General features: G+C 60.9%; 117 protein-coding genes (1 of these 117 running past the window's edge). 35 read left to right on the forward strand and 82 right to left on the reverse strand.

All coding sequences use genetic code 11. The annotated features are described in order from the left end of the window. The 3 genes from ACW5W7_RS08890 to rluA all read left to right on the forward strand — a co-directional run. On the forward strand, positions 1-231 hold a 231-nt coding region (locus ACW5W7_RS08890; protein WP_456501469.1), incomplete at its 5' end, for a hypothetical protein. Positions 232-500: 269 nt separating this feature from the next. After that, entirely contained in the window at positions 501-3368 is a 2868-nt protein-coding gene (rapA, locus tag ACW5W7_RS08895; protein WP_456501470.1) for an RNA polymerase-associated protein RapA, read from the forward strand. A gap of 96 nt (positions 3369-3464) precedes the next feature. Then, entirely contained in the window at positions 3465-4133 is a 669-nt protein-coding gene (rluA, locus tag ACW5W7_RS08900; RefSeq protein ID WP_456501471.1) for a bifunctional tRNA pseudouridine(32) synthase/23S rRNA pseudouridine(746) synthase RluA, read from the forward strand. A gap of 60 nt (positions 4134-4193) precedes the next feature. Here rluA and ACW5W7_RS08905 read toward each other — a convergent pair whose 3' ends face one another. From ACW5W7_RS08905 to ACW5W7_RS08925, 5 genes are all read right to left on the reverse strand, one after another. Continuing rightward, positions 4194-4382: a hypothetical protein gene (locus ACW5W7_RS08905; protein ID WP_456501472.1), complete on the reverse strand. Its 189-nt coding sequence runs from the start codon at positions 4380-4382 to the stop codon at positions 4194-4196. Between the two features lie 59 nt (positions 4383-4441). Beyond that, positions 4442-6373, reverse strand: a complete 1932-nt coding sequence (locus ACW5W7_RS08910; RefSeq protein WP_456501473.1) for a putative bifunctional diguanylate cyclase/phosphodiesterase — start codon at positions 6371-6373, stop codon at positions 4442-4444. 25 nt (positions 6374-6398) lie between these two features. Beyond that, positions 6399-6845: a molybdopterin-binding oxidoreductase gene (locus ACW5W7_RS08915; protein WP_434476202.1), complete on the reverse strand. Its 447-nt coding sequence runs from the start codon at positions 6843-6845 to the stop codon at positions 6399-6401. Between the two features lie 146 nt (positions 6846-6991). Continuing rightward, positions 6992-8626 carry a chaperonin GroEL gene (groL, locus tag ACW5W7_RS08920; RefSeq protein ID WP_349919616.1) on the reverse strand — a complete coding sequence of 545 codons (1635 nt, stop codon included), beginning with the start codon at positions 8624-8626 and terminating at the stop codon, positions 6992-6994. A gap of 40 nt (positions 8627-8666) precedes the next feature. Beyond that, on the reverse strand, positions 8667-8960 hold the full coding sequence (locus tag ACW5W7_RS08925; RefSeq protein WP_005309514.1) for a co-chaperone GroES: 294 nt from the start codon (positions 8958-8960) through the stop codon (positions 8667-8669). 241 nt (positions 8961-9201) lie between these two features. On the opposite strand from ACW5W7_RS08925, the gene ACW5W7_RS08930 reads away from it, so the two are divergent. Then, the gene (locus ACW5W7_RS08930) at positions 9202-10536 is read left to right on the forward strand and encodes an MATE family efflux transporter (protein ID WP_456501623.1); all 1335 of its coding nucleotides are present in this window, start codon (positions 9202-9204) and stop codon (positions 10534-10536) included. A 27-nt stretch (positions 10537-10563) separates the two neighbouring features. On the opposite strand, the gene ACW5W7_RS08935 is transcribed toward ACW5W7_RS08930, so the two are convergent. Beyond that, positions 10564-11037 carry an FxsA family protein gene (locus ACW5W7_RS08935; RefSeq protein WP_456501474.1) on the reverse strand — a complete coding sequence of 158 codons (474 nt, stop codon included), beginning with the start codon at positions 11035-11037 and terminating at the stop codon, positions 10564-10566. A 445-nt stretch (positions 11038-11482) separates the two neighbouring features. On the opposite strand from ACW5W7_RS08935, the gene aspA reads away from it, so the two are divergent. From aspA to ACW5W7_RS08950, 3 genes are all read left to right on the forward strand, one after another. Further along, entirely contained in the window at positions 11483-12925 is a 1443-nt protein-coding gene (gene aspA / locus ACW5W7_RS08940; protein WP_349919620.1) for an aspartate ammonia-lyase, read from the forward strand. Positions 12926-13056: 131 nt separating this feature from the next. Continuing rightward, positions 13057-14376, forward strand: a complete 1320-nt coding sequence (locus tag ACW5W7_RS08945; protein ID WP_349919621.1) for an anaerobic C4-dicarboxylate transporter — start codon at positions 13057-13059, stop codon at positions 14374-14376. Between the two features lie 128 nt (positions 14377-14504). Further along, a complete protein-coding gene (locus ACW5W7_RS08950; protein WP_456501475.1) occupies positions 14505-15230 on the forward strand; it encodes a lipopolysaccharide kinase InaA family protein in 726 nt (241 codons plus the stop codon). 47 nt (positions 15231-15277) lie between these two features. Here the strand turns inward: ACW5W7_RS08950 and gshA are convergent, their stop codons facing one another. The 4 genes from gshA to ACW5W7_RS08970 are packed head-to-tail and all read right to left on the reverse strand — an operon-like array spanning position 15278 to position 21191. Continuing rightward, positions 15278-16876: a glutamate--cysteine ligase gene (gshA, locus tag ACW5W7_RS08955; RefSeq protein ID WP_434664191.1), complete on the reverse strand. Its 1599-nt coding sequence runs from the start codon at positions 16874-16876 to the stop codon at positions 15278-15280. Between the two features lie 60 nt (positions 16877-16936). Next, positions 16937-19750 carry a M16 family metallopeptidase gene (locus tag ACW5W7_RS08960; RefSeq protein WP_456501476.1) on the reverse strand — a complete coding sequence of 938 codons (2814 nt, stop codon included), beginning with the start codon at positions 19748-19750 and terminating at the stop codon, positions 16937-16939. A gap of 27 nt (positions 19751-19777) precedes the next feature. Further along, on the reverse strand, positions 19778-20212 hold the full coding sequence (locus ACW5W7_RS08965) for a YqaA family protein (RefSeq protein WP_456501624.1): 435 nt from the start codon (positions 20210-20212) through the stop codon (positions 19778-19780). 13 nt (positions 20213-20225) lie between these two features. Next, positions 20226-21191 carry an NADP-dependent oxidoreductase gene (locus ACW5W7_RS08970; protein ID WP_456501477.1) on the reverse strand — a complete coding sequence of 322 codons (966 nt, stop codon included), beginning with the start codon at positions 21189-21191 and terminating at the stop codon, positions 20226-20228. A 65-nt stretch (positions 21192-21256) separates the two neighbouring features. Between ACW5W7_RS08970 and ACW5W7_RS08975 the strand changes: the two genes are divergently transcribed. After that, entirely contained in the window at positions 21257-21415 is a 159-nt protein-coding gene (locus ACW5W7_RS08975) for a hypothetical protein (protein WP_434664198.1), read from the forward strand. A 94-nt stretch (positions 21416-21509) separates the two neighbouring features. On the opposite strand, the gene ACW5W7_RS08980 is transcribed toward ACW5W7_RS08975, so the two are convergent. Beyond that, positions 21510-22502 (reverse strand): Preprotein translocase subunit SecY, encoded by a 993-nt coding sequence (locus ACW5W7_RS08980; RefSeq protein ID WP_456501478.1) that lies wholly within the window; start codon positions 22500-22502, stop codon positions 21510-21512. 560 nt (positions 22503-23062) lie between these two features. Here ACW5W7_RS08980 and ACW5W7_RS08985 point away from each other — a divergent pair. Further along, complete coding sequence (locus tag ACW5W7_RS08985; RefSeq protein WP_456501479.1) at positions 23063-23260, forward strand: hypothetical protein; 198 nt, start codon at positions 23063-23065, stop codon at positions 23258-23260. 19 nt (positions 23261-23279) lie between these two features. Here ACW5W7_RS08985 and ACW5W7_RS08990 read toward each other — a convergent pair whose 3' ends face one another. The 4 genes from ACW5W7_RS08990 to rpsF form a co-directional block, all read right to left on the reverse strand. Next, positions 23280-24023: a ferredoxin--NADP reductase gene (locus ACW5W7_RS08990; RefSeq protein WP_456501480.1), complete on the reverse strand. Its 744-nt coding sequence runs from the start codon at positions 24021-24023 to the stop codon at positions 23280-23282. A 112-nt stretch (positions 24024-24135) separates the two neighbouring features. Continuing rightward, positions 24136-24582 carry a 50S ribosomal protein L9 gene (rplI, locus tag ACW5W7_RS08995; RefSeq protein ID WP_349919632.1) on the reverse strand — a complete coding sequence of 149 codons (447 nt, stop codon included), beginning with the start codon at positions 24580-24582 and terminating at the stop codon, positions 24136-24138. Positions 24583-24631: 49 nt separating this feature from the next. Then, positions 24632-24862 (reverse strand): 30S ribosomal protein S18, encoded by a 231-nt coding sequence (rpsR, locus tag ACW5W7_RS09000; protein ID WP_005313392.1) that lies wholly within the window; start codon positions 24860-24862, stop codon positions 24632-24634. A gap of 32 nt (positions 24863-24894) precedes the next feature. Continuing rightward, the gene (rpsF, locus tag ACW5W7_RS09005) at positions 24895-25281 is read right to left on the reverse strand and encodes a 30S ribosomal protein S6 (protein WP_349919633.1); all 387 of its coding nucleotides are present in this window, start codon (positions 25279-25281) and stop codon (positions 24895-24897) included. Between the two features lie 235 nt (positions 25282-25516). Between rpsF and ACW5W7_RS09010 the strand changes: the two genes are divergently transcribed. Then, the gene (locus ACW5W7_RS09010) at positions 25517-26740 is read left to right on the forward strand and encodes an Nramp family divalent metal transporter (protein ID WP_456501481.1); all 1224 of its coding nucleotides are present in this window, start codon (positions 25517-25519) and stop codon (positions 26738-26740) included. A gap of 104 nt (positions 26741-26844) precedes the next feature. Further along, on the forward strand, positions 26845-27693 hold the full coding sequence (locus ACW5W7_RS09015) for a hypothetical protein (protein ID WP_456501482.1): 849 nt from the start codon (positions 26845-26847) through the stop codon (positions 27691-27693). A 27-nt stretch (positions 27694-27720) separates the two neighbouring features. Here ACW5W7_RS09015 and ACW5W7_RS09020 read toward each other — a convergent pair whose 3' ends face one another. The 5 genes from ACW5W7_RS09020 to rnr form a co-directional block, all read right to left on the reverse strand. Next, positions 27721-28557 (reverse strand): EamA family transporter, encoded by an 837-nt coding sequence (locus tag ACW5W7_RS09020; RefSeq protein ID WP_456501483.1) that lies wholly within the window; start codon positions 28555-28557, stop codon positions 27721-27723. A 100-nt stretch (positions 28558-28657) separates the two neighbouring features. Continuing rightward, the gene (locus ACW5W7_RS09025; RefSeq protein ID WP_349919638.1) at positions 28658-29110 is read right to left on the reverse strand and encodes a GNAT family N-acetyltransferase; all 453 of its coding nucleotides are present in this window, start codon (positions 29108-29110) and stop codon (positions 28658-28660) included. A gap of 57 nt (positions 29111-29167) precedes the next feature. Continuing rightward, on the reverse strand, positions 29168-29734 hold the full coding sequence (locus tag ACW5W7_RS09030) for a Crp/Fnr family transcriptional regulator (protein WP_456501484.1): 567 nt from the start codon (positions 29732-29734) through the stop codon (positions 29168-29170). A 10-nt stretch (positions 29735-29744) separates the two neighbouring features. After that, the gene (gene rlmB, locus ACW5W7_RS09035) at positions 29745-30494 is read right to left on the reverse strand and encodes a 23S rRNA (guanosine(2251)-2'-O)-methyltransferase RlmB (protein WP_349919641.1); all 750 of its coding nucleotides are present in this window, start codon (positions 30492-30494) and stop codon (positions 29745-29747) included. Beyond that, positions 30491-32884, reverse strand: coding sequence for a ribonuclease R (gene rnr / locus ACW5W7_RS09040; protein ID WP_349919642.1), 2394 nt, complete (start codon positions 32882-32884; stop codon positions 30491-30493). The genes rlmB and rnr overlap by 4 nt, the downstream gene beginning before the upstream one ends. A 133-nt stretch (positions 32885-33017) precedes the next feature. Here rnr and ACW5W7_RS09045 point away from each other — a divergent pair, with 133 nt between their 5' ends. Then, on the forward strand, positions 33018-34040 hold the full coding sequence (locus tag ACW5W7_RS09045) for a GGDEF domain-containing protein (RefSeq protein WP_349919643.1): 1023 nt from the start codon (positions 33018-33020) through the stop codon (positions 34038-34040). A 64-nt stretch (positions 34041-34104) separates the two neighbouring features. Here ACW5W7_RS09045 and luxS read toward each other — a convergent pair whose 3' ends face one another. The 4 genes from luxS to ACW5W7_RS09065 are packed head-to-tail and all read right to left on the reverse strand — an operon-like array spanning position 34105 to position 37253. Continuing rightward, positions 34105-34614 (reverse strand): S-ribosylhomocysteine lyase, encoded by a 510-nt coding sequence (gene luxS / locus ACW5W7_RS09050; protein WP_434664218.1) that lies wholly within the window; start codon positions 34612-34614, stop codon positions 34105-34107. A gap of 18 nt (positions 34615-34632) precedes the next feature. Continuing rightward, positions 34633-35256 carry a transglycosylase SLT domain-containing protein gene (locus ACW5W7_RS09055; protein ID WP_456501485.1) on the reverse strand — a complete coding sequence of 208 codons (624 nt, stop codon included), beginning with the start codon at positions 35254-35256 and terminating at the stop codon, positions 34633-34635. A gap of 26 nt (positions 35257-35282) precedes the next feature. Then, a complete protein-coding gene (gene glnB / locus ACW5W7_RS09060) occupies positions 35283-35621 on the reverse strand; it encodes a nitrogen regulatory protein P-II (RefSeq protein WP_100294159.1) in 339 nt (112 codons plus the stop codon). A 9-nt stretch (positions 35622-35630) separates the two neighbouring features. After that, positions 35631-37253, reverse strand: a complete 1623-nt coding sequence (locus ACW5W7_RS09065) for an NAD+ synthase (RefSeq protein ID WP_456501486.1) — start codon at positions 37251-37253, stop codon at positions 35631-35633. 138 nt (positions 37254-37391) lie between these two features. On the opposite strand from ACW5W7_RS09065, the gene ACW5W7_RS09070 reads away from it, so the two are divergent. Further along, on the forward strand, positions 37392-37895 hold the full coding sequence (locus ACW5W7_RS09070; protein WP_456501487.1) for a GspH/FimT family pseudopilin: 504 nt from the start codon (positions 37392-37394) through the stop codon (positions 37893-37895). A gap of 13 nt (positions 37896-37908) precedes the next feature. Here ACW5W7_RS09070 and ACW5W7_RS09075 read toward each other — a convergent pair whose 3' ends face one another. From ACW5W7_RS09075 to murJ, 12 genes are all read right to left on the reverse strand, one after another. Further along, positions 37909-38193, reverse strand: a complete 285-nt coding sequence (locus ACW5W7_RS09075) for a TapY2 family type IVa secretion system protein (protein ID WP_456501488.1) — start codon at positions 38191-38193, stop codon at positions 37909-37911. Beyond that, complete coding sequence (locus ACW5W7_RS09080) at positions 38190-41768, reverse strand: pilus assembly protein (protein WP_456501489.1); 3579 nt, start codon at positions 41766-41768, stop codon at positions 38190-38192. The genes ACW5W7_RS09075 and ACW5W7_RS09080 overlap by 4 nt, the downstream gene beginning before the upstream one ends. An 11-nt stretch (positions 41769-41779) precedes the next feature. Further along, complete coding sequence (tppD, locus tag ACW5W7_RS09085) at positions 41780-42211, reverse strand: type IVa pilus pseudopilin TppD (protein WP_434664227.1); 432 nt, start codon at positions 42209-42211, stop codon at positions 41780-41782. Continuing rightward, positions 42208-43209, reverse strand: coding sequence for a PilW family protein (locus ACW5W7_RS09090; RefSeq protein WP_456501490.1), 1002 nt, complete (start codon positions 43207-43209; stop codon positions 42208-42210). The genes tppD and ACW5W7_RS09090 overlap by 4 nt, the downstream gene beginning before the upstream one ends. Continuing rightward, on the reverse strand, positions 43206-43766 hold the full coding sequence (gene pilV, locus ACW5W7_RS09095; RefSeq protein ID WP_456501491.1) for a type IV pilus modification protein PilV: 561 nt from the start codon (positions 43764-43766) through the stop codon (positions 43206-43208). The genes ACW5W7_RS09090 and pilV overlap by 4 nt, the downstream gene beginning before the upstream one ends. Before the next feature lie 3 nt (positions 43767-43769). After that, the gene (tppA, locus tag ACW5W7_RS09100; RefSeq protein ID WP_456501492.1) at positions 43770-44177 is read right to left on the reverse strand and encodes a type IVa pilus pseudopilin TppA; all 408 of its coding nucleotides are present in this window, start codon (positions 44175-44177) and stop codon (positions 43770-43772) included. A 111-nt stretch (positions 44178-44288) separates the two neighbouring features. After that, on the reverse strand, positions 44289-45224 hold the full coding sequence (gene ispH, locus ACW5W7_RS09105; RefSeq protein ID WP_456501493.1) for a 4-hydroxy-3-methylbut-2-enyl diphosphate reductase: 936 nt from the start codon (positions 45222-45224) through the stop codon (positions 44289-44291). Positions 45225-45303: 79 nt separating this feature from the next. Next, complete coding sequence (gene fkpB, locus ACW5W7_RS09110) at positions 45304-45756, reverse strand: FKBP-type peptidyl-prolyl cis-trans isomerase (protein ID WP_456501494.1); 453 nt, start codon at positions 45754-45756, stop codon at positions 45304-45306. Further along, positions 45753-46262, reverse strand: coding sequence for a signal peptidase II (gene lspA, locus ACW5W7_RS09115; RefSeq protein WP_434664238.1), 510 nt, complete (start codon positions 46260-46262; stop codon positions 45753-45755). The genes fkpB and lspA overlap by 4 nt, the downstream gene beginning before the upstream one ends. Beyond that, positions 46262-49123 carry an isoleucine--tRNA ligase gene (gene ileS, locus ACW5W7_RS09120; protein ID WP_456501495.1) on the reverse strand — a complete coding sequence of 954 codons (2862 nt, stop codon included), beginning with the start codon at positions 49121-49123 and terminating at the stop codon, positions 46262-46264. The genes lspA and ileS overlap by 1 nt, the downstream gene beginning before the upstream one ends. Further along, positions 49123-50097, reverse strand: coding sequence for a bifunctional riboflavin kinase/FAD synthetase (ribF, locus tag ACW5W7_RS09125; protein WP_349922557.1), 975 nt, complete (start codon positions 50095-50097; stop codon positions 49123-49125). The genes ileS and ribF overlap by 1 nt, the downstream gene beginning before the upstream one ends. Positions 50098-50246: 149 nt before the next feature. Beyond that, positions 50247-51809 (reverse strand): murein biosynthesis integral membrane protein MurJ, encoded by a 1563-nt coding sequence (murJ, locus tag ACW5W7_RS09130; protein ID WP_434664242.1) that lies wholly within the window; start codon positions 51807-51809, stop codon positions 50247-50249. Between the two features lie 191 nt (positions 51810-52000). On the opposite strand from murJ, the gene rpsT reads away from it, so the two are divergent. Next, complete coding sequence (rpsT, locus tag ACW5W7_RS09135; protein WP_005308808.1) at positions 52001-52264, forward strand: 30S ribosomal protein S20; 264 nt, start codon at positions 52001-52003, stop codon at positions 52262-52264. A gap of 49 nt (positions 52265-52313) precedes the next feature. On the opposite strand, the gene ACW5W7_RS09140 is transcribed toward rpsT, so the two are convergent. The 8 genes from ACW5W7_RS09140 to rppH all read right to left on the reverse strand — a co-directional run bounded on the left by ACW5W7_RS09140 (position 52314) and on the right by rppH (position 60057). Beyond that, positions 52314-52616, reverse strand: a complete 303-nt coding sequence (locus ACW5W7_RS09140; protein ID WP_349919661.1) for an ArsR/SmtB family transcription factor — start codon at positions 52614-52616, stop codon at positions 52314-52316. A gap of 43 nt (positions 52617-52659) precedes the next feature. After that, complete coding sequence (nhaR, locus tag ACW5W7_RS09145) at positions 52660-53592, reverse strand: transcriptional activator NhaR (protein ID WP_438550660.1); 933 nt, start codon at positions 53590-53592, stop codon at positions 52660-52662. Beyond that, positions 53579-53983, reverse strand: coding sequence for a hypothetical protein (locus ACW5W7_RS09150; RefSeq protein ID WP_456501496.1), 405 nt, complete (start codon positions 53981-53983; stop codon positions 53579-53581). Before ACW5W7_RS09150 ends, nhaR begins: the two co-directional genes overlap by 14 nt. Beyond that, complete coding sequence (nhaA, locus tag ACW5W7_RS09155) at positions 53980-55170, reverse strand: Na+/H+ antiporter NhaA (protein WP_349919665.1); 1191 nt, start codon at positions 55168-55170, stop codon at positions 53980-53982. Before nhaA ends, ACW5W7_RS09150 begins: the two co-directional genes overlap by 4 nt. A 276-nt stretch (positions 55171-55446) precedes the next feature. After that, on the reverse strand, positions 55447-56241 hold the full coding sequence (thyA, locus tag ACW5W7_RS09160) for a thymidylate synthase (RefSeq protein WP_456501497.1): 795 nt from the start codon (positions 56239-56241) through the stop codon (positions 55447-55449). Positions 56242-56332: 91 nt separating this feature from the next. Then, entirely contained in the window at positions 56333-57169 is an 837-nt protein-coding gene (gene lgt / locus ACW5W7_RS09165; protein WP_456501498.1) for a prolipoprotein diacylglyceryl transferase, read from the reverse strand. A gap of 67 nt (positions 57170-57236) precedes the next feature. After that, positions 57237-59516 carry a phosphoenolpyruvate--protein phosphotransferase gene (gene ptsP / locus ACW5W7_RS09170; protein WP_456501499.1) on the reverse strand — a complete coding sequence of 760 codons (2280 nt, stop codon included), beginning with the start codon at positions 59514-59516 and terminating at the stop codon, positions 57237-57239. Between the two features lie 13 nt (positions 59517-59529). Then, complete coding sequence (rppH, locus tag ACW5W7_RS09175; protein ID WP_349919671.1) at positions 59530-60057, reverse strand: RNA pyrophosphohydrolase; 528 nt, start codon at positions 60055-60057, stop codon at positions 59530-59532. A 733-nt stretch (positions 60058-60790) separates the two neighbouring features. On the opposite strand from rppH, the gene mutH reads away from it, so the two are divergent. Next, entirely contained in the window at positions 60791-61465 is a 675-nt protein-coding gene (gene mutH / locus ACW5W7_RS09180) for a DNA mismatch repair endonuclease MutH (protein ID WP_349919672.1), read from the forward strand. A gap of 83 nt (positions 61466-61548) precedes the next feature. Beyond that, positions 61549-61878 (forward strand): isoamylase early set domain-containing protein, encoded by a 330-nt coding sequence (locus ACW5W7_RS09185; protein WP_349919673.1) that lies wholly within the window; start codon positions 61549-61551, stop codon positions 61876-61878. 105 nt (positions 61879-61983) lie between these two features. On the opposite strand, the gene rplS is transcribed toward ACW5W7_RS09185, so the two are convergent. The 5 genes from rplS to ffh form a co-directional block, all read right to left on the reverse strand. Further along, positions 61984-62331, reverse strand: coding sequence for a 50S ribosomal protein L19 (gene rplS / locus ACW5W7_RS09190; protein ID WP_005313505.1), 348 nt, complete (start codon positions 62329-62331; stop codon positions 61984-61986). Positions 62332-62366: 35 nt separating this feature from the next. Beyond that, positions 62367-63113 carry a tRNA (guanosine(37)-N1)-methyltransferase TrmD gene (gene trmD, locus ACW5W7_RS09195; RefSeq protein WP_434664267.1) on the reverse strand — a complete coding sequence of 249 codons (747 nt, stop codon included), beginning with the start codon at positions 63111-63113 and terminating at the stop codon, positions 62367-62369. Positions 63114-63147: 34 nt separating this feature from the next. Beyond that, complete coding sequence (gene rimM / locus ACW5W7_RS09200; protein ID WP_456501500.1) at positions 63148-63669, reverse strand: ribosome maturation factor RimM; 522 nt, start codon at positions 63667-63669, stop codon at positions 63148-63150. Positions 63670-63693: 24 nt separating this feature from the next. After that, a complete protein-coding gene (gene rpsP, locus ACW5W7_RS09205) occupies positions 63694-63942 on the reverse strand; it encodes a 30S ribosomal protein S16 (RefSeq protein WP_010673084.1) in 249 nt (82 codons plus the stop codon). A 184-nt stretch (positions 63943-64126) separates the two neighbouring features. Continuing rightward, complete coding sequence (gene ffh, locus ACW5W7_RS09210; protein ID WP_349919675.1) at positions 64127-65503, reverse strand: signal recognition particle protein; 1377 nt, start codon at positions 65501-65503, stop codon at positions 64127-64129. 326 nt (positions 65504-65829) lie between these two features. Between ffh and ACW5W7_RS09215 the strand changes: the two genes are divergently transcribed. Next, on the forward strand, positions 65830-66621 hold the full coding sequence (locus ACW5W7_RS09215; protein WP_456501501.1) for a cytochrome C assembly family protein: 792 nt from the start codon (positions 65830-65832) through the stop codon (positions 66619-66621). Between the two features lie 39 nt (positions 66622-66660). Then, positions 66661-67941 (forward strand): HlyC/CorC family transporter, encoded by a 1281-nt coding sequence (locus ACW5W7_RS09220; protein WP_349919679.1) that lies wholly within the window; start codon positions 66661-66663, stop codon positions 67939-67941. 31 nt (positions 67942-67972) lie between these two features. Here ACW5W7_RS09220 and ACW5W7_RS09225 read toward each other — a convergent pair whose 3' ends face one another. Next, positions 67973-68440 carry an Rrf2 family transcriptional regulator gene (locus ACW5W7_RS09225; protein WP_349919680.1) on the reverse strand — a complete coding sequence of 156 codons (468 nt, stop codon included), beginning with the start codon at positions 68438-68440 and terminating at the stop codon, positions 67973-67975. Between the two features lie 111 nt (positions 68441-68551). On the opposite strand from ACW5W7_RS09225, the gene hmpA reads away from it, so the two are divergent. After that, a complete protein-coding gene (gene hmpA, locus ACW5W7_RS09230) occupies positions 68552-69745 on the forward strand; it encodes an NO-inducible flavohemoprotein (protein WP_456501502.1) in 1194 nt (397 codons plus the stop codon). A gap of 75 nt (positions 69746-69820) precedes the next feature. On the opposite strand, the gene ACW5W7_RS09235 is transcribed toward hmpA, so the two are convergent. The 6 genes from ACW5W7_RS09235 to ACW5W7_RS09260 all read right to left on the reverse strand — a co-directional run bounded on the left by ACW5W7_RS09235 (position 69821) and on the right by ACW5W7_RS09260 (position 74831). Continuing rightward, complete coding sequence (locus ACW5W7_RS09235; RefSeq protein WP_456501625.1) at positions 69821-70411, reverse strand: tetratricopeptide repeat protein; 591 nt, start codon at positions 70409-70411, stop codon at positions 69821-69823. Between the two features lie 417 nt (positions 70412-70828). Continuing rightward, complete coding sequence (gene mdh, locus ACW5W7_RS09240; protein ID WP_349919683.1) at positions 70829-71764, reverse strand: malate dehydrogenase; 936 nt, start codon at positions 71762-71764, stop codon at positions 70829-70831. A gap of 242 nt (positions 71765-72006) precedes the next feature. Then, positions 72007-72669 carry an arginine ABC transporter permease ArtM gene (gene artM / locus ACW5W7_RS09245; protein WP_456501503.1) on the reverse strand — a complete coding sequence of 221 codons (663 nt, stop codon included), beginning with the start codon at positions 72667-72669 and terminating at the stop codon, positions 72007-72009. Positions 72670-72671: 2 nt separating this feature from the next. Beyond that, entirely contained in the window at positions 72672-73322 is a 651-nt protein-coding gene (gene artQ, locus ACW5W7_RS09250; RefSeq protein WP_349919685.1) for an arginine ABC transporter permease ArtQ, read from the reverse strand. Positions 73323-73325: 3 nt separating this feature from the next. After that, positions 73326-74066, reverse strand: coding sequence for a transporter substrate-binding domain-containing protein (locus tag ACW5W7_RS09255; RefSeq protein ID WP_349919687.1), 741 nt, complete (start codon positions 74064-74066; stop codon positions 73326-73328). 24 nt (positions 74067-74090) lie between these two features. Then, positions 74091-74831, reverse strand: a complete 741-nt coding sequence (locus ACW5W7_RS09260; RefSeq protein ID WP_349919688.1) for an ATP-binding cassette domain-containing protein — start codon at positions 74829-74831, stop codon at positions 74091-74093. 200 nt (positions 74832-75031) lie between these two features. Here ACW5W7_RS09260 and argR point away from each other — a divergent pair, with 200 nt between their 5' ends. Beyond that, entirely contained in the window at positions 75032-75502 is a 471-nt protein-coding gene (gene argR / locus ACW5W7_RS09265) for a transcriptional regulator ArgR (RefSeq protein WP_005308670.1), read from the forward strand. Between the two features lie 196 nt (positions 75503-75698). Here argR and ACW5W7_RS09270 read toward each other — a convergent pair whose 3' ends face one another. The 5 genes from ACW5W7_RS09270 to glnK all read right to left on the reverse strand — a co-directional run bounded on the left by ACW5W7_RS09270 (position 75699) and on the right by glnK (position 81022). Then, the gene (locus tag ACW5W7_RS09270; RefSeq protein ID WP_456501504.1) at positions 75699-76604 is read right to left on the reverse strand and encodes a Dyp-type peroxidase; all 906 of its coding nucleotides are present in this window, start codon (positions 76602-76604) and stop codon (positions 75699-75701) included. A gap of 37 nt (positions 76605-76641) precedes the next feature. Next, complete coding sequence (locus ACW5W7_RS09275) at positions 76642-77718, reverse strand: ABC transporter ATP-binding protein (protein ID WP_456501505.1); 1077 nt, start codon at positions 77716-77718, stop codon at positions 76642-76644. A 41-nt stretch (positions 77719-77759) separates the two neighbouring features. Next, entirely contained in the window at positions 77760-79385 is a 1626-nt protein-coding gene (locus ACW5W7_RS09280) for an ABC transporter permease (RefSeq protein ID WP_456501506.1), read from the reverse strand. Between the two features lie 39 nt (positions 79386-79424). After that, on the reverse strand, positions 79425-80432 hold the full coding sequence (locus ACW5W7_RS09285) for a Fe(3+) ABC transporter substrate-binding protein (protein WP_349919695.1): 1008 nt from the start codon (positions 80430-80432) through the stop codon (positions 79425-79427). 251 nt (positions 80433-80683) lie between these two features. Then, positions 80684-81022, reverse strand: coding sequence for a P-II family nitrogen regulator (gene glnK, locus ACW5W7_RS09290; RefSeq protein ID WP_169046793.1), 339 nt, complete (start codon positions 81020-81022; stop codon positions 80684-80686). Between the two features lie 201 nt (positions 81023-81223). Here glnK and arfB point away from each other — a divergent pair, with 201 nt between their 5' ends. After that, the gene (gene arfB / locus ACW5W7_RS09295; RefSeq protein ID WP_456501507.1) at positions 81224-81640 is read left to right on the forward strand and encodes an alternative ribosome rescue aminoacyl-tRNA hydrolase ArfB; all 417 of its coding nucleotides are present in this window, start codon (positions 81224-81226) and stop codon (positions 81638-81640) included. A gap of 41 nt (positions 81641-81681) precedes the next feature. Next, positions 81682-82173, forward strand: coding sequence for a methylated-DNA--[protein]-cysteine S-methyltransferase (locus ACW5W7_RS09300; RefSeq protein ID WP_456501626.1), 492 nt, complete (start codon positions 81682-81684; stop codon positions 82171-82173). A 469-nt stretch (positions 82174-82642) separates the two neighbouring features. On the opposite strand, the gene ACW5W7_RS09305 is transcribed toward ACW5W7_RS09300, so the two are convergent. From ACW5W7_RS09305 to ACW5W7_RS09335, 7 genes are all read right to left on the reverse strand, one after another. Beyond that, positions 82643-83839 carry a NupC/NupG family nucleoside CNT transporter gene (locus tag ACW5W7_RS09305; RefSeq protein WP_434664294.1) on the reverse strand — a complete coding sequence of 399 codons (1197 nt, stop codon included), beginning with the start codon at positions 83837-83839 and terminating at the stop codon, positions 82643-82645. Between the two features lie 182 nt (positions 83840-84021). Continuing rightward, entirely contained in the window at positions 84022-84957 is a 936-nt protein-coding gene (locus tag ACW5W7_RS09310; RefSeq protein ID WP_434668511.1) for a LysR substrate-binding domain-containing protein, read from the reverse strand. Positions 84958-85033: 76 nt separating this feature from the next. Beyond that, the gene (locus ACW5W7_RS09315) at positions 85034-85567 is read right to left on the reverse strand and encodes a glutathione peroxidase (RefSeq protein ID WP_456501508.1); all 534 of its coding nucleotides are present in this window, start codon (positions 85565-85567) and stop codon (positions 85034-85036) included. A 75-nt stretch (positions 85568-85642) separates the two neighbouring features. After that, positions 85643-86206, reverse strand: coding sequence for an NnrU family protein (locus tag ACW5W7_RS09320; RefSeq protein ID WP_456501509.1), 564 nt, complete (start codon positions 86204-86206; stop codon positions 85643-85645). Between the two features lie 210 nt (positions 86207-86416). Further along, positions 86417-87550 (reverse strand): glycerate kinase, encoded by a 1134-nt coding sequence (locus ACW5W7_RS09325; RefSeq protein WP_456501510.1) that lies wholly within the window; start codon positions 87548-87550, stop codon positions 86417-86419. Between the two features lie 9 nt (positions 87551-87559). Next, the gene (locus tag ACW5W7_RS09330; protein WP_349919704.1) at positions 87560-88822 is read right to left on the reverse strand and encodes a GntP family permease; all 1263 of its coding nucleotides are present in this window, start codon (positions 88820-88822) and stop codon (positions 87560-87562) included. Positions 88823-88941: 119 nt separating this feature from the next. After that, positions 88942-90057, reverse strand: a complete 1116-nt coding sequence (locus ACW5W7_RS09335) for a sugar diacid recognition domain-containing protein (protein ID WP_456501511.1) — start codon at positions 90055-90057, stop codon at positions 88942-88944. A 212-nt stretch (positions 90058-90269) separates the two neighbouring features. Between ACW5W7_RS09335 and ACW5W7_RS09340 the strand changes: the two genes are divergently transcribed. The 3 genes from ACW5W7_RS09340 to ACW5W7_RS09350 all read left to right on the forward strand — a co-directional run bounded on the left by ACW5W7_RS09340 (position 90270) and on the right by ACW5W7_RS09350 (position 92042). Beyond that, positions 90270-90644, forward strand: coding sequence for a YacL family protein (locus ACW5W7_RS09340; RefSeq protein WP_456501512.1), 375 nt, complete (start codon positions 90270-90272; stop codon positions 90642-90644). A 51-nt stretch (positions 90645-90695) separates the two neighbouring features. Beyond that, positions 90696-90986: a hypothetical protein gene (locus ACW5W7_RS09345; protein WP_349919708.1), complete on the forward strand. Its 291-nt coding sequence runs from the start codon at positions 90696-90698 to the stop codon at positions 90984-90986. A gap of 225 nt (positions 90987-91211) precedes the next feature. Next, positions 91212-92042 (forward strand): CPBP family intramembrane glutamic endopeptidase, encoded by an 831-nt coding sequence (locus tag ACW5W7_RS09350; RefSeq protein ID WP_456501513.1) that lies wholly within the window; start codon positions 91212-91214, stop codon positions 92040-92042. 76 nt (positions 92043-92118) lie between these two features. Here the strand turns inward: ACW5W7_RS09350 and ACW5W7_RS09355 are convergent, their stop codons facing one another. From ACW5W7_RS09355 to ACW5W7_RS09375, 5 genes are all read right to left on the reverse strand, one after another. Then, the gene (locus ACW5W7_RS09355) at positions 92119-92538 is read right to left on the reverse strand and encodes a DUF4426 domain-containing protein (RefSeq protein WP_456501514.1); all 420 of its coding nucleotides are present in this window, start codon (positions 92536-92538) and stop codon (positions 92119-92121) included. A 4-nt stretch (positions 92539-92542) separates the two neighbouring features. After that, positions 92543-92851, reverse strand: a complete 309-nt coding sequence (yggU, locus tag ACW5W7_RS09360) for a DUF167 family protein YggU (RefSeq protein WP_456501515.1) — start codon at positions 92849-92851, stop codon at positions 92543-92545. Next, positions 92851-93402, reverse strand: coding sequence for a YggT family protein (locus tag ACW5W7_RS09365; RefSeq protein WP_456501516.1), 552 nt, complete (start codon positions 93400-93402; stop codon positions 92851-92853). Before ACW5W7_RS09365 ends, yggU begins: the two co-directional genes overlap by 1 nt. A gap of 25 nt (positions 93403-93427) precedes the next feature. After that, a complete protein-coding gene (gene proC, locus ACW5W7_RS09370) occupies positions 93428-94252 on the reverse strand; it encodes a pyrroline-5-carboxylate reductase (protein ID WP_456501517.1) in 825 nt (274 codons plus the stop codon). Between the two features lie 202 nt (positions 94253-94454). Next, positions 94455-95174, reverse strand: coding sequence for a YggS family pyridoxal phosphate-dependent enzyme (locus ACW5W7_RS09375; RefSeq protein WP_456501518.1), 720 nt, complete (start codon positions 95172-95174; stop codon positions 94455-94457). Positions 95175-95213: 39 nt separating this feature from the next. Between ACW5W7_RS09375 and tapT the strand changes: the two genes are divergently transcribed. Genes tapT through yaaA form a run of 3 tightly spaced genes read left to right on the forward strand, consistent with a single transcriptional unit; the run spans position 95214 to position 98194 of the window. Further along, positions 95214-96248 (forward strand): type IVa pilus ATPase TapT, encoded by a 1035-nt coding sequence (tapT, locus tag ACW5W7_RS09380; protein WP_456501519.1) that lies wholly within the window; start codon positions 95214-95216, stop codon positions 96246-96248. Between the two features lie 26 nt (positions 96249-96274). Then, a complete protein-coding gene (locus tag ACW5W7_RS09385; RefSeq protein WP_456501520.1) occupies positions 96275-97384 on the forward strand; it encodes a PilT/PilU family type 4a pilus ATPase in 1110 nt (369 codons plus the stop codon). A gap of 36 nt (positions 97385-97420) precedes the next feature. Further along, positions 97421-98194, forward strand: coding sequence for a peroxide stress protein YaaA (gene yaaA / locus ACW5W7_RS09390; protein ID WP_456501521.1), 774 nt, complete (start codon positions 97421-97423; stop codon positions 98192-98194). A gap of 182 nt (positions 98195-98376) precedes the next feature. Here yaaA and srmB read toward each other — a convergent pair whose 3' ends face one another. Further along, entirely contained in the window at positions 98377-99600 is a 1224-nt protein-coding gene (srmB, locus tag ACW5W7_RS09395) for an ATP-dependent RNA helicase SrmB (protein ID WP_349919724.1), read from the reverse strand. A gap of 127 nt (positions 99601-99727) precedes the next feature. On the opposite strand from srmB, the gene ACW5W7_RS09400 reads away from it, so the two are divergent. Both ACW5W7_RS09400 and brnQ read left to right on the forward strand, forming a co-directional pair. Beyond that, the gene (locus ACW5W7_RS09400) at positions 99728-100438 is read left to right on the forward strand and encodes a tRNA1(Val) (adenine(37)-N6)-methyltransferase (RefSeq protein WP_456501522.1); all 711 of its coding nucleotides are present in this window, start codon (positions 99728-99730) and stop codon (positions 100436-100438) included. 236 nt (positions 100439-100674) lie between these two features. Beyond that, positions 100675-101937: a branched-chain amino acid transport system II carrier protein gene (gene brnQ / locus ACW5W7_RS09405; RefSeq protein WP_349922565.1), complete on the forward strand. Its 1263-nt coding sequence runs from the start codon at positions 100675-100677 to the stop codon at positions 101935-101937. 72 nt (positions 101938-102009) lie between these two features. Here brnQ and ACW5W7_RS09410 read toward each other — a convergent pair whose 3' ends face one another. From ACW5W7_RS09410 to zur, 3 genes are read right to left on the reverse strand one after another with little or no spacing between them, the layout of a single operon-like run. Beyond that, entirely contained in the window at positions 102010-102237 is a 228-nt protein-coding gene (locus ACW5W7_RS09410; protein WP_456501523.1) for a hypothetical protein, read from the reverse strand. 6 nt (positions 102238-102243) lie between these two features. Then, complete coding sequence (locus tag ACW5W7_RS09415) at positions 102244-102705, reverse strand: chemotaxis protein CheX (protein ID WP_349919728.1); 462 nt, start codon at positions 102703-102705, stop codon at positions 102244-102246. Continuing rightward, a complete protein-coding gene (gene zur, locus ACW5W7_RS09420; RefSeq protein WP_349922568.1) occupies positions 102705-103151 on the reverse strand; it encodes a zinc uptake transcriptional repressor Zur in 447 nt (148 codons plus the stop codon). Before zur ends, ACW5W7_RS09415 begins: the two co-directional genes overlap by 1 nt. A gap of 136 nt (positions 103152-103287) precedes the next feature. Here zur and dusA point away from each other — a divergent pair, with 136 nt between their 5' ends. Both dusA and ACW5W7_RS09430 read left to right on the forward strand, forming a co-directional pair. After that, a complete protein-coding gene (gene dusA, locus ACW5W7_RS09425) occupies positions 103288-104274 on the forward strand; it encodes a tRNA dihydrouridine(20/20a) synthase DusA (protein ID WP_456501524.1) in 987 nt (328 codons plus the stop codon). 2 nt (positions 104275-104276) lie between these two features. Then, positions 104277-104426, forward strand: coding sequence for a hypothetical protein (locus ACW5W7_RS09430; RefSeq protein WP_349919731.1), 150 nt, complete (start codon positions 104277-104279; stop codon positions 104424-104426). A 70-nt stretch (positions 104427-104496) separates the two neighbouring features. Here the strand turns inward: ACW5W7_RS09430 and ACW5W7_RS09435 are convergent, their stop codons facing one another. Together ACW5W7_RS09435 and hupA are read right to left on the reverse strand one after the other, a co-directional pair. Next, positions 104497-104922, reverse strand: coding sequence for a hypothetical protein (locus ACW5W7_RS09435; RefSeq protein ID WP_349919733.1), 426 nt, complete (start codon positions 104920-104922; stop codon positions 104497-104499). Between the two features lie 112 nt (positions 104923-105034). After that, positions 105035-105307, reverse strand: coding sequence for a nucleoid-associated protein HU-alpha (hupA, locus tag ACW5W7_RS09440; RefSeq protein WP_005305063.1), 273 nt, complete (start codon positions 105305-105307; stop codon positions 105035-105037). Positions 105308-105647: 340 nt separating this feature from the next. On the opposite strand from hupA, the gene rsd reads away from it, so the two are divergent. Continuing rightward, positions 105648-106130 (forward strand): sigma D regulator, encoded by a 483-nt coding sequence (rsd, locus tag ACW5W7_RS09445; protein ID WP_349919734.1) that lies wholly within the window; start codon positions 105648-105650, stop codon positions 106128-106130. 102 nt (positions 106131-106232) lie between these two features. Then, positions 106233-106622, forward strand: a complete 390-nt coding sequence (locus tag ACW5W7_RS09450; RefSeq protein ID WP_349919736.1) for a PilZ domain-containing protein — start codon at positions 106233-106235, stop codon at positions 106620-106622. Positions 106623-106691: 69 nt separating this feature from the next. Here ACW5W7_RS09450 and radA read toward each other — a convergent pair whose 3' ends face one another. Further along, positions 106692-108059 carry a DNA repair protein RadA gene (gene radA, locus ACW5W7_RS09455; protein WP_434664325.1) on the reverse strand — a complete coding sequence of 456 codons (1368 nt, stop codon included), beginning with the start codon at positions 108057-108059 and terminating at the stop codon, positions 106692-106694. Positions 108060-108159: 100 nt separating this feature from the next. On the opposite strand from radA, the gene ACW5W7_RS09460 reads away from it, so the two are divergent. Further along, positions 108160-110529: a PilZ domain-containing protein gene (locus tag ACW5W7_RS09460; protein WP_456501525.1), complete on the forward strand. Its 2370-nt coding sequence runs from the start codon at positions 108160-108162 to the stop codon at positions 110527-110529. A 102-nt stretch (positions 110530-110631) separates the two neighbouring features. Here the strand turns inward: ACW5W7_RS09460 and ACW5W7_RS09465 are convergent, their stop codons facing one another. Next, complete coding sequence (locus tag ACW5W7_RS09465) at positions 110632-111537, reverse strand: alpha/beta fold hydrolase (protein WP_434664329.1); 906 nt, start codon at positions 111535-111537, stop codon at positions 110632-110634. A gap of 27 nt (positions 111538-111564) precedes the next feature. Next, on the reverse strand, positions 111565-111653 hold the 3' portion of the coding sequence (serB, locus tag ACW5W7_RS09470; RefSeq protein WP_456501526.1) for a phosphoserine phosphatase SerB. It continues 916 nt past the right edge of the window; 89 of the gene's 1005 nt are visible here — the last part of the coding sequence; its start codon lies beyond the right edge, outside the window — the gene reads right to left on this strand; the stop codon is at positions 111565-111567.

Genomic DNA, 111653 nt, shown 5'->3' on the forward strand with positions numbered 1-111653 from the left:
CTTCATCAGACATTGAAAATCAAAAATTGTTTTTTGATGCTCGATGCTGTGAGTGCCCACACAGATTGCTTGATTCAAATTGTTAAAGAGCGACGCAGCTTTTTGCTGCTGCGGGAGTGGCATTCTACTCAACCGCCTTCTCGAGTCAAGCCTTATTTTAAAAGGCTTTTCGAGGCACCGACCGGGGTTGTTTGCGTTGCCGCTTGCCCTGTCGATGGAGGCGCATTATAGGGAGCCAAAACTTTCTGGCAAGAGGATTATTGCAAAAAGATGACGCTGGCGATTCGTTCGCTCACTAATCAGACAAGATGCTGTATTGGCAACCAGACAAGGCCTCAAACGTGTGTGTTTGGGGAAGATTGGCAAGCGATCGCTGTAGGCAGATCAAACTTGTATCGAATTGGCTTTTCCCGATGTCACAACCATGATGATCGGGGTTCTTCCTTCGGGTAACATAGCGCCCCTTTGCGATTTCACACTCTTGGGCTTTGGAGAGTTTAATGCCTTTTGCACTTGGCCAGCGTTGGATTAGTGATACAGAGACGGATCTGGGATTGGGAACTGTCGTTGCTGTAGAAGGACGCATGGTTACCCTGATGTTTCCGGCTACCGGTGAAAACCGCATGTATGCCAAAGAAGAGGCGCCTGTCACCCGGGTCAGCTTCAATGTGGGCGATCAGATCGTCAGTCACGAAGACTGGACCATGCAGGTCGAAGAGGTGCAGGAGAAGGATGGGTTGCTTATATATGTCGGCACTCGTACCGACAATGAAGAGCCCGTCGTCCTCAAGGAAGTGTTTCTCAGCAACTTCATCAAGTTCAACAAGCCGCAGGATCGCCTGTTCGCCGGGCAGATAGACCGCATGTCTCGCTTCACCCTGCGCTTTGATGCCCTGATCAACCAGCATCAGCGTCGCCGCAATCCGACTCGCGGTCTGGCGGGTGGCAAGGTCAGTCTGATCCCCCATCAGCTTTATATTGCCCATGAAGTGGGCCACCGTTATGCCCCCCGCGTGCTGCTGGCCGATGAAGTAGGTCTGGGCAAGACCATAGAAGCGGGCATGATCATCCATCAGCAACTGCTGTCTGGCCGTGCCCAGCGCGTGCTGATCCTGCTGCCGGAAACCCTGCAACACCAGTGGCTGGTCGAGATGATGCGCCGCTTCAACCTGCACTTCTCTCTGTTTGACGAGGAACGCTGCATCGAGGCATTCGCCGATGCCGAGAATCCGTTCGAAACGGAGCAGCTGGTCATCTGCAGCCTCGACTTCCTGCGCAAGAAGCGCCGCCGCTTCGAACAAGTACTGGAAGCCGAGTGGGATTTGCTGGTTGTCGACGAGGCTCATCATCTGGAGTGGAGCGAGGAGACCCCGAGCCGTGCCTACGAAATGGTCGAGGCCCTGGCTGAACAGGTCCCCGGCGTGCTTCTGCTGACCGCCACCCCGGATCAACTCGGCCACCAGAGCCACTTCGCTCGTCTGCGCCTGCTCGACCCCGAGCGCTTCTACGACTACGACGCCTTCCTCACCGAGGAGCAGGCCTATGGCCAGGTCGCCAGCGCCGCCCAGGAGCTGCTTGAAGGCGGGGACCTGAGCGAGGAAGTGCGACGGATCCTCGCCAGCCAACTTGATGGGCTGGATCTGGCCGATACCGCCGCCCGTCAGCAGGCGGTCGGCAAGCTGCTGGATCAGCACGGCACCGGCCGGGTGCTGTTCCGCAACAGTCGCGCCAATATTCAGGGCTTCCCCGAACGTCACCTCAACGTCTATCCCATGCCGCTGCCGGAGCAGTACAAGACCGCCATCAAGGTAATGGGCATGATGGGGGGCAACGGCGGCGATCTGCAGACCCGCGCCTTGCGCTATCTCTATCCGGAGAAGATCTTCCAGCAGTTCGAGGGAGACAACGCCAGCTGGACCCAGTTCGATCCCCGTATCGACTGGCTGCTGGAACTGCTGCTCGGTGCACGCCAACAGAAGGTGCTGGTGATCTGTTCCGAAGCGGCTACTGCCATCGCACTGGAAGAGGCGCTGCGGACCCGTGAAGGGATCCGTGGGGCCGTGTTCCATGAAGGCATGTCCATCCTCGAACGTGACAAGGCCTCCGCCTATTTTGCGCAAGCGGAGGGCGGCGCCCAGGTGCTGCTCTGCTCCGAGATTGGTTCCGAGGGCCGCAACTTCCAGTTCGCCAGCCACCTGGTACTGTTCGATCTCCCCCTCAACCCGGATCTGCTGGAGCAGCGCATCGGTCGTCTGGACCGCATCGGCCAGCAGAACACCGTCGAGATCCACGTTCCTTATCTGATAGGTACCGCTCAGCGGGCACTGCTCTGCTGGTATCACGACGGTCTGGATGCCTTCGAGCAGACCTGCCCCACCGCGCGCCCCATCTTCGAGGCGGTACGCGATGAGCTGTTCGAGCTGCTGGCTGCCAACGAAGATAACCAGGATGGCCTGGATGCCTTGCTGGCCAAGACCCGCGAGCTGCACGAACCGCTCAAGGCGAGGCTGGAACAGGGCCGTGACCGCCTGCTGGAGATCCACTCCAGCGGCGGGGCCGCTGCCCAGCAGCTGGTTGACAAGCTGGCGGCCGAAGACGACGACACCGGCATGATCTCCTTCGCCCTCAAGATGTTCGACGAGATCGGCGTCAATCAGGACGACAGAGGGGAGAATGCACTGGTGCTGACCCCGGGGGATCACATGCTGGTGCCAAGCTTCCCTGGCCTGCCCCAGGATGGCATGACCATCACCTTCGATCGCCCCACCGCCCTGGCGCGAGATGACATGGCGCTGCTCTCCTGGGAGCATCCCATCATGCGCGGCGGCATCGATCTCATCCTGGGCTCAGAGATTGGCGCGACCTCGGTTGCCCTGCTCAAGAACAAGGCTCTGCCGGTGGGCTCCATTCTGCTGGAGCTGATCTTCGTGGCCGAATCTGCCGCCCATCCCCAGCTCTATCGTTTCATGCCGCCGACCCCGATCCGGTTGCTGATGGACAAGAATGGCCAGAACCTCGGCGAGAAAGTGGCATTCGATGCCTTCAACCGCCAGCTGACCCCGGTCAATCGTCACCTTGGCAGCAAGCTGGTGACGGCGTCCCAACCGGTGATCCACGGTCTCATCGGCAAGGGGCAGGTCATCGCCGAAGAGCTGAAAGCCGGCATCGTCGACAAGGCTCGGGCACAGATGGCGCAGACCCTGCAGCAGGATCTGGACAGGCTGGAAGCACTCAAGGCGGTCAATCCGAACGTGCGCGACAGCGAGCTGGATTATCTGCGCACTCTGCAGGCAGAATTGCACCACCTGATCGATCAGACCCAACTCAAGCTGGACGCCATCCGCTTTATCGTGGTCACCCATAACTGACAAGGTAGTGAAGGTGCATAGCCAGCTGCCGTGCACCTTATTTATCGTGGTCACCCATAACTCAGTCACTGATAGGGCCTGCCCCTTGGATGAAAGATGCAAGACGCTACTTTTGAATATTCACCACCGTTGGAACCCTGGCTCGACATCCTGTTCAAGGACAGAGACATCATGGTGGTCAACAAGCCTACCGGCCTGCTCAGCGTGCCGGGGCGTGGACCGGAAAATGAAGACAGCGTCCTGCACAGGGTCAAGCAGCAACACCCCAAGGCGGCGGCGGCCCACCGGCTCGACATGTCCACGACCGGAGTGCTCGTCATCCCTCTCACCCCGAATTCCCATCGGGAACTGAGTCGCCAGTTCCGTGAGCGGGAGACAGAGAAACACTACCTCGCCTGGGTGTGGGGTGAGCCGGAGGCTAGCTCCGGGCAGGTGGATCTGCCGCTGTGCGTGGACTGGCCCAATCGTCCCAGGCAGAAGGTCGACTTTGAGGAGGGGCGCCATGCCCTGACGCTGTGGGAAAAACTCAAAGTGGAGAATGGCAACAGTCTGATCCAGCTGACCCCCATCACGGGTCGATCTCATCAGCTGCGAGTACACATGCTGGAGCTGGGTCACCCCATCTTGGGAGACAACCTCTATGCCCACCCAGAAGCATTGGCGGCAGCGCCGCATCTCTACCTGCATGCGGCCATGCTGACCATCACCCACCCCCGCAGTGGCGAACGCATGAGCTTCGAGGCCCCCGCCCCTTTCTCATGCTAAGCCTTGCTGGCGTTGAATAAGAAAAGCCCCCATCCATGGATGGGGGCTTTTTTATCAGGATCAGACGTGGATATTGATGTTGCTTCCCAGTGACCCCGTCGCCGACTGAGTCGGTGCCTGGGCTGGCTGGGCGGCCGTCTGCAGCAGTTTCAGGGCGGTTTCCCCCTCCTGAAGCTGCTGTTTTTTCGCCAGGCTGGCCACCATCAAGGCAGAACCATATGACGAGGATGCAGTGCTAGAAATGTCCATTGTGTACCTCCTGCCTAAGCACTATCGGCTCGCCTTCCCAAAGCATGAGTCATTCACCATCAAATAAAGCATGCCTTGTCCGGCATGCGCCTGGCCAGCCAGCGCTCTTCCATTTCCAGCAGAGTCTGATAAGCCTTCACCGCCTGTTCGGGACGGCTGAACAGATAGCCTTGCCCATCGAGATGGATGTCCGTCAGTGCGCGCAGCACATCGAGCTGGCCCTGTGTCTCTATCCCCTCACACACCAGTTTCTTGCCCAGCATGGAGCCCATCCGGCAGATATTGGCAACCAGCTCGGCCGCCTCGACCGAGGTGTCTATGCCCTGTATGAAGGATCTGTCTATCTTCACCTTGCTCACCGGCAGCTTCTGCAGATAGCTGAGGGAAGAGTAACCGGTACCGAAGTCATCAAGGGCAAGTTGAACCCCCTGCTGATTGAGATCCTGCATCAGCTGCAGCGAATTTTTCACCTCCCGCATGGTGGTGTCCTCGGTCACCTCGAGCACCAGGCTGGCCGCGGGAATGTGATGATCCATCAGGGCCCTGGCCACCAGTTTCAACAGGTTGCGCTGATACATGCCTGGTGAGATGTTGACGCACATCTGCAGATCGACCAGTCCCAGATGCTGCCATTTGTGCAACTGCTCGCAAGCGGTATTGAGGATCCAGCTGCCGAGCTTCTCCGCCAGCTGGAACTCTTCCGCCACCTGGATCACCTCGTTGGGCGGAATGAAACCGAGTTCGGGATGGCGCCAGCGCAGCAGTGCCTCCACCGCTTCGCAGCGCCCACTCTCCAGATTGACGATGGGTTGGTAGTAGAGCTCGAGCGCATTGTGTTCAAGCGCCATCACCATGTCTGAGGCCAGATGCTTGCGTCTGGCGGTTTCATTGAGCAGAGAGTTGTCGTAAATGACATAGGGCACGTGGGTCTTGCGGCTGTGGAACAGCGCCTGTTCAGCCCGGCTGAGCAACTCCTGGGTCTGGTTGCTATCCATGGGGAAGAAAGCGATACCGATGCCGACTTCCAGCCGGAAGGGATAGTTGTCGATGAGGATGTCCTGCTTGAGGGCATAGAGTATCCTCGCCACCAACTCCCTGACCTGGCGCAGATCGCTTCCCTCCCGCTGCAACATGGCCAGCTGATCTCCCCCGAGGCGGGCGATCCACTCGCCGTTCTCGCACAGAGCATTCAAGCGCCTTGCCAGCTCCTGCAGCAGGATGTCCCCCGTGCTGTAACCGAACTTGCTGTTGATATCCCGAAAGTCGTTGATATCCACCAGGACCAATCCGAAAGGCGTATCCCGGCTGACGTAGGACTCCATCTTCTCAAGCAGCGCCAGCCGGTTGGCGAGGCCGGTCAGTGGATCGACCCGGGCAGCCCTGAAATGCCGCCTGGCCTCGCGCACCAGCAGGCCACTGAGCAGAATGACCGAGATCACCAGCCCCAGCACCATGAACAGCAGCGCATTGCGCAGCTGGGCGAAGCGCTTGTCATTGCCCGTGTAGACGTTGATGTTGTTCTGCATCACGGAGGCGAGAGAATAGGAGAGAGGCTCTTGCAGGGGGGCGATCCGCATCAGGATCTGCTGATAATCTGGCGTTCCTTGCTTCAAATCCACCAGTTTTGGTTCAATTTCCCGAATATTGCTCTCGGTCAACTGGACCAGCCGCAGCGTTTTTTGATTATCCCCCAGACTTTTGCGCAACTGGCCGCTCAAGAGGATCGGAGTCCGGCTCCAGAGGATGTCGTAACGCAGCAGCAGGGCCTCATGGTCGATGCCACCGTAATGGTAGATCTCGACTGCATTGAGGAAGCGTCCCAACTCCAGCTGTAGTTGCATCAAGGCCCAGGAGACATCATAGGTGTACTTTTCCATCACCCGGGTCGCATTCTGTATCTGCACAAGGCAATACAAGGTGCTTCCCGTGAACAACAAGATGGATAGATAGAGAACGCCGAGTAAGGGCCAGGCCCTGGTCTTCGCTTTCACCCTGAACTCCCGCAAACCATCGTCATTACTGCTGAATATCGATCGAACTCAACTGCCAGATCATCATGTCGGTGAAGGCTGACCGTTTGAGCTCGGGGTATTGATCCAAGGGCAGGATAAACCACAGGGGCCCCTTGTCACGTACCCGCATGGTCATCCCGTCATCCTGCCACGCCAGAATGGGATCATATTGCTTGACCTTATCCCAGTTGATCCGGATCTGAAAACTATTCAGGGCGGTGAGAGTGATGCTCTTGCCCTTGGCACCCACCGCCGTCATCACATCCGCCAGCTTGGGTCCCACGTATTTATGCGGCTTGTCCACCCAGGGGCTGCTGGTCAGGATTTCATGCTGCGGCAGAGCCTTGATCATGGCCAGATCGAATACCACCTCCTCACTGCTCGGGTCGACGGGTTTCACATCCCCCGTCACCTTGAGGATCACAGGACCTGCCGGGGCCGCCATCACCATGGTCGGCAGGCACAGGGAAAACAGTAATGGGATCAAACTTAAATTGCGCATCCTCACCTCAGCTGATTGCACTATCAATAAACCCAGTTTAGTAGTCCTAAAAAAAACGGCTCGCAAATGCGAGCCGTTTGATAACAATGGGTTGATTACATCATACCCATGCCGCCCATGCCACCCATATCAGGCATGGCCGGTGCATCTTTCTTCGGCAGTTCGGTGACCATGCATTCGGTGGTGATCATCAGACCGGCGATGGAAGAGGCGAACTGCAGGGCAGAACGGGTCACCTTGGTCGGATCCAGGATGCCCATGGCCAGCATGTCGCCGTACTGTTCGGTGTAGGCGTTGTAACCGAAGTTACCTTCACCGTTCTTCACCGCGTTGGCGATGACGGAGGCTTCTTCACCGGCGTTGATGACGATCTGACGCAGCGGGGCTTCCATGGCGCGCAGAGCAACCTTGATACCCACGTTCTGGTCTTCGTTGTCACCACGCAGGTCGGCCAGCTTGGCGGCTGCGCGAACCAGCGCCACACCACCACCGGCAACCACGCCTTCTTCCACGGCGGCGCGAGTCGCGTGCAGGGCATCGTCGACGCGGGCCTTCTTCTCTTTCATTTCCACTTCGGTGGCAGCACCAACCTTGATGACGGCAACACCGCCGGCCAGCTTGGCCACGCGCTCTTGCAGCTTCTCACGGTCGTAATCGGAAGAGGTCTCTTCGATCTGCTGACGGATCTGGGCCACACGGCTCTCGATCAGGGCTGCATCACCCACGCCATCGATGATGGTGGTGTTCTCTTTGGTGATGACGATGCGCTTGGCACGGCCCAGATCTTCCAGGGTCGCCTTCTCCAGCTCCATGCCCACCTCTTCGGAGATCACGGTACCGCCGGTCAGGATGGCGATATCTTGCAGCATGGCCTTGCGACGGTCACCGAAGCCCGGCGCCTTGACGGCGGCGACCTTCACGATGCCACGCATGGTGTTGACCACCAGGGTCGCCAGCGCTTCGCCTTCCACGTCTTCGGCAATGATGATCAGCGGCTTGCCCGCCTTGGCCACACCTTCCAGCACCGGCAGCATTTCACGGATGTTGGAGACCTTCTTGTCCACCAGCAGGATGAAGGGGTCATCCAGCTCGACGGAGCCGGTTTCCGGCTTGTTGACGAAGTAAGGAGACAGGTAGCCACGGTCGAACTGCATACCTTCTACCACGGCCAGTTCATCTTCCAGACCCTGACCGTCTTCGACGGTGATGACGCCGTCACGGCCCACTTTGTCCATGGCTTCGGCAATCAGCTTGCCCACTTTCTCATCGGAGTTGGCAGAGATGGTACCGACCTGAGCGATGGCATTGCTGTCGGCGCAAGGGGTGGACAGAGCCTGCAGCTCGGCGACGGCAGCCACGACGGCCTTGTCGATACCGCGCTTCAGGTCCATCGGGTTCATGCCGGCGGCAACGGCCTTCAGGCCTTCGTTGACGATGGCTTGTGCCAGTACGGTCGCGGTAGTGGTACCGTCACCGGCAGCGTCGTTGGCCTTGGAAGCAACTTCCTTGACCATCTGAGCGCCCATGTTCTGGAACTTGTCTTCCAGCTCGATCTCGCGGGCAACGGAGACGCCATCCTTGGTGATGGTCGGGGCGCCGAAGGACTTGTCCAGTACCACGTTGCGGCCTTTCGGGCCCAGGGTGACTTTTACTGCGTCAGCCAGAATGTTGACACCTTCCAGCATCTTGATACGAGCGTCGTTACCAAACTTAACTTCTTTAGCTGCCATGTTCTTGAGTCCTTAAATCAATTCGGGGAAAAGGGGAATATTACTCTTCGACAATCGCCAGGATGTCGGTCTCGGACAGGATCAGCACGTCCTGGCCATCCAGCTTCTCGGTCTTGACGCCGTAGCCTTCGTTGAAAATCACCTTGTCACCAACCTTGACGGCCAGAGCTTTGACATCGCCATTATCCAGAATGCGACCAGTCCCCACGGCCAGAACTTCACCACGGGTGGACTTCTGGGCCGCAGTGCCAGTCAAGACGATACCGCCAGCGGATTTGGCTTCAGCTTCGATGCGCTTGATGATGACGCGGTCGTGCAGTGGACGAATTTTCATCGATAACTCTCCCAAAATGAGTCTCTGTGTTGCTTGAGGAATGGCCGCATCCGGCCAAATTTGTAATGCCCCTGATCTGGGGCAAATTGGGTAGCCCTTCAAGGGCAAATACAAAAAAAATTTTTTCACGTACTATGAACATCCTTGATGGATGAGCGACCCGAGCCAGGACGGTGAATGGACGCGGCCGGCATGCTGGCCCTGCAGCAACAGAGACGATCCCGTGAGCCGACCCAATCCCATGCTGACCGCCCCCATGCCTGCCGTGCTGCTGCGCATGACGGGCCCCATGATCCTCGGCATCGTCGCCATCCTGGCCTTCAACCTGGTCGACACCTTCTTCATCGGCCTGCTGGGCACGCAGGCCCTCGCCGCCATCAGCTTCACCTTCCCGGTCACCTTCGTGGTCACCTCCCTGGCCATGGGGCTGGGAGCCGGCCTCTCCGCCCTGCTCGGCCACACCCTGGGTCAGGGCCGTCACGACGAGGCGGCCCGCATCACCACGGATTGTCTGTTTCTCGCCGTCCTGCTGGTGACCCTGCTCGCGCTGCTGGGGGCCCTGACCATCACGCCCCTCTTCACCCTGCTCGGGGCCAGCGCCGACCTCATCTCGCTGATCCATGACTACATGCTGATCTGGTATCTGACCGTGCCCCTGTTGGCCCTGCCCATGGTGGGCAATGCCGCCATCCGGGCCACCGGCGACACCAAGACCCCGAGTCTGGTGATGGCGGTGGCCGGGCTGGTCAACGGGGTGCTGGATCCCCTGCTCATCTTCGGCATAGGTCCCTTCCCCGAATGGGGCATCCGCGGTGCCGCCATCGCCACCTCCCTCTCCTGGCTGATGGCGACCCTGGTCAGCCTGCATATCTTGCGCAAGCGGGAGCGACTGCTGTCATGGCGCCTCTCCCCGCGGCCACGGCTGCTGGCTCACTGGCGCACCCTCCTGCACGTGGCGGTGCCCGCCTCCTTCACCAACATGCTCAACCCCTTGGCCAACGCCGTGCTGATGATCATCTTCGCCGGTCTGGGCACCGAGGTGGTGGCCGCCTACGGTGCCGCCTCCAGAGTCGAGGCCTTGTTGCTCATCGTGATGATGGCGCTCTCCTCGGTACTGGCCCCCTTCGTCTCGCAAAACTGCGGAGCTGGCAATCCGGCGCGGGCCAAGGCGGCCCTGCTGCTCAGCATGCGCTTCGCCCTGCTGTTCCAGCTCGCCGTGTACGCCTTCATCTGGCTGACGGCTCCCCTCATCGCCGCCCTGTTCAGCGACCAACCCCAGGTGGCACGGCTTATCGTGCTCTATCTGCATCTGGTGCCCATCGGTTACGGCTTTCAGGGCATGGTGATGCTGCTGGCGTCCGCCCTCAACGGCGTGCGGGCATCCAAGGTCTCTTTCCTGTTCAACGGTCTGCGTCTGTTTGTGTTCTTGCTGCCAGGGGCCTGGCTGGGGGCAAAACTCGGGGGGGAGCAGGGAATCTATCTGGGGATATTGGTGGCCAATCTGGCGGCCGGAGGGCTGGCCTGGGGCTATGCCCATCGCCGTTTCGAGGGACTGTGCCATCAGGGAAACCCCTGAGGGCACAGTCCGGGGTCATGTGCGCACTTACTCTTTGCGTTCAAACTCGCCTTCGATGGTGGTACCGCCGCGGTTGCCCGGTTGCGGCCCCTCACCCTGCCCCGGTTCAAAAGGGGATGACGGGTTCTGGAAGCCCCCCATCTGCATCCGGAACTGGCTGCTGCCCACCAGCTTGTCCGCCAGGCAGTTGCGCAGCCAGGGCTGCAACAGCAGGATGCCGAAGAAATCGGTCACAAAGCCCGGGATGATCAGCAGCAGGCCGGCCAGCGCCAGCATCATGCCCCCCATCACTTCCCGGCCCGGCATCTCCCCCTGCTGCATCTTCTGCTGGGCACTGAACAGGGTCTTGATCCCTTCGCTGCGCACCAGGGAAGAGCCCAGCACGGCGGTCAATATCAGCAGCCCCACGGTTGGCAGGGCGCCGATCACCGAACCCACCTCGATCATCACGGTGAGCTCCAGCACGACCAGGCCGACCAATAACAGTAACAACTTGCCCATAAGATCCTCGGTACGAGTAAAAGGGGTGAACCAGGCGGGTCATGGCGAGGAGAGCGATTCCGGCACAGCCAGCCTGCTATCGGTTCTGACAACTGAAATGGGGTCAACTGTACATTTTTCAAGTCTGATGAGTGATACGGATCGGGATTCAGACAAATATCTTCTTGAATCTCTGGGATTGAAGTGTCTGTTCTGTCACAGTTATTCGCACAATTGCAGTATCTGTTTAATGACCACAAGTTATTTAGGGTCGGCTCAAATTTAGTGATCCAGGTCTAATATCAGATACCTCAATTGAGGTAATATCGACCCCAATGATTACCCGGGGGCAGCAAGCTCCCAACCGCCCCACTCGATGTGTGGTGCTTCAGGATGAAAAGTGCGTAAGGAAGTCGCGCCACTCGGTGAGGATTGTTTCCATTTATCTGATTTCTGAGGCATTACAATGAGCGACATCAAGAACGTCCGCATTGAAGAAGACCTGCTGGGCACCAAAGAAGTTTCCAATGATCTCTACTACGGTGTGCACACCCTGCGCGCCGTCGAGAACTTCAAGATCAGTTCCCAGAAGATTTCTGACGTTCCCGAATTTGTCCGTGGCATGGTGCTGACCAAGAAGGCCGCCGCACTGGCCAACGGTGAGCTGGGCACCATTCGTCCCGAAATTGCCGACAAGATCGTCGAAGCCTGCGACCTGATGCTGAACACCGGCAAATGCTTCGACCAGTTCCCGGTCGACGTTTACCAGGGCGGCGCCGGTACCTCCGTCAACATGAACACCAACGAGGTGCTGGCCAACATCGCCCTCGAGATCATGGGTCTGGAGAAGGGGCGTTACGACGTCATCAACCCCAATGACCATGTCAACAAGTGCCAGTCCACCAACGATGCCTACCCCACCGGCTTCCGCGTCGCCGTGGTCAACAGCACCGACACCACCCTGTTCGCCCTGGAAGGTCTGATCGCCGCCTTCGACGCCAAGGCCCAGGAATTCAAGCACATCCTGAAAATGGGTCGTACCCAGCTGCAGGATGCGGTGCCCATGACCCTGGGTCAGGAGTTCCACGCCTTTGCCGTCACCCTGCGCGAAGAGATCAAATCCATCAAGCGCTGCCAGGAACTGCTGCTGGAAGTGAACCTGGGCGCTACCGCCATCGGTACCGGCCTGAACACGCCGCCCGAGTACTCTGCCCTCGCCATCAAGCGTCTGGCCGAGATCACCGGTCGTGCCTACGTGCCGGCAGAGGATCTGATTGAAGCGACCTCCGACTGCGGCGCCTATGTCATGCTGCACGGTGCCATCAAGCGTCTGGCCATGAAGCTCTCCAAGATCTGTAACGATCTGCGTCTGCTCTCCTCCGGTCCGCGTACCGCCCTGAAGGAAATCAACCTGCCGGAAATGCAGGCGGGTTCTTCCATCATGCCGGCCAAGGTCAACCCGGTTATCCCGGAAGTGGTCAACCAGTCCTGCTTCAAGGTGTTTGGCAACGATGTCACCATCACCTTCGCCGCCGAAGCCGGTCAGCTGCAGCTGAACGTCATGGAACCCGTCATCGGTCAGGCCATGTTCGAATCCCTGAGCCTGATGGAGAAGGCCTGTGTCTCCCTGCGCGTCAAGTGCGTGGAAGGGATCACCGCCAACCCGGAAATCTGCATGAACCACGTGCTGAACTCCATCGGTATCGTGACCTACCTGAACCCCTTCATCGGTCACCATGAAGGTGACATCGTCGGCAAGATCTGCGCCCAGACCGGCAAGAACGTCCGTGAAGTCGTGCTGGAACGCGGCCTGCTGACTGCAGAACAACTCGACGAGATCCTCTCCATCGAGAACCTGATGAACCCGCAATACAAGGCCAAGCGCTACACCCGCGAAGCCACTGCATAAGCGAGTCAACAGGCCGGGGTTAGCCCCGGCCTGTTGTAGAGTCAGTTCCCGATTGGCCTCCCCAGTCCCATCGGGAATTGGCTTTCCTGCCACATAAAAACCTAAAAAAACTGGATTATGGAGTGTTTAATATGATTGGAATCGAGTTACTTGTCGTGCTCGCCGCTATCTATCTGGGGGCTCGGATCGGCAGCATCGGCATCGGCTTCGCCGGTGGCCTCGGGGTACTGGTACTGACCTGGGGGCTGGGCATGCCCATCCCGGGTGATCAGCTGGTCGCCTACCTGCCCTGGGACGTGATCATGATCATCGCGTCCGTCATCTGCGCCATCGCCTGTATGCAACTGGCCGGCGGGATGGACTACCTGGTCTCTCTTGCCGAGAAAGCCCTGCGCAAGAATCCCAAGCACATCACCTTCGCCGCGCCCGTGGTCACCTACCTGATGACCATGCTGGCCGGTACCGGTCATACCGCTTTCTCCACCCTGCCGGTGATCGCCGAAGTGGCCAAGGAGCAGGGCATTCGCCCCTCCCGTCCGCTCTCCATCGCGGTCGTCGCCTCCCAGATCGCCATCACCGCCTCGCCGATTTCGGCGGCCGTGGTCGCCTTCTCCGGCATGCTGGAGCCGCTGGGAGTGGATTACCTGACCCTGCTGGCCATCTGCATCCCGTCCAGCTTCATCGCCTGTATCCTGGGTGCCTTCGTGGCCAACATGCTGGGCAAGCCGCTGGAGCAGGACGAAGTCTATCTGGATCGCAAGGCCAAGGGCCTCATCAAACTGCGCGGTTCCAGCCAGATTGAGCTCAAGCCCTATGCCAAGCTCTCCGTCGGCATCTTCGTCGCCGCCATCGTCGCCGTCATGGCCTATGCCACTGCCATCTCCGGCAACGTGGGCCTGATCGCGAGCCCCCCCATCCCCCGTGACGGCGCCATCATGGGCATCATGCTCTCCGCCGCCACCCTGATGGTTCTGCTGTGCAAACTGGACGCCTCCCAGGTCACCAACATGCCGACCTTCAAGTCCGGTATGTCCGCCTGCATCTGCGTACTGGGTGTCGCCTGGCTCGGCAACGTCTTCGTGAAGGGCAACATGGTCGAGATCCAGGCCTTTGCCGGTGACCTGCTGAACCAGTACAGCTGGCTGCTGGCCGTGGTGCTGTTCTTCTCCTCCATGCTGCTCTACTCCCAGGGTGCGACCACCAAGGCGCTGATGCCTGCCGCACTGGCACTGGGTGTCAGCCCGCTGGCTGCCATCGCCTCCTTCGCCGCGGTGAGCGCCCTGTTCGTGCTGCCGACCTACCCCACCCTGCTGGCGGCGGTCGAAATGGATGACACCGGCTCCACCCGGATTGGCAAGGCGGTGTTCAACCACCCCTTCTTCATCCCCGGTGTGGCCACCATCGCCATGGCGGTCGCCCTTGGCTTCTTCTTCGGCGGCCTGATCCTCTGATCTTGTCCCATGGATGCAGTTAAAACGGCCCTGCGGGGCCGTTTTCTATTTCAGCCTCTCATTCAGTTCCAGTCAGGCTTGGCAGGGGAGAATTAATCACTATCAGAAAAAACTTACAAAAGCGCGCTATGACACTGACCTCACTCAACTTTAACGGTCAAAATCACTACTACTTGCTGGTCAATGATGACCTCCATCTGGACAGCTGGACCCTCAAGCAGAGCCCCCAGACCCGGCAGTTCGAGGCGCAGGGCAGCAGTCTGTTCTGGCATCACAACGCCAGCAACAGTCTCTGCAAGCTGGTCGCCGACAAATACCCCCGCTGGACCCTGCGCTGGTTCTGTCGGGACCTGCTCAGCAAGCGGATGGTTGGCCATATCGATGCCTTTCGTGAATGGCGCAGCAATCGCCTGATCCGTCAGGCCGGGCTCAATGTGGTGCCCTGCAAGGCCGCCGGCCTCGCCCTCAACCCCCTCAATCCCCTCGGCTCTTTCCTCGCCGTGCAATATCTGCAGGATCACCAGTCGTGCGAGGCTTACTTCCAGCGTGCCGACGAGGCGAACCGGCTCGCTCTGCTGCGCCAGATGGCCAACGATATCTTCCAGCTGGCCAAACAGGGTTATTACCACCGGGATCTGCACCTCGGCAACCTGATGCAGGCCCCGTCTGGCGCCATCGTCTGGATAGATACCCATGTCCGCCGCCTCCCCCTACTGCAAAGCCAGCGCCGGCAGACCCTGATCGCCTCCCTGGAGCCCGGCAAGCTGTTTGGTCAGGGCTACCGTGACTACCTGCTGGCCCAACTGGAGCGGCTGGTACTCGCTCACCGCGCGGCACTGAAAAACGCCCCATAAAAAAAGCCGCTCGAGAGAGCGGCTTTTTTCATCTTGCGAAGCAGGCGTCAGACCGTGGTCTGGCGGGTACCGAAGTAGTCTGCCAGGAAGTCATCGAACGAGAGGCTGTCACCGCGCTCACGCTCCCGCTGCTTGGCCAGCGAATCCCGCGCCTCACCGGCGAAATAGGCCTCGTCCCAGTACTCCAGCTCACCAGCCAGCATCTCCTCCCGGTAGCGGCTCGCCAGCTCATCGCCGAGGCAGCCATTGTCCTGGCCGCTTTCCAGCAGTTGTTTGAGCAGGCGGGCGGAATAGGTGAGCTCGGGGTTTAGCAGCTTCTCCCGGTGCATGGCCAGCGTCTCGCGATAGCGATTGCGACCACAGCAGCGATCCAGCAGCTCGGCCACCTGATCCAGCTCGCCGAACAGCGTGAGGCCGAACTCCTTGAGGCCGATGGGGTTGCCCTGTTCATCCTCCAGTTCGAGGCCGGGACGGCGTCCCTCCAGCACCACCTTGTTCTGGTTGCGGCGATTGCGCGCCACCTCCTCGTCGGTCAGCACAGGGGACGGGCGCAGCAGGCACCAGACCAGGAAGAGATCGAAGAAGCGGATCTGATCCACCTCGATGCCGAACGGCGTGAAGGGGTTCACGTCCACGGTACGCAGCTCGATGTATTCGATACCGCGCTGCTCCAGCGCATCCGACGGCTTCTCGCCGCTGCGCGGGGTGCGCTTGGGCCGGATGGGCGCATAGAGCTCGTTTTCCAGCTGCAGCACGTTGTCATTGAGCTGACGGTACTCCCCGTTCACCTTGACCCCGATCTTCGCAAACTCGGGATCATGGGTGTTGATGGCGCGGCGCAAACTGCTGACATAGGCCGGCAGGTTGTCGTGGCTGATCTTGAGGCCCGCCTGGGCGCTGTTGGTATAGCCGAGATCGGACAGGCGCAGCGCGGTGGCATAAGGCAGATAGAGGGTCCCCTTGCCGGTCTTCTGGAACGGCAGGCTGCTCTTGCGCCCCTTGAGGAAGGAGTCGCAGATGGCGGGGGAGGCACCGAACAGATAGGGCACCAGCCAGCCGAAGCGGTAGACGTTGCGAATAAGCCCCATGTACTTGTCGGAGATGAAGCGCTGGCTGCAGCAGCCCTCGCCTACCAGATCCTGCCATTCGCACCAGAAGCTGTCCGGCATGGAGAAGTTGAAGTGAACCCCGGCGATGACCTGCATCAGGCTGCCGTAGCGGTTCTTCAGCCCCTGCCGGTAGAGGGTCTTCATCCGGCCTATGTTGGAGCTGCCGTACTGGGCCAGCCGGATGCTCTCCTCGTCACCGACGAAGCAGGGCATGGAGAGGGGCCAGATCCGCTCGTCACCGATGTGACGGATGCTGTGGCGATGGATGTCGCCAAGCTGCTCGATCAGGCTCTCGATGGAATCCGTGGCCGGGGTGATGAACTCCAGCAGGCTCTCGGAGTAGTCGGTGGTGATGTTGCCATGGGTCAGGGCGGATCCCAGACTCTTCGGGTGATCGGTCTGGGCCAGGGTGCCTTCGGGGGTAATGCGCAGGCATTCACGCTCTATCCCGCGACGGATCCCCTTGAGGGCAGTGACCCGCTCGGGGGCGCCAAGGGCAGCCAACAACTCGGTGAGCGACAAGCTAGTAGTAGTCATATTCACGGCTCATGTGTGGCCGCCCCGGCCGGGGCGGCGCTCATTATTTTGCTCTGCCTGTCAGGGCAGTTGCAGTGGATAGATGGGAAGATGAAGCTCGGCAAGCGGTTTTTCAAGCTTTTGCTTGTCTCCCACCACCACAATCACCATGTCGGCCGGGTTCAACCAACGGGCCGCACTGGCTTTCAGCGTCTCGGGTGACACCGTTTTGATCAGCTGACTCTGGGCCTGCACATAGTCGGGTTTCAGGTCATACATGATCATCTGCAGCAGGAAGCCCGCCTTCTGGCCCAGGGTCTCGTAGGAGAGGGCATCCTGCTGGGAGACGGCGCTGCGCATATAGGCCAGCTCCACCGGGGTGGGGCCGCTCGCGCGGTAGCCATCCATCTCTTTGAGGAACTGGCGGATCGCATCCACGGTCGCATCGGTCCGCACATTGGCACCGGTGGCGAATACCCCCGCCTCGCGGTTGGCGGAGAAGCCCGAGCTGGCGCCATAGGTGTAACCCTTGTCTTCCCGCAGGTTGAGGTTGATGCGGCTGTTGAAGTTGCCCCCCAGGTTGAAGTTCATCAGGTTGGCGACGAAGTAATCCCCCGTGGTATCGAACGCCATGGCGCGGCGGCCGATGCGGATCACCGACTGGGGTGCCCCCGGCTTGTCCACCAGATAGATGCCGGGTTTGGCCTGCTCACCCTGAGGCTTGAGATCCCCCAGGGTCGGCGCGGCGCCCTTCCACTCCGGCAGGAAGCCGAGTGCGGATTCGATCTGCGGCTGGGTCACGTCCCCGGTCACCACCACCTTGGCATTGGTCGGGTTGTAATAGGCCTGATAGAAGCGCTTCACATCCGCCAGGGTCAGCTTCTCCACATCGGTCAGCACGCCGTTGCTGGGTTGACCCAGCCGGTTCTGCTTGCCGTAGACCAGCTCACGGAACGCCTGACCCGCCAGCCACTCCGGCTGCTGTTCGCTCTGCTTCATCCCTTGCAGCATCTGGGCCTTGAGTCGCTCGAAATCCGCCTCCCGCATGCCGGGACGTTCGAACACCTCGCGCACCAGGGCCAGGGTCTGGGGCAACTTGTCGGTCAGCGAGCTGATGGTGATGAGGTTGTTGTACTGGGCGGTGGAGACGCTGATGCTGGCGCCGAGCTTTTGCAACTCGTCGCTGAGCTCGGCCTCGGAGAGGCGCACCGTGCCCTGTTCCAGCATGGCGGCGGTGAGGCTGGCGAGACCGAGCTCCCCCTTGCCTTCCGCCCGGATGCCACCCGGCAGGGCGATCATGATGGAGACGGCGGGGATCTCGTCACTCTGGGTGCCGATGATCTCGATGCCCTTGTCCAGCTTGCCGTGCCAGATGGCCGGTACCTTGACGCTGACCGCCTCGCCAGCCTTGGGCTGCACGCTGCGATCGAAGCTGTCTTTCACCGGGCGCAGGGCCAGAGGCTCCCCGTGCTTGCTGTAATCGGGCAGCTCCCGCTTGGCCGGACTGAAGTTGGGGGCAGCGGCCTGCCAGTCCGTCTTGCCCTTGGGCACCACGCTCAGCACCACGGAAGGCTTGCCCGCGATGAACTTGTCGTAGGCGGCCTTGACGTCATCCGCCTTGACCGCGGCGATGGCATCCAGATTCTTGAACACATAGTTGGGATCCTGGGCCAGCACCTGACCCATGGCGAGCTGGCTCACCTTGCCCTCTATGCTGTCCAGCCCCCAGATGGCGGAGGAGCGATAGCTGCTGATGGCCTTCTCCAGATCCGCAGGCTTGACGCCCCGGTTGGCGAAATCGGCGATCACCTTGTCCACTTCCCCCTTGAGGGTCTTGAGGCTGCCATCCACCGCTGGGTTCGGATAGGCATAGACCGTCAGGGTACAGGCCAGCTCCTCGCAGGAGTGACCGGCCCCCACCTCGATGGCCTTGCCGGTCTTGACCAGGGACTGATAAAGCATGGAGCTGGCAGAGCCGCCGAGCACGTCGGCAAAGATGTCCAGCGCCGGCTCCTGGGGATCGCCAAGCGCCACGGTCGGATAGCTGATGTAGAGCAGCGGCAGGTGCACCTTGTCCTGCAAGGTGACGTAACGGGTCTCGGGCAGGGTTGCAGGTTTGGGGGTCGGCTCGGCCACATCGGGCCCACGGGGAATGGAGCCGAAGTACTGCTCAATCCAGGCCAGCGCCTGCTTGCTGTCAAAATCGCCGCCCAGGGTCAGGGTCGCGTTGTTCGGCCCGTACCAGCGCAGGAAGAACTGCTTGAGGTCATCCACCCCGACCCTGTCCAGATCTTCCACATAACCGATGGGCTGCCAGGAGTAGGGATGGGTGCGCGGATAGAGCGCCTCCCCCACCTTCTCGCTCACCAGACCATAGGGTTGGTTGTCGATGCGCTGGGCCCGCTCGTTCTTGACGGTGGCACGCTGGATCTCGAATTTCTTCTGGCTCACCGCATCGAGCAGGAAGCCCATGCGATCCGCCTCCAGCCAGAGCACCTTCTCCAGCTGGTTGGCCGGCACAGTCTCGTAGTAGTTGGTCCTGTCCTTGTTGGTGGTGCCGTTCATGTCACCACCGGCCTCGTTGATGATCCGCATGTGCTCCTGATCACCCACGTGCTTGGAGCCCTGGAACATCATGTGCTCGAAGAAGTGCGCAAACCCGGACTTGCCCACCGTCTCGCGGGACGATCCCACGTGATAGGTGACATCCAGGTGCACCAAGGGATCCGATTTGTCCGGTGCCAGGATCACGGTCAGGCCGTTGTCCAGCTTGTACATCTGATAGGGAATGCCGAGCTTGCCCTCCTGCTTGACCTGCTCCGACACCAGGGTCGGGGCGGCCAGCGCCGGCAGGGCAAAGCCCATGAGAAGGCTTAATGGGATGAGTTGCTTCACGGTTACCTCGTGACTGAACGAAAAAGACTAGAAGATCTGCTTGGCCAGCAGAAACACCAGGACATAACGAAACAATTTGCCGAGCCCGATAAGAATGAGAGAGCGCCAGAACGAGAGGCGCAGCCAACCGGCCAGCAGGCAGAGACCATCGCCTATCACCGGCGTCCAGGCAAGCAGCAGACACCAGTGACCATGGAGTTTGAGCCAACCGAGCGCCTTTTGTTCCCCACGGCCTTGAAAATCTTCCGGTTTCTTTTTGAAGGTGGCCAGCCAGCCGAGCCACCAGGTGGTCATCGACCCCAGCGTGTTGCCGAGGGTGGCCCAGAACAGCAGGCTGGCCATGCTCCACTGACCCTGGTTGGCCATGACGCCGAGCAGCACTTCCGAGCTGCCGGGCAGCAGGGTCGCGGAGGTAAAGGCGCTCAGAAACAGCCAGCCCAGCCCGGTTTCCAGGGTCTCCATCACGTCGTCGCCCTTATGCCGGATACTGCTCGGCGGCCGGCATGCGCAGCACCAGCTTGCCACGGGTGTGGCCCGCCTCGATGGCCTGATGGGCCAGCGCCCCCTCCGCCAGCGTATACTCGCCGGCCAGGGTGATGTGCACATCTCCCTGACGCAGCAGGATAAGCATCTGGGCCAGCTGCTTGTTGTCGGGGTGCACCAGCATGCCGCTCACCTCAACCCCCAGCTCGGCACCGGCATCCTTGATAAGCTGGGCCGTGATGGTCGGCACCGTCACCAGCCGGCCACCCGGTTTGACGCAGGCAAGGGCCGCCTTGCCGCTCTCGCCCCCCGTCAGGTCCAGCACCAGATCCACCTGGCCGACCTGGGCAACCCAGTCGGCATCGTGGTAATCCACCATGACGTCGGCACCGATCCCGTGCAGGAAGCCGTGGTTATTCGGGCTGGCGGTCACCACCACCTCGGCGCCATAGGCGCTGGCAAACTGCACCGCCAGATGACCGACGCCCCCGGCACCGGCCAGGATCAGCACCCGCTGACCGCGCTTGAGATCGCCATGCTCGAACAGTCCCTGCCAGGCGGTGAGGCCTGCCAGCGGCAGCGCCGCCCCCTGCTTGAGGCTGACGCCATCGAGTTTGACCAGCTCGCTTTCGCTCACCACGATGGATTCGGCATAGGCGCCCGCCGCCAGCGGGAAGCCCACCATGCCGCACACTGGTTCCCCCTCCTTGAGGGAGGTGACGCCGGGGCCGACTTTGTCGACCACCCCGGCCATGTCATAACCCGGGGTCCAGGGCAGGTTGTCCTTGTTCTGGGCCGCCGCCCAGCCGAGCCCGGCCCGGGTCTTGGCATCGATGGGATTGACGCCGGCATAGCAGATGCGCACCCGCACCTCTCCCTCTGCGGGGATCCTGTCCTGCGAAGGGTTGAGCTTGAGTACCGAGGGGGCGCCGAATGCGGTAATCTGTAGCTGCGTCATTGCACAATCCATCCTGTTGATTGATCAAGGATCCACAGAATAACAGCGAGGACCACATGGCTCGAATGTTTCTTATCCCTCTGTTGCTGGCTCTGGGTTGGTGGGCCTTCCTGCTCTACTTCCGGATCCCGCTCAAACAGGGGGCCAGGGGGTTTTACTGGATCATCGGTCTGGGTGGCGGGCTCGCCGCCTTCCTCAGCCTGATGATGGTGCTGACCCACTAGCCCATCCTCCAGCAACGACGAGGCCACCCTGAGGTGGCCTCCTGTTTTGCCCGTCTGGTAATGACATCCGTAGCCATTGCCCCCGGTGGCTCGCTCAACCCGCTTGCACGTTGAGGTGATAGTGGCGGTTGCTGCCCTGCCCCAGCACCCCTTCTGCCAGCAGATGCTGGAACACCCTGTCCACCTCTTCCAGCGGCATGGCCAGTGCCTCGGCGACCCTGCGCTTGCTGCATTTGGACTCACCGCTCTCCAGCAGGCTTCTCACCCTGGCAACCAGCGCGGGTTCCGGCGCCGGTCTGGCGACGACCAGGGGCTCGGCAGGCACGGTCGGGGTCAGTTCCGCCTCCCGTGGTTGCTGCTGTCGTTGCCACAGTCGGCGGAAGCGGTTCTCCTCCCCGATCAGGCTGACGAAGTAGGCACCGAAGGCATCGAGCAGGATGGAGAGGAAGCAGACCAGCAGGAACTGCACCTGACTGATGCTCATGCCCACCCCGTCTGCCAGGCTGCTCATCAACCCCAGCATGGAGGATTGTTCATTGAGGGGCTTGGCGTCCCGCTCCTGGCGCAGCGCATCCTGCTTCAGCCTCAGCTTGGTGTTGGCCTGCTGCAGGCCGTTGACGCCGCTTGAGATCCGCGCCATCTCGATGTACTTGCGGGCCGCCTCCTCGTTGAGCTGGATCTGCCGCTCTATGCTGGCGATCTGCTCGTCGAAGCGGGCGATTTCCCGCTCGTGGCGGGCCTGCTGGCTCAGGATGGTATTGGTGGCACTGTTGATGCCGCCGATGCTGCCACCGATGGAGATGGCCGCCAGCACGCTGTAGAACAGCAGCGACCAGAAGGCGCCGCCAAGGTCCCGGCGAGCCTTGCACTCCCCGTATTCATACCAGACGTAGAACTTGCCCAGCTCGAAGATGATGGCCAGACCGCCAAACAGCCACTTCATCAAGGGGTTGTCGTCGATGGAGAGAAACAGCAGCAGGGAGAAGACAATGGAGGCCAGGATGGCCAGGCCGGTGAAGGAGTAAACGGTGCTGAGCGCGAACCACCCCTTGGGGTAGCGCAGCGCGGCGGGGGCTTGTGTCGTCATGATGAGCGAAAGATGTGAAGCAGAGGAAAAGTTGGCTGCCGATTATAGTCAGCCAGCGGGCAGAATGAAGGCGGATCCCCGGATTTCCGCCATATCCGCATCCGGATGGGCAGAACCCGACCGAATTGGACAAATAGCCACCCCCTTGTCCCCAGGAGACGGGATCCGGCAGCCACCGGATGCCGTCATGATCAAGGGACGCGCGGATACACGGCGCCTTTTCATCTGTCCCCCTGATCATGGCGAGTCCCTCCCTCCCGCCAGTCGGTCTGCCGCTCGTCCAGGGTGCAGCCGGGAGGCCATCGCCTCCCCTTCTTTGCTCCGAATAGCCTGCGCGGCTCATGCAGACCGGGGCGTACCGAGCAGGCTGCTATCCAGACTGTTCTGGCCAACCCGTTGAATTGCTTCAACGTTTCTGACACCACCCAAGAAGCCGACGCGTTCATGGCATTTAACCGCCATTTCTGCACCAAGTTGCCAGAAGTCACCGACAGACGTTGTTCCGCTTTGGTTCAGGTTGCCCCCCCTACACTGAGGCCCCTGCTACCAGAGAGGTCATCATGCGCAACTCCGTTTCCCATCTGCTCTCCAGGCTGCTCAACAGCGGCGCGGCCTTCGCGGCGCCCCCGGCCCACGACAATGCGGCCAATCGGGATCGTCCTTCGCAAGACTCGCGCCAGAGCGATACCGAGCAGCACAACACACTGCAAGGAAAAGAGTTGTCAGCTGGAGTGGATCACAAAACCATCAACAGATAGCGCATAACACTGCCCATCCCTACCAGTAATTCTCCATGCTGATATTGCCCGGCGCTCGTCTCAGGTTTTTGGCCAACCCCAATGCCAGCAAGGATTGCTGGGTCTCCTTCACCATGGCGGGATTGCCGCAGATCATCACCTGACTGTGCTCGGCGGAAAACGCCAACCCCACCCGCTCCTGCAGACTGCCCTCATCGATGGCCGCCGGGATCCGCCCTGCCATGGCCCCCGGCCAAGCCTCGCGGCTGACGAAGGGGACATAGCGGAATCGGGGGCCGTACTGCTCGACCAGGCTGGTGATGAGGGCCTGATAGGTGAGCTCCTCCCCCTTGCGCACTCCGTGCACCAGCACCAGGTTTTCGAAACGCCGGAAGACCTCTCCCTCCGCCAGCATGGCGAGGAAGGGGCCGATGGCCGTGCCGGTGGAGAGCAGCCAGAGATCCCGCCCGGCGGGAAGCTCGTCCAGGGTCAGGAAACCGGTGGCCTGGGATTGCACCAACAGGCTGTCACCGGGCAGGAGGGCGCCGAGGGAGGGCGTCAGCTCCCCGTCCGGGATCGTCACCAGATAGAATTCGTGGTAGGGCGTGGTGGGAGGATTGACGAAAGAGTAGGCCCGCTGGACCCGTTGCTCGCCCCGTTGCAGGGCCAGCTTGGTGAATTGACCCGCCTTGTAGGGGGCAAGCTCTGCCGCCACACGCAGGGAGAACAGGGTGGGTGTCCATTCGATGCGCTCGATGACCCGGCCTTCGACCCAGGCTGCCATAGGGATCTCCGTCAGAGGAACAGAGCCCCACTCTACCCCGTGATCCCCGCCGGATTCAAAAATAAAAAAACCCGCGCAGTTGCGCGGGTTTTTTCTGCAAAGCGAGACGCTATTACAGAGCAACAACCTGGATTTGTACGGTTGCCTTGACGTCAGCGTGCAGCTGAACAACAACTTCGTACTCACCGGTGTTACGCAGAACGTTGCCCATGCGGACTTCGCTCTTGGCAACGGCTACGCCGGCAGCAGTGATGGCTTCAGCCACGTCACGGGTACCGATGGAACCGAACAGCTTGCCTTCGTCGCCAGACTTGGAGGCGATGACAACGGCAGCCAGTTCACCCAGCTTGGCAGCGCGCTCTTCAGCGGCAGCTTTACCGGCAGCCAGCTTGGCTTCCAGTTCAGCACGGCGAGCATCGAAGGTCTCGATGTTGGCCTTGGTAGCCATAACGGCTTTGCCTTGCGGGATCAGGTAGTTACGGGCATAACCAGCTTTAACGGAAACTTGGTCACCCAGACCGCCCAGTTTGGCGATCTTATCGAGCAGGATAACTTGCATTACCTTTCCTCTATGAAAGTTGAGTTAGGCGTAAGCGCCGGACCGATTCTTACTTGTTGTGCAGATCGGTGTACGGCAGCAGAGCCAGGTAACGAGCACGCTTGATGGCGCGTGCCAGCTGACGCTGATACTTGGCGCGGGTACCGGTGATACGGCTCGGTACGATCTTGCCAGATTCAGTGACGTAGTTTTTCAGAGTAACGATATCTTTGTAGTCGATCTCGGTAACGTTCTCGGCGGTGAAGCGGCAGAACTTACGACGACGGAAATAACGTGCCATGGCCTTTATCCTCTATGGAATGATCTTAAGAATTACTCTTCGGAAGACGCTTCAACAGCATCTTCGCGGCGCTCGTCGTCACGACGGGTGAAGCGCTCTTCCTTGGCCTTGGCCATCGGAGAAACTTCAGTCACGGCGTGCTTGGTGCGCATGATCATGTTGCGGATAACGGCATCGTTGAAGCGGAAGTTGGTTTCCAGCTCATCGATAACGGCCTGCTCGGCTTCTACGTTCATCAGAACATAGTGAGCCTTGTGCAGCTTGTCGATCGGGTAAGCCAGTTGACGGCGGCCCCAATCTTCCAGGCGATGAATGGTACCACCGGAGGTGGTGATGGCGCCGGTGTAACGCTCGATCATGCCAGGTACTTGCTCGCTCTGGTCCGGGTGAACCATGAAGACGATTTCGTAATGACGCATTTTAGCTCCTTACGGATTAATTCAGCCTCTGCCCAGGTGCAGCCAGACCTCGGAGGCAAGGAACATAGTGGTGTTTTGACGCTGCTTTCTAGGGCGGCGTATTGTACGAAATCGCCTCTCCCACTGCAACCGGCGTCAACATTTGTTTTTATCGATGGATCTGATGCAAAACTTCAATTGATAACAATTATCATTTAGATCCATACTATCCTCAGGACTTTCTGGAGGGTGTGATATGCAACCCGCGCTGAGCACGGCCATCCCGGCCCGCAAATTCAAGCTGACCCTGCTGGGGCCAGCCTTCATCGCCGCCATCGGCTACATAGATCCGGGCAACTTTGCCACCAATATCCAGGCGGGCTCCACCTTCGGCTATCAACTGCTGTGGGTAGTGGTCTGGGCCAACCTGATGGCCATGCTGGTGCAGACCCTCTCCGCCAAGCTCGGCATCGTCACCGGCAAGAACCTGGCGGAGCACATCCGCGACAAGCTGCCAAAACCCGCCGTCTGGGCCTACTGGGTGCAGGCGGAGATCATCGCCATGGCCACGGATCTCGCCGAGTTCATCGGCGCCGCCGTGGGCTTCAAGCTGCTGCTCGGAGTCACCCTGCTGGAAGGGGCCTGCATCACCGCCGTGGTCACCTGGGGCATCCTCATGCTCCAGAGCCGTGGCCAGAAGCCACTGGAGTTCGCAGTGGGCGGTCTGCTGCTGTTTGTGGCTGCCGCCTATATCGTCGAACTGGTGTTCTCCCGCCCTCATCTGCCCAGCTTGCTGGAGGGCGCCCTCTTCCCCGGCCTGCCCAACAGCGATGCCATCTACCTGGCCGCCGGCGTGCTGGGGGCGACCGTCATGCCCCACGTCATCTATCTGCACTCGGCGCTGACCCAGCACACCCAGGATCAGGGTACCGTCAGCCAGCGCCTGCACACCACCAAGGTGGATGTGGCCATCGCCATGACCATCGCCGGCTTCGTCAACCTGGCCATGATGGCCATGGCCGCCGCGGCCTTCCACGGCACCGGCAACCAGCAGGTCGCCGAGCTGGAGACGGCCTACCAGACGCTGACACCGCTGCTCGGCCCCGCCGCGGCGACCCTGTTCGGCCTCTCTCTGGTGGCATCCGGCATCTCCTCCACCGTGGTGGGGACCCTCGCCGGTCAGGTGGTGATGCAGGGCTTCGTGCGTTTCAGCATCCCGCTCTGGCTGCGCCGGCTCATCACCATGGCCCCTGCCTTCGTGGTGATCGCCATGGGGCTCAACACCACGGAGATCCTGGTGCTGAGCCAGGTGATCCTGAGCTTCGGTATCGCCCTGGCCCTCATCCCCCTGCTCATCCTGACCGGGGATCGCGCCCTGATGGGCCAGCATCGCAACCACCCGGTCACCCAGGCGCTGGGCCGTCTCATCGTCGCCCTGGTGATCGGCCTCAACGCCTATCTGCTGGTCTCCATGATCTGATTCATTCCGTCAGTGCAAGGCGGGCTCATTAACCCGGGTTAATGAGCCCGTCCGCACTTTGGCGTATGCTGCCCCTCTGTATTTGCAACGGGCGGGAGCCATCCATGGAACATAGCCGCGCCAGCTTCGTGCTGGGCCATCATTTCGAGCAGGCCAGAATCGTCCATTGCCAGGCGGGCGAGCCGACCCTGCTGGTGACCGAACTCACCCCTTTCCATCCCCAGAGCCACCTCTGGCCCGATCAACCGGGAGACGTCGGCACCGTCAGCTGGGAAGGCGGTCGCGCCGTCGTGGGTCCCTGCCGCATGGGCGCCATCAGCCCGGAAGGAGAACTCTTCGTCGATCAGGCCATCCCGGTCAAGCGGGGCGCAGAGGGCTGGGCCTTCGTGGTGGTACACCCGCTGGCAGGCCAACATGCGCTTCCCATCGGCGGTGAGGTCGAGCTGAAGGTCGATGCAGAGGCTCGCCACGCCCTGAGTCTGGGCCACAGCGGCTGCCACCTGGTGGCCCTGGCCCTGAACCGGGTGCTGATGCCTTATTGGCGCAAGGAGGTGAGCGAGCGGGATGCGCTGGCGCAACCGGATTTCGACCGCCTCGCCATCCAGTCCTCCCGGGTCGAGCCGCGAGGCTCCCGGGAGCAATACCGCATCGGCAAGAGCCTGCGCAAGAAGGGGGTCAACAGCGAGGCGCTGCTGGCTGAACTGCCCCGCATAGAGCAGCAGGTGAACACACAACTGGCCGAGTGGCTGGCGAGCGGCGGCGAGATCCGCCGCTCACGGGCTGGCGAGGCCATCATCGACTCTCGCTACTGGCACTGTATGCTGGAAGGCAGGGAGGTCACCATCCCCTGTGGTGGTACCCACGTCGGCAGCCTGGCGGAGCTTGGCACCGTCAGCGTGCAGCTCAATCCCTGTGAGGAAGGCTTCACCCTACAAAGTCGGGTCTCCCCTTAACGTGGCGGTGGCAGGCCAGGAGGTGGTTCAGGCGAGGCGGATCAGCAGGATGCCGCCGAGGATCACCAGGGCAGCCACCAGCCTGACCCTCCCCAGCCGCTCCCCCAGCCAGAGCCAGGAGAGCAGCATGGCAAACAGCACGCTGCTCTCGCGCAGGGCCGCCACCAATCCGATGGGAGCCTGGGTCATGGCCCAGATGACGATGCCGTAGGCAAGCAGCGACAGAGCCCCGCCGATCGCCCCAGCGTACCAGTCCGCCCGGCCCAGGCTACGCAGAGAGGTGCGGCTCTGCCAGCGCATCAGCAGCGGCATCACCAGCGCCGTCAGGGCGAACAGCCAGAGGGTGTAGCGCACCGGCGCGCCGGCCGAACGGGCCCCCATGCCATCGGACAGGGTATAAGAGGCGGTAAAGAGCGCCGTCACCAACACGGCGGTGAGCGCCGTCGGCGCCAGCCTGATGCCACCGCGCCAGGCCATCAACAGCACGCCGCTCACCAGCACCAATGCCCCCACCACCGCCGGCAATCCGGGCCACTCCCCCAGCAGCAGAATACCCAGCAACAGTGTCAGTAGGGGCGCACTGCCGCGCGCCAGCGGATAGATCTGGCCAAATTCTCCCAACCGGTAGGCTCGGCCAAGAAACAGGCAATAGCCGCAGTGCAGCAGGATGGAGAGCGCCAGCCAGGGATACTCGACGGGGGCCGGCCATCCAACCAGGGGCAGCAAGGGCAGGCAGAACAGCCCAGAACAGAGGGAGACCAGCAACACGCTGACCCGGCCCGCGGCCTGGCGTTTGGCCAGAGCGTTCCAGAGTGCATGCAGCAGGGCGGCCAGCAAGATGGCCGCGAAGATGGTGGGGGTCACAACAGAATTCCATGCTATCGGGGCCGGGGATCATAGCCCTTTATTCCATGGCAATGTGGGAGCCATCGCATGATTACGCTTTTGACTCCCACCAACAGCCTCAGAGGGCCTTGCGCATTCCCATATGGGGGATGTCATCCTCGAGATAACCTTCCCCTTCCGCCACGAAGCCGTGACGGCCATAGAATCCCTGCAGATGGGCCTGGGCACCAAGCCAGATGGAGTGCGCAGGCCAGAGACCCTCGCAGCCCCTGACGGCCTCCGTCAGCAGGCGGTGACCCAGTCCATCCCCACGGGAGCGCGGCGACGTGACCACCCGGCCGATGGCCGCACCCTGCTCGTCCCCGATACCGGGAGCCATGATGCGGGCATAGGCCGCCAGATGCTCACCGTCATATCCCAGCAGATGCAGCACACCGTCCCGGCGATCCACCCCGTCCAAGTCCTGGAAGGGGCAAGTCTGCTCCACCACGAACACCTCGGCGCGCAGGGCAAGCAGGTCATACAACTCGTCCGTGGTGAGTTCACACCAGGGTTTGAGACTCCAGTTCATCACATACTCCTTACCGATCCGGCCCGTCAGCATACTCTTGCAGATACAGGGTCGGCATTAACCTTGGTTAAGATGCTTGAGCCGCTTGCGAATGCGGCTGAGGCTGATGGGTGTGATCCCGAGATAGGCGGCTACCTGATGATCCGGCACCCTGGCATCCAGCGCGGGGAAGCTGTGCAGGAAGTGCTGGTAGCGGGCCTGGGGGCTCTCGGTCAGCAGCAACAGCTCCTTCTCCTCCTTGATCCTCAGCTGCACCGCCAGCAAGTGGTGATACCAGGCGGGCCAGCAGGCAAGCGTGCGCAGGTCTGACAGCGCGAACAGCTGCAAGCGACAGGGCTCCAGCGCCTCCACGCTGTAGCGGGCGGGCTCCCCCGAGAGCAGGTGGTGAAAGTCGATGAACTCATCCCCCTCCCAGTAGAACTCCTTGATGTACTCGCGCCCGTCCGCCAGCACCACCCTGGCCCGCAGCAATCCCTGCTCCACCCTGACCAGCAGATCCGGGCTATCTCCCGCCTGCCAGAGGCAGTCGCGGGGTGAGAGCCTCACCGGGCGGGCAAAAGAGAGGAGGCGCTCGGCCTCCTGCTCATTCATGTCCCTATCCAGATTGAACAGGGGTCTGTCCATCCCGGCCAATTCAGCCGCGACGCTGACGCACGGCTTCGAACAGGCAGACGCCGGTCGCCACCGAGACGTTCAGGCTGGAGACGGCCCCCGCCATGGGGATGCTCACCAGTTCGTCACAGTGCTCACGGGTCAGGCGACGCATCCCCTTGCCCTCGGCGCCCATCACCAGCGCCATGGGGCCGGTAAGCTTGGCCTGGAACACATCGTGATCCGCCTCGCCGGCGGTGCCGACGATCCAGACACCGCGCTCCTGCAACTCGCGCAGGCTGCGGGCCAGGTTGGTGACCTGGATAAGCGGCACCACCTCGGCGGCGCCACAGGCAACCTTGCGCACCACGGACGTGAGGCCGGTGGCCTTGTCCCGCGGCACGATGACCGCATGGACCCCGGCCGCATCGGCGCTACGCAGGCAGGCGCCGAGGTTGTGTGGGTCGGTCACCCCGTCCAGCACCAGCAGGAAGGGCTGGGCCTTTTGCTCGGCCAAGCCATCCAGCAGGCTGGCCAGATCGTGCTCGGCCAGCTTGGGGGCCTCGATCACCTTGGCCATGATGCCCTGGTGATTGTTGCCCTCGGCCTTGTCGTCGAGCGTCTTGCGGTTCACGCTCTGCACCTTGAGGCCGAGGGATTCCAGTTCGTCCAGCAAGGGTTGCAGCCGGTCGTCATCGCGGCCCTTGAGGGCCCATACCTCGATGAAACGCTCCGGGGTACGCTCGAGCAGCGCGGAGACAGCGTGAATGCCGTAGATCAGTTCAGTACTCATTTAGTGCTCTTGGCCTTGTCGCGAGCTTTTTTGCCCGGTCGTCTGTTGCTGGGTTTGGCACGGCCGCCCTTGTCGGCCTTGACGCCATCCTTGCTCTCCTTGCGTTTCTCGTGACGCTGGGCGCTCTTGGCCTTCTCCTTCTTGATCTCGGCCTGCTTGCGCGCCATCTCCTTGGCGTTCTTGCCGGTGGCCTGGAGGGGCTCTTCCACCATCACGAAGTCGATCTTGCGATCGTCCAGATTCACGCCCATCACCTTGACCCGGACCTTGTCACCCAGACGGTAGCGACGACGGAAGTTCTCGCCAATCAGCTGCTGGTGCAGGGGGTCGAACTGGTAGTAGTCGTTGGTGAGGGTGCTGACGTGCACCAGACCGTCGATGTGGATCTCGGCCAGACGCACGAAGAAGCCGAAGCCGGTGACGCTGGCGATGACGCCGTCGAACTCGTCACCCACGTGATCCAGCATGTACTCGCACTTGAGCCAGTCGGCCACGTCGCGGGTGGCGTCGTCGGCACGGCGCTCGGTCATGGAGCAGTGCTCGCCCATGGGATCGACTTCATCCAGCTGGTAGTGATAACCACCACTCGGGGTCCACTTGTGACGCAGATTCCCCTGCTGCTCTTTGGCAGTCTGGTATTTGATAGCGCGGTGCAGGATGAGATCCGGATAGCGGCGGATCGGCGAGGTGAAGTGGGCGTAAGACTTCAGGGCCAGACCGAAGTGACCGATGTTGTCGGCCTGATAGACCGCCTGGCGCATGGAGCGCAGCAACATGGTGGAGAGCAGCTCCGCATCCGGACGCCCTTCAAACTTGGCGGCCAGCTCGGCGAAGTCTTTCGGCTCGGGCTCGAGACCCCCCTTGAGCTCCAGGCCCAGTTCGGCCAGGAAGTCGCGGAAGCCGGTCAGACGTTCTTCACCCGGACGATCGTGGGTACGGAACAGGGCGGCGGCCTCGTTCTTCTCGATGTAGCGGGCGGCCGCCACGTTCGCCTGGATCATGCACTCTTCGATGATCTTGTGGGCGTCGTTGCGCACCAGCGGCACGATACGGTCGATCTTGCGCTGGGCGTTGAAGATGAAGCGGGTCTCTTCGCTCTCGAACTCCACGGCGCCACGTTGATGACGGGCGTGCTTGAGGGCCTTGTAGAGGTTGTTGAGCTCCTCGATGTGACCGATCAGCGGCTCGTACTGCTGACGCAGCTTGGGCTCGCCATCCAGGATCCCCGCCACCTTGGTGTAGGTCATGCGGGCGTGGGAGTTCATCACCGCTTCGTAGAACTTGTAACCGGACATGCGACCGGCGGCGGAGATGGTCATCTCGCACACCATGCACAGGCGGTCGACCTGCGGGTTCAGGGAGCAGAGGCCGTTGGAGAGTACCTCCGGCAGCATGGGCACCACGAATTCCGGGAAGTAGACGGAGTTGCCGCGCTGATAGGCCTCGGCATCCAGCGCCGTACCGGGACGCACATAGGCAGACACGTCGGCGATGGCCACCCAGAGGCGCCAGCCGCCACCGCGCTTGGCTTCACAGAAGACCGCATCATCGAAGTCACGGGCATCTTCCCCGTCGATGGTGATGAGCGGCAGGGCGCGCAGGTCGATGCGACCCTCTTTGGCCTTCTCCGGCACCTGTTCGCCCAGGCCCGCGATCTCCTTGGTCACCTCTTCCGGCCAGGTATGGGGAATGCCGTGGGTGCGCAGGGCTATTTCGATTTCCATGCCGGGAGCCATGTTCTCCCCCAGCACTTCCAGCACGGTGCCGACCGCGTTGAAGCGGGCGCTGGCACGCTGGTTGATGCGCACGACCACGACCTGGCTCTGACGGGCACCCTTGTTCTCCCCTTCCGGGATGATGATGTCCTGGCCGATCCGGCTGTCATCCGGCACCACGAAGCCCACGCCGTTCTCGACGAAGTAACGACCGACGATGTCCGCCTCGCGGGACTTGAGCAGACGCACCAGACGCGCCTCCTGGCGGCCTTTGCGATCGATCTCGGTCGGCTGCACCAGGGCATAGTCGCCGTGCATCAGACGCTGCATCTCGCGGTTGTTCAGGAAGAGATCCGCTCCGCCGCCTTCGGGACGCAGAAAACCGAAACCGTCTTTGTGGCCGAGCACATAGCCTTTCACCAGATTCAGACGATCCGGCAGGGCGTAACATTGGTTGCGAGTGAATACCAGCTGTCCGTCACGCTCCATGGCGCGCAGACGACGGCGCAAGGCTTCCAACGGCTCTTCCTCGGTCAGCTTGAGGACCTTGGCCAGCTCTTCACGGGACATGGGTTTCTCATGACCCTTGATGAGCTCCAGCAGCATCTCGCGGCTGGCGATGGGGTTTTCGTATTTTTCGGCCTCGCGTTGGAGGAAAGGATCTTTTTGAGACATAAGCAGGCCTTTGAATAAGGAATAACGCAGACATTATATCGAAGGGGGGAGCTAATGGCATCCATCGACTGCCTTTTGGCCAATCTCTCTGTCATACTGACCGCAGTTTGCAGGTATGTGAGACTCGGAATTCATGAGCAAGGACTCGTTTGCCCAATCTGCCGCCTATTTGAAACAGGCGGTTCCCCTGATGATCAAGTATCAAATCCCCACCACCCCGAACAATTACCATCTCTGGTACAACTACGTCTCAGGGGACATGCCCGAGCTCAACAGCGCCGTCGATCAGGCGATCAAGCAGCAGGGCACCTTCTCTCTCACCACCTGTGAGCGCCTCTATCACCAGCATCTGGCCAACCAGGATGAACAGCAGATGGAGACCATGAAGCTCAACCTGGCCGCCATGGCCAACGAGCTCAGCCACTCCATGCAGGATGCCCTGGTCGATACCGGTCAGTTCCAGGCCATGCTCGACAAGAGTTTTGACAAACTCAGCCTCATCGACGACGACGGGCTCAGCCTGGATGACACCATGTCCATACTGCGGGAGCTGGTACGAGAGTCCAGGGACGTGCGCCTCTCCACCCTGCATTTTCGCAATCAGCTCAGCAGCGCCGAGAAGGAGATCAAGGAGTTAAAGGAGGCGCTGAGCGAGACCCGCAAACTGGCTACCGAAGATGCCCTCACCAGCCTGCTCAACCGGCGTGCCTTCGATCTGGAGGTGGACAGCCTGATCCGCAGCCGTCAGCCCTTCTCGTTGATCATGGTCGACATCGATCGCTTCAAGAACTTCAACGACGAGTATGGCCACCTGCTGGGGGATCAGGTGCTGCGCATCTTCGGCAAGCGACTGCGGGAGGTGAGCAAGGAGGGGATCACCGCCTATCGGCTCGGAGGAGAGGAGTTTGCCCTGCTGGCCCCCCGCCGCTCCCTGGCGCTGACCCGTCAGATGGCGGAAAGCCTGCGCCGGGCCATCGAGAAGATGTCCATTCTGGATAGAAAGTCCGGCCGGCGCATCGATCACATCACCGCCTCCTTCGGCGTCGGTGAGCACAGCGGCCAGGAGAGCGCAGACGCCCTGATCGAGCGCACCGACAAGCTGCTCTACAAGGCCAAGGCGCTCGGCCGCAACCGGGTGATGCCGCTCCCCACCTGATGCCTCATGGCAAGAAGGCCGGTCAAGATGACCGGCCTTCTTCATTTCACAAACCCACTCGATCTCAGAGGCTCTTGAGCTTCTCTTCCGGCAGAGCCAGTTCGTCGTTGCGGTTGACGCCGATGCCGCGATCCAGCACCTGACGGGCGATGGCATGCGCCTCCTCCAGGGAGTGCATGGCATAGGTGCCGCACTGGTATTCGTTCAGCTCGGGGATCTTGCCCTGCTCCTGCACGGTCAGCACGTCACTCATGGCGGCCTTCCAGGCGGCACCCACACGGGCTTCATCCGGTGCACCGATCAGGCTCATGTAGAAACCGGTACGGCAACCCATGGGGGAGATGTCGATGATCTCGACGCCGTTGCCATTGAGGTGATCCCGCATGAAACCCGCAAACAGGTGCTCTAGGGTATGGATGCCACGCTCGGAGAGGATCTCCTGGTTCGGTACGCAGAAGCGCAGGTCGAACACCGTGATGGTGTCCTTGTTCGGGGTCTGCATGGTCTTGGCGACCCGTACTGCCGGGGCCTCCATGCGGGTATGGTCGACGGTAAAACTGTCCAATAACGGCATTTCTGACTCCTGATGTGGTTACGAGAACCAGCCCCCGCTGGGAAGCTGATCCTTGCATTGTCGATACTGGGCGCCATAGCGCTGGGCTCGGGCCTCCACCTTGCGGGAGACCTTCATCAGCCACCCCTTGGCTCGGTAGCTGCCGCGCCGGTAGCCGCCCCAGCCTTCGTGATAATTGAGGTACTGGCCGTAGGCATCCCACTTGGAGGTGCCGTTCAGCCGCTGGGCCTTGTTAGTGTACCAGCCCATGAAATCGATGGCGTCGGCGAAATCATCCCGATCGCTCCAGCCGTTGCCGGTTTCCCGCTTGTAGTCGTCCCAGGTATCATCCTTCACCTGGGCATAGCCATAGGCAGAGCTGGCACGGCCGGTCGGGATGAAGAGGAAATACTGCATCGGTGGCTGGGCGTCGTGCACGAAGGAGGACTCCTGATACATCATGGCCATCACCACTTGCACCGGCGTTCCCCAGCGCTCGGTCATCTTGAGCGCCGCCTTGTGCCAGTCCGGCTTCTCCCGAAAGATCTGGCACAGGTTCTCCGGCTGGGCTGGCGGCGTGGTGCTGCAGGCGGTCAATCCCATCAGCAGACCCAGCACCACCACGAAGCGCTTTCCCATCAACGGCAGAGCCGCTGTTCGCATGTCAAACTTTCGAGGCAAATCCAACATCAAATAGCGTCTTCGTTCTCTTCACCAGTACGAATGCGGATAACACGTTCAACTTCGCAGACGAAGATCTTGCCATCGCCAATCTTGCCGGTACGCGCCGTGTTCTGGATGGCCTCCAGGCAGGCATCGAGATCCTCGTCCTGCACCACCAGCTCCAGCTTGACCTTGGGCAGGAAATCCACCATGTACTCGGCGCCACGATAGAGCTCGGTGTGACCCTTCTGGCGGCCGAATCCCTTGACCTCGGACACCGTCATGCCGTTGATGCCGATCTCGGCCAGGGCCTCGCGCACATCGTCCAGCTTGAACGGTTTGATGATGGCTTCAATCTTCTTCATGGTGACTCCTTACCAGTTCTGTTTGCCAAACCCGGACGTGATGGGGTAACGGCGATCCTTACCAAAGTTGCGGGCCGTGATGCGGGGCCCGACGGCCGCCTGACGGCGCTTGTATTCGTTGAGATCCACCAGCCGGATCACCTTGCGTACCACCGCCTCTTCGAAACCTTCCGCCACCAGATCGGCGACCGAGGCATCCTCCTCCACATAGTGCTTGAGGATGGCATCCAGGATGTCGTAAGGGGGCAGGCTGTCCTGATCCACCTGATCCGGCGCCAACTCTGCAGAAGGCGGACGATCGATGACCCGCTGCGGGATCACATAATCGAGGGTATTGCGATATTCGCACAGTTTGAAGACGAGCGTCTTGGGCACATCCTTGAGCACGTCGAAACCACCCGCCATGTCACCGTACAGGGTGGCATAGCCAACGGACATCTCGCTCTTGTTGCCCGTGGTCAGCACAATGCGGCGGCGCTTGTTGGAGAGCGCCATCAGCAGTACACCGCGACAGCGCGCCTGCAGGTTCTCTTCCGTGGTATCCTGGGCGGTGCCGGCAAACAGCGGTGCCAGTTGGGTCATGAAGCCTTCAAACATGGGTTCGATGGAGATGATGTCAAACTCCACCCCCATCCGCTCGGCCTGCTCCTTGGCATCCTCCACGCTCATCTGGGCTGTATAGCGGAACGGCATCATCACCGCCTGCACCTTGTCGGCACCGATGGCATCGGCCGCAATGGCCAGGGTCAGGGCGGAGTCAATTCCACCGGAGAGACCCAGCACCGCGCCCTGGAAGCCGTTCTTGGTGATGTAATCTCGCACCGCCAGTACCAGCGCCTGATAGATCTCCGCCAATGGCGGGAGGGATGCCGCAGGCTCCTTCTCCTTCACCGGCTGACCCTGCTCGAAGCGTACCAGTGCCAGCTCTTCGGCAAACGGTGCCAGCTTGTGGGTCAGCTCGCCCTGGCCGTTGAACACCTTGGAGCAACCGTCAAAGATAAGCTCGTCCTGACCACACACCTGATTGAGGTAGACCAGTGGCAGACCGGTCTGGGCACAGCGCTCCGTCATCAACTCATGGCGGATCCAGGGTTTTTCGCGATCATAGGGTGAGGCGTTGATGGTCAGCAGCAACTCGGCACCGGCAGCCTTGGCCGCCATGGCCGGACCCGATTGCCACAGGTCCTCGCAGATCAGCAGCCCCAGTTGATGACCACGGAAAGAGACCACGCAGGTTTCACTGCCTGCGGTGAAGTAGCGCTTCTCGTCAAACACGCCGTAGTTCGGCAGATCCTGCTTGAAATAGCGAGCCACCAGCCCGCCCTGCTCGAAGAGAGACGCCGCGTTGTAGAGCGCGCCCTCTTCACGCCAGGGGTGACCCACCAGGATCGCGCACTGGCCAGCCCAGGCAGAGAGGCAGGCCAGCGCGGCCTCGACCCGGAGCATCAGATCGGCCCGCAGCAGCAAGTCCTCCGGCGGATAACCGGTCAGCGCCAACTCGGAACAGACCAGCAGATCGGCCCCCTGGGCGTCCGCCTCGGCGGCCGCGGCCAGCACCTTGTCACAGTTGTCTTCGATGGCGCCTACCGTCAGATTTAACTGGGCAAGCATCAGAGAGAGGGCTTTTGCCATGGCGATGCATCTTGAATTCGAAAATGATGGGGAATGATAAAGAAAAGGCGCTGGCTGTGCCAGCCCAACCCTTGGGCTTTGCGCTGGAGTTCTGGCCACCAGCAGATAAGATGTAACTAATCGAAGGAGAGATTTGCCATGATCAAGGATGTGAAAGGATTCACGCTACTTGAACTGATGATCGCCGTCAGCCTGGGGGTCATCTTGCTCGGTATTGGGGCGCCCGCCATGTCGAGCCTGCTCAACGAAAACACACTGCAATTTGAATCGCGCACCCTGCTTAAGTATCTGCGCTTCGCTCGCGGTCAGGCCGTCGACAATCAGCAAACCGTCACTGCCTGCCTGGCCAACGCCAGCGATAACTGCGTCACGGCCAATCCCACGCAGATCTTGGTATTTGTCGATAACAACGGCAATGACGTGCTCAACAACGGGGAACAACTGCTGGCCAGAAGCGCGGCCTTCCCCAGAACCTTCACCGCCTCCAACAACCGGACCTCCACCAACTTCAGCCCAGATGGCACCAGTCTGACGACCAATGCAACCCTGAGTCTTTGCAGCCCCGGCAATGCTCAGGTCAACCTGATTGTCGCCCCCTCAGGACGCACCACCCAGTCGACCCAGGCCAATATCTGTCCTTGATACGCTTGAGCCACTATCGCAATTGGGTGGCATCCTGCTGCTGTCCCTCCTTTGACTGGAACCTGTCCCCAGCAGGGCGACATTCCAGCAACTTAAGCACCGGGACCACGGTACCATTGACGTCATAGCCCCTCAGCTTGAACTTCTCCTGCACGGCTTGCTGGCTGCTGTCAGTGACGGTGCCACGCAGTACCACCCTCTGCCCGTTGGCCAATTCGACATAGCACTTCATGTCATCCGCCAATAGATGTCCTGACAGGAGTATGGCGAGGCCCCATATCATGCTCCACGGTTTCATTGCGCCTCTCCTTCATACAGGTAGATCTTCTTGGGCGACATATCCATTTCGGCCTCCTCCGCACCTTCTGCACATTCGCCGCCACCGGTACAGCGCTCAGGCTCGCCATTGCCCTCATCCTTGAGGATGACCTCTTCCCCTGTGCCGCCCCCCAGAATACGGATCTTGGCATCATCCCCGGCATGGACCACCAGATCATCCGCCACCTTGTTTTGCACCTCGACGTAGCGTTCGGGGGTCTCATTGCCATCCAGATCCACGACGTAGCGGAACGAGCTGCCGTAGTGCATATCCACCATGTATTGACGCGCCGCACCAATGGACTGGATGGTGCACTGCTGGAATGACTGCACCTGGGGCAGGAAAGAAGTGAAATAGAGCTTGCCCTGCAAGACCACACCGGTCCCCAATGATTTCTCTCCCTCTTCGTTCAACCAGTTGGCCCACCCCTTCGCACTGGTGATCCCCGCCTTGACCGCCAAGGTTCCGGCAGTGGTCGTCTGGGCCGAGAGCGGATCATTGGTGACATCATAAAGATCGGAGACCTGAATGGGGGTTCTGGCCGGTGAAGTAGCAATGCGCGGCGTGACGTCATAGTCGCGCAGCATGAAATAGCCGTTGCGAACGCTCGATTCGGACGAGGGACGATTGCGATCACCGCTACCGATCAACACGGCATCGAAGGGGCGGTCCTGATAGGAGTAGGTCGTATTGCCCCCGGAAGTCGTTGCTGTCACCTGCTTGTTGATGGTCCTCACCACTATGGGCTGGGTGAAGAAACGGCGATCGTCTGCCAGCGTCGCATCCGACCCCAGACTGGCAAACTTGAAGACCTTCCAATCCGACTTGGTGGCAGAAGGCAGGTCCATTCGCCAGATGTTGCCACCGGTATCCCCCACATAGATGCGATCAACCTTGTCATCCCCATCACTATCCAGGGTCGCCACCGAGCCAGGCATGCTGTCATTCATGCCACTGACCTGCAAATTGGACGTCGACGTGGCGGCAGGGGTAGCACTGAACACCAGTGCTCCTGTTGCGGCATTGACGATATAGATCCCCCTCCCCATGCTGTCATTGGTTCCCAACCCCTGAGCACTCTTGTTGGTGTCATACCCACCCGTAAAGACAAGGACCGGATCGGTCACTCCGGGGACGAAAGCCACCTCGGGGACCGACCAGGTCAATCCCAACTCACCAAAGCCCGTGCTCTGGGCGTTCAGTCGCCATTTCAGGGTCGGGGTATTGGGACTGGACAGGTCGAAGGCGTAATAAGCCTTGCCACCGCTTCTCAGCCCGGTAAACACCCAGACAAAGTCGTTTTCGGAAGACTTCAACACTCCGTTTCGATTGGCATCCTTGATGAGGGCAACGGGTGAAGAGTCGACACCATAGAGATGTTCAGCTGACTCGGCATTGACCCGCAGCGCCTGTTGATTGGCCAGAAACTCGTAGGGAATCGTGGCCCAGCTCTCGTCGATGGTGCTGCCCATGTCCTTGAACATGTGCAAGAAACCGGCATTGGTGCCAAACAAGATCCGCAAATCTGGCGCATCCGCCATATTGCCTGACTGGGGCCCGTAGTTCAGTACCAGCGGGCGGGAGTGAAGCGGGTCCCCCATGATGTGGCTACGGAGGGTGGTCGAGGTATCAAAGTCCTCATCATCCACATCCAACCCTTTGGTCCAGTTGATCAGCTTGTCCAACTCGGCCGAGTCGCCGACTTTCATCAAGGTCATCAATGCCGCCTCACTCCCTGCCTGAGAGACCAGATTCGCCTTGGTCAATGCATCGAGCCGAGTCTGGGCATTGTTGATGACATAGAGATTCCGGTTGCTCTTGGCCGCCAGCATGGCCTGCGCCCCCCCCTCCGCAACCCTGTTACCATCCCGGGTCGTTGACCAGTATGTTTGTGCACTGTCGAGGATGGTGCCATCGAATTTGATCGCAGGCAGGCCACGGCTGTCGGCGACATAGCCGTCGGGGGAGAACATCAGCTTCTTCAGATTGCCCCGCCACCTTGGGCCCACATCCGGTTCGAACATGGCGTAATAGATATTGTTGAGGCTGCGGGTCCGGTCGAAGTTGTTGCTGGCGATGGCCGGAGAAACCAAGGAAGTGTTGATCCTGAGGATGGCGAGGAGGGACGCTTTCAGGGCATCGGTCAGGGCCGAGGCGTTTGTTGCCGGGTAATAGACACCACCACCACGACGAGCGGTTTCGGCCAGTAAATTACCGGCGCCGCTGATGGCCTCATCACCGAAACCAACGGTAAAGGTAGTGACCGTTTGAGTGCCAGGGGAGACGCTATTGACGTCCTTGTGCTTCATATAGCCAGCCAGTGCGGCCAGATAGCTACTCGACCGGTTATTTCCTGTGCCATAGGATACGGTCGAACCATAGGCTGCTTTTTCATCCGTTGAAAGCGTATTGATCAGCCCCTGAACGACGGTATCTGATGAGGTATCCTGGGTCGGCTCGCCATCGGTGATATAGATGACATAGCCATTGTTGGAGCAGTTGTCATACGGGGCTTGATAGGTGCCGGCCGGGCTCTCTGCCGTGGTATCTCTCGGACTGCCTTGCAGCCCATAGACGACCTGTTTGCCCCCAAAGAATTGGTAGGCTTCACTCAGCGTTTCACAAAGCGGGGTATTGGTGCTGGCGGTCAGGGCCTCCACTCTATCCAATAAATCCTGCTCGCCACTTTTACCATTGGCCAGCGTAGTTTCACTCCCCAATATGTCTCGAACAATTCGCCCACCATTTGAAGAGTTGCTGTTGTTGGTATTGAATATGGCCAAACCAAAATCGACACCCGGTGTCGAGGATATCAACCCCTTGACAGCATCCTTGGCAATACGCAGTCTGGATTCTTTGGAGTACCCGGTTGGGCCATAATACCAACGGATATAATTAGCCGAATAAATAGTCACCGCCGTATTGCTGGCATTGACGGCATTGGCCTTGTTCGCCGTATAAAACCATTCCCCTCTGGTATTGCTTGTTTTATCGACCGGATAACCTGTGCCAACAGACCAACTCCCGGTGTAGGGGTTGGCCGGATTACTTGCCGTCACATCCTGCTTGCAGTCAACCAAGCTGATGTTGCTCACCTGATAACCGCTAAGGGAATACCACTCTCCCCGCCCTCTTCCTGGCGGTGTACCACTCTCCACCTCATAGCTCCACATCTGGGACTGAAAATATCCCGTATTGGCGAGGGGTGTTTTGGACGTGGCGCACGCATTGAATTTGTCAGAGAAGCGCTTATTGCTGTTGATGGCGGGAATACTGCCGTCCGTGGAGAAATAGATAAACTTGTTGTTATTGGCCGTATCGGGATCGTTACTCAGTGCGGGATAGACGGTCGCCGGGTTATACGTTTCTTTTATCTGCTCCATGGTGTCCGCCATACTGCCCGAGTTGTCGAATATCAGCAGTACCTTGGGCCTGAAATCACCGGCTTTGTTGAAATCATAGATAAAGAGCTCGGTATCATCGGCTCTCGTTGTATTGGCAACCAGTATCAGGCTGGACCAGCACAAGACAATTCCAATTTGTCGTAACCACATAACCTTCGCTCCTATTTGGTGAGCAGTGGCTGTTCCACACCTGCAACCCAGTTCAACTGGCTCGCATATTTTCCATAATTCACCGAGGTCTGCAGCTCGACATACTTGCATGCAGGAATGACGTTGTTGCTGCTGGCCTCCACCTTGCGCTTGCAGACGGTCTCCGTTCGCGTTGTCAGCGCCACAGCCGCAGAGGCGTTGCTGCTGTTGACCGTAATGGCCGCACTGGCCCCCATATTCGAGATCAGCGTCGACACGTTATTGCTCTGCATGGCGGCCTCAATGATCCCTTCGAGTCGATGTTCCGCCTGCCGGAAGCTGGCCGCCGAGCCGGCCATCTTCAGATCCTGACCCGATGACTGCATCACCACGACGGCAATCAAGGTCAGCGGTACCAAAATAATCAGGGCAACGATCAGAGCTACCCCACGTTGACGCTTCATGAGTTTCCCCCCATGACTGCCGGATTGCGCAGTGACACGCTGGTTTCCAGCAGCAACCGGCGAAAACCATCGCCATTACCCGCAACCGAGACATCGCCAACCTGATAGGTATTGTTATTGACGTAGCGGCCGGAAGCTTGCAATGAACGCACGAGCACAAAGACTCTGGCGGCGACGACCCGCCCCTCGCTCCATTCCTGCTCGGTAACATTGCTGCTGGCGACATAGCGGTCGATGGTGCTATCCGGCACCGGACTGTCATCAACGCCAAACAGTATGCTGAGTCTCTCAATCCCTTCCGCCATGGCTCCTCCGATCAGCACGGAGCCACCATTGGCCGTCAGATACCGTTTTCTCAACTCGGGGCTGTTGGTGGTGGCATTGAGGGAGAGGTAATAAACGATGTGCTGATATTCCCACAATTGGCGTGCAGGCATGACGGTCACACTGGGTATGGTCTCACCACCCTTGAACATCTGGGCTACCTGAGTGTTGGTCGCGAGATAGAAGCGGTTGCCTGCGGCGTTTGCATCCGTGAGGGGACGGCCCATCAGCCGCTTGATACTGATGACATCCGTGTTGGCAATACGCGATGCCACAGGAATACAGGCAAAAGCACCACCGGCAATCGCCTTGCTGCTATCAATCCGAGTCGCCCAAAGTGACCTGTTTGTCCCTACGCCAGGGGGCAGACTGCCTCGTCCCAGGTTGTCCAGACAATCATCCGCTGCAAGGACGGTCGAGCCGGAACTCAGCGTCACCCCCTGCCCCGTCGCCATGGGAGAGCCCGTATAGTCCCCCCAGAAACCGGCCCATTTCAGATCCTGGGTCAGCATGCGCATGGCGATGCGGCCATTCTCCTGCAATTCGCTCTGATCGAAGGAGTCCTCCGTAGTGGCACGGGAAGCCACGAAGATGCTGAGCCCCCCGCCCACCAGAAAGACGCCGATCAACATGGCGATCAGCCACTCGACCAGGGTAAAGCCACGGGATTTCACAGGGTGGTCGTCAGTACGAACTGACGCCTCTGCCGATCTGCAACATTGCTCAGGCCGCAGCTGTCACGCACTGCGGTGACATTAGTGGCCCCATCGGAGAGGGACTGGCGGCCACGCCAGAAGATCCCCACGGTCAGACTGTTGTTGGCCCCCCGAATGACGCAGCCAATGGGGGACTGCAAGGATGATGCGGCGCCGGAGACGGCCACTCCAGCCAGAGAGCGCTGCCAATAGTAGAGATCGAGCGCCTGCCTGTCGCTGCGACTGCAGCCCGCCATGGTGCCGTCGTCATTGCCACAGGAGGGGCGGTTCAGGGCCGTATTGGAAACCACTGCGGAGCCCTGGGCAGACCAGCTGTCCTTGTTGATCCGCACACGTTCCACGAGATCGTTGGCGAGCCAGTTGGCGATGGTGCGCTGACGGGCCTCATAACCGGAAAACTTGGCCGTCGCCTGCATGGCCACCAGACCCAGCAGGCCAAAAGAGAGGATCACCGCGGCTATCATCACCTCCAGCAGGCTGAATCCGGTCATGTGAGAACGACGTTGTGCTCTCATCGGCTAATCCCAGCAGGCATTGTTGGTGGTATCGCCGAGCCGGGTGGCGCTGCGGGTTCCGTTCTGATCGATGGAGAAGATGATGCAATCACCATCGGAACCTTGCGCTCCGGATGCCGTCGCAAACAGCGTAAATGTATTGCCTGCCGCGGAGATAACCAGATGATAGAGGCCTGAACCCGAGTTTTCCGATACGTTCAACGCAGCAGCAGAGGAGGCGTACCGGTTGAAATCCATAAAATAGCTTTCTTGCCTGTTGGCGGCATCCAGCAGCATATTTTTGGCTTCAACACGGTGACTGACCAGCAGATAACGCTGATAGGAGGGATAGGCAATAGTGCCAATAATCGCCACGATTGCGACGACTATCATCAATTCGATGAGGGAAAAGCCTCGATAGAACCCAATCATGTCCCATCCTTAGGTGACTGGTACTCCTGACAGTCTAATGCCGGATTGGTCGCAACGACAAACCCGGCATCAGAAACTTCATGCTTTATTCTTAGGCCATCCTGGCCAAATTCAAATAATTCTAAGCTCGGGTGGCACCTCAAACACCACGTTCTCCTCACGGCCCGGGTGTTCGGTCACTATCTTGCCCCCAAGCTCCCGCAGGCGAGTGATGACGTTCTGTACCAGGATGTCGGGAGCCGAGGCCCCGGCCGTCACCCCGATGCGTTCCACACCGTCCAGCCAGCCCGGTTCGATCATGGTCGCGTCGTCGATCAGATAGGCACGCGCCCCCACCTTCTCCGCCAGCTCCCGCAGGCGATTGGAGTTGGAGGAGTTGCGTGACCCCACCACCAGCATGGCATCCACCAGTCCCGCCATCTCCCGCACCGCATCCTGGCGATTCTGGGTGGCGTAGCAGATGTCATCCTTGCGCGGCCCCTGGATCCTGGGGAAATGCTGGCGCAGAGCGTCGATGACGTCCGAGGTTTCATCCACGCTGAGGGTGGTCTGGGTGACGAAGCAGAGATCGTCCGGATTCTTCACCTGCAGCTTGACCACATCTTCCGGTGTCTCCACCAGATACATGCCACCCTCGTGGTTCTCGTACTGCCCCATGGTGCCGATCACCTCGGGGTGGCCGGCATGACCGATAAGCACAGCTTCGGAACCCTTGCGGCTGGCGCGATGGACTTCCATGTGTACCTTGGTCACCAGGGGGCAGGTGGCATCGAACACCTTGAGGGCGCGGGACTTGGCCATCTCGCGCACCGTCTTGGCGACGCCGTGGGCGGAGAAGATGACGATGCTGTCGTCCGGTACCTCATCGAGCTCCTCGACGAAGACGGCCCCCGCCTCTTTCAGCTTGTTCACCACGTAGCGGTTGTGCACCACTTCGTGGCGGACATAGATGGGCGCACCGAATTTCTCCAGCGCGCTCTCGACGATGCTGATGGCACGATCGACACCGGCGCAGAAGCCGCGGGGATTAGCTAGCAGAATATCCATCAGCACACCTCGCTCATGTCGATGGCACGATCGATCCCAACACAACAGAAGCCACGGGAGTTGGCGAGCAGGATATCCATCAGTGAACGTTCTCCTCGTCATCGACAGCCAGGATCTCCACCTCGAAGGTCACGGTGTGACCCGCCAGGGGATGGTTGAAATCGACAGTCACCGACATGCCTTCCACCGCCCGGATGATGCCAGGTAGTTCACCGCCGTTGGGCTGATCGAAGATCATGATGGTGCCGACCTTGGGCTCCATATCGGCACCAAACTTGGCTCTGTCCAGGTGGTAGATGTTGTCGGGATTGGAGAGGCCGAACGCCTGCTCCGGTGCCAGGGTGAAGCTCTTGGCCTCCCCCTGCTTGAGCCCCAGCAGACACTGCTCAAAACTCTCCGTCAGGCTGCCATCCCCCATCCGCAGACGGGCCGGTTTGCCGTGCAGCGCAGTGCTGTCGGCGACCGAACCATCTTCCAGCTTGATGGCAAAGTGGAACAGCACGCTGCTGTCAGCGGCAATCTGCTGGCTCATGCGGCCTCTTCCTTTTTCTTCTCACTGCGAAAACCGTCCAGCACTATCATGGCGGCACCGATGAAGATGAAGCTGTCCGCCAGATTGAACGCCGGCCAGTGGGCACGCTGCCAGTAGAAGTCGAGGAAATCGACCACATGACCGAGCACCAGCCGATCGAACACGTTGCCGAGCGCCCCACCGATGATGAGGGAGTAGGCGATGCCGCTCCAGCGCTGGGTGACCGACTGCTTGCGCAACCAGTGGATCAGCAGACCGCAGATGGCAAACGCCAGCACCGCGAAGAACCAGCGCTGCCAGCCCCCCTGATCCGCCAGGAAGCTGAACGCCGCCCCCTTGTTGTAGACGTGCACCAGGTTGAAGAAGGGGGTGATCTCCACCCCCGGATAACCAAACGGCAGCAACTTGACCACGGCGAGCTTGCTCGCCTGGTCCAGCACGAAGGCCAGCACCGCCAGCCACAGCCAACGCAGGCCGGTTTTTTGAGTGTCTTGAGTCATGTTCATCAGGCAAATTGACGTGTTTCGCCGTCACCCTCGACGTTGGTGACGCAGCGGCCACAGATCTCTTCGTGACCAGCAATGGTGCCCACGTCTTCCACATGGTGCCAGCAGCGGTCGCACTTGGCGGCAGCAGACTGGGCCACGCTCAGCCAGAGGTCATCGCGCTCGGTAGCGACAGCGTCCGCCGGTGCAGACTCGGCAACCTCGACCTTGGCCTTGGAAGTGAGCAGCACGAAGCGCAGCTCATCGGCCAGGGCGTTCAGGCGTGCAGCCAACTCCGGCTTGGCGAACAGGGTCAGCTCAGCCTGCAGGGAACCGCCGATGCGCTTCTCGCCACGGGCCGCTTCCAGCGCTTTGTTCACTTCCCCACGCACATCCAGGATCTCCGCCCAGAAGGCGTCGCTCATCTGCTCGCCCGCTTCCAGCCCGAACAGACCGTCATACCACTCCTCGGTGAACACGAACTCGCCGCGCTCGCCCGGCAGCAGGGCCCAGATCTCGTCGGCGGTGAAGCTCATGATGGGCGCCATCCAGCGCACCATGGCCTCGGCGATGTGATAGAGGGCGCTCTGACAGGAACGACGGGCCAGGCTGTCGGCCTTGGCGGTGTACTGCCTGTCCTTGATGACATCCAGATAGAAGGAGCCCATCTCGATGGAGCAGAACTGCATCAGCTTCTGGGTCACGCCGTGGAAGTTGTACTCGTCAAACGCGGCCACGATCTCGGCCTGCACCGCCTTGGCACGGCCCACCGCCCAGCGATCCACCACCACCATGTCGGCAGGGGCCACCATGTCGGTCGCCGGGTTGAAGCCGTTCAGGTTGGCCAGCAGGAAGCGGGCCGTGTTGCGGATACGACGATAGGCATCGGCGCTGCGCTTGAGGATCTCGTCGGAGACGGTCATCTCGCCGGTGTAGTCGGTGCTTGCCACCCACAGGCGCAGGATGTCGGCACCCAGCTTGTTCATCACGTCCTGGGGGCTGACCACGTTGCCGATGGATTTGGACATCTTGCGGCCCTGACCATCCACGGTGAAGCCGTGGGTCAGTACCTGGTTGTACGGAGCCTTGTCCTTCATGGCCACGCCGATCATCAAGGAGGACATGAACCAGCCACGATGCTGATCCGAGCCTTCCAGATACATGTCGGCCGGGTTGCCGTTGAATTCGGGACGGGCATCCACCACGGAGGAGTGGGTAGAACCGGAGTCGAACCAGACGTCCAGGGTATCCGGCACCTTCTCGTAATTGTCGGCGTCCGCACCCAGCAGATCGGCCTTGTCCAGATCCCACCAGGCCTGGATGCCTTTCTGTTCCACCAGCTTGGCCACTTCTTCCATCAGACGGACGGATTCCGGGTGCAATTGCTGGGTCTCTTTATGGACGAACAGGGAGATGGGCACACCCCAGGTCCGCTGACGGGAGATGCACCAGTCCGGACGGTTCTCGACCATGGCCTGGATGCGGTTCTTGCCCCATGCCGGCACCCAGCCGCTTTGGCCGTGTTCGGCAATGCCCTGGGTCTCGATACGCTCGATCTCTTCCAGCGCACGCTTGCGCAGACCGTTCTGCTCCATGCTGATGAACCACTGGGGAGTGGCGCGGAAAATGATCGGGGTCTTGTGACGCCAGCAGTGCGGGTAGGAGTGGTTGAACACCTGATGGTGCAGCAGGGCGCCGCGCTCGGTCAGCACATCGACCACGGCGGTGTTGGCCTTGAACACATGCTGGCCGGCGAACAGTTCGGTATCCGGCAGGTAGACGCCGTTGCTGCCAACGGGGTTGGCCACTTCCAGACCGTATTTCTGTCCGACCACGAAGTCTTCCTGACCGTGGCCAGGGGCGGTGTGGACGATACCGGTACCGGCGTCCAGAGTGACGTGCTCACCCAGCACAACGGGGACATCGTAGTGATAGAAGGGGTGGTTGAAGCGCAGCAGATCCAGGGTGCTGCCCTTGGCATAACCCAGGTTGTGGAACTGCTCGATACCGGCACGGTCCATCACGTCCTTGACTAGCTCGGCGGCCAGGATCAGGCGCTCAGGCTGCTCACCGTCCACCTGCACCAGAGCGTAGTCCAGATCGGCGTGCATGGCGATGGCGCGATTGGCCGGCAGAGTCCAGGGGGTGGTGGTCCAGATCACGGCAGAGATCGGGCCTTTGCCGGTGTGGCCTTGCGGGCAATCGAACTTGGCCGCCACTGCAGCCTCGTCGACGGCCTTGAAGCGCACGTCGATGGAGGGGGAGTTCTTGTCGTAGTACTCGACTTCGGCCTCCGCCAGGGCGGAGCCACAGTCGGTACACCAGTGCACCGGCTTGGAGCCCTTGTGCAGGTGACCGTTTGCGACGATCTTGGCCATGGCGCGGATGATGTTGGCTTCGGTGCCAAAGTCCATGGTCAGGTAGGGATGTTCCCAGTCACCCAGCACACCCAGACGGATGAAGTCGGTCTTCTGCGCTTCAATCTGGGTCTTGGCGTATTTGCGGCACTCGGCGCGGAACTCGGCGGCGGAGACCTTCTCCCCCGGCTTGCCGACCATGCCTTCCACCTTCAGTTCGATGGGCAGACCGTGGCAATCCCAACCCGGCACATAAGGGGAGTCGAAGCCCGACATGCCCTTGGACTTGATGATGATGTCTTTGAGGATCTTGTTGACCGAGTGACCGATGTGAATGCTGCCGTTCGCATAGGGGGGGCCATCATGCAGAATGAAAGAAGGCTTGCCCGCTTTGGCGCGGCGAATGGCGCCGTAAAGATCCTGATCGTACCAACGCTTGAGCATGTTGGGTTCGCGCTTGGCGAGATCGCCACGCATCGGAAACTCGGTTTCCGGCAGATTCAGGGTGTGTTTATAGTCGCTCATCAGTCCTGGGTTCCCTTCTTTTCTAAAAGAGTGCTGGGTAAATTGAATGATGGCAGCCCGAACCAGGCTCGGGCCGCCAGGGCATCTCGTTCGATCTGCTCTTTCAAGGCGGTGAAAGAGGCAAACTTCTGCTCTTCGCGCAGCTTGTGGCGAAGCAGCACCTTGACCTGCTGACCATATAGATCACCAGAAAAATCAAATAGATGTACTTCCAATCTGGCTTGTGTACCGCTCAAGGTCGGCCGTACACCCACATTGGCGACACCGGGGAAGGTCTTGCCGGAACATAACACTTCCACCGCGAACACGCCACCGACCGGGATCACCTGCCGCTTCAGGGCGAGGTTGGCAGTGGGAAATCCTATGGTGCGTCCCAACTTGTCGCCGTGGGCCACCCGACCGCTGATGGCGTAGGGACGCCCCAGCATCAGCTCCACTTCCGCCATGCGGCCGGCCGCGAGGGCCTCGCGCACCAGGGTGCTGCTGACCCGCTGGCGAGACAGCTGGAAGCTCTGGGTACTGATCACCTCGAAGCCAAAACGGCGCCCCGCCGCCTCCAGCAGGTGGAAGTCCCCTTCCCGCCCCTTGCCGAAGCGAAAATCGTCCCCTACCACCAGGTAGTGAACACCGAGCTTCTCCACCAGCAGTTGCTCGATGAAGGTGCTGGCCGCCTGCTCGGCGAAACGGTGGGTGAAACGCACACAGAGCATGCGATCGATCTGCATGGCCTTGAGCGCTTCGTACTTCTCCCGCCAACGGCTGAGGCGCGCCGGCGCGGCGCTGCCCGCGAACAGCTCGAGGGGCTGGGGTTCGAACAGCATGACGCAGGCGGGCAAGCCCAGCTGGGCGGCTTTTTCCTGCAACCTGGCCAGCACCGCATGGTGTCCCTGATGAACCCCATCGAAGTTGCCTATGGTCAATACACAGCCCCGGTGACGGGGCTTGATATTGTGAATGCCGCGAATAAGCTCCATCAGTGCCTTGTGCGTTGCTGCCATGGAAATCGGCGGATTATATATCAGGCGGCCAGCAGGATCAGCCCTCATGGCCCGATTTCAGCAGCCAGGAGGCCATCACCCCGCCATCCGCCAGGCTTGGCCTGATACAAGGCGTCTGAAGAGTCCTACTGCTTATCCGACTTCAGGTGCCTTGGTCGAATGCCGAGCGCCAACAGCACGATGCCGTAGAGGCCACCACCTGCGCAGAGCAGCAGGGTCAGCTCCAGGCTGGCCTTGCCCATGCTCCAGGCCCCCCACTGGGCGAGATCCGGTGACAGGTAGGCGAGCAGGCCGCCCATCAGCAGGGTCGCCGCCAGCAGTTTGAGGCAGAACACTCCGGTCTGGCGGGAAGGACGATAGACGTTCTGGACATAGAGCCCCTTGAACAGCAGGGCCGCATTCAGGGTGCCGGAGCAGGCGGTGGCGAGCGCCAGCCCCACGTAGCCCAAGGGGTAGATGAAGATGAGGTTGCACACCATGTTCGCCACCATGGCCATGATGCCGATGCGCACTGGGGTCCTGGTGTCCTGGCGGGCATAGTAACCGGGGGCCAGCACCTTGATCAGCATCAGGGAGAGCAGCCCGGTGGTGGAGGCCAGCAGGCTGGCGCTCGACATGCTCACCTCGTGCAGACCGAACTCCCCGCGCATGAACAGCACCCGCAAGATGGGCTCACGCAGCACGGCGATCCCCACCATGGCGGGCAGGCCGAGCAGCATCACCATGCGCACCCCCCAGTCCATGGTGCGGGAGAAGTCCACCGGATCCGCATCTACGTGCTTCCTGGCGAGCGCCGGCAGGATCACCGTGCTGATGGCCACAGCGAACAGGCCGAGGGGAAACTCCAGCAGTCTGTCCGAGTAATAGAGGTAGCTGATGGCGCCGGTCGCCAGGAAGGAGGCGAGCATGGTGTTGATCAGCAGGTTGATCTGGCTGACCGAGACACCGAACAGCGCCGGGATCATCAGGGTGCGGATCTTGACCACCCCGGGGTGGTTCCAACCCCACTTGGGCCACACCAGCATGTTGATCTGGCGCAGGAAGGGGTACTGGAACAGGAACTGCACCAGGCCGCCGAGGAAGACACCGATGGCGAGCGAGATCTCCGGACGTTCCATCAAGGGAGCTATCCACCAGGCGGCCGCAATCATGGTGATGTTGAGAAACACCGGCGTGAACGAGGAGACGGCGAAGCGGCCGAAGGTGTTGAGAATGGCCCCCGCCATGGCGGTGAAGGTGATGAACCAGAGATAGGGGAAGGTGATCTTGAGCATCAGGCTCGCGAGTTCGAACTTCTCCGCCGCCGGTCCGCCGTGCAGCCAGTCCCAGAACCAGCCCCAGCCAAACAGGGCCGTCAACACCCCGGAGCCCAGCACCCCGAGCAGGGTTACTATGGTGACGATGCCGCCGAGCGTCCCCGCGACCGCGGCCAGCAACTCGCGCACCGCCTGCTCGTCACCGTTTTTCTTGTACTCCGTCATCACCGGCACGAAGGCCTGATTGAAAGCCCCTTCGGCAAACAGCCGACGCAAGAAGTTGGGAATGCGATTGGCGAAGAAGAAGACGTCTGCGGCAACCCCGGCACCGAGCAGATTGGCGATGACCACGTCACGCACCAAGCCCATCACACGGGACGCCAGCGTCATTCCGGACACTATCATGCCGGATTTGATCAATTTCTTACTCAAGACGAGGCCTCTGGAACTGTCGGAAAGAAAAGAATGCTGGTAGAATCGGCCGACAGTTTAACCGTCTCCCATCTGACACACCACCGGGGGGCGGTGTTTATTTGCACAAATCATTTGACAATATGTGGTTGGGAAGGCATATTTCCGGGCCTTTTCAATACACTCGCTAAGACAGTTTTAGGAGTTTTACCTTGGCTAACATCAAATCTGCTAAGAAGCGTGCTCTTCAGTCAGAGAAACGTCGTCAGCACAACGCCAGCCGTCGTTCCATGACCCGTACCTACCTGAAGAAAGTGATCGCTGCCATCGCCTCTGGCGACAAGGCTGCCGCCACTGCCGCTTTCGCTGTTGCTCAGCCGATCATGGATCGTATGGCGACCAAAGGCCTGATCCACAAGAACAAAGCTGCTCGTCACAAGAGCCGCCTGTCTGCCCAGATCAAAGCTATGGCTTAATCAGCTTCGGCTGCATAAAGCTAAAAAAACCGGCCTTATGGCCGGTTTTTTATTTGGGCTCGCTGCAATACAACTCGTGCAACAAGCCGATCAGCGCACGCACCTCATGACTGCGCAGAGAGTAATAGACCGTCTGGGCCGCCTTTCGTGTCGCCACCAGCTCGTCGCGCCGCAGCACCGCCAGATGCTGTGACAGGGCCGACTGGCTCAGTCCGAGCCGCTCGTTCAACTCCCCCACCGACAGTTCCCGCTCCAGCAGCTGACACAGAATGAACAGACGCCGCTCATTGGCCAGCGCCTTGAGCAGGGCCACCGCACGACCGGCATTCGCCGCCATCGCCTCCAGTTGCATTCCAGCCTCTTCCTTCACGGCCTGCCTATGCTCTTTTGCCATGTCAGAATGACAGGCTCGCCGGCTGTATGGTGGAAAGATTCTCTTCCCCGGCAAACAGGAAGGAGAAATCACTCTCGCACACCCGTTTGACAGCAGGATGCTGGATCATCCGCTCGGCAAAGATGACGTAATACTCCTCCATCAGATCCTGGGTCTCTCCCAGCAGCATCACCTCCTCCCCCTCCAGGATCTCCTCCCGATAGATGGTCGGGGCCATGAAGATGCCCTGGTTGAAGAAGCCGAACGCCTTCATCAGGGCCGCGTCATCGAACTCACCCAGGATGCTGGGGGAGATCCCCTGCTGCTCGAACCACTGGGTCAGCTGGCGGCCCATGGCGGTACGCCGACCCGGGATGAGCAACTTGCGCTCCTCCAGGCAGGCGGGGAAGCCTTTCTCCGGTAGGGGAGCCTTGCAGAAGAAGCTGACCCCGCAGCCACCAAGGCGCTTGGAGAGCAGCCCCGCGTGCTGGCTGGAATCCACCGGGCAGTCGGAGAGGATCATGTCGAGCTTGTGCTCACTCAGCTGTTCCAGCAGCAATTCGTGGGTCGATTCGAAGCAGCGCAGGTGGATGGAGCCATCGTTCGGGATGACGGAGAGCAGCACCCGGCTGGCGAGTCGCTTGGAGAGGGCGTCGGCGATGCCGACGTCGAACAGGATCTGGCTCTCCTTGCGGTAGTTGACGATATCCAGCATCTCGTAGGAGAGGCTGAACATCTTGTCGGCGTAGCGAAAGACCAGCTGGCCCAGTTCGGTGGCCTCGAGGGATCGGCCCTTGCGGATCAGCAGCTTGCCGCCGAGACGCTGCTCCAGCAGCTTGATCTGGCCGGTGACGGTCTGGGGGGTAAGAAAAAGGGCTTCCGCCGCTTGTGTGACGGAGCCCTTCTTCTGTGTCATCCAAAAATAATAAAGATGGTTGTAGTTAAGGTGTGACATCCGATGGGGTTCCCGCGGCAGGCGGGCTCCGGTAGCAGCTGAGTTCAACTGCCAGAATGTCATACATGTCGCTGACCGAGTCAACCTTGTTCGCGCCAAACTGCCGCTGCAGGCTGAGCTTGAGAGCCGCCGGGCTCGGCATCCGCTCACCGCAATAGCGCTTGTTGGACTTCTTGACCCGCTCCCCGGCCCGGCTGCTCAGGGCCCGCTCGCTGAAAGTCTCGCCAAACTGGGCCTTGGCCTGCTTGTCCCCCAGCATCAGGGCGCTGTCGACCACTCCGTTCAGATAAGCCGAACAACTGGCTGAGGTGGCATCCTGCTGACAATCCGCCAGACTGCTTGCCCAGAGCGCCGGGCTCACCAGCAGGGCCAACCATCCTGTTTTTTTCATAACCCCTCCGTGCTCTGATCCGCCTCCCGATTGGGAAGGGATATCCGCAGGGCGAGATAGCCGACCACGGCCGCCAGGGTGGACCCGACCAGGATCCCGAGGCGAGAGAAGCTACCGTAGTCCAATCCGCCATGCTCGAATGCCAGCGACGCGATAAACATCGACATGGTGAAGCCAATGCCGCACAAGATGCTGACAGCAAAGATTTGTTTGAAATTAACCCCGCTTGGCAACTGGGCGACCCCCAGCTTCACCGCCAGCCAGCTGATGGTGAAGATCCCGAGCGGCTTGCCGACGAACAGCCCCAGCATGATGCCGAGCGGCACCGGGCTCAGCAGGGAGGAGAGTCCAATCCCGTCGAGCGACACCCCGGCGTTGGCAAAGGCAAACAGCGGCAGGATGAGATAGGCGCTCCAGGGATGCAGCGCGTGCTCCAGATGCTTGAGGGGAGAGGCGTAGCGCTTGCCGTTGAGCGGGATCATGAAGCCCACGATGACACCCGCCAGGGTCGCATGGACGCCGGACTTGAGCACGGCTACCCAGAGCACCAGACCGACCAGCATGTAGAGCGCGATCCTGTCTTCCCCACGCCGGTTCATCCACAGCAGGGTCAGGGTCGCCAGGACACCGACCGCCAGCGCACCCAGAGAGAGTTGCTGGGTGTAGAAGAGGGCGATGATGATGATGACGCCGAGGTCATCCATGATGGCCAGCGCCAGCAGGAACACCTTGAGGCTGGTCGGCACCCGCTTGCCAAGCAGCGCCATCACCCCGAGGGCGAAGGCGATGTCGGTGGCCGCGGGGATGGCCCAGCCGGCGCGGGTCACTTCATCGTGGTAGTTGAAGAAGGCGTAGATGAGCGCAGGAGCCAGCATGCCCCCCACGGCGGCAATGGCCGGGAAGGTCGCCTGTACCCGGGAAGAGAGCGCCCCCTCCATCAGCTCCCGCTTGACCTCGAGGCCAACCAGCAGGAAGAAGAGCGCCATGAAGCCGTCGTTGATCCAGAGCAGCAGCGGCTTGTCGATGTCGAGCGCCGCGATGCGCACCTGCACCGGCGTATTGAGGAAACTCTGGTAATACTCCGCCAACCCTGAGTTGGCCAGAGCGATGGCCAGCAGTGCGGCCAGGATCAGGATGATGCCGGAGGCAGACTCCAGCTTGAGAAAGCGCTTGAATACATCACTCATGGTCTGACTATCCATTATTTTGCATTTTTTTCAGTCTAGAGCCGGCACGGTATAATGAAAAATCGTTTCTAATTGCCACAAACAACGGAAAAACCGAAGGCAAAGCCTCCATTGTCTGCTATAAGCACCCTTTTGCTCCCTTTACACCCTCCGTCACCATTCAGTTTTTCGCATAAATATATGGATGGCGACACAATAAAAAAGGCGCCGTCAGGCGCCTTTCAGGTCGATGCGATTCCAGCGGGGATGACGCCATCCGGGCGCCTTCAGCCAGGATCAGATGGCCACGGGGGCCTTGATGCCGGGATGGGGGTCGTAACCCAGGATCTCGAAATCCTCGAAGCGATAGTCGAAGATCGAAGCCGGTTTGCGCTTGATCGCCAGGGTCGGCAACGGACGCGGTTCGCGGCTGAGTTGCAGTGCAGTCTGCTCCATGTGATTGGAATAAAGATGCACATCCCCCCCGGTCCAGACGAAGTCCCCCACCTCGAGATCGCACTGCTGGGCCATCATGTGGGTCAGCAAGGCATAGCTCGCGATGTTGAACGGCAGACCGAGGAAGACGTCACAGCTGCGCTGATAGAGCTGGCAGGAGAGCTTGCCGTCCGCCACGTAGAACTGGAAGAAGGCGTGGCAGGGGGCCAGGGCCATCTTGTCCAGCTCTCCCACGTTCCAGGCGGAGACGATGATCCGGCGAGAATCCGGATTGTGCTTGATGTCGTCCACCGCCTTCTGGATCTGGTCGATGACAGTGCCATCGGCCGCCGGCCAGGAGCGCCACTGGGCGCCGTAGACCGGGCCCAGATCGCCGTGCTCGTCAGCCCACTCGTCCCAGATGCTGACGCCGTGCTCCTTGAGGTAGGCGGTGTTGGTGTCGCCGTTCAGGAACCAGAGCAGCTCGTGGATGATGGATCTCAGGTGGCACTTCTTGGTGGTGACCAGGGGGAAGCCCTCGGCCAGATTGAAGCGCATCTGGTGACCGAACAGGGAAACGGTGCCGGTGCCGGTGCGATCGGACTTGACCGCCCCCTCGTCCAGGATCTTCTGCATCAGGTCGAGATAGGCTCTCATTGCGTTGCCTCCTTCCGGCTATCACCATTCATTTTCGCTATCCAGCAAACATCTGGCAGCACAATACTCTTAAACCGACTCAGGGAGAGGCTCACTGCTTGGCCTCCCGGACCCCGTCGTTCCCATTGCCGAACAGCTGTGGCCGCTTGTAGGCGACCCAGATCATCAGGGCGCCGATGATGATCATCGGGGTGGAGAGGATCTGGCCCATGCTGATCTCCTGGAAGTAGAGGCCGAGCTGGCTGTCCGGCTGGCGTACGAACTCCACCAGGAAGCGGAACAGGCCGTAACACAGCAGGAACATGCCGGAGATGGCGCCACGGGGCGGGTTCTTGCGCCAGAACAGGTTGAGGATGATGAAGAGCACCACCCCTTCCAGGGCAAACTGGTAGAGCTGTGACGGGTGGCGCGGCTCGGGGCCCGCCTCCGGGAAGATGATGGCCCAGGGCACATCGGTGACCCGGCCCCAGAGTTCGCCGTTCATGAAGTTGCCGATGCGGCCCACCCCCAGTCCGAACGGGATCAGCGGCGCCACGAAGTCGGCCACGGTGAAGAAGTGACGCTTCGTCTTGTGGGCAAACCAGATCATGGCGGTGATGACCCCGATGAGGCCGCCGTGGAACGACATGCCGCCGGTCCAGATCTTGAACAGGTAGGTGGGATCGGCGAGGAAGAGATCGAAGTTGTAGAACAGCACGTAACCGATGCGCCCCCCCAGGATCACCCCGAGGAAGCCGTAAAACAGCAGATCAGAGACCTCGTTGCGGGTCCAGCCACTGTTCGGCGCATCGGCGCGGCGACCCGCCAGCCACATGGCGAAGGCGAAGCCGAACAGGTACATGAGCCCATACCAGCGTACCGACAACGGCCCCAAACTGAATGCTACGGGATCAATCTGCGAGAAAACCCAATATCCGTCGTGCTGCATAGTGCGGCCTCAATCATAAGAAAAGCCGCATTCTCCGATCATTTGTCAGATGTAACAAGATTGAATATCAATCGGGCAGCTTGGCCTTGTGGCCGGCCCGCAGCAGACCGCCCAGGCCATGCTCTTCCAGATAGCGGGCAAACAGGCCGCGCAGCACGTGGGGATTGTCGTGTTTGAGGCCATCGCTCATCAGGGCCGTGAGCTCGTCGAGGTGGGACTGGCGCAGCACGTACTTGATGCGGGAGATGTTGTGGGTGTTCATGCTGAAGCGCCGATACCCCATGGCCAGCAGCAGGAGCACGCCGACCGGATCCCCGGCCAGCTCGCCACACACCGAGACCGGTTTCTGATAACGGTGGGAGGCATCCACCAGGAGCTGCAGGGCGCGGATCACCGCAGGGTGGAAGGCGTCGTAGATGCTGGCAACCCGGGCGTTGTTGCGATCCACCGCCAGCAGGTATTGGGTCAGATCGTTGCTGCCCACCGACCAGAAGTCGATGAGGAGGGCCATCTCCGGCAGTATGTAAAGGGCGGAAGGCACCTCGATCATCACCCCGAGGCTGGGGTAGCGAATGAGGGCATTGCGGGTGGCGGCCTCTTCGGAGACCTCGCGCCAGGCTTGGTCCAGCAGTCGACGGGAGGCGCGGATCTCGCCGACGCTGCTGATCATCGGCAGCATGATGGCCAGGTTGTCCAGCCCCTCGCTCGCTCGCAGCATGGCCTTGAGCTGGACCAGGAACAGCTCGGGGTGATCCAGGGTGAGCCGGATCCCCCGCCAGCCAAGGAAGGGATTTTCCTCCACGATGGGGAAGTAGGGCAGTTGTTTGTCCCCCCCTACGTCCAGGGTACGCATGCAGACCGGTCTGTCCCGGTAGGTCTCCAGGATGCCGCGATAGCGGGCGGTCTGCTCCCACTCCGAGGGGAAGCTCTCCTGCAGCATGAAGGGGATCTCGGTGCGATAGAGCCCGACCCCGTCCGCCAGATGGTTGAGGGAGATCTCGGTATCCGCACTCAACCCCGCGTTGAGCAGCAGGGAGACCGGGGTACCGTCAGCGGTCTCGGAAGGCTGGGTGTCGACGCTGCGTACCAGGGTATCGAGGGCCTGCTCCTCGCTCAGCAACTGCCGGTACTCGGTCAGGATCACCTGATTGGGTTCGATGAAGAGATCGCCGCTGTAGCCATCGACCACCAGGGTACGGCCCCCGATGTCGCCGAGCGGCAGATCCACCCCCATGATGGCGGCGACACCCATGGCTCTGGCCAGAATGGCCGCATGGGAGTTGGTGCCCCCTTTCAGCGACACCACGCCGCTCAGAAACTCCCGCGGTATCTCGGCGAGTATGGTGGCGGTCACCTCGTCGGCGACCAGCACCACGGGCTCCCCTATGGTGAGTTGTTCGGGCTCGTCCTGTACCAGCCGGCTGATGAGGCGCAGGGCGATATCCTTCACATCGGCGGCGCGCTCGCGCAGGTAGGGGTCCTTCATCCCCTTGAACTGTTCGATCAACCGGTCACTGATGAGCTTGACCGCCGAGATGGCTGTCCAGTGCTCCTTGCCGACCTTGTTGCGAATGGGCTTGATGTAGCCGGGATCATCCAGCAGGTGCAGATAGATGTCGAAGATGGCGACCGAGTCCTGGCTGTAGCTCTCGCGAAAGCGCAGGGCCAGGCTCTCCAGATCGTGGCGCACCTCCTCGATGGCGAGTTCGAGGCGCGCCAGCTGCTTGCCATGATCCTCATCCTTGCGGGGGGTAATGGAGTTCAGCGCCTTGCGCGGGCGCCACACCCAGGCCTTGGCGATGGCGATGCCACTGGCCCCGGCAATGCCGCGCAGGGGTTTGCTCCAGTCGGTCTTCTGCAACCAGCCCTTGGCCTGGGCCTGGGCGATGCGCGCCGCCAGCTGGGCCGCCAGGGTGACCATGAAGGACTCTTCCCCCTCATCGAACAGGCGGCTCTCTTTTTGCTGTACAACCAGCACCCCCACCACCTGGCGCTGATGCATGATGGGAGCGCCGAGGAAGGAGCGAAACGCCTCTTCAGCCACATCGGGCAGGAATTTGAAGCTGGGGTGGGAGGGGGCATCCGCGAGGTTGATCAGCTCCTCGCGCTGACCCACCAGGCCGACGATCCCCTGCTCGAATGGCAGGGTGGCCTTGCCCACCGCCGACTCGGCCAGGCCATCGGTCGCCGCCAGCCGGTAGCGCCGCATCTCGGGCTCGGCCACATAGACGGAGCAGCAGTTCACCGTCATGGCGAGCCGGGTCTGGCTCACCAATGCCTGCAAGGCCTGCTCGAGGGTATTGGCCTCGGCCATGCTTTCGACGATGCGTCTGAGTTCCGTCAGCAACTAGCTGTGCTCCTTAACGAGAGCGGTTACGCCGCCCATCCTTTCGATTAACCTGCACCACCGGCACCGGCATGGCCAGCGGGGCAAACTCTTTCATCACCCGGCGGTAGACCTCCCGCTTGAAGGAGACGACCTGACGCACCGGGTACCAGAAGCTGACCCAGCGCCAATCATCAAACTCCGGATGGCCATGACAGCCAAACTGGATCCTGGACTCCTTGCCCGGGTTCAACTGCAACAAAAACCACTTCTGCTTTTGGCCAATACAGACCGGTGAACTGTCCCAGCGAACGAGTCGTTTGGGTAAGCGGTACTTCAGCCAGTTGCGGCTGGTCGCCAAGATGGTCACATCGTCAGATTTGAGGCCTATCTCCTCATACAGCTCACGATACATGGCCTGTTCCGGCGATTCACCATCATCAACCCCCCCCTGCGGAAACTGCCAGGAGTGCTGCCCATAGCGCTTAGCCCACAAAACTTGTCCGTCACGGTTACAGATCACGATGCCGACATTGGGACGAAATCCGTCGCCATCTATCACGTGATCACCATATAAAGGCTGAATCTATAAAGGGATTGTTCCACATTCACCCCGTGGCGGCAAACAGGGACTGTCATCTTCCATTCATGAATAACTTGCCATTTCAAGCCAAGTTATAAACAAATTTATGGCGACACCCCATCGAGTTGCCCACCCAGACTGTGCATAAACCTGTGATCAAGCAGGTATATACAGTAGTTTTATCTCAGGGCATTCAAGCAGCCATTATCATAACCCAATCTCACGAAAACAAAATATCCATTTAAATACATATAGTTAATATTTAAGTGCTGGATCAAGATCCATGACTTTTGAGGTCGAGGATCCTCATCGGTATTTGTGAACAAGTCCCGCTGTTCAAAGATCCACCACGGCTGATTTATCCACAAGACTGGCGCATAATCTGCTCCAATATGGCGGGTAAAATCGGCGGGTTCTCACATTAATTTCTATCCGAGACCCAAGATTGATCCCTTTACGCCAGTTATCCAAGATTTCTGTGGATAACTATGTGCAACAGCCAGTCCAAACCCTTGGACAACTCGTTTTACGCAGGATCCTGCCCGGCGCATATCTAGAAAAAAACATCAAAACCCTTTAAAATCATCAGCATAAATATAATTTCGCTGCCGTCGCCCCCCTGTGTATAGTCCACCCGGGATCGGTTATAAAAACAGCGATCCACACGCAGGATCCGGCTTGGTAGAATGAGAGCCACAGACGAGGAGCCCAGATGCCCAACAATCCGCAGTCAGAACAGGAGCTGCTGACCCGTGCCTATGCCATGGCGGGCCTGCCGCTGGCCCAGCTCGCGGCCAGTGCCGGGATCCCGGTGCCACGGGATCTGCGCCGTGACAAGGGCTGGGTCGGTCAGTTGATCGAGTGGCAGCTGGGCGCCAGTGCCGGCAGCAAGCCGGAGCAGGATTTCCCGGATCTCGGCATAGAGCTCAAGACGATCCCGGTGGATCCGGCGGGCAAGCCACTCGAAACCACCTTCGTCTGCGTGGCCCCCCTCATCGGTGTCAGCGGCCAGCGCTGGGAGGAGTCGAACGTGCGCAACAAGCTGTCACGGGTGCTCTGGATCCCGGTGGAAGGCAGTCGCGAGATCCCCATCGGCGAGCGCCGGATCGGCATGCCGCTGCTGTGGAGCCCGAGTGTGGAGGAAGATGACCTGCTGCGTCAGGACTGGGAAGAGCTGATGGACATGATAGTGCTGGGGGAAGTGGAGCAGATCAGCGCCCGCCACGGCCAGGTCATGCAATTGCGCCCCAAAGCGGCCAACAACAAGGCCCTGACCCGCGCCATCGGCCGCAACGGCCAGCCGATCCAGACCCTGCCACGGGGTTTCTACCTCAAGATAGCTTTCACCCATGGCCTGCTGCAGCGCCATTTCGCCCTGCCCATTTGACCCTGACTATCAACATTCCTGTCATAAGCTGGTATAAAAATAACCAGCAGCACTTTCTTCGCAGTCAATGACAAGGAGGCGTTATGCCGATCAACAAGCAGTTTCTCAAGTCCCGTCCCGAGGTCAAGGTGACCTTCGCTGTGGAAAAAGAGGCCGCCGGCGAGGCGGAGCAGATCTGGTTGCTTGGGGAGTTCAGCCAGTGGCAACCCATTGAATTAAAAAGGATGAAGAGCGGGGAGTTCAAGACCACCCTCAACCTTCCTACCGATGGCCCCAGCCATTTCGAGTTCTGCTATCAGCTGGTGCAGCCGGATGGGGAGACCCTTTACGACAATGACTGGGCAGCGGATGACTATGTGCCCGGTCCCTTCGGGCGGGACAACTCGGTAATACGGGTCGCTCAACCGGCTTGAAACCGGGGCTGCCGCATCGCGGATACAAAAAAGGCTCGCCATTGGCGAGCCTTTTCACTACCTGCCGAGCTATTCGTCGACATACCGACACCAATTCGAATCGAATTAGTTGAGCTTCTCTTTGATACGAGCAGCTTTGCCGGACAGGTTGCGCAGGTAGTACAGTTTGGCGCGGCGAACATCACCACGACGCTTCAGTTCTACACTGTGGATCAGCGGAGAGTGAGTCTGGAATACACGCTCAACACCTTCGCCGTTGGAGATCTTGCGAACGGTGAAAGCAGAGTGCAGACCGCGGTTACGCTTGGCAATCACGATGCCTTCGAAAGCCTGCAGACGCTCTTTACCACCTTCTTTAACACGAACTTGAACACGTACGGTGTCGCCCTGGGCAAAAGCCGGGATGTCGGTACGCAGTTGCTCTTGTTCAAGCTGCTGAATAATCTTGCTCATTGTCTTTCCTTACCTAGGATAAACTGAAAACTCTACTAAACGCTGTCACGCACTTCGCGGACATACTCGGCAAGAAGTGATTCTTGCTCGTCAGTCAGAGCTAGGTTGTTAATAAGTTCCGGCCTTCTCTGCCAGGTTCGTCCGAGCGATTGCTTGAGCCGCCAGCGCCTGATCACTTCGTGATTGCCGCTTGTCAGCGCCTCGGGCACCGCCAATCCATCCAACAACTCCGGCCGAGTGTAGTGGGGATGATCCAGCAGGCCATCCGTGAAGGAGTCCTGCTCGGCACTGGCCTGATCGCCCAAGACCCCGGGGACCAGACGCGAAACCGCATCGATCAGGGTCATGGCAGGCAGTTCGCCACCACTTAACACGTAATCCCCGATAGACCACTCTTCGTCGACTTCGGTTTGTATCACGCGTTCATCGATACCTTCGTATCGACCGGCGACCAGAATCAGCTTTTGATTCGTCGCCAACTCGGTTACGCCCGCTTGAGTCAGCTTGCGTCCCTGAGGGGAGAGATAGATGACTTTCGCCCCGTCTCCCGCCGCTTGCTTGGCCGCATGAATCGCATCACGCAGCGGCTGAACCATCATTAACATGCCGGGCCCACCACCATAAGGACGATCATCGACCGTACGGTGTTTGTCGTGGGTGAAGTCCCGGGGGTTCCAGCACTCAATCTGCAGCAGGCCACTCTTGACGGCCCGACCCGTTACCCCGTGCTCGGTAATGGCTCGGAACATTTCCGGGAAGAGGCTAATCACCCCAATCCACATAAGAAACCTCCGGCACCCGTGTTAGCGCGGGAAACTAGAAACCAGGATCCCAATCAACTTCGATTGTGCGAGCAGTCAGATCAATGTTCTTGATCACCTGCTCTTCCAGGAACGGAATCAACCGCTCCTTCGCACCGAAGGCATCTTTTACATTGGCTTCAACCACCAACACATCGTTGGAGCCGGTTTCCATCAATTCGGTCACCTTGCCCAGGTCGTATCCCTTGGTGGTCTTGACTGAGCAACCGATAAGGTCACGCCAGTAGAATTCACCTTCGGGCAACGCGGGCAACAGATCGGCGTTAACGCCAATCTCGACATTGGTCAATGCCAGGGCATCCTCGCGCACATCGATACCATCGAGCTTGCAGATCAGACCCTTGTTGTGACGCTTCCAGGCCGAAACCCGGATCTCACGCCACGCCCCGTTCTGATTGATCAGCCAGGGGTTGTAATCGAAAATCGCTTCGGCAACATCGGTGAAGGAGTTCACTTTAAGCCAGCCCTTGATACCGTAAACGGTGCCCAGGGTGCCCAGAACTACAGGTTTTTCCACCTTAACTCCCTACCGTTTGGCTGATTAAGCAGCTTTAGCAGCGTCTTTGATCAGCTTGGCAACGCGGTCAGAAACAGCGGCACCAGTAGCAACCCAATGCTCGATACGAGCCAGGTCCAGGTTCAGCTTTTCAGCGTTACCAGCAGCAACCGGGTTGAAGAAACCAACGCGCTCGATGAAACGACCGTCGCGGGCGTTACGGCTGTCAGCAACTACTACCTGGTAGAACGGACGCTTTTTCGCGCCACCACGTTGTAAACGAATGGTTACCATATCGTCCTCATAAACATCTAATGAACAAGGCCCGCAAATACGCGGACCCTAGCTTAAAATAAGCCGCATAATTCTACTTGGATTCGTAATAATTGCAACCGAGCCAGCCACTTTTTGCACAAGGATGAGCATGAAAAGGGCCCACCGCTGGTGAGCCCTTGCATGGCTGGCTGTCGCCTCGGGATTAGAAGGGGCCGCGGCCGCCACCAAATCCCGGTGGCAGCATGTTTTTCATCTGCCCCATCATCTTGCGCATGCCGCCCTTGCCGGACATCTTCTTCATCATGCGCTGCATCTCGGTGAACTGCTTGAGCAGCTTGTTCACGTCCTGCACCTGCATGCCGGAACCAGCTGCGATGCGGCGTTTGCGGGACCCCTTGATGAGATCGGGATGAGCACGCTCCTTCGGGGTCATGGAGCTGATGATGGCCTCCATGCGCACGGTGAGCTTGTCATCCATCTGATCCTTCACGTTGTCCGGCAGCCCGGACATGCCCGGCAGCTTGTCCAGCATGCCCATCATGCCGCCCATGTTGCGCATCTGGGCCAGCTGTTCGCGGAAGTCCTCCAGATCGAAACCCTTGCCACTCTTGACCTTGCTGGCCAGCTTGGCGGCTTTCTCTTTATCGACAGTGCGCTCCACCTCCTCGATGAGGGAGAGCACGTCCCCCATGCCGAGGATACGGGAGGCAAGACGGTCCGGGTGGAAGGGTTCCAGCGCATCGGTCTTCTCCCCCATACCGATGAACTTCACCGGCTTGCCGGTGATGTGGCGTACGGACAAGGCCGCGCCGCCGCGGGCGTCGCCGTCCGCCTTGGTGAGAATGACACCGGTGAGCGGCAGCGCCTCGTTGAACGCCTTGGCGGTGTTGGCGGCATCCTGACCGGTCATGGCATCCACCACGAACAGGGTCTCGACCGGCTTGATGGTGGCATGCAGATCCTGGATCTCCGCCATCATCTCGCTGTCGACGTGCAGACGACCGGCGGTATCGACGATCACCACGTCATAGAACTTCTTGCGCGCCTGATCGATGGCGGCGGTGGCGATGGCCACCGGCTTCTGGGTCACGTCGCTCGGGAAGAAGTCCACCCCGATGTCGCCGGCCAGGGTTTCCAGCTGCTTGATCGCCGCCGGGCGATAGACGTCCGCACTGACAACCAGCACCTTCTTCTTGCTGCGCTCTTTGAGCAGCTTGGCCAGCTTGCCAACCGTGGTGGTCTTACCGGCACCCTGCAGACCCGCCATCAAGATGATGGCTGGCGGCTGGGCAGCCAGGTTGAGCTGCTCGTTCGCCTCCCCCATCACGGAGACCAGCTCGCCGTGCACTATCTTGATGAAGGCCTGGCCCGGGCTCAGGGACTTGGCCACTTCCTGGCCGACTGCCCGCTCCTTGACCCGCGCCACGAAATCACGCACGACCGGCAGGGCGACGTCCGCCTCGAGCAGCGCCATGCGCACTTCACGCAGGGTATCCTTGATGTTCTCTTCGGTCAGTCGACCACGGCCACTGACATTGCGCAGGGTGCGCGAGAGTCGTTCTGTCAAATTCTCAAACATGACGCATTCCGGTTCTTGGCGTAACAATTGGGGGCATTATACCCCAGACAATCCTGTGGGACGATTATTCACCGCAAGGAGCGAGGGGCAACCCCTTCACGAGCAAGACCTGCACAACCATCGGTACAGGATACTCATGCCCGACACGGCCCAGCGAAGGCAGGATTTTGCCTCCTGTCGACGCCAATGGGTGTCAGGGAAGGGATCAACCACCAGTCTGCTGCTTATATATGGGCAGTTAGCCGCTGGCGCAACTGGCGAGCATATCTTGTGCAAGGTATACTGCTCCTCTTATTCCATAAAGCTTGCTTAACAACGACCTGGTTATGATCGTGATCTCCATCCTGGCCCTGGCGTTTTATCTGCTGGCCATCATCGCCTCGCTGCACCTGCTGCTCAGCGCCAAGCCCGTCGGGCAGGTACCGCTGTTCGCCTGTGTGGGCCTGGCCCTGACAGCCCATGGCGTCGCGGTTGGCAGCGAAGTGCTGGCTACCCAGTCGGGCCAGAACCTCAGCATGCTGAACGTCGCCTCCTTGGTCAGCCTCATCATCAGCTGTTTCATGACCTGCGTCACCCGCCGTTTCAACGGCTGGATCCTGCTCCCCGTGGTCTACAGCTTCTCCGCCCTGTTGCTGGCGGCGAGTGCGCTGATCCCGGGCCGCTACATCACTCATCTGGAAGCCCATCCCCAGCTGCTGCTGCACATCGGTCTGGCCCTGATGGCCTATTCGGTACTGATGATTGCCTGCCTGTTTGCGCTTCAGCTCGCCTGTTTGGACAGGCAACTGAAATCCAGAAAAATCAGCAATCTGCCAGCCATGCCACCGCTGATGACGGTGGAACGCCGGTTGTTCCAGCTCATCTCGGCCGGCCTGTTCCTGCTGACGCTCTCCATCGCCTCCGGGCTCTTTTTCCTGGATGACATGTTCGCCCAGGGCAAATCCCACAAGGCGGTACTCTCCATCCTGGCCTGGTGCGTCTATGTGTTGCTGCTGTGGGGTCACCATACCCGCGGCTGGCGCGGTCGCAAGGTCATCACCCTGAGCCTCATCGGCAGCGTCATCCTGACCCTGGCCTATTTTGGCAGCCGTTTCGTCAAGGAAGTCTTGCTGAGCTGACGGCCTAGCCATCCCCCAACCATCCAACAGGAGCCCTTCTTGGACAGTATCTCAACGAGTACATTACTGATTGTTCTCGTTATCTTGATCCTCTTGTCAGCCTTCTTCTCCAGTTCCGAAACCGGTCTGATGTCCCTCAACCGTTACAAGTTGCGGCATCTGGCCCAGACCAAGCACAAGGCCGCCCGCCGGGTTGAAAAACTGCTGGCACGGCCGGACCGTCTGCTCGGCCTCATCCTGATCGGCAACAACCTGGTCAACATCCTGGCTTCCGCCATCGCCACCATTGTCTGTATCCGGCTGTTCGGGGATCTCGGGGTCGCCATCGCCACCTTCGGCCTGACCCTGGTGGTACTGGTGTTTGGGGAAGTCACCCCCAAGACCCTGGCGGCCATGTTCCCGGAGCGCATCGCCTATCCGGCCTCCTGGGTGCTCAAGGGATTGATGGTCCCCCTCGCCCCTTTCGTCTGGCTTATCAATGGCATCACCAACCTCTTGCTCAAGCTGATGCGGCTGGAACATCGCAAGGATGACTCTCTCAATACCGAGGAGCTGCGCACCATCGTCAACGAGGCGGGCAGCCTCATCCCCCAGCGCCATCAGGAGATGCTCATCAGCATCCTGGATCTGGACAAGATGACGGTGGAGAACATCATGGTGCCGCGCAGCGAGATCTCGGCCATCGATATCAACGACGACTGGAAGACCATACTGCGCCAGCTTGCCCATTGCGCTCATACCAAGATCCTGCTCTATCGCGACAATATCGATGACGTTGTCGGATTTCTGCACTCCCGGGATGCCCTCAGACTGGTGGCCAGGGATCAGTTCAGCAAGTCCAGCCTGCTGCGGGAAGTGGACCCCATCTACTTCATTCCGGAGGGAACCCCTCTCAACGTGCAACTGGCCAAGTTCCAGCGCAACAAGGAGCGGATCGGGCTGATTGTCGACGAATACGGGGACATTCAGGGGTTGATCACCTTGGACGACATTCTCGAAGAGATCGTGGGGGATTTCACCACCTCCATGGCTCCGGCGCCCAGCGACGAGATCCACCCCCAGCCGGACGGCTCATTCCTGGTGGAGGGCTCCGCCAACATCCGCGAGCTGAACAAGGAGATGAACTGGCATCTGCCCATGGACGGTCCCCGCACCCTCAACGGAGCACTGCTGGAGTATCTGGAGGAGATCCCCCAACCCAACATCAGCGTGAGGCTGGCGGGCTATCCCATCGAGATCCTTGAAGTGGAGAACAACATGGTGAAGATGGCGCGGATCATGCCCCATCTATACCGCAACGAGTCGGGTTACGAGGATTGAAAAAAGGCTGCCGATGGCAGCCTTTTTCGTTTCACTCGTTCTCGTCGTCCGGCTCAAGCACCAGGGTCGGGATCATCTCGCCAAACACCCGCTGCAGTTCATCGCGATTGGCCAGCAAGTCTTTCAGGGTGTAGCCGTCCATCACCGCCAGGAAGGCGTTCATCGCCTCTTTCAGGGCACTCTTCAGCAGGCAGACCGAGACGATGTGGCAGACAGGTGAGTTGCAGTCGATGCCATCCAGGTTCCCTTCCAGCGCCCGGATCACCTGACCGATGTTCACCTCCTCCGGTGCGCAGGCCATGCGGATCCCGCCGTTCTTGCCACGCTGGGATTGCAGGTAACCCAGCTTCACCAGCTGGTTCACCACCTTCACCATGTGGTTGCGGGATACATCGTACAAGGCGGACACCTTGGCAACGCTCGACAGCTCCCCTTCCGGCAGCGTGGCCAGATAGAGCAGGGCTCTCAATCCAAAATCGGTATAGCTCGTCAGTCTCATAATGCCTGTGGCGCATAGCGCGAAAAAATTGGTTATTGATTCAGATCAATTAAACATCTAGGATGCAACTTATGAAGTGACATTCTAGATGTTCAATTAAAAAGGATCCCTATGTTAGATCAAGCCACCATCGCAGTCATCAAAAGTACCATTCCTCTGCTCGAATCTGCGGGCCCAGCCCTGACCCAGCACTTCTATCAACGCATGTTCAGCCACAACCCGGAACTGAAGGATATCTTCAACCTGGCGCACCAGCGCAGTGGTGGTCAGCCGTTGGCGCTGTTCAATGCGGTGGCGGCCTATGCCAAGAATATCGACAACCTGGGCGCCCTCTCCGGCGCGGTGGAACGTATCGCCCACAAGCACACGGGTTTTCTGATCCAGCCAGAACAATATCACATTGTGGGTAGTCATCTCTTGGCCACGCTCAAAGAATTGGGCGGCAGTGCGGTCACCGACGAGGTACTGGACGCCTGGGGCAAGGCTTATGGGGTGCTGGCCAGCATCTTCATCGGCCGCGAGAGCGAGATCTATCAGGAGAAGGCACAGCAGCCGGGAGGCTGGCAAGGCACCCGCCCCTTCACCATTCGCGAGAAGCGCAAGGAGAGCGAACTCATCACCTCCTTCGTGCTGGCTCCCGCAGACGGAGAGGCCGTACTGAGCTTCAAGCCGGGACAATACCTCAGCATTCAGCTCAATCACCCCGAGCTCGAGTATCAGGAGATCCGCCAGTACTCCCTCTCCGACGCCCCCAATGGCCGCGACTACCGCATCAGCGTCAAGCGTGAGCCAGAGGGTCAGGCCTCCAACCTGCTGCACGACGTGCTGCAAGTCGGTGACGAGGTGGCCCTGATGCCGCCGACCGGTGACTTCTTCCTGCAGACCGATGCCCGTACGCCCGTGGTGCTGCTCAGCGCCGGCGTAGGCCTGACCCCCATGTTGAGCATGCTCAACCAGTTGCTGACAAAGGGCCATGATGCCGATATCCGCTGGCTGCACGCCTGCGAGCACGGGGCATTGCACGCCTTCAACGAGGAGATCCGGAACAAGAGCCGGCAACATGCCAATCTGGAGAGCCGGGTCTGGTATCGGGAACCACAGGCGCAGGATGCACAAGGGAAGGACTACGACTTCGCCGGCATGCTGAATATTGAACAGGTCAGCGGCCTCATCCCGGCCAATGCCCACTTCTACTTCTGCGGCCCGATCGCGTTCATGAAGTCTGTGAAGGGGCAATTGAGCGATCTCGGCGTGCCTGCCGACAAGATGCACTACGAAGTCTTTGGCCCCCACCAGGACTTCTAAGCCCGATATCCCCTTCAAAACAACGAGGCCCACCGTCAGGGTGGGCCTCGTCCTATTCGTCCGGCAAACTGGGCTTTAGCGCATAGCCTTGGCGCGGGCGATGGCATTGGCCGGCATGCGTTTGCCCAGTTGGCTCAGCAGGCTGGCCGCCTTCTGGTGAGTCGCCTTGTCACCGATGACGGCCCCGTGCAGCCAGTGATACGCCTCCTCGTAATCCAGCGGGCTCCCCATGCCTTGCAACAACATCTCCACCCACTCGATCTGGGCCCGCAAGAATCCCAGGCTCGCCGCTTCCCGCATCAGGGTCTCGGCACGTACCAGATCCTTCTGCACCAGTATCCCCTTCCAGTAGTAGCGGCCAAGCTGCTCCAGGGCCGGGGCCAATCCCTGATTGGCCGCCTCCCACATGTACTGGACCCCAATCTCCGCATTGGGTTTGATACAGACTCCCCAGGCCAGCATGTCTCCCAACAGGAACTGGTAGGCCGGGATCTTCATCACCGAGGCCCGCGCCTCGATGTCTTGGGTCAACTGGCACCTGTCCTGTTTTACCCGGGCCAGATGGCGCCCCTGTTCTATCCAGTTGAGCAGCTCATCCTGCCGATAGAGCGGCACCGCCTGTAGCTCTCCGCTGGCGATGGCAGCGGGGACCGCCGCCTTGGGCAGGGGGGCCGAAGCCTGAGCCTTGACCGGAGCCACCTGGACCGGAGCCAAGGGCGCCGTCACCGCCGCCGCGTCTTGCGGGGCAATGATTGGGGGGGCAATGGGAGCCGCGGAACCGATGGCAGCAGACGCCGGCAAGGCGTTCGTCAACGAGATCGCAGTCGAGGTCGGCGTCTCGACCAGGGGGGCTGCGGCGGCAGAGGAGGCCGGACTCAGGGTAGCGGAGGCGGCCGAAACACTCTCTGCCCCCTGCAAGGGGAGGCTGCATAGACAGATAAGGCCGACGAGGGAACTGGGTTTAATCATAAGGATCTCCTGCTGCCTCCTGTTATCGGCAGCCTCCCCCGTTTCGTTAGCGTCTCACCGGCACCAGAAACGACAAAGGGGAGCCGAAACTCCCCTTGTGACGACTCAAGCGGCTTACTTGACGAAGTCGATACCCAGCTGGATGTCGGCCTTCAGGGTGGCCAGCATGCTGTTCATGGCTTCTTGCTCGAAGGCGCTCAGCTTGCCGTAGTCCAGCACGGACTCGACGCCGTTCTTGCCAAGCAGCACCGGCTGCGCGAAGAAGGTGGCGTGCTCGCCGTTGCCTTCCACATAGGCGCACTCGATGACATTGGCTTCGCCCTGCAGACCCTTGATCAGGGACAGACCGAAACGGCAAGCAGCCTGACCCATGGAGAGGGTCGCGGAGCCGCCACCGGCCTTGGCTTCCACCACTTCGGTACCAGCGTTCTGGATACGCTTGGTCATGGCGGCGACTTCATCGGCGCTGAAGCTGGCCCCTTCGATCTGGGACAGCAGCGGCAGAATGGTCACGCCACTGTGGCCACCGATCACGTTGATGCGCACCTTGTCGACGTTCAGGCCCTTGGCCTCGGCCACGAAGGTTTCGCCACGGATGACGTCCAGGGTGGTCACGCCGAACAGGCGACGCTTGTCATAGACACCGGCCTTCTTCAGCACTTCGGCGGCGATGGCGACCGTGGTGTTGACCGGGTTGGTGATGATGCCGATCAGTGCCTTCGGGCAGCTGGCCGCGCACTTCTCGACCAGGTTCTTGACGATACCGGCGTTGATGTTGAACAGGTCGGAACGATCCATGCCGGGCTTGCGCGCCACGCCGGCGGAGATCAGTACGACATCGGCGCCAACCAGAGCCGGGCTCGGGTCTTCACCGCAGAAACCTTTTACTTTCACGTCAGTCGGGATGTGGCTCAGATCGGCTGCAACACCCGGGGTGACCGGGGCGATGTCATACAGGCTCAATTCGGAACCAGCAGGCAGGCGATTTTTCAACAGCAGAGCGAGGGCTTGGCCGATGCCACCGGCGGCACCCAGAACGGCAACTTTCATGATCAACTCCATGTTCAAGCGTAGGTTTAAGGTTGTTTCTTGTTGGGATTAAGACGGCTTCTTATTGTGGGCATCACCTTAAAGGATCCCCTGCTAAAAAACAATCTGATAACAGTTGTAATCACAGGTTCTGTGAGCCAGGGAACAGCGACGAGGAAAACAGAGCGGAATATGCGATTTATGGGAGGGAAAGCACAGATTTCCTGTGCTTCCTTGACCATTAAGAGGTAAATAACACTGCTTTATGACTGGAATGCCAGTGCCCGGCGCTCACACCAACGGAAACCAATTGTTAACAATCCATTCATGGTCAGGTAGAGGGCTCCCGCCACGGTGAACACGGCCAAGGTGTCATAGGTCTGGGCGTTGAGGCGCTGGGCCAGCCCCATGATGTCCATGATGGTGATGGTGCTGGCGAGCGAACTCCCCTTGAGCACCAGGATCACCTCGTTGGAGTAGGCGGGCACCAGCCGGCGGGCGGCGTGGCGAGCCTTCATCCACAGGGTCTGACCGGCGGAGAAGCCAAGCGCGCGGCAGGCTTCCACCTCGCCAGCGGGGATGGCGTCCAGCGCCCCCTTGAACAGCCGGGTGGAGTAGGCCGCGGTGTTGAAGCCGAGCGCCAGCACGGCGCAGAACCAGGGCTGCTTGAGCAGCGGCCAGAGCGGACTCGCTTTCAGCCATTCGAACTGGCCGGGACCGTAGTAGATGAGGAAGATCTGGATGAGCAGCGGTGTGCCGGTGAAGATCAGCACCCAGAGTTGCACCAGCTGGGTGGCGACCGGGATGCGACGCTCCAGCACCCAGGTCATGGCGACGGCGAGCAGCACGCCGAGCAACAGGCTCGATGCCGTGAGTTGCAGGGTGATGGCCAAGCCACCCAGCAGGGTCATGAGGTAATCCTGCATGGTCAGCCTCCGTAACGGCGGGTATAACGGGCAGCCTGCTTGAGGCCGAACTCACTCACCAGACTGATGGCCAGATAGATGAGGGCCGCGGCGGCATACCAGGTGAAGGGTTGATAGGTGCTGGCCGAGGCCATCTGGGCCTGTCGCATCATCTCGTTCACCCCGATGAGGGAGACCAGGGCCGTATCCTTGAGCAGCACCAGCCATTGGTTGCCGAGCCCGGGCAGGGCATGGCGCCAGGCCTGGGGCAGCACGATGCGAAAGAAGATATGTCCCTTGCCAAGCCCGAGGGCCAAGGCCGCCAGCCGTTGTCCGGCGGGCACCGCATTGAGGGCTGCCCGCAGGGTCTGGGTGGCATAGCTGGCAAACAGCAGGGAGAGCGCCAGCACGCCGCAGGCGAAGGGGCTGAACTCCACGTACTCGCCGGTGATGAGGAACAGCACCTGGGTCGAGCCGAAGTAGATGAACAGCACCACCAGCAACTCGGGCAGCCCGCGGATCAGGGTGGTCAGGGTGGCCACCGGCCACACCAGCCAGCCGCGCTTGCTGAGCTCGGCGGCGCTGAACCCCAGCGCCAGCACCATGCCCCCCGCCAGAGACGCCAGGGCCAGCCCCAGCGTCATCCAGGCCGCATCCAACAACAGACTCAACATGGCTTATTGCTGCGCGAAGTATTTGTCATAGATCTTCTGATAGGTGCCGTTGGCCTTGATCTCGGCCAGCCCCTTGTTCAGCTGGGTCAGCAGCTCTGTGTTGTCCTTGGCCACGGCGATGCCAAAACCGGTACCGAAGTACTTGGCGTCGGTCACGGGGGTGCCAATCACGCCGTAATCCTGGTGCTGCTTGAGCCACTCGGCGGCCACGGCGGTATCGGCGAAGACGCCGTCGGTGCGGCCGTTCATCATGTCGAGGAAAGCGCTCTGGTAGCTGGCATAGGGCACGGTGAGCAGGCCCTTGCTGATCCAGTTATCCACCAGGTAGGACTGGTGAGAGGAACCGTTCTGCACGCCGACCGTCTTGTCCACCAGATCTTCCGGTCCCTTGTAGGCGCCCTTCTTGGCGACGAAGACTGCGGAGTTCTCGTAATAGATGTCGGAGAAGTCGACCTGGGCGGCCCGCTCCGGGGTCACGTCCATGGCGGCGATGGCGGCGTCATAGCGACGGAACTTGAGGCTGGGGATCAGGCTGTCAAACGCCTGGTTGTGGAAGCTGCACTCCAGTTTGGCCTGGGCGCAGATGGCGCGGGCCAGATCGATGTCGAAGCCCTGGAACTCGTTCTTGTCGTCCAGGTATTCGAACGGCGCATAGGTAGCCTCGGTGGCGAACTTGATCTCCTTGGCCAGCACGGAGGTGCTCAGCAGGCCCATGGCCGCAACCAACAACAGACTCTTTTTCATGACAGCTTCCTTATCGACTCAATATCAATGCATCAAGAATTCGGCAAACCGGCTGGTTTGCGGGGCCTGGAAGATAGCGGCGCTACCGGATTCGATGATCCGCCCCTTCTCCAGATAGATCACCTGACTGGCCACCTTGCGGGCGAACTCCACCTCGTGGGTCACCACCACCTGGGTGATGCCGGTCTGGCTCAGGCCGCGGATAATCTCCGCCACCTCTTTGGTAATTTCAGGATCGAGCGCGGCGGTCGGCTCGTCGAACAGCAGTACCTGGGGATCCATCATCAGGGTGCGGGCGATGGCCACCCGCTGTTGCTGGCCACCGGAGAGGCGAGCAGGCCAGGCGTCGCGCTTGTCGGCGAGCTGCAGCTGGGCCAGCAGATAGGCCCCCTTGTCGATGGCGGCCTCACGGTTCATGCCGAGCACCTTGATGGGCGCCTCGATGAGGTTCTCCATCACGGTGAGATGGGGCCAGAGGTTGTACTGCTGAAAGACCATGCCCACCTTGCGGCGCAGGGCCTGGGCCTGGCGATTGAATTGCACCGCAGAGAGGTCGCTCGGGAAAGAAAATTCACTGTCGCCAATGCGCAGCACACCGGCATCCGGGGTATCCAGCAGGTTCATCATGCGCAGCAGGGAACTCTTGCCCGCACCGCTAGGGCCCAGCAATACCAAGGTTTCGCCGGGAGCGGTCTTAAAGCTGACCTGCTGCAGTACCTGCACCTTGTGCCAGGATTTCTCGATGCCGATTAATTCAATACCCATACGACCTAATTGAATAAGTTTTCAAAATTTCGTCCTGATTCTAGCGCTAGCATAAGTGGATGCAAGCTATATTTGAATCAATATGCAGAAGAAGCGCCGCTTCCTTGCCAAAACCGGCATATGAATGCAAAATAGCAGCGCTGTTCGTACCTGTCCCCTGAGCGTGACGGGCGACCACTCCCCTCATTCGTGAGTCCAAGATGAAACATAACGACAAGCAAGAAAAACTGGCCAAGGCCTTTAAAGCCCTGCTAAAAGAGGAGCGTTTTGGCTCCCAGGCAGAGATAGTCACTGCCTTGCAAGAGATGGGCTTCGAGAACATCAACCAATCCAAGGTATCGCGCATGCTGAGCCGCTTCGGCGCCGTCCGCACCCGCAATGCCAAGATGGAAATGGTCTACTGCCTGCCGGTGGAACTGGGTGTGCCGACCACCTCCAGCCCCCTCAAGAATCTGGTACTGGACGTCGACCACAATGGCGCCCTGGTGGTGATCCACACCAGTCCGGGTGCCGCCCAGCTGATCGCCCGCCTGCTCGACTCCCTCGGCAAGGCCGAAGGGATCCTCGGCACCATCGCCGGTGATGACACCATCTTCATCACCCCGACCAGCGACACCGATATCGAGGAACTCTACCTCTCGGCGCTCGAGCTGTTCGAACAGACCCCCTGATCGGGTTGCCACCCTGGCGGCGCCACGACCCGAACGAAAAATCCCGGCCTAGGCCGGGATTTTTGTTTTCTGGGCCGCCTGCTGGCGGCCTGACTTGCATCCGAGCTCTACTGCCCGGCGCCAGAGATGCGCCGACCGGGTCAGAGATCCATGCCGGAGCGCCCGCTCGGGCACATTTTTCAGCGCATTCGTGCTGTTATTTCCCCTGGGATAGCAGGAAATCTTGTGAAGGAGCGAAGAAGGCAGCCCCCGTCACCGCCTTGGTGAAACGCAGCAGGTGATCGTAGTGACTGCCCTCCCCCTTGTACATGCTGGCCAGCATGGCGTTGAAGTGCAGCGGCGTGCGGCAGCAGGAGATGAAGTAGAGCCCCTGCTCGCGCATGGTGCCCCAGGGCATGCTCTGGCGCAGTATCTCCATGGACTCCCCCTTGGGGGTCTTGAGGTTGACCCGTTTGATGTGGGAGGTCAGCGGCTTGTCGGCAGACTCGTATTCGATGTTGTCGGCCTTGGTGCGGCCGATGATGTCTTCCTGCTCCTTCAGAGCCAGCTTCTCCCAGTCCGCCAGGGCGTGAACCCAGCGCTGCACGTGGATGTAGGAACCACCGGCAAACTCGCCCCCTTCCAGCAGCGCCACCTCGGCCCGATGATCCTCTTGCGGATTCTCGGTGCCATCGACGAAGCCGGTCAGATCGCGGCAATCCAGGTTGCGGAAGCCGCGCACCTCTTCGGCCAACGCTGCCAGACCCGCCAGCAGCGCCATCACCCGCTGACCGGCGTGATGCAACACGTCCACCCGATCGGCGCGCAGTTGCACGAACAAGTCGAACGGGGTGTTCGGTGCCTCCTGACCGTTGGCAGACTGCGCCATGAAACCACGGAACTGGGGCGGGCGGGCAACCGGATAGACGGCATCCCACCCTTCGGCACCGACTGCCACCAGGCCGCTGAATGCGGCATCGGGGAAATCGGCACTCACCGCATCCCACAGCACAGGCAGCTTGGCCAGACGGGCCGCCAGCTCGGCGCCGTCACCGGTGCGATTGAACATCAGATAGAGGGCGTGCAGATTCGGCTCTGCGCAGATCCCGGCTTGGGCTTTCATTTCTCTCTCCAAAGACATTGGCTAGGGCATCGCGGGATTATAAACCGGAATGGGGCCAATTCCTTGATTTCACATCGCTATCGGCCACATCCCCAAACAGCACCAGGGCATGGGGGGCAACCGTCACCCTGGCACACTCTCCCTCGAGGGGCTCGCCAATGCTGGCCTCCAGCAGTTGATCCCCGCACGCCACCAGCACCCGGCAGTGGTGGCCGAGGAATTGCTGCTCCCGTATCAGCAGGTTCCCTTCAGTCGCCGCCGTCAGCACCAGCTGCTGGGGCCTGAGCATGAGTTGCAGCCGCTCGCCGACGGCCCGGCCATGGGGCTCATGGCCCGTTATCCGCCCCAACACAGTCTGCACGCCGTGGCTGTCCAGCACCTCGGCGGCCAGGTAGTTGACCCCGCCGAGAAATTCCGCCACGAAGCGGTTCTGTGGACGGCGATAGAGCTGTTCGGGCTCCCCCACCTGCTCGATGCGACCGGCCCGGAACAGCGCCAGCCGGTCGGCGAAGGCGAAGGCCTCCTCCTTGCTGTGGCTGACGAAGATGGCGCCGATGCCCTGGCGCTTGAGCAGGGCGCGGATCTCGAGGATGAGCTTCATCCGCACCTGGGTGTCGATGTTGGAGAAGGGCTCGTCCAGCAGCATCAGCCGCGGCTTGCACACCAGGGCGCGGGCGATGGCGACCCGTTGCTGTTGGCCGCCGGAGAGCTGATGGGGGTAGCGATCCCCCAACCCCTGCAGATTGACCAGGGCCAGCGCCTCCGTCACCTGCTGCTCACGCACACTGCGGCTCTGGCGGGTCAACCCGAAGCCGACGTTCTCGGCCACCGTCAGATGGGGGAAGAGGGCGTAATCCTGGAAGATCATGCCGATGTTGCGCGCCTCCGGCGCCAGGATCCGGCCCGGCCCATCCAGCAGGGTCTCGCCGAGCCGGATCTCCCCCTCAGCGAGCGGCAGCAGGCCGGCCACGGCCTTGAGCAGGGTCGTCTTGCCGCAGCCACTGGCCCCCAGCAGGCAGACGATCTCGTTGTCGGCCACCTGCAGTGAGAGCTGTTCCAGCACGGGCCGACCGTTGTAGTGACAGCTGACCTTCTCGATATTCAGACAAGACAAGGCTCGTCTCCTTTGTTCTTTTACCCAGGCTGGACGCGGGCTCAGTGCCCCTGACTGTCCAGGTTGCGGTTGATCCAGATGAGCGGCACCAGCCCCACCAGTACGATGACGATGGCACCGAGCGCCCCCCGCTCCAGCATCTCGTCCGAGACAAACTGATAGACATGGGTCGCCAGGGTCTCGAAGTTGAAGGGGCGCAGCAGCAGGGCGGCGGGCAACTCCTTCATGGATTCGATGAATACCAGCAGGGCGCCGGCGAACAGGCCGCGCCGCACCAGGGGCAGGTGTATTCGTCGCAACATGCCGCCGCTCCCCTGACCCAGGGAGCGGGCCGCCGCATCCAGACTCGGGGAGATCTTGCCCATGCTGCTCTCCACCGATCCGATGGCGATGGCCACGAAGCGCACCAGATAGCCAAACACGATGGCGGTGAGGGTGCCGGTCAGCAACAGACCGGGCCCCTGCATGCCGAGCCACTCGGCCAGATCGTTGATGCCAAAGTCCAATGCGGTCAGGGGGACCAGCACCCCGATGGCGAGCACGGTGCCCGGCATGGCGTACCCCAGGCTGGCGATGCGCAGGGGCAGGAGGCTGCGAGCGTCCCCATCGAGGCGACGGCAGAAGCCGAGCAGCAGGGCGACGGCCATGGCCAGCAGGGCGGTCAGCGCCGATATAGCCAAACTGTTGCCGGCGAAGCGCACAAACTCCGGCGTCCAGGAGAGCGCGAAGTAGCGTACCCCGTAATCGAGCAGGATGGCGAACGGCAAGGCGAAGCCCGCCAGTACCAGCCCCCAGCACCAGAGCCCGGCGAGCAGGCGCCAGCCACCTTCGAGGGGATAGCGCAGCGGCGCCTCATGGCCCATGGATTTCTGGAACACCTGCTGACGCCGGCGGGAGCGGCGCTCGATGGCGATGAGCAGCACCACCGCCAGCAGCATCAGGCAGGAGAGCTTGGCGGCGGTGGCCAGGCTGCCATAGCCGAGCCAGGTGTCGTAGATGGCCGTCGTCAGGGTATTGAGGGCGAAGAAGTGGACGGTGGCAAAGTCCGCCAGGGTCTCCATTGCCACCAGTGACGCGGCCACCATGATGGCGGGGCGCGCCATCGGCAGGCTCAGACGGCGAAAACTCTGCCAGGGGGTACAGCCGAGCAAGCGGCTGGAGTGAATGAGGCTGACCGACTGCTCAAGAAAAGAGGCGCGGGCCAGCAGGTAGACATAGGGGAAGAGCACCAGTGCCAGCACCCAGGCCGCCCCCCCCAGGGTGCGGATGGCCGGGAACCAGTAATCGGCCGGACTCTGCCAGCCAAACAGGGCGCGCAGCCCCGCCTGCAAGGGGCCCGAGTAGTCCAGCAGATCCGTGTAGACGTAAGCGACGATATAGGACGGCATCGCCATGGGCAGCATCAGTGCCCACTGCAACGCCCGGCGGCCAGGCACCTGGCACATGGCCACCAGCCAGGCGGTCGGCACCCCGAACAACAGGCTGAGCCCCACCACCCCCAGCACCAGTCCGGCGGTGTTGGCGAGGTAGTTCGGCAAGACGGTATCGGCGAGATGGGCGAACAGGGCGCCGTCCGCCGAGAAGGCGGAGAAGACGAGGGCGATGACGGGCAAACCCAGCAGCAGGGCACTCGCCCAGCTGCCGGCAATCCAGACAGGATGTTTCATGAGATCACAAGGTTTGATGGGGCCAGCGGCCCCATCCGATTACAGGTCGAACTTCACTTCATCCAGCAGTTGCAGGGCATCCTTGCGGTGCTTGGCGTAGTCGCTGACCGGCAGGGTGTCAGACTTGAAGCTGCCCCAGGACTTGACCATGGCGGAAGGCTCCACCCCGGCCTTGACCGGATACTCGGCATTCACGTCCGCGTACAGGTGCTGGGCGGTGTCGCCGGAGAGGAACTCCATCAGCTTCTGGGCCGCTTCCTTGTTCTTGGCGTACTTGGTCATGGCCACGCCGCTCACGTTGACGTGGGCACCGCGATCGGCCTGGTTCGGGAAGTTGATCTCCACCGCATCGGCCCAGGACTTCTGCGCCGGATCCTTCAGCATGGCGCCGAGGTAGTAGCTGTTGCCCAGCGATACGTCACAGATACCGTCCTTGATCGCCTTGACCTGATCCCGGTCGTTGCCCTGGGGCTTGCGCGCCAGGTTGGCCTTGACCCCTTCCAGCCAGGTCTTGGTGTCGGCCATGCCGTGGTGGACGATCATCGAGGAGACCAGGGCCACGTTGTAATCGTGCTTGCCGCTGCGAGTACAGATTTTCCCTTTGAATTCAGGCTTCACCAGATCTTCGTAGCGAATGGTATCGAGCTTGCCGAGACGATCCTTGCTGGAGTAGATGGCACGCACCCGGGTGGTCAGGGCAAACCACTTGTTGTCCGGATCCCGGTAGATGGAGGGGATGTTCTCCTGCAGGGTCTTGCTGTCCACCGCTTGCACCAGATCCTTGTCCACCAGATCGGTCAGGCGGCTGATGTCGACGGTCAGCATCAGGTCAGCCGGGGAGAGCTTGCCTTCCCGCTCCAGACGCTCGTTCAGCCCCTCTTTGGCGAACACCACGTTGACCTTGATCCCCGTCTCCTTCTCGAACTGCTGGATGATGGGTTTGATCAGCTCATCCTGGCGGTTGGAGTAGACATTCACTTCTGCGGCGGCAAAGGCCGACTGGGCGACCAGAGTGGAGAAAGCCAGCGCCAGCATCTTCATTTTCATCGTCATCCGTTCCTTGTGTTGCGTGTCGTTGAGAATTGTTTTTGTTTGCATTCTGCACGAGGCGCAACCCAGGGATCAAGGCGATTCCGGGAGGTAGGATCACATATTTAACCATTGACTAAACAAAAAGGCCGGATGGCATAGCCTCCGGCCTATCAATGATAATTCACTCTATTACTGCCTCGATCTGGCACGGTATGCTGCCCATCCCCCTTCCAACCCGCGAAACGAGGGATCGGGCCGCGCGAGGATCAGAGCGCCTCGTCGTCGCTCTCGCCGGTACGGATCCGCACCGCCTGCAGCAGGTCGTAGACGAAGATCTTGCCGTCGCCGATCTTGCCGGTGTAGGCCGCCTTGCAGATCGCCTCGATCACCCCTTCCACGTTGTCGTCGGCGGTGGCGATCTCCAGCTTCACCTTGGGCAGGAAGTCGACCTGGTACTCGGCTCCCCGGTATAATTCGGTATGCCCCTTCTGGCGGCCGAAGCCCTTGACCTCGGATACCGTCAGGCCTTCGACCCCCAGGCTGGCGATGGCCTCGCGCACATCGTCCAACTTGAAGGGTTTGATAATCGCAGTAATCAGCTTCATCTGGTTGCTCCCAATCCATGGTATGTCGTGGAAGAGTCATCAATTCTTGTGCCAAGTATTTTTATTGTTTATTTTCATCAAGATAGCCTTTAACCCTTGGGCCATCAGGGTCCGGGATCACCAAGGAAGCGCAACTCGCCCCAATATGAGGCACCAAGCTGCACCAGACTCCCTTGATGCACCAAATGAGAGCATCGCCCCATGTTAGTCATCTCCAACAGCGTCACCATTCCCTGGCATGAGCTGCAATTCCAGACCATGCGCGCCCAGGGCAACGGCGGTCAGCACGTCAACAAGACGGACTCCGCCGTCTGGCTGCGCTTCGATTACCGGGACTCTCCCAGCCTGACACCGCTCTACAAGGAGGGGCTGGAGAAGCTCGCCGACAGCCGGATCCACGATGGCTTCATCCAGATCAGGGTCGAGACCCATCGCAGCCAGGACATGAATCGCAAGGAGGCCATGAACCGCCTGGTGGAGTTGCTGAAAAAAGCCGCCTGGCGCCCCAAGGCGCGCCACGCCACCAAACCGACCCGCAGCTCCCAGCGCAAACGGGTCGATGCCAAGAAGCGCAAGGGGGAGATAAAATCCACCCGCGGCAAACCCGGGCTGGATTAGCCCAGAATGCGCGCCATGAGGTGCAGAGAAGCAACATGCAGATAAGATACGACTTTTGTGACAGTGCCCATGGCCCCCTGCTCGTCGCCATCGACGCCCGGGGTCTGCGGTTTGTGGAGTTCGTGCGAGGGGAGAGACCCATAGTGCCGGCCCCGGAGTGGTTGCAAGACCCGCAGGCCCTCGCCCCCTATCTCGCCCAGTTCGAGGCCTACTTTGCCGGCCAGCTGCAGCGCTTCGATCTGCCCCTTGCTGCCCGTGGCACCGACTTCCAGCAAGCCGTGTGGGGGGCCCTGTGCGACATTCCCTATGGCGAGACCGTCAGCTATCTCGACATCGCCAGCGCCATCGGCAACCCCAAGGCGGTGCGCGCCGTGGGAGCCGCCAACGGCCAGAACCCCTTGAGCATCATAGTGCCCTGCCATCGCGTCATCGGCCGCAGCGGCAAGCTGGTCGGCTACGGGGGCGGACTGCCCATCAAGCAGTGGCTGCTCTCCCTGGAACAGAGTCACCGGGACTTTGTCCTCACCCCCTGACGGCGCCGCCCTGTCCCTTCAATGCCAATGATTGCTCGTCTAGCCCAGAGCCAGCGGGGCCCCATCCTCACCGCCTGACAGCCGCAGGCCTCCGGGGATCTCTTCTCCCCCGATCCCGGGGGAGCAAAACATCCCGTCCATGCTGCCAATAATGAATCCATCAAAATAAAGTGCTGATTATTTAAATAAACACAGCATCACAGGCGTGCCCCATGAATACTGGGCAGCGTTTATCAAAATGAACACAGTATGAAGAATCGCCTCAGAAGGGCTTCAGAGAAAGGGAGGCATGATGACCCTGTACCTGGGTGGCATGGCTCATCCCTCATCCAGGTCGCACCCATGTGACGCTTCCAATCTGTCTTTTTCCCCGCGCCTCCCCAGAGGCGCTTTTTTTTGCCTGCCATCCGGCCACAAAAAAGCCCGCCGAAGCGGGCCCTGACCGGAAGGTGCTAGCTTCGGTGGTCAATCAGAGGCTGAGGAACAGACCCGCGAGGGAGGCGCTCATCAGGTTCGCCAGCACGCCGGCCAGGATGGCACGCATGCCGTAGCGGGCGATGAAGGCCTTGCGCTCCGGCACCATGGCTCCCAGGCCACCGATCAGGATCGCCATGGAGGAGATGTTGGCAAAGCCGCACAGGGCGAAGGTGACGATGGCCTTGCTCGACTCGTTCAGGGTCTGATCCTGCACCAGGGCGATGAAGGCGACGAATTCGTTGATGACGATCTTGGTACCGATAAGCGCCCCGGCGGCCTGAGCCTGATCCCAGGGCACCCCGATGAGCCAGGAGACGGGAGCAAACAGCCAGCCCAGGATGATCTGGAAGCTCAGCTCCAGCCCCACCAGATCCCCGGCCCAGCCCAGCAGGCCGTTGAGCAGGGCGATCACCCCGACGAAGGCCAGCAGGGTCGCCCCCACCGCCACCGCGATGTTCAGGCCGGACATGGCCCCGTCAGCCGCCGCCTCGATGACGTTGGTGGCACGGGGGATCTCCACGTCCTCATGGTGATCCACTTCCTGTTCACCCGGCGGCACCAGGATCTTGGCCATGGCCAGACCGGCAGGGGCCGACATGAAGGCCGCCGCAATCAGGTATTTCAGCTCGACCCCGATGCTGGCATAGCCCACGAGCGTGCCACCGGCCACCGAGGCCAGGCCGCAGCTCATCACCGCGAAGAACTGGGAGTCGGACATCTTGGAGAGGTAGGGCTTGACCACCAGGGGCGCTTCCACCATGCCGACGAAGATGTTGGCGGTGGCGGAGAGGCTCTCGGCGCGGCCGGTACCCAGCAGCTTCTGCAAGCCACCCCCCAGCAGAGCGATCACCTTGGGCATCAGGCCGATGTGGTAGAGGATGGCGATGAGGGCGGAGAAGAAGATGATCACCGGCAACACGTTGAAGGCGAAGATGAAGCCCAGCTTGAACTTGGCGAGATCCCCGAACAGGAAGGCGATCCCCTCCTGGCCGTAACCGATCACGCTGCTGACGCTCTCGCTCACGCCGTTCAGCACGTGCTGACCCGCGGGCAGCCAGAGTACCAGGGCGGCGAAGAGCACTTGCAGGCAGAGGGCGAAGCCCACTGTTCGCAACGGGATACGACGACGATTATCAGAGCAGAGTACGGCCATGGCCAGAATACTCAGCATGCCGAGCAGGGCGATCATAGGGAGTCCATCGAGTGAGATAAAAGATGGGCGCGGATTCTGCGCCCCCTCCCCCATCACTGCAAGCCCGCCCGGTTACAGCCCTGTTAGCAAAAACGTTTTCACGATATCGGTTGCGGCAAGCTGCTGATTTCGCTGATCTTTGATATCACGAGAAAGCCAGTGTTCTTATATGGAAACGATCATTCCTCCCTGCCGGACAATTTGCCCCCGAGCCAGGGGCTGAGCCGCTGCTCCCAATAAGGGGTGGGGCCGAAGCTCTCCTTGAGGAAGTCGATGAACAGGCGGATCTTGGGATCCAGGTGCTCGCGCCTGGCATAGACGGCGTGTACCGCCATCTTCTGGTTCGGCCGCCACTGGGGCAGCAGGGGAATGAGCTGACCGCTCTGCAACTCCTTGTCCAGCAAGTAGTTGGCCACATAGGCGATGCCGAGACCGGCCAGCGCCGCGTCCCGCACCGCCTCCGCCAGATCCACCCGGTAGTTGCCCGCCACCTGCACCGTCTGGCGCTCCTTGCCCTGGCGAAACGACCACTCGTGATAACGCCGCTCCCGGCTCTGATAGGTGATGCAGTTGTGCTGGGCGAGATCCTTGGGTTGCAGCGGCGTACCGTGGCTCAACAGGTAGTCCGGCGAGGCCACCAGCACGAAGCCGATGTCCGCCAGTCGCTGCCCCACCAGGGCTTGCGGCTTGTCCTCATAGGTGGTGATCCAGAGATCCAGCCCCTCGTCCACCAGGTTGGTGCGGTGATCGAACAGGGACACCTCCAGCTCCAGCTCGGGATAGCGCGCCTGAAACGCCTTGAGCCGCGGGATCACGTGCAACCGGCCGAAGGACTGGCCGACCCCGAGGTGCAGCACCCCGCTCACCTTGCCGCGGCGCTCCGCCACCATGGAGTCCGCCTCCAGCGCCACCGCCACCAGGGCCCGGCAGTGGCGGGCATACTCCTGACCGAGGTCGGTCAGGGCGAAGCGGCGGGTGGTGCGCTGCACCAGCTGGGCGCCTAGTTCGGCCTCCAGCAGGGCCAGCTGCTTGCTGATGTGGGACTTGGAGACCCCGAGCCGGCGCGCGGCCGCCGAGATGCCCTGTTCACGGACCAGGGCATCGAAGATCACCATTTGGGGCAGACGTTGCAGCACGGGATGTCCAGATGAAGAGAGGGGGAGCCATTATTCCAGACTCCCGGAACCCGGCCTAGGGTTCGAGCGCCTGTTTCAGCTCCCCCAGCAGGGGATCCTCTCCCGGCGCCTGGCTGGCACCATAGCTGCCAAGCAGCCTGCCATCGCGGCCGATGAGGTACTTGTGGAAGTTCCAGCCGGGGGCATCACCACCGGCGGCGGCTGACAGCCCCCGGTAAAGCGGGCTGGCATCGCTGCCGCGCACGGCAATGCGGTTGAACATGGGGAAGGTAACGCCGTAGTCTCGCCGGCAGACGGTCGCCGTCTTGCCCTCATCGGCAGACTCCTGCCAGAAGTCGTTGGAGGGGAACCCCAGAATAATCAGTCCCTTGTCCTTGTAGTTCTGGTAGAGCCGCTCCAGATCCGCGAACTGGCCGCGATAGCCACAATAGGAGGCGGTGTTGACCACCAGCACCACCTTGCCCTCGGTGAGCTGGCAGAGGTTATGCCGCTGGGTGCTGTTCAACTCCCGCTGTTCCAGATTGAAGTAGGCAGGACAGGCGGCGGTACTGCCCGCCCCGAGCCACAGCAGCAGGATCCTCCATTTCATCTCGCGCTCTCCCGTGGGTATACATGGTTTCATGATACTGGCAGCAGAAGTCGCTGTTGGCGACCCTCAGATCACTCAATGCAGGGGAATGCCGGTGAGCCAGCCATGACCCCAGAAGATAAGCAGGGCCGTCACCGCCAGCCCGGCCCCCAGGCTGATCCCCGTCCCCTGCCAGGTCGCCGCCGGACGGGGCACGGCGCGCCAGTCCCGTACCGAAATCCAGACCAGGCTGATGAGCGCCCACAGACCCAGGCCACCGAACAACATCAGGGAGCGGGCTTCGCTGTTCACGGCCAGATGGGCGCCCGCCCACAGCAGGGTGCCGATCAGCTGGGGGTGCACCAGGTAGCGTCTGAAATGGTTGTTCCCCTGGCCTGCACACAGCAGGATGAGCGCCACCGGCATGGTAGCCATCGCCAGCATGGGACCCCAGGCGGGCAGGAAGTAGAGCGGCATGGGGCTGGCCATGCGCCAGCCGGCGAGGATGCAGCCGATGGCCACGAACACCAGCAGGGAGAAGAGTCCCTTGTAGCGGTTCTCCCCCAGCCGTTCCCGCAGACGGGCGCGGTGTGCCGGGGCGAAGCAGGGATAGAGGTGAGTCAGGGTAAACAGCACAACCCCCAGGGTCAGCAGGATCATGGGCGTCTCCTCGCACCTTGCCCTTCATGGGGGTTAACTATGCCGCAAAGGCCCGAACGAGAATAGAAAAACCATATAAAAGACAGCGGGATAATGAAAAAAGCCGATCAGAGATCGGCAAGGTGCGTCAGAGGGTCTGCTGCCAGGCAGCCAGCCACATCCGCTACACGGGGCGGGGTTGGCCGGTGCCAGGCACCGGCCGAATGAGGTTTATTTGCGCAGCAGGTAGAGGGCGGCCACGTTGCGGGCCGTGAGCTCCAGATTGGTGGTGGCGGTGGCCAGCGCCTCCGGCAGGGCCATGGCCCGGTTGACCACCGCGAAGACGGCATCCAGACCGTGTTCATGCACCACGCCGTAGTCATCGGTGAGGCAGCCTGCGATGCCGATCACCGGCTTGCCGAACTGCTTGGCACAGCGGGCTACGCCGATGGGGGTCTTGCCATGAATGGTCTGGCTGTCGATGCGTCCCTCGCCGGTGATGACGAGATCCGCGTCGGCGACCGCCTCCGCCAGCTTCAACGCCTCGATGACGATCTGGATGCCGGGCTTGAGTTCGGCACCGAGCAGCCCCACCAGGGCAGCCCCCATGCCACCGGCGGCGCCGGCTCCCGGGATCTCCTTCACCTGCTTGCCGAGGGCCTGCTCGATGCAGTCGGCGTAGCGGGCCAGGTTGGCATCCAGTTGCGCCACCAGCTCGGGGGTCGCCCCCTTCTGGGGACCAAACACCGCAGAGGCCCCCTTCGGGCCGCACAGCGGGTTGTTCACGTCACAGGCCACCTCGATGGTGAGCCCGGTCAGACGGGGATCCAGCTCGCTCAGATCGATGCTGGCCAGCTCGCTCAGACTGCCGCCACCCTGGCCGATGGGAGTGCCATCGGCTTTGAGCAACTTGCCGCCCAGCGCCTGGATCATACCGGCGCCGCCATCGTTGGTCGCACTGCCGCCGATGCCGAGGATGAGGTGACTCACCCCCATCTCCAGGGCGGCCAGGATCAGCTCCCCCGTGCCCCAGCTGGAGGTCAGCAAGGGGTTGCGCTGCTCGGGCGCCACCAGATGCAGGCCGGAGGCGGCCGCCATCTCGATGACGGCACGCTCGCCGTCACCCAGCAGACCGATGAAGCCTTGCACCCGGTTGCCGAGCGGGGCGGTTACCTCCACCGGCAGGATGCGGCCACCGGTGGCATCCACCAGGGACTGCACCGTGCCCTCGCCACCATCGGCCATGGGCAGCTTGACGTAGGTAGCGTCAGGCAGCACCTGCTTGAAACCGGCCTCGATGGCATCAGCCACCGCCATGGCGCTCAGGCTCTCCTTGAATGAATCCGGGGCGATAACAATTTTCATATCAATTCCTTAGGCGAGACCGAACACGCCAAACATCAGGGTGGAGACGGCAGCAATCGTCAGACCGACGGCAGTTTCATAGGGGATGAGCTTGAGACGCTCGCTCACACCCATGTGAACGCTGCCCCCGGTGGCATGGAAGAAGGAGCCATGGGGCATGTGGTCAAACACGGTGGCACCGGCGTGGATCATGGCGGCCCCTGCCAGACTGGTGATACCCAGTTCGATCAGGGTAGAGCTGAACACGTTGGAGGCCACCACGGTACCGGCCGTGGTCGAGGCGGTTGCCAGAGACATCAGGGCACCGGAGATGGGGGCCAGCAGGTAGGAGGGCAGACCGGACGCAGTCAGGCCGCTGATCAGCACATCTTTGAGGCCGGAGTTGGCGATGATGCCCGCCAGGGTACCTGTCCCCAGCAGCATGATGGCAACCGGCGCCATCCGTGCCAGACCGGAGACCGCGAACTGGTTCACCTTGCTGAATTTACCCATCATCAGGGCGCCCACCAGGCCGCCGAGGGGCAAGGCGATGAGCGGGTCGACAACGATGCCGGCCACCGGGCGCAGGGCCAGCAGCAGGATGGCGACCAGGGGCGCGCTGATGGCGGCCATGAAGCCGGGCAGAGCGGCGCCATCGAAGCTCACCACCTCGTCGGCGGCAACCTTGCTGCCCTTGTTGTTGAGGCGCTTGGCGAGCCAGTAGGCCATCACCAGACCGAACAGACCCGGGATGATGCCAGCCGCCATCACGGAAGTGAGGGGCAGGTGGAAGGCGTCGGAGGCGGCGATGGCGTTCGGGTTCGGGGACATGACGTTGCCCGCCTTGCCGCCGCCGATCATGGCCAGCAGGATGGCCGCCTTGGAGAGGTCGGCACGGCGCGCAATGGCGAGTGCAATGGGGGCGACCGTGATGACGGCCACGTCCACGAAGACGCCCACCGCAGTCAGGATCAGGGTGGCCAGGGCCAGGGCCAGCAGGGCCCGGGTCTCGCCAAGCTTGCGGACTATGGTCTCGGCGATGGTGGTCGCCGCGCCAGATTCAATCAAGACGCCCGCCAGCACACCGGCGGCCAGGATCCGCATCACGGCGGTGGTGATCCCCTGGGCGCCGCCGATCATCAGGGCGACGGTCTGGGTCAGGTCGGCACCGCCGATCAGGCCGCCGGCCAGAGCGCCGACGATCATGCCATAAGCGGGCGGTACCTTCTTCAGGATGAGGAAGATGGCGATGGTAAGCGCGGCGAGAGCGCCGAGCGCGGATACAGGGATCATGACGGGCACCTTTTGTTGTAGTTAGTGGCCGCCATTATGGGGATCCCCGCCGGGAAAGCTTTGGTTAAAAAACCAAAACTTGATGACGAAAATCCATATTATTTGTTCAATTATACAAATCAGCTATCCAGATTCAGTCCGAGATAGAGTAGAAACTTGTCATCTAACTTGTTGAAATTTAAACCGGTTATCTGCTCTATCCGGGTCAGGCGGTAGCGTAGGGTATTGGGATGAATGAAGAGTGAATCGGCACAGGGATGCAGATCACAATCCTGCAAGAAATATTGGCGCAGCGTCTTCTGCAGCACCCCCTTGGCGTCCTCCCTGGCCAGTTTCTGCAGGGGCGCCCGCAGCTGATCCGCCTGCCAGGAATCCGCCAGACTGCCGAGCAGCACCGGCAGCCGATAATCCTCGAAGAAGTAGACCTGCTTGCGCGGCGCCTGGCGCATGCCACGGCGCAGGGTGTCTCGCGCCGTCTGGTAGGAGCGCGCCAGTCCGCCGATGCCGGCGAAGTAATCACCCACCCCGATGCGCATCTTGAAGTGGGGAATGCGGGCCAGCAGCTGCTTGATGCGACTGCGCTCCTGCTCCGACTGCCAGACGCCGTCGCTAAGCTGGGCCGGTTTAAGCACCACGATCTCGTCCAGTCCGTTGATGGCCACCAGGTTGTCCCGCTCCGGGTTCTCCAGCAGGTGCACCAGCTCCCGCAGGCGGGCGGGATCCGCCTCCTCCAGCGCCAGCACCGCGACCACCCGTGGCTGGGCCAGATCCAGGCCGAGGAAGCGGGCCGCCTGCTGCAACTGATCGACTCGCCCCTCGCCGCGGATGAGTTGCAGCACCAGCTCCTCCTTGTGGCGCTTGTCCCACTGCAACTGCTCGGTGAGCGCCGCCTGCTCCAGAATGAGCTCCGCCGTCATGCGCACCAGTTCGGCGTAGGCACGAACGATGTCCGGATCCCCCGAGATGCCGATGACCCCGAGCAACTCCCCCTGATAGGCGATGGGCAGATTGATGCCGGGGCGGACCCCCTTGAGCTGCTTGGCGGTGGCGTCACTGATCTCCACCACCCGGTTTTCGGTCAGCGCCAGCACGGCCCCCTCGTGACGCTGAAGCAAGCGCTCCGGGTTGCCGGACGCGATGATGAGACCGTGCTCATCCATGACGTTGACCGAGAAGGACAATATCTTCATGGCCCGGCTGACGATCTGCCGCGCCAGGCTCTCATCAAGCTGCATGGGGACTCCGATCGGTGGCGGGGGAGCGGGAAATGAACGACATGGGGTCTCCGTGTAAAAGCCGGGTGGCAGCGCAAAGATGCCACATCCTCAAGACAAGCGAGGGGGGGATCGCTAGAATAGGCCACTTTACCTCAGGTATGCCCCGCCAGGGATCACGGAATTGACGGGATCCCTGATGATGAGCCTGCCGTTATCTGATGGACGCCGCTATGGACTATGAATTTCGCCGCGACCCGTTTGGTGGCTATCGCGCCCGGTTCTCCATGGGTCACGAAGCCATCGGCCAGTGGCTGATCGACGAAGTGGGCAAGGATGAGGAGAAGCTCGATCAGCTGTTCTCCATCATCGACGAGCTCTCCAGCCGTGCCCGCGTCGAGTATCAGCTGGCCGGGGGCGACTACTCTCTGCTGCTCACCCACGAGGAGGCAGAGGTCAAGGCCAACGTCCTCAATATCGAGCTGGGCGAGGATCTCGACGATCTCGCCTACTACGATGATGAACAGCTGGCCATGTGCGGGCTGGAAGATTTTGCCCAGGTGCTCGCCTCCTGGCGCGCCTTTATCCGCAACGAGGATATGGGCTAGGTATTCAATACAGGCAGGGCAAGCGCCCGCCACAACCCAACAGGATTGACTATGTCTATTTACGATTTTGATGACGAACTGCCGGAAGACGAGCAGGATCAACCGAAGAAAGCCGCCCCGGCCAAGAAGAAGGGCAAGCAGGTGCTCAACACCCAGGTCAACCTGAGCCCGCGCGATGCCAGCCGTCTGAACGGCATGCACGTCGAGGCCATCACCACCCTGGATGACGTCAGCCTGCCGAAGAACGTGATCTTCAAGGCCGGTCTCATCGCCCTGGGCGAGCTGGAAGCCACCAAGCGCGCCGACATCATCGCCCGGGTGATCGCCGAATCCGGCCGATAAGCCTCGACACCCGCGCTCAAAGGCAGTCATACATGCTGATGACGTGGGTGGATGAAAATTTAAATATCGCCTGATGTGAAAAAACCGGAGCCTCTGCTCCGGTTTTTTGTATCCCGGCGATGACAGGATCCTCGACCGCCACGGGATCCGACCAGTCTATTGACCCTTGTGTCACGGCAGGGGTAGCCGGTAAGGTGCGCCCCCTCGATGCCAAAAGGAGACTCAATGTTACCGCTTCCTGATGCCCTGATCTGGGGGACACTGGCGCTGGCCGTGCTGCTCTGTCTCGCCCGCCAACGCACGCCCGGCCTCATCCTGCTCGGGGTCGCCCTGACTGCCGCCCTGACCCTGGGCCGTATCGCACCGCCCGCTCTGCTGGTCAGCCTCGCCGGCCTGTTGCTGGCCTGGCGCACTCCCACGCTGCCCCAGCCCTGGCGCCCGGTGGCCCTCGCCCTGGTGCTGCTCTGGGCCATCGCGCTCACCCTGCACCTGGTGCCGGGGTTTGACAACCTGCGGGTACTGGACAAGGTTCAGGCCGGCCCCGCCAGCGTGCCTTTCACCCTCTACCTCAATCTGGACAAGCCGCTGATCTTCTTCGGCCTGCTGCTGGCCTGGCCCAGCCTGCTGGGTCAGGGCGGCCCCCTGCGCTGGCGCCCCCTGGCGCTGCTGGTGTTGCCGCTGGCTGCCATGTTGTTGCTCGCCTGGCAGCTCGGAGCCCTCAAGCCCGAGCTGGGCCTGCCCCACTGGTGGTGGCTGTTCGCCTTCAACAACCTGCTGTTCACCTGCGTGGCGGAGGAGGCGCTGTTTCGGGGCTTCATCCAGCAGGCCATCGCCCAGCGCAGCCGGGTCTGGCTGGGGATCCTGGCCGCCAGCCTGTTGTTCGGGGCGGCGCATCTGGCCGGCGGTCTGCTGCTGGTGCTGTTCGCCACCCTGGCCGGGGCCTGCTACGGGTTGGCGTTCCAGCTGAGCGGCCGCCTCGGCGTCGCCATCCTGCTGCACTTCCTGTTCAACTTTACCCATCTGGCCCTGTTCACCTACCCCATGGCCAGTCGATAACGCGGGGTCGGCCGCAGAAAAGGCGCATAAAAAAGCCCCGAACCGCAAGGTCCGGGGCTTGTTGTGACGCCTGGCGTCAGTCGACGTAGAAGGTCTGCTGGAAGCTGAGGGTCTGCTGCTGCCCCTCCCCCATGATCTTCAGGGTGAACTGGTAGGTGTCCTCGTTGCGATAGGGCAGTACCGCCAGGTAGTAGATGGACTCCCCTTCCTTCACCTCCTGGAAGCTCAGGGTGCGGATGGTGCCGGTCAGGTTCTTGGCCTCGCCGCTGATGCCGACCGCCTGGGCCACCCCTTGTTTGTTCTGCACCGCGATATTGACGATGCCATTGTAGCGGCTGCGTTCCAGCCCGTAGGCCTTGGCCACCTCGGGGGTGAGGAAGCTGGAGTTGAAGGCGCTGTAATGCACCCGCCAGGGGCCCAGCTCCTTCATCTGTTCCGCCTGCAACGGCAGCGCCATCAAGAGTGCCAGCAGGCAGCTCATCCAGGCTGTTTTCATGATGTCATCCCTCTCCTGTTCCGCTTTCCAGCAGGGCATCTATCTCGACGGGGATCTGCCTCGGTGCCTCGATGGCCACCGTCTTGTGCCGACCGAGCTCTCCCCGCACTATCCTGACCTGCCCCTTGGCCACCTTGAACTGCTTGGCCAGATACTTGATCAGATGGCCGTTGGCCTGGCCATCCACCGGCGGCGCCGTGATGGCCACTTTCACTTCATCGCCGTGCAAGCCGACGATTTGATCCCGGCTCGCCTTGGGCTGGATCATCAGATGCAGTACCAGATCGTCCCCTTCACGCAGGACGGCCGGCATCAGATCATCCACCACAGCTGGCCGAACAGATCCCCTAACAGATAGTTTATGGCCTGCAGCGCGATAAAGGCGACCAGCACGGAGAGATCCAGCCCGCCCAGGGCCGGCAGGATGCGGCGGATGGGGGCCAGGAAGGGCTCGGTCAGCTGATGCATCACGTACTCGATGGGGTTGCGACCCTGGCTGACCCAGCTCAGGATAGCGCGGATCAGCAGCACCCAGAAGATCATGGAGCCCGCTTTCTTCAGCACGGTGAGGAAGGCGAACAGGCTGAGGGTGAGCCAGTCAGCCAGCAGCACGTTCATGCTCTTGAGCAGCGCCAGCTTGGCGAAGGCGATGATGAGGGCCAGCAGCACGGAGGCCATGTCCAGCCCGCCAAAGCCCGGAATGATGCGACGCAGGGGCACCACCAGCGGGTTGGTGAGCTTGACCACCATCTGGCTCATGGGGTTGTAGAAGTCGGCACGGGCCCACTGCAGCCAGACGCGCAGCAACACCACCATGAGGTAGAGATCGAAAATCGTGTTAATCAGAAAGTAAGCGGTATTCATCTGGGCTCCCGGTTAAGGACTGTGTTCAAAAAAGGGTTTCCATCTCGGCGGCGCGGGTCACGGCTGCCTGCATGGCGCGAGCGGTGAGCGGCATCAGCCCCTGCTCCTGGAAGGTCTTGACCGCCTCGGCGGTGGTCCCCCCCTTGCTGGTCACCTGCTCCCGCAGGGTCTGCAGGGAGAGTTGTGGGTTCTGCTCCACCATGGCGGCGGCACCGAGGGCCGTCTGCTGCACCAGCAGCCGGGCCTGCTCGGGGCTGAATCCCATGGCTTCGGCCTCTTCGGCGATGGCCTGCATGAACAGGAAGAAGTAGGCCGGGGCGCTGCCCGCCGCGGCGATGACGCCGTTGATCCCCGCCTCCTGCTCGGTCCAGAGGGTCTTGCCCACGGACTGCATCATCTGCTCGGCGAAGTTCCGATCATCCTGCCCGATGGCGGCAGGCGCATAGAGGCCCGTCATGCCGAGCCCCAGCAAGGAGGGGGTATTGGGCATGGCGCGCACGATGCGATCATGACCGCCCGCCATCTCCTGGAGGCGCTCGACCCGGATGCCGGCGGCAATGGAGATGAGCAGCTTGCCCTCCAGGGAACCGACCCTGGCGACGAGCTCCGTCAGCATGGTTGCCATCAGCTGGGGCTTGACCGCCAGCACGATGGCATCGGCCGCCCTGGCCGCCTCGGCGTTGTCCTGGGTGACACGGATGCCAAACTGGCAGGCCAACTCGTCCAGCTTGGGACGGCTCGGGTTGGCGGCCAGGATGCAGTCGGCGGGATAGCCCGCCTGGATGAGGCCGGCGATGATACTGCGGCTCATGTTGCCTGCGCCGATAAAGGCAAGAATTCGGTGTTGCATCACGCACTCCTGTGGTCAATGTGATTGGGACATCTGCCGTAACGGCGCCGATACGCCGGGGGATGACAGACTCCCGAAACTGATGGTATTGCCGCCCTGACTGTCGGCCCGCAATGGGCACAATCCCTTCGCCAGTCAGGATGTGCGGCGCAGGATGATGAAGCCCGGCGGGGTTGGCCGGGGCAACCGCATCCCGTGCTCGCTATGAGTAGTCGCGGGCGCCGAAGATGGCGGTGCCAACCCGCACCATGGTGCTGCCATGGGCGATCGCCGGCTCCAGATCCTCGGTCATCCCCATGGAGAGGGTGTCGACACTCGGGTATTGTCGCGCAAGCTCGGTGAACAGAGCCTGCATGCGCCGCATCTGCCCGGCCAGCACCGCCTCGTCGCTGGTGTGTTCCGGGATGGCCATCAAGCCGCGCAGCACCAGTCGATCACAACCGGCAACCAGAGCTGCCAGCCGGAAAATCTCTTGCTCCGACGTACCGGATTTGCTGCTCTCTCCGCTAATATTGATTTGCAGACAGACATTTAGCGGCGCCATCCCGGCCGGACGTTGGTTGTTGAGGCGCTCGATCAGCTTGTCACGATCGACGCTTTGAACCCAATCGAATCGCTCCGCCACCAATCTGGATTTGTTGGATTGCAGGGGCCCGATAAAGTGCCACTCTATGTCTGCGTAGTCTGCACTCGCCGTCTGTTCGGCCCGGGCACGCAGGGTGTCGATCTTGGTGGCCGCCTCCTGGGCGTAGGATTCGCCGAAGCGGCGCTGGCCGGCGGCATAGGCGGCCTGAATATCCTCGAGGGGTTTGGTCTTGCTGACCGCGAGCAGCTCAATAGGATCGGCGCCACGGCCAACCCGTCTGGCCGCCTGTATGATACGTTCCTTTACCTGAAGCAGGTGCTGGGCAATCTGGCTCATATTTCGTTCGTGATCTTGTGATGGGAGAAAAACAAATCTATGGATATCACAGAGTTATTGGCTTTTAGTGTAAAGCATAAGGCCTCGGATCTACACCTCTCGGCCGGGGTTCCTCCGATGATCAGGGTTGATGGGGAGGTTCGCAAGATCAATTTGCCCGCCCTGGACCACAGGGAAGTACACGCCCTCATCTATGACATCATGAATGACCACCAGCGCAAGGAGCTGGAGGAGAACTTCGAGGTGGACTTCTCCTTCGAGGTGCCCGGCATGGCGCGCTTCCGGGTCAACGCCTTCCAGCAATCCCGTGGCTCGGGCGCCGTGTTCCGGACCATTCCAAGCCAGGTCATGAGCCTCGAGGATCTGGGGGCACCGGAGATGTTTCGCAAGATAGCCGAGTTCCCCCGCGGGCTGGTGCTGGTCACGGGGCCGACCGGCTCCGGCAAGTCCACCACCCTGGCGGCCATGGTCGACTACATCAACGACAACACCCACCAGCACATCCTCACCATCGAGGATCCCATCGAATTCGTGCACGAGAACAAACGCTGCCTGGTCAACCAGCGCGAAGTCCATCGCGACACCAAGAGCTTCACCAACGCCCTGCGCTCGGCCCTGCGGGAAGACCCCGACATCATACTGGTGGGGGAAATGCGGGATCTCGAAACCATACGCCTGGCCCTGACCGCCGCTGAGACCGGCCACCTGGTGTTCGGCACCCTGCACACCTCGTCAGCGGCCAAGACCATCGACCGTATCATCGACGTCTTCCCGGGCGCGGAGAAGGACATGGTGCGATCCATGCTCTCCGAATCCCTGCGCGCCGTCATCTCCCAGACCCTGCTCAAGCGGATCGGCGGCGGCCGGGTAGCGGCCCACGAGATCATGCTGGGGATCCCGGCGGTGCGAAACCTCATCCGGGAAGACAAGGTGGCCCAGCTCTACTCCGTCATCCAGACCGGGATGACCCACGGCATGCAGACCATGGATCAGAGCCTCAAGCAGCTCGTCAACCGTGGCGTCGTGGCCGCCCTGGATGCCAAGGCCAAGGCGGCCGATCCCAACAGCATTTAAGAGAACCTCAAACCCAAGGAGACGCTATGAACATGGATGTTCTGTTGGCTGCACTGGTTGAACAAAAGGGGTCGGATCTGTTCATCACGGTCGGCGCCCCCCCCACCCTCAAGGTCAATGGCCGCCTGGTGCCCCTCGGCGAGGTCCCGCTGGATCGCCAGACCACCCTGACGCTGGTCAGGAGCAGCCTGGATGCCGCGCACCTCGAACGCTACCTGCATAGCCGGGAGGCCAACTACGCCATCGTCCGCGAGGGGATAGGTCGTTTTCGGGTCAGCGCCTTCTGGCAGCAGGATCAGCCGGGCATGGTGCTGCGCCGCATCGAGACCCAGATCCCCGGCTTTGAGGAGCTGAAACTGCCCCCAATCCTGCAGGACGTCGCCATGGCCAAGCGTGGTCTGGTGCTGTTCGTGGGGGCCACCGGTGCCGGCAAGTCCACCACCCAGGCCGCCATGATAGGCTTTCGCAATCAGCACGGTTACGGCCATATACTGACGGTGGAGGATCCGGTGGAGTTCGTGCACAGCCACGGCCGCTGCCTGGTCACCCAGCGAGAGGTGGGCATAGACACCGAGTCGTTCGATGTGGCACTCAAGAACTCCATGCGTCAGGCCCCGGACGTGATCCTCATCGGCGAGATCCGCAGCCAGGAGACCATGGAACTGGCCATCCAGTTCGCCGAGACGGGCCACCTCTGTCTCGCCACCCTGCACGCCAACAACGCCAACCAGGCGCTGGATCGCATCCTCCATCTGGTGCCCCAGGAGAAACACCGCCAGTTCCTGTTCGATCTCTCCTTCAACCTGCGCGCCATCGTCGCGCAGCAACTGCTGCCCAACCTGCACGGTCAGCGCCGGGTCGCCGCCTTCGAGATCCTGCTCAACACCCCGCTCATCACCGACATCATCCGCAAGGGGGAAATCCATCGGCTCAAGGAGGTGATGACCAAATCCACCGAGCTCGGCATGCAAACCTTCGATCAGGCGCTGTTCACCCTGTTCTGTGGCGGCCAAATTGGCTACAGTGAGGCCCTCGCCCACGCCGACTCCGCCAACGACCTGAGGCTGCAGATCAAGCTCTCCGGTCGCCAGCAGCTGGGCACAGGTTCACTGGACAGCGCCACCCTGGATGGATAATGAGGGGGCGCTGTCCATCGCGAATGAAGGAAAGTTATGCTGATTGTGGTTTCCCCGGCCAAGACGCTGGATTACGAGTCGCCGCTGGTGACCTCCCGTTTCACCCAGCCCGAGCTGCTGGATCACTCCGCCCGGCTCATCACCCGCGCCCGCCAGCTGACGCCGGCCCAGATCGCCAGCCTGATGAAGATCAGCGACAAGCTGGCGGGGCTCAATGCGGCGCGCTTCAGCGAGTGGCAACCGGACTTCACCCCGGCCAATGCCCGCCAGGCGCTGCTGGCCTTCAAGGGGGATGTCTACACCGGTCTCGCGGTGGAAGACTTCAGCGAGGAGGACTTCGCCTTTGCCCAGACGCATCTGCGCATGCTGTCCGGTCTCTACGGGGTGCTGCGCCCGCTGGATCTGATGATGCCCTACCGCCTCGAGATGGGGATCCGCCTCGACAACGAGCGCAGCAAGGATCTCTATCAGTTCTGGGGCGACATCATCACCGAGCACCTGAACAAGGCGCTGGCGGCCCAGGGGGACGAGGTGCTGATCAACCTGGCTTCCGACGAGTATTTCAAGTCGGTGCGCCCGAAAGCCCTGACGGGGCGGATCATCACGCCGGTGTTCAAGGACGAGAAGAATGGTCAGTACAAGATCATCAGCTTCTACGCCAAGAAGGCCCGCGGCATGATGGCCCGCCACATCATCAAGCACCGCCTGACCGAGGTGGAGCAGCTGACCGGTTTCAACGATGGCGGCTACCGTTTCGTGGCCGAAGAGTCGGACCCGCACACCCTGATGTTCAAGCGCGCTGAAAATTAATTACAAAAAAAGTGAACCAACCACGGGATCCTCGGGTCTGAACCTATGAATCCTCTGTTGTAAGCACTTTTTTGTTAGCCGACGTTCATGCGTCGGCTTTTTTCTGTCCGCGATCCGGCGGGGTCCTGCCAGGCTCCCCCTGAAACAAAACGGCCACCCAGAGGTGGCCGCCTGACAATGGCTTACTTCTTTTTCTTCTTGGCGGACTTCTTCTTGCCATCCTTCGGCTTTTTCTTCTTCACCGGCACCCGGGCTTCCTTGTGCTTGGGACGCAGCTCATCGATCACCCGGCGCTTGAGGCGCTCCTCGGTGTAGCGCTCGATCTTGGCCACCATGGCCATGTCGTGGGCCTCCACCAGGCTGATGGCGCAGCCCCGGTTGCCGGCACGGCCGGTGCGGCCGATGCGGTGCACATAGACATCGGTGCCATAGGGCATGTCGTAGTTGATGACATGGCTGACATTCGGCAGGTCGATGCCGCGAGCGGCGACGTCGGTGGCGATGAGGAAGGGCACCTCTCCTTCGTGGAACTTGCGAATGGACTCGATGCGCTTGGCCTGCTCCATCTCGCCGCGGATCCAGGCGCAGGGCACGCCCGCCGCCTGCAACTGGCCGGAGAGCTCAGCCAGCCGCTCGCGGGTCTTGACGAAGACGATGGCCTTCTGGGTCTGCGGATCCTTCAGGATGTGTATCAGCAGCGCCAGCTTGTGGGCTGCGTCGTCCGCCAGGTGCACCCACTGGGTGATGGGGCGACGCTCGCTGCGGGGTGGCTCGGCGTGCAGTTCCACCGGGTCTTTGAGGATCTCGTTGGCAAACTTGGTGAGGCCGGCCCCCTCCAGGGTGGCGGAGAAGAGCATGGTGTGCTTGCGGTAGCGCGCCTCTTCCACGATGCGGTTCACGTCCTTGATGAAGCCCATGTCCAGCATGCGGTCCGCTTCATCCAGCACCAGCACTTCGATGTCGTGGCTCTCGAACTCTTCCTTCTCGATGTACTCGAGCAGGCGGCCCGGGGTCGCCACCACGATGTCGGTGGTCTTGGTCAGCGCCGGCAGCTGCTCTTCATGGCTGACACCGCCGATGATGGTCTCGATGCTGAGGTGGGTGTGCACCGCCAGCGCCTTGGCGTGGGCACTGACCTGCAGCGCCAGCTCCCGGGTCGGGGTCAGGATCAGCATGCGGCAGGGGCCCGGCTTGCGGCGCGGGAAGTCCAGCAGGTGCTGCATGGCGGGCAACAGGAAGGCGGCGGTCTTGCCGGTTCCGGTCGGCGCGGACGCCAGAATATCGCGGCCATCCAGGGCTGGCTCCAACACCATCTGCTGGATGGTCGTGGGGCGGGTGAAACCCATCTCGGCCAAGGCCCGGTTGAGGGCGGGATTCAGGTCGAAATCATCAAAGGACTGGCTCATGGCAATACTCGGTCATTTAGGAAGCGGCAGATTATAGGCGATTATGTCGCCCGCTCCTATGGCGCTGGCACCTTAGCCGCTATAATCGCCGACCATTTTTTGTATCGCGGACGGGATAGAGGGCCAGATGGGGCGCAGCAACGGCTTTACCTTCAAACAATTTCATGTCGCCCATGACCGCTGTGCCATGAAGGTGGGCACCGACGGCATCCTGCTCGGTGCCTGGGCCCCGCTGACCGGCGTGCGCCGGGTGCTGGACATCGGTACCGGCAGCGGCCTCATCGCCCTGATGCTGGCTCAGCGCAGCACAAGCGACTGCCAGATCGATGCGGTAGAGCTGGATAAGGATGCAGCCAGCCAGGCCAGAGAGAATGTCGCTGCCTCCCCCTGGGCCCACAGGCTCAACATAATGGAAGCGGCCATCCAGGATCACCGGGCGGCGCCCTATGACCTCATCGTCTCCAACCCGCCCTACTTCGTGGCAGGCCAGACTTTCAGCGACCCGGCCAGGGCATTGGCCCGGCACACCGGCAGCCTGGGTCCCCGGGCGCTGCTGGCCGCCTGCCAGCGCCTGCTGGCTCCGAGCGGCCGGGTGGCGCTGGTGCTGCCCACCGCCATGGCTGCTGAAATTTTATGCATTTCCGAGCATTTTGAACTGTATGCCAGTTGTTATACAGCTGTTATCACCAAGGAAGGGAAAGAGGCAAATCGCGTTTTATTGCTACTTCACAGAGGATTAAATAGGTGTGAACGGGGTGAAATTGTGATCCATTCTGCTACTGGAGGCTATTCCGACAGATACATCCAACTAACCCACCCCTTCTATTTGAAGATGTAAATTTTGTCTTGAAGAATTTTTCCACATCATTATGCTGACTGTTAAACGAGCACCCGCTCCAGACCAGCCAAAACCACTGGTCATGATGAAAAAAACAGCGGGGCTCCTTTTTTTTATCCCCGAGGGGCCTGGGTCACTGACCAATAAAAAACTATAACAAGCAATAGTTTACAAGACAGACGAGGTTGAACTTGACGAAATCACTCACGACGTCCGATGTACTCGGATTGGGCTTTATGACCTTCGCCTTCTACCTGGGCGCCGGTAACATCATCTTCCCGCCCCTGGCCGGCTATCTGGCGGGTGAGCACCTCTCCCTCGCCATGCTGGGCTTCCTGGTCACCGCCGTGGGCCTGCCGCTCATCACCATCATCGCCGTCGCCAAGGCTGGCAACGGCTGGGCCGGCATGACCAAGCTGCTGCCTGCCGGCATCGCCACCACCCTGGCGGTCGCCATCTACATCATCATCGGCCCGGCCTTCGCCGCCCCCCGTACCGGCCTCGTCGCCTACGAGATGGGCATCAAGCCCTTCATCGGTGACATGGGGCAGGCGGGTCTCGCCGTCTACACGGTGATCTTCTTCGGCATCGCCATCCTGGTCTCCATGAATCAGGGCAAGCTGATGGACGCCATCGGCAAATACCTGACCCCGGTGCTGATGATCCTGCTGCTGACCCTGGCCGTCGGCGTCTTCATGGCTCCGCAAGGCACCATGCCTGCCGCCACCGGCGACTACCAGAGCGGCCCCTTCGTGAAAGGGATCCTGGAAGGCTACAACACCATGGACACCCTGGCGTCCCTGATGTTTGGCGCCCTCATCGTCGATCTGCTGCGCCAGAAGGGCATCACCGACTACCAGAGCCAGTTCAAGTACCTGGCCATCGCCGGCGTCATCTCCGCCATCGGTCTGTCCGTGGTCTATGTCTCCCTGTTCCAGCTCGGTAACACCGCCGCTGGCGTGGCCACCGATGTCAGCAACGGCGGCGCCATCGTCAACGCCTACGTGCTGAGCCTGTTCGGTCAACCGGGCCAGTTCATCCTGGCCGGCATCATCACCCTGGCCTGTTTCACCACCGCCGTGGGCCTCATCTCCGCCTGCTCCGACTTCTTCCACAATCTCACTGGCATCGCCTACAAGAAGCTGGTCGTGCTGCTGGGGGTCATCTGTGCCGTGGTGGCCAACGTCGGCCTGAGCCAGCTCATCAGCCTCTCCATCCCGGTGCTGGTTGCCATCTACCCGGTCGCCGTGGCCCTGGTACTGGTCACCTTCCTGAAGGGCTACTTCGGTCGTCCGCGCCTGGTGTTCCGCTCCGTGCTGCTGGTCGCCTTCCTGTTCGGCTGCCTGGATGGCCTGGGCGCCGCCGGCATGAAGATGGATGCGTTCGCCTTCCTGCCGCTGTTTGACAAGGGCCTGGCCTGGTTGCTGCCAACCCTGCTGGCCTGTGGTCTGGGCGTGATGATCCGCGCCGGTGACAAGCTGGCTGCCGAAGCCGCCTGATAGTCCACCGCACATGAAAAAGGGCCAGCATCTGCTGGCCCTTTTTGTTTGTCTCGAGATGAACGGTTCGGGCTAGAGCCCGGCGCCCGGTTTGGGTTTGCCGGCCAAGCCATACCAGTGATGCTCTACCCTGCCCGCATGCCAGCTGAGGGTGCCCCATGGCTGCTTCGCCTGCCAGCGGGGGAAGCTTATCAGGACGCTGTTGTCCTCATACTTGTAGATGGAGGTCTTGAGCTGGATGTCCGACAGGATCAGCAGCAGGACTGCCGCGATGAAACTCCATTTCAACGCTTTCCACATGATGGGTTACTCGAAGCAGATTTCGATGGTGGCGCGGCCGTAGTCCGAATCGAACGGCATCATGATCTTGGCCCCGTCCGCCCTGTGGGTGATGGTGTGATTCGGCCCCGAGACGATGATGGGCGTCGCCATGTCGAACTCGTAGCCCTTCTCCCCCAGCATCCGCTTGGCCCCGCCGGTCACCATGTTGGTGATCTCCCCCACCATGTCGGTGACCTCCTCGTTGAGGGTGGTCGGCGCCTCCCCCAGCATGCGGCGCATTATCTCCAGCGCCAGCCCCTTCTCGAAGCTGATGGAGAGGGAACCGCGGGTCTGCGGGCCCACCATGCCGATGAGGCCGGACACATCCCCGCGTGCCAGCTCGTCCGTCTTGCGCTTGGGGGCGCCGGGCTTGAGCTCCAGCTGCGCCATGGTGGAGATCACGTTGAGCAGGGAGAGCAGGAACGGGTTTACAAAATCAGCCTTCATCATGCCTCCGGGGCATCGGCGCAACGGGCACATTGGCCGTGAGCCTCTATGGTCTTGTTGGTAATAGTAAAACCATGCTGGCGCGCCTGCTCGGAAAAGGCGCCGTCGATGGCGTTGTCGTGCAGCTCCACCACATCGCCGCAGCGATCGCAGATCAGCAGCTGCATCGGGTGGGCATGGTCGAAGTGACAGCAGAAAATGAAGGCGTTGAGGGATTCCACCTTGTGGGCGAAACCCTGTTCCAGCAGGAAGTCGAGGGCCCGGTAGACGGTCGGTGGCTTGGCATGGGCCTCGGTCTGCTGCAGTTGGGCCAGCAGGTCGTAAGCGCTGATGGCATTGCCGTGGGCCGCCAGCAGGCGAAACACCTGACGCCGGGTGGGGGTGAAGCGGATCCCGCGCTGTTCGCAGAGGCGTTCCGCCCTTAGTAAGAGTTGGTCTTGATTCATCATCACGCAGCTACCCTGTCAATTAGCCGGATACTATCACAGGGCCCAGCCGAGGCGGCGACAAAATTCATTTTCGGGGGGGCCCTCACGTTGTGGTAGGATCCGGCCCCTTGTTTTGCCACCCCGGATGATTTTTATGCAGGCGCAGCGCTTCTCCATCGCCCCCATGCTGGACTGGACCGATCGACATTGCCGTTATTTCCATCGGCTGATGACCAGTCAGACGCTACTTTATACCGAGATGGTCACCACTGGCGCCATTATCCATGGCAAAGGCGACTATCTGGGCTACAGCGAGCAGGAGCATCCCATCTCGCTGCAGCTGGGAGGCAGCAATCCGGCGGATCTGGCCCGCTGCGCCAGGCTGGCCGCGGAGCGCGGCTATGACGAGATCAACTTGAACGTGGGCTGCCCCTCGGATCGGGTGCAGAACGGCCGCTTCGGTGCCTGCCTGATGGGAGAACCCGCCCTGGTGGCCGACTGCGTCAAGGCGATGCGCGACGTGGTGGACATTCCAGTCACCGTGAAGACTCGCATCGGCATCGACGAGCAGGACTCCTACGAATTCTTGCAGGCCTTCATCGAGCAGGTGCGGGACGCCGGTTGCGACACCTTCATCGTCCATGCCCGCAAGGCCTGGCTGAGCGGGCTGAGCCCCCGCGAGAACCGCGAGATCCCGCCCCTGGACTACCCGCGCGTCTACCGGGTCAAACAGGACTACGCCAACCTCACCATCGCCCTCAACGGCGGTGTCACCAGCCTGGAGCAGACCCTCGAGCATCTGCAACATGTCGACGGCGTCATGATGGGGCGCGAGGCCTACCAGAATCCTTACCTGCTGGCGCAGGTGGACAACCTGTTGTTCGGCCAGAACAAAGCAGTACCGAGTCGCCATGAGGTGGTACGCATGATGCTGCCCTACATGGAGCAGGAGCTCGCCAAGGGCAACTATCTCTCCCACATGACCCGCCACATGCTGGGCCTGTTCCAGAACATGCAGGGGGCTCGCGCCTGGCGTCGTCACCTGAGCGAGAACGCCTGCAAGCCCGGCGCCGGCATCCAGGTGGTGCTGGACGCCATGGCCAAGGTACCCGAGTTTCTCCAGACCGAGACGGTGGCATAAGCATGTATCGTTTCACCGGCACCTGGCTGCACAAGGCCCTGGTACGCCTGTGCGCAGGCCTGCTCGCCATCCTCGGCATCAAGCTCAGCCCCTTCTATCTGCTGGGGCTGGTGGTCGTGCTCGGCCTGCACAAGGATCAACTGCTGGGCTGAGCCTTTTCCCTGCCCGCAGACACAAAAAAGCCGGAACCTCGCAGTTCCGGCTTTTTCATTGATGTGGGGCTTACTCGGTCGCCTCGACGAACTGCAGTTCGGGAGGTAGGGAGGTCAGCACGTCGGCGCAATAATCCCAGGTCGAGATGCGGTAGTGCTGCAGATCCTCGTCCAGATGCAGGCCATCGGACTCCTGATGGAACCAGCTGGCGAAACGGGACGGGGTGATCAGCTGGATCTGCTCCTCGAGGGTGTGACTGTCGCGCCCCTCCGCCAGATCGCAATCCTCCATGACCCGCACGGCGAAGATGTGACGGAAGCTGACCCGGCACAGGTGCTGCGGCGGCAGATCGATGCTGCGTGCACGGCCCAGCACCACGGTCAGGGTGTCGCTCCAGATATCCTGATGCAGTTCGGCCACGACCAGGCCGGGGGGAAGTTGACGAGCGGGTGCCCAGGGCACGGCCACCTGCCGAATGGCATTCTTCTGTTCCATATCCACCTCGCTACAGCGACTGCCATATCCTGAGTGTATCTGAAACAAATTCTGCCGGCGATGGCAAGAAAAAACCCGGCAGGTGCCGGGTTCACAGGATTACTTGACGCTATTACTTGACGGCGTCTTTCAACGCCTTGCCTGCCACAAAGGACGGCACATTGGCGGCTGCAATCTGGATCTCTTTGCCAGTTTGCGGGTTGCGACCGGTACGGCCCGCACGATGGTTGACCTTGAAGGTACCAAAACCCACCAACTGAACGGCATCGCCCTCTTTCAGGCTCTGGGTAATACCATTGATGATCTCTTCCAGAGCAACTTTGGCCTGAGCTTTGCTCAGGTCTGCTTTGGCGGCAATTGCATCGACAAGTTGAGCTTTGTTCATAACATTTCCTTTATGATCGGGCATTTAGCACCGGGCCACTCTATTCAAAAAAAAACACTCAGGCAAAGGCTTTATCAGCCCCATTGGCTTGAATGCTGGGGTTTTCATCAAGATCTGCGGAAATAGTCACATATCTCGCCCCTTCATCGTCCTTGGTGACGACACGGCGGCGCACAACCGATGAGGGACTTGTACGCAAACCCCCACCTGATGTAACAATATCCCCACACTCCTATTGACGGTCAACAGGATTTTCCCTAGTTATAGGAAGTGTCGTCAGTCGATGGAATGACCGCAGGCCTGCCGCCATCGCGCCGCAGGCCATGCCCATGGAGGGTTTATGTTAACTGAACTGGAAAACACCAAGCGCGCTTTGGCAGGCAAACACAGGGCCATTGACGACTGGCTCGACGCTCGCCAGGCCTTGCTGGTCGAGTACATCCGGCTGGCCGGCCTCAAACCTGCCAGAGCCAAGCAGCGCTCCCTCCCCAGCCATAGCGAGTTGCAACGCTTCTGCGAACAGCTGGTCGACTACGTCAGCGCCGGTCACTTCGAGATCTACAACCACGTGGTGACGGCCTTCGAGCAGGCCAGCGGCGACAAGCTGGAGCTGGCCAAGCGCATCTATCCCCATATCCGGGCCTGCACCGAATTCGCCCTGGAGTTCAACGACAAGTACAGCAATGCCGACGAAGCCCAGTTGCTGTTGCTCGACGATGACCTGAACCATCTGGGCCCCGTGCTGGAAGACCGATTCAAGCAGGAGGATCGTCTGGTGAAGGCGCTGCAGGTGGTGGAATCTCTCAGCCACCAGCAAGGTTGATGGTCAATACCGGAGCCAGCTCAAGATCCTGCCGCTCAAGCTGGATTACAATCTGAAGCAACCTTTGCCAGCCCTGAATCGGCCTTTCTACCGGAGATGAACATGCCAGAGCGCCGCCAGTTTACCCGGATCTTCTACCTGACCGCCGCCAGGCTGAGCCAGGGGGGGCGTCAGTGGCGCACCCAGCTGGTCGATGTCTCCCTGCAGGGTGCCCTGCTGCTCAGGCCGGAGGATTGGTCCCCCAGCGGCGACAAGGAGTACGAGGTCTGTTTCGTGCTCAGCGGCAGCGATATCGAGATCAAGATGCAGGTGGAGCTGACACACGAGGCCAGCAAGAAGCTGGGCTTCTACTGCCACCACATCGACATCGACAGCGCCAGCCACCTCAAGCGGATGATCCAGCTGAACGTGGGAGAAGAGCAGCTGCTCTATCGCGAGCTGGAACAATTGCTGCAGGAGCATCAGGATCACGCAGCCCCCAGCCCTGAGTGACCGGGCTGCATGATTCAAAAGAAAAAGGAGCGCCAACGCGCTCCTTTTTCTTTGCCGCAACTGACCTCGTTACAAGGCCTCGAGGGCGTCGGACAGTTTCTTCACCGGCACCACCTCCATCCCCTCGATGGGATGTTTGGGGGCATTAGCGTGAGGCACGATGGCACGCCGGAAGCCGTGCTTGGCCGCCTCCTGCAAGCGCTCCTGGCCGGAGGGCACGGGCCGGATCTCGCCGGAAAGCCCCACCTCCCCGAACACCACCAGATCCTTGGGCAGGGCCTGATCCCGGAAGCTGGAGACCATGGCCAGCAAGAGCGCCAGATCCGCGCTGGTCTCCTCCACCTTGACGCCCCCCACCACGTTGATGAAAACATCCTGATCCGCCATCTGCAGGCCGCCGTGGCGATGAAGCACCGCTAGCAGCATGGCGAGACGGTTGTGATCCATCCCCACCGCCACCCGGCGCGGGTTGGAGAGCTGGGAGTAATCCACCAGCGCCTGCAGTTCCACCAGCAGCGGCCGGGTCCCTTCCCAGATCACCATGACGATGGAGCCCGGCGCCTGCTCCTCCCCCCGGCTCAGGAAGATGGCGGAGGGGTTGCTCACCTCCTTCATGCCCTGCCCGGTCATGGCGAAGACCCCGAGCTCGTTGACCGCCCCGAAGCGGTTCTTGTGGGAACGCAGGGTCCTAAAACGGGAGTCATGGCCCCCGTCCAGCAACACGGAGCAATCGATGCAGTGCTCCAGCACCTTGGGACCCGCCAGGGTGCCGTCCTTGGTGACATGGCCGACCATGAAGATGGCGACGTGGTTCTGCTTGGCGTAGCGGGTGAGCAGGGCCGCGGATTCCCGAACCTGGGAGACGGAACCCGGCGCGGACTGCACGTCCGCCACGTGCATCACCTGGATGGAGTCGATGACCATGATCTGCGGCTGCTCCTGCTGGGCGATGAGGCAGATCTGCTCGACGGAGGTTTCAGACAGCATGCGCAGCTTGTCGGTGGGCAGCCCCAGCCGGCTGGCCCGCATCGCCACCTGTTGCAGGGACTCCTCCCCGGTCACGTACAGGGTCTTCATCCGCTCGGCCAGTCCGCACATGGTCTGCAGCAGCAGGGTCGACTTGCCCGCCCCCGGATTGCCACCGATCAGGATGGCAGACCCCGGCACCACGCCACCGCCAAGCACCCGATCCAGCTCCTTGAAACCGGAACTGAAGCGGGGGATCTCGGTGGTGGCGATCTCCGCCAGGGTCTGCACCTGGCTGCCGACTGCGCCGGCATAGCCGCTGTAACGGGCGCTGCTTTTGCCCGGGGTATTCACCCCCAGCCGGACTTCGCTGATGGTGTTCCACTCCTTGCACTCGCTGCACTGACCTTGCCAGCGGGTAAAGTCGGCGCCACATTCGGTGCAAACATAGGCGGTTTTGTTTTTGGCCATGGATAACTCGGGGACAGGATGAATTCCTGCTTGATATACTTGTTTGCGACCGACAGATCAAACCCAGATTCGGAAAAGTGACCCTCCGCGGCAGGATGACATGGATTCAGAACAGCCCCTACACCTGATAGAACAGCTTGTCCCCCTGCTTCGGGAAAAGGACTTCGACGAGATCTTCAACCGTCTGACTCAAAACGAAAATACCAACAGTCGCTTCCTCCTCAAGATGGAGCTCAAGCGCAAGTGCACCCCCTGCCGGCGGGTGATCGACATGCGCAGCGAACTCGGCGAGCTCTGTCAGGTCTATGAGTCAGAGGGCGTGACGCATTTCATGCCCACCGAGGCCATCGCCCTGTTCCAGTCCCAGTGCTATCTCTACCGGGACAGCTACACGCTGGGGGTCTACGAGGCGTTGCAGGTCTGGTACAAACTCAATCAGGGGCGCATGGATCGCCTCTCCCTGCCCAGCAGCCCGTTTCATCCCTTCGACGTCAACGCCATCCCCTTCGCCAGCCACTATGGCCGCCAGGAGGAGCGGATGCACTTCAGCTCCCCCATGGTACTCAGGCTGGCCAGCGGGGAGAAGATCTTCGCCAAGAGCTCGGATCTCTCCCTCGGCGGGATCCGGGTCTCTGTCCCCTACCTGCCCGACTACCAGACCGGTGAGCAGATCGAGGTCATCTTCACCGGTCTGGAACGGGAATCGGCCAATCCCTTGCTGCGTCAGCCCATCGATTACCAGATCCTGGGGGAAGAGCAAAAAGAGGGGAAATTCTGGCTGAGGCTGGTGAAGAGTGGGGATCATCCTGCCTTCGAGCGCTTTCTCAGTGAATTCATCGAACACAACCGCAGCCGCTACCGGGTCAGTGTCGATTACCTGCTGTCCGCCGCCATCATCAAGGGCTATGAGCAGTTCTACCTGCCGCGGATGACCGGCATGCCCCTGTTCTTTGGCAAGGGGGATGCCCCCGCCCTTGAAATCGCCCTGCGCACTGAGAACAACCAGCATCTGCTCGAATACTGGCGAGACGCCAAGAACCGGGACATGCTCGCCAGCCTGTTCCCGCCGGCCCGGCTGCGCGATCTGCTGCCCCAGGGCGGTGGATTGAAAGAGACCCTGATCTACAGCTTCACCCACTCGGTACGCAGCCACCTCTACTTCTTCTCCGCCACCCGGGAGGAGCTGCAACAGAGCGGCCTGACCGCCCTCTTCTTCCAAGTCGGCGCCCGCCGCCCCAGCTGGCGAGTCTACAAGTTCAGCCTGGAAGCTTGTTCGATTGCGGAGGCCGATCTCGACAGTCAACAGGGCGAACCCCACCAGTTGCAGGACATGCTGCTGCGAGAGAGGCTGAAACAGATAGGTTATGTGGGAGCGCTGCAGGAGATTGGCCTGGACAACCAGCGCGAGGAGTTCGGCTACGATGCCAGCCTGCACCACAACGCCAATGAGTTGCAGCGCTTCGGTCACGGCATCGAGGCCGCCCCCTTCGAGATAGAGACGCTGCACTATGTGCAACTGCGCAAGGAGGCACGCTACGTTCACAAGACCGCCATCGTCATCCGCCACAAGGAGCGGGCCTGGCTCGGCTGGACCCGGGACATCTCGGCCCACGGCATGCAGGTCGAGCTCGAAGAGCCCCTCGACGGGGAGAAGGGGGATATCCTCCAGGTTGCCCTGCCCCGGCTGCAGGAGCTCTCCAAGAGCATGGATCTGCAGCGTCTGCCCTACCGGCTGGTCAGCCAGAACCTCAGTCGCACCGTGCTGCATCTGTGCATCGAGGGGACGCCGGAGCGTCACACCGGCCATCAGTTCTTCAGCCTGCTGATCGAGAGCAACCAGAACAAACTCAAGGCCACCCGGGAGCACAGGCGCTACCGTGGCATGGCGCGAGCGCTGCGCAACATCTTCACCCACCACCTGTTCGACACCCCCGTCTACATCAACAAACAGAAAGCGGCTCCCCAGCTGGTGGCGGCGGGCCTCTCCCCCCGGCCCCGCAGCCTCACCAAGCTGCTGCACTCCTGCGCCGAGCAGGAGGGAGAGATCAACCTCTATCCCCTGTTCCAGGGGGGGCTCCTCAAGAGCCTGCTGCTCAATCCCCTGCGAGCCATCGAACGGGAAGACAAACCCGCCCAGGAGGAGGTCTATATCGCCAGCCTCCACTCCCAGGGAGGAGCGCCTCTGTTCCTCAGCCGTCTGGCGAGCAGCTTCCCGACCCTGGCGGACAAGCGCCGCTTCGTGGAGCTGGCCCTGCAACAGGGGCAGTTCTACTCGGTACTGGTCGGTATCTCCCGCACCGGCCGGCCGGATACCAGCTTCATCGCCAACGAGCTGGACTACATCGCCAAGTTTGCCATCCACAAGGCCAAGAAGCTGGAAGAGGAGCTGTGGAGCGTGGTAGGGGTCGGTGAGCTGACGGACACCAGCCAGGCCACCCTGTTCCGGCTCGGCATCCGGCCAGCGGCTTAACCCAGGGCAACCTTCGTCGGTTCACCCGCAAGAGAGAGGGCGGCCCCAAGGCCGCTCTCTCTGTATCCGGTCATCGGTTCAATCACCGATCTCCACGCCGCCTCAGGTCGCCTGCGGGTTGCCGAGCCAGGTGAGGATCTGGGGGAAGTGATCCTCCTGGGCCTGGGGAGCGGTCAGCATGTTGATGTGGTCATAATCGAGCCGATTGCCGTTGTCCCGCCCGAGCCGGGTATGGCGGGTCGCCGAGCCCATCTCGCCGCTGAACCGGCGCACGTCGATGGGGTGACCCAGCACCTTGTCGGCTCTGGCCGAGATCATCCAGAGGGGCGGCCAGGCCACCCGGCCTGCCGCCTCCCCATAGGCAAAGCCATCATGGGGATCCTGCCAGGGGCCGCACTTCACCCAGGGGATGGTCTCCTGCAGGTAGCGCAGGGGTTCGTCGTCCGCCCCCATTTTCAGTTTGCGCGCCGCCAGGAAGCCGCTGTTGCGGGCCAACCAGGGCGCGAGCCGATTCCAGATGAGATCGACCTTCAGCCAGCGCTCCGGATTCTGCACCGAGACGCCGCGCTTGGTGCCGAAGAACACCATGCTGGCGATGCCATCCGCCATCTCGGGAAAGCGAGCCAGGGTCGAGGCCATGATGACGCCGCCCCAGGAGTGCGCCATCCAGTGCACCCTGGCATCGGGATGGCGCGCGGCCACCCAGCGCTGCAGGGCGGGGATATCCTCGGTGATGAGCTCATGTTGGCCGTGGCCGGCCCGTTCGGCAATGGCAGGAGTGCTCAGGCCCCGGCCCCGCAGGTCCGCCACATAGACCTGATAGCCATGGCGAGCCAGGTAGCAGGCCAGCCCCTTGCCCGATTCGGTATAGAAGATGCGGCCATTCTCGATGGCCCCATGGACCATCAGGATGGGGTCGGCGTGGACCGCCACACCGGGGTGAATATGGCGGACATGCAGTCGATGCTCGCCGCAGGGGATAAACAGGGATTGTTGCAACAGTTCCATCTTGATTTCCGGTCCTCCTGACCGATGTCAACACCAGCGCAAATCGCGGCAGACCAGTGCCCCGAGCAGGCAGATGACCCCTTCAAGGTCGTGGTAGTTGAGGGTGGCCGCCGCCT

Source organism: Aeromonas intestinalis (assembly GCF_054052485.1).

Bases quoted from the DNA above. Each gene is read 5' to 3' on its own strand.
- dusA (WP_456501524.1), top strand. From the start codon at position 103,288: ATGCAGGCGCAGCGCTTCTCCATCGCCCCCATGCTGGACTGGACCGAT.
- ACW5W7_RS08945 (WP_349919621.1), top strand. From the start codon at position 13,057: ATGATTGGAATCGAGTTACTTGTCGTGCTCGCCGCTATCTATCTGGGG.
- ACW5W7_RS09310 (WP_434668511.1), bottom strand. From the start codon at position 84,957: ATGGTGATCTTCGATGCCCTGGTCCGTGAACAGGGCATCTCGGCGGCC.
- zur (WP_349922568.1), bottom strand. From the start codon at position 103,151: ATGAATCAAGACCAACTCTTACTAAGGGCGGAACGCCTCTGCGAACAG.
- artM (WP_456501503.1), bottom strand. From the start codon at position 72,669: ATGCAGGATTACCTCATGACCCTGCTGGGTGGCTTGGCCATCACCCTG.
- ACW5W7_RS09335 (WP_456501511.1), bottom strand. From the start codon at position 90,057: ATGCAGCTTGATGAGAGCCTGGCGCGGCAGATCGTCAGCCGGGCCATG.
- ACW5W7_RS08905 (WP_456501472.1), bottom strand. From the start codon at position 4,382: ATGGACATTTCTAGCACTGCATCCTCGTCATATGGTTCTGCCTTGATG.
- ACW5W7_RS09015 (WP_456501482.1), top strand. From the start codon at position 26,845: ATGGAACATAGCCGCGCCAGCTTCGTGCTGGGCCATCATTTCGAGCAG.
- hmpA (WP_456501502.1), top strand. From the start codon at position 68,552: ATGTTAGATCAAGCCACCATCGCAGTCATCAAAAGTACCATTCCTCTG.
- groL (WP_349919616.1), bottom strand. From the start codon at position 8,626: ATGGCAGCTAAAGAAGTTAAGTTTGGTAACGACGCTCGTATCAAGATG.
- ACW5W7_RS08985 (WP_456501479.1), top strand. From the start codon at position 23,063: ATGCGCAACTCCGTTTCCCATCTGCTCTCCAGGCTGCTCAACAGCGGC.
- ACW5W7_RS09460 (WP_456501525.1), top strand. From the start codon at position 108,160: ATGGATTCAGAACAGCCCCTACACCTGATAGAACAGCTTGTCCCCCTG.
- ACW5W7_RS09280 (WP_456501506.1), bottom strand. From the start codon at position 79,385: ATGAAACATCCTGTCTGGATTGCCGGCAGCTGGGCGAGTGCCCTGCTG.
- ACW5W7_RS09030 (WP_456501484.1), bottom strand. From the start codon at position 29,734: ATGGACAGACCCCTGTTCAATCTGGATAGGGACATGAATGAGCAGGAG.
- yaaA (WP_456501521.1), top strand. From the start codon at position 97,421: ATGCTGATTGTGGTTTCCCCGGCCAAGACGCTGGATTACGAGTCGCCG.
- ACW5W7_RS09075 (WP_456501488.1), bottom strand. From the start codon at position 38,193: ATGAAACCGTGGAGCATGATATGGGGCCTCGCCATACTCCTGTCAGGA.
- ACW5W7_RS09330 (WP_349919704.1), bottom strand. From the start codon at position 88,822: ATGATCCCTGTATCCGCGCTCGGCGCTCTCGCCGCGCTTACCATCGCC.
- nhaR (WP_438550660.1), bottom strand. From the start codon at position 53,592: ATGTCACACCTTAACTACAACCATCTTTATTATTTTTGGATGACACAG.
- ACW5W7_RS09070 (WP_456501487.1), top strand. From the start codon at position 37,392: ATGATCAAGGATGTGAAAGGATTCACGCTACTTGAACTGATGATCGCC.
- ACW5W7_RS09345 (WP_349919708.1), top strand. From the start codon at position 90,696: ATGTCTATTTACGATTTTGATGACGAACTGCCGGAAGACGAGCAGGAT.
- rsd (WP_349919734.1), top strand. From the start codon at position 105,648: ATGTTAACTGAACTGGAAAACACCAAGCGCGCTTTGGCAGGCAAACAC.
- ACW5W7_RS09215 (WP_456501501.1), top strand. From the start codon at position 65,830: ATGATCGTGATCTCCATCCTGGCCCTGGCGTTTTATCTGCTGGCCATC.
- ACW5W7_RS09325 (WP_456501510.1), bottom strand. From the start codon at position 87,550: ATGAAAATTGTTATCGCCCCGGATTCATTCAAGGAGAGCCTGAGCGCC.
- ACW5W7_RS08930 (WP_456501623.1), top strand. From the start codon at position 9,202: ATGCTGACCGCCCCCATGCCTGCCGTGCTGCTGCGCATGACGGGCCCC.
- ACW5W7_RS09320 (WP_456501509.1), bottom strand. From the start codon at position 86,206: ATGATCCTGCTGACCCTGGGGGTTGTGCTGTTTACCCTGACTCACCTC.
- srmB (WP_349919724.1), bottom strand. From the start codon at position 99,600: ATGAGCCAGTCCTTTGATGATTTCGACCTGAATCCCGCCCTCAACCGG.
- ACW5W7_RS09140 (WP_349919661.1), bottom strand. From the start codon at position 52,616: ATGCAACTGGAGGCGATGGCGGCGAATGCCGGTCGTGCGGTGGCCCTG.
- tppA (WP_456501492.1), bottom strand. From the start codon at position 44,177: ATGATTGGGTTCTATCGAGGCTTTTCCCTCATCGAATTGATGATAGTC.
- ACW5W7_RS08950 (WP_456501475.1), top strand. From the start codon at position 14,505: ATGACACTGACCTCACTCAACTTTAACGGTCAAAATCACTACTACTTG.
- rpsP (WP_010673084.1), bottom strand. From the start codon at position 63,942: ATGGTAACCATTCGTTTACAACGTGGTGGCGCGAAAAAGCGTCCGTTC.
- ACW5W7_RS09225 (WP_349919680.1), bottom strand. From the start codon at position 68,440: ATGAGACTGACGAGCTATACCGATTTTGGATTGAGAGCCCTGCTCTAT.
- argR (WP_005308670.1), top strand. From the start codon at position 75,032: ATGAAACATAACGACAAGCAAGAAAAACTGGCCAAGGCCTTTAAAGCC.
- ACW5W7_RS08990 (WP_456501480.1), bottom strand. From the start codon at position 24,023: ATGGCAGCCTGGGTCGAAGGCCGGGTCATCGAGCGCATCGAATGGACA.
- ACW5W7_RS09340 (WP_456501512.1), top strand. From the start codon at position 90,270: ATGGACTATGAATTTCGCCGCGACCCGTTTGGTGGCTATCGCGCCCGG.
- ACW5W7_RS08965 (WP_456501624.1), bottom strand. From the start codon at position 20,212: ATGGAGACCCTGGAAACCGGGCTGGGCTGGCTGTTTCTGAGCGCCTTT.
- aspA (WP_349919620.1), top strand. From the start codon at position 11,483: ATGAGCGACATCAAGAACGTCCGCATTGAAGAAGACCTGCTGGGCACC.
- ACW5W7_RS09260 (WP_349919688.1), bottom strand. From the start codon at position 74,831: ATGGGTATTGAATTAATCGGCATCGAGAAATCCTGGCACAAGGTGCAG.
- ACW5W7_RS09255 (WP_349919687.1), bottom strand. From the start codon at position 74,066: ATGAAAAAGAGTCTGTTGTTGGTTGCGGCCATGGGCCTGCTGAGCACC.
- ACW5W7_RS08975 (WP_434664198.1), top strand. From the start codon at position 21,257: ATGTTTCTTATCCCTCTGTTGCTGGCTCTGGGTTGGTGGGCCTTCCTG.
- ffh (WP_349919675.1), bottom strand. From the start codon at position 65,503: ATGTTTGAGAATTTGACAGAACGACTCTCGCGCACCCTGCGCAATGTC.
- rplI (WP_349919632.1), bottom strand. From the start codon at position 24,582: ATGCAAGTTATCCTGCTCGATAAGATCGCCAAACTGGGCGGTCTGGGT.
- rpsF (WP_349919633.1), bottom strand. From the start codon at position 25,281: ATGCGTCATTACGAAATCGTCTTCATGGTTCACCCGGACCAGAGCGAG.
- ACW5W7_RS09350 (WP_456501513.1), top strand. From the start codon at position 91,212: ATGTTACCGCTTCCTGATGCCCTGATCTGGGGGACACTGGCGCTGGCC.
- gshA (WP_434664191.1), bottom strand. From the start codon at position 16,876: ATGACTACTACTAGCTTGTCGCTCACCGAGTTGTTGGCTGCCCTTGGC.
- ACW5W7_RS09430 (WP_349919731.1), top strand. From the start codon at position 104,277: ATGTATCGTTTCACCGGCACCTGGCTGCACAAGGCCCTGGTACGCCTG.
- ACW5W7_RS08915 (WP_434476202.1), bottom strand. From the start codon at position 6,845: ATGGTGATGGCGGCCCCGGCAGGTCCTGTGATCCTCAAGGTGACGGGG.
- luxS (WP_434664218.1), bottom strand. From the start codon at position 34,614: ATGCCGTTATTGGACAGTTTTACCGTCGACCATACCCGCATGGAGGCC.
- rluA (WP_456501471.1), top strand. From the start codon at position 3,465: ATGCAAGACGCTACTTTTGAATATTCACCACCGTTGGAACCCTGGCTC.
- ACW5W7_RS09150 (WP_456501496.1), bottom strand. From the start codon at position 53,983: ATGAAAAAAACAGGATGGTTGGCCCTGCTGGTGAGCCCGGCGCTCTGG.
- yggU (WP_456501515.1), bottom strand. From the start codon at position 92,851: ATGCCGGCCGTCCTGCGTGAAGGGGACGATCTGGTACTGCATCTGATG.
- ACW5W7_RS09305 (WP_434664294.1), bottom strand. From the start codon at position 83,839: ATGATCGCCCTGCTCGGCATGCTGAGTATTCTGGCCATGGCCGTACTC.
- radA (WP_434664325.1), bottom strand. From the start codon at position 108,059: ATGGCCAAAAACAAAACCGCCTATGTTTGCACCGAATGTGGCGCCGAC.
- ACW5W7_RS09410 (WP_456501523.1), bottom strand. From the start codon at position 102,237: ATGTGGAAAGCGTTGAAATGGAGTTTCATCGCGGCAGTCCTGCTGCTG.
- ACW5W7_RS09315 (WP_456501508.1), bottom strand. From the start codon at position 85,567: ATGAAATGGAGGATCCTGCTGCTGTGGCTCGGGGCGGGCAGTACCGCC.
- artQ (WP_349919685.1), bottom strand. From the start codon at position 73,322: ATGTTGAGTCTGTTGTTGGATGCGGCCTGGATGACGCTGGGGCTGGCC.
- ACW5W7_RS09055 (WP_456501485.1), bottom strand. From the start codon at position 35,256: ATGCGAACAGCGGCTCTGCCGTTGATGGGAAAGCGCTTCGTGGTGGTG.
- arfB (WP_456501507.1), top strand. From the start codon at position 81,224: ATGTTAGTCATCTCCAACAGCGTCACCATTCCCTGGCATGAGCTGCAA.
- thyA (WP_456501497.1), bottom strand. From the start codon at position 56,241: ATGAGAGCCTATCTCGACCTGATGCAGAAGATCCTGGACGAGGGGGCG.
- ACW5W7_RS09400 (WP_456501522.1), top strand. From the start codon at position 99,728: ATGGGGCGCAGCAACGGCTTTACCTTCAAACAATTTCATGTCGCCCAT.
- ribF (WP_349922557.1), bottom strand. From the start codon at position 50,097: ATGGAGCTTATTCGCGGCATTCACAATATCAAGCCCCGTCACCGGGGC.
- proC (WP_456501517.1), bottom strand. From the start codon at position 94,252: ATGCAACACCGAATTCTTGCCTTTATCGGCGCAGGCAACATGAGCCGC.
- lspA (WP_434664238.1), bottom strand. From the start codon at position 46,262: ATGAACATGACTCAAGACACTCAAAAAACCGGCCTGCGTTGGCTGTGG.
- ispH (WP_456501493.1), bottom strand. From the start codon at position 45,224: ATGGATATTCTGCTAGCTAATCCCCGCGGCTTCTGCGCCGGTGTCGAT.
- glnK (WP_169046793.1), bottom strand. From the start codon at position 81,022: ATGAAGCTGATTACTGCGATTATCAAACCCTTCAAGTTGGACGATGTG.
- fkpB (WP_456501494.1), bottom strand. From the start codon at position 45,756: ATGAGCCAGCAGATTGCCGCTGACAGCAGCGTGCTGTTCCACTTTGCC.
- ACW5W7_RS09375 (WP_456501518.1), bottom strand. From the start codon at position 95,174: ATGAGCCAGATTGCCCAGCACCTGCTTCAGGTAAAGGAACGTATCATA.
- pilV (WP_456501491.1), bottom strand. From the start codon at position 43,766: ATGAGAGCACAACGTCGTTCTCACATGACCGGATTCAGCCTGCTGGAG.
- ACW5W7_RS09065 (WP_456501486.1), bottom strand. From the start codon at position 37,253: ATGGCAAAAGCCCTCTCTCTGATGCTTGCCCAGTTAAATCTGACGGTA.
- ACW5W7_RS09025 (WP_349919638.1), bottom strand. From the start codon at position 29,110: ATGAACTGGAGTCTCAAACCCTGGTGTGAACTCACCACGGACGAGTTG.
- mdh (WP_349919683.1), bottom strand. From the start codon at position 71,764: ATGAAAGTTGCCGTTCTGGGTGCCGCCGGTGGCATCGGCCAAGCCCTC.
- glnB (WP_100294159.1), bottom strand. From the start codon at position 35,621: ATGAAGAAGATTGAAGCCATCATCAAACCGTTCAAGCTGGACGATGTG.
- ACW5W7_RS08925 (WP_005309514.1), bottom strand. From the start codon at position 8,960: ATGAAAATTCGTCCACTGCACGACCGCGTCATCATCAAGCGCATCGAA.
- ACW5W7_RS09435 (WP_349919733.1), bottom strand. From the start codon at position 104,922: ATGGAACAGAAGAATGCCATTCGGCAGGTGGCCGTGCCCTGGGCACCC.
- ACW5W7_RS09270 (WP_456501504.1), bottom strand. From the start codon at position 76,604: ATGAAAGCCCAAGCCGGGATCTGCGCAGAGCCGAATCTGCACGCCCTC.
- ACW5W7_RS09285 (WP_349919695.1), bottom strand. From the start codon at position 80,432: ATGAAAATGAAGATGCTGGCGCTGGCTTTCTCCACTCTGGTCGCCCAG.
- hupA (WP_005305063.1), bottom strand. From the start codon at position 105,307: ATGAACAAAGCTCAACTTGTCGATGCAATTGCCGCCAAAGCAGACCTG.
- rnr (WP_349919642.1), bottom strand. From the start codon at position 32,884: ATGTCTCAAAAAGATCCTTTCCTCCAACGCGAGGCCGAAAAATACGAA.
- ACW5W7_RS09385 (WP_456501520.1), top strand. From the start codon at position 96,275: ATGAACATGGATGTTCTGTTGGCTGCACTGGTTGAACAAAAGGGGTCG.
- ACW5W7_RS09010 (WP_456501481.1), top strand. From the start codon at position 25,517: ATGCAACCCGCGCTGAGCACGGCCATCCCGGCCCGCAAATTCAAGCTG.
- ACW5W7_RS08970 (WP_456501477.1), bottom strand. From the start codon at position 21,191: ATGACGCAGCTACAGATTACCGCATTCGGCGCCCCCTCGGTACTCAAG.
- ACW5W7_RS09080 (WP_456501489.1), bottom strand. From the start codon at position 41,768: ATGTGGTTACGACAAATTGGAATTGTCTTGTGCTGGTCCAGCCTGATA.
- ACW5W7_RS09185 (WP_349919673.1), top strand. From the start codon at position 61,549: ATGCCGATCAACAAGCAGTTTCTCAAGTCCCGTCCCGAGGTCAAGGTG.
- ACW5W7_RS08980 (WP_456501478.1), bottom strand. From the start codon at position 22,502: ATGACGACACAAGCCCCCGCCGCGCTGCGCTACCCCAAGGGGTGGTTC.
- lgt (WP_456501498.1), bottom strand. From the start codon at position 57,169: ATGCAGCACGACGGATATTGGGTTTTCTCGCAGATTGATCCCGTAGCA.
- mutH (WP_349919672.1), top strand. From the start codon at position 60,791: ATGCCCAACAATCCGCAGTCAGAACAGGAGCTGCTGACCCGTGCCTAT.
- ACW5W7_RS09450 (WP_349919736.1), top strand. From the start codon at position 106,233: ATGCCAGAGCGCCGCCAGTTTACCCGGATCTTCTACCTGACCGCCGCC.
- rplS (WP_005313505.1), bottom strand. From the start codon at position 62,331: ATGAGCAAGATTATTCAGCAGCTTGAACAAGAGCAACTGCGTACCGAC.
- ACW5W7_RS09365 (WP_456501516.1), bottom strand. From the start codon at position 93,402: ATGAATACCGCTTACTTTCTGATTAACACGATTTTCGATCTCTACCTC.
- trmD (WP_434664267.1), bottom strand. From the start codon at position 63,113: ATGTGGATTGGGGTGATTAGCCTCTTCCCGGAAATGTTCCGAGCCATT.
- ACW5W7_RS09355 (WP_456501514.1), bottom strand. From the start codon at position 92,538: ATGAAAACAGCCTGGATGAGCTGCCTGCTGGCACTCTTGATGGCGCTG.
- tapT (WP_456501519.1), top strand. From the start codon at position 95,214: ATGGATATCACAGAGTTATTGGCTTTTAGTGTAAAGCATAAGGCCTCG.
- ACW5W7_RS09465 (WP_434664329.1), bottom strand. From the start codon at position 111,537: ATGGAACTGTTGCAACAATCCCTGTTTATCCCCTGCGGCGAGCATCGA.
- ACW5W7_RS08935 (WP_456501474.1), bottom strand. From the start codon at position 11,037: ATGGGCAAGTTGTTACTGTTATTGGTCGGCCTGGTCGTGCTGGAGCTC.
- brnQ (WP_349922565.1), top strand. From the start codon at position 100,675: ATGACCTTCGCCTTCTACCTGGGCGCCGGTAACATCATCTTCCCGCCC.
- tppD (WP_434664227.1), bottom strand. From the start codon at position 42,211: ATGAAGCGTCAACGTGGGGTAGCTCTGATCGTTGCCCTGATTATTTTG.
- rlmB (WP_349919641.1), bottom strand. From the start codon at position 30,494: ATGAGTACTGAACTGATCTACGGCATTCACGCTGTCTCCGCGCTGCTC.
- nhaA (WP_349919665.1), bottom strand. From the start codon at position 55,170: ATGAGTGATGTATTCAAGCGCTTTCTCAAGCTGGAGTCTGCCTCCGGC.
- ileS (WP_456501495.1), bottom strand. From the start codon at position 49,123: ATGAGCGACTATAAACACACCCTGAATCTGCCGGAAACCGAGTTTCCG.
- rpsR (WP_005313392.1), bottom strand. From the start codon at position 24,862: ATGGCACGTTATTTCCGTCGTCGTAAGTTCTGCCGCTTCACCGCCGAG.
- ACW5W7_RS09415 (WP_349919728.1), bottom strand. From the start codon at position 102,705: ATGAAGGCTGATTTTGTAAACCCGTTCCTGCTCTCCCTGCTCAACGTG.
- ACW5W7_RS09045 (WP_349919643.1), top strand. From the start codon at position 33,018: ATGAGCAAGGACTCGTTTGCCCAATCTGCCGCCTATTTGAAACAGGCG.
- rapA (WP_456501470.1), top strand. From the start codon at position 501: ATGCCTTTTGCACTTGGCCAGCGTTGGATTAGTGATACAGAGACGGAT.